The sequence below is a fragment of the Clostridium sp. LIBA-8841 genome (genome assembly GCF_057782475.1).
Genome location: NZ_CM173488.1, coordinates 3,251,243 through 3,357,500 on the forward strand (window position 1 = coordinate 3,251,243; position 106,258 = coordinate 3,357,500).

The window sequence follows — 106,258 nt, forward strand, 5'->3', positions numbered from 1 at the left end:
AAATGTACCTGTAATACAAAAAAATATTATAAAGAAATGTAATCAAGCAGGTAAAGTAGTTATAACAGCAACTCAAATGTTAGACTCTATGATAAGAAACCCAAGACCAACTAGAGCCGAAGCTTCCGATGTGTGTAATGCCATATTTGATGGTACAGATGCCGTAATGCTTAGTGGTGAAAGTGCTTCTGGTAGCTTCCCTATTGAGGCTGCAATGACAATGTCTAAAATAGCTAAAAAAGCTGAGGCTAACTTAGACTATCAATATCTTTTAAGAAGATTAAAGGATCCAAATCCAGATCCAAATGCTTTTGCAGATGCAATAAGTTATTCTGCATCAAAAACAGCTAGTAAATTCCCTACAAAAGCTATTGTAGCAGCCACTCAAACTGGTGCGACAGCTAAGATATTATCAAAATACAAACCTAGCTGCCCAATAGTGGCTATTACTCCATATGAAAGAGTTAGAAGAAGCCTTGCTTTAAACTTCGGAATAATTTCTAAGAAATGTGCTTATTTTAATAGTACAGATGAAATCATAGAGGAAGCTAGAAAAGTAGCAAAAGAATTCCAAATAGCTGAGGCTGGAGATAACATAATGGTAGCCGCTGGATTCCCAACATCAATAACTGGCGGAACAAACATGCTAAAAATAGAAAAAATCTAATAAAACATATGAAAAGAGCTAGTAATTTATACTAGCCCTTTTCATATATAAAGCTTTTAATTAGAACTTCTTTTTATATTTAAAAATATTTATAATTTTAACCCTTTAAATAAGTCTGCTAATGAGTAACCTTCTTCTTCGTCATTATATTGCATATACTCAGTTGAAGTTTCTACAGCATCTTTTATGCTTAAGCTCATTTTCTTATTTTCATCATCTATGTTTAAGATTTTAACCTTAACGTCTTGACCTAATGATAATACATCTGATGGCTTAGCTATATTTTCATCACTGATTTCTGAAATGTGAACTAATCCCTCAATACCAGGTAAAACTTCAACAAAAGCTCCAATCTTTATAAAGTTAGTTACTTTACCAGGAACAACATCTCCAACTTTTAATCCTTCTAGTGTTTCCCATGGATTTTTAACAACATCTTTTAATGAAAGCGCTATTCTTTCTCTTTCCATATTAACTTCAGAAACGAAAACTTGAACTTCATCACCAATAGCAACAACCTCTTCTGGTTTATGTACTCTTGACCATGACATATCACTTAAGTGAACTAACCCTTCTACTCCACCGATATCAACGAAAGCACCAAATTTAGCTAACCTAGTTACTTTTCCAGTTCTCTTTTCTCCTTCTTTAATTGAAGACCAAAGAGCTTTCTTTTCATTATTTCTTATTTCTTCATCTATTACTCTTCTTGAAACAACAACTTTTCTATTTTCCTTGTTGAATTCTATAACTCTAACCTCTAAAGTTTTTCCAACTAAATCTTCTAAGTTTTCTATTCTTCTTCCTGCACATTGAGAAGCTGGCATAAATACTCTAAGACCATTAAAGTCTCCTACTATTCCACCTTTAACGACTTCTTTTAATGTAACTTTTATTGATGCTTCTTTTTCGAAGGCCTCTTTTAAATCATCCCAAACCTTTATGGCATCTGCTCTTTTCTTTGATAAAAGAACATTTCCCTCTCCATCATCACCGCTTAATACCATTACAAATATATCGTCATCTACATTTATTGAATTTATATCAAAATCTTTGTCACTTGAAATTTCATTTCTTGGTATTACACCATCTGCAAAGTGTCCAATATTAACTATTATTTCATCATTTTTTACACTTATAACTTTCCCTTTAACTATTTCACCTTTATGAAAATGCTTTAATTCAAAGCTATCCATTAAATCTGACATTGTAAGATTTTCACTCATTTTTACATCTCCTTTATTTAAGGTTTACCTTATAAAATATTTTACATAACTATATAGGATAAAACAAGTAATACTTATAATTTATTACATTATTAACCAAATAAAAATTACCTAATAATATTCTATTATTAGGTAATTAAATCACTTAATCTTCAATTGAAACTAATTCATAACCAACTTCTTCTAAGGCCTCTCTTAAAGTGTCTTCATCAACTTCAGTATCAACTACAGCTCTACCAACTTCTACTTCTAAAACATCTACCCCATCAACATCTAATAAAGCTGCTTGAACGTGTCTAACACAATTTGAACATGACATTCCATCGATTTCTAAAATAAGTTTGCTCATAAAAAAATCTCTCCTTAAAAATTTAATTTATTTATATAATATACTTGAATTTTATATAATAATTCATAGATATTATTCATAACTTTTTAATATCTATGATTTTTAACTAACCTCTGGTAAATACCCATGTATCTCCTTCTGAAAGCTCATGGTTAAATTCATATCCATCCAAATCAAACTTCTTAATATCCTCTGATTTAGTTATACCATTTTGAGTTATATATCTTACCATTTCTCCTCTTGCTTTCTTAGCATATACAGTAACCACCTTATATTCAAGACCCTTTCTTTCCTTAAATACCGGAGTTATAACTCTAACTTTTTTCTCAATTTTTTTTACTGACTTATAATACTCATTAGAAGCTAAGTTTATAACAACCTTTTCATCGTGATTTTCTAAATCATCTAAAATAGCATCTATTATTTTATCTCCCCAAAAGTCATAAAGATTTTTAAAGCCATCAATTGAAATTTTTGTTCCCATTTCTAATCTATATGCTTTTGTTCCATCTAGTGGTTTTAAAACACCATAAAGACCAGATAATATCCTTAGAGATTCATTGCAAAACTCTAATTCTTCCTTGGTAAAATCATCTGCATTTAACCCTCTATAGGCTTCTCCTTTAAATGATAATACGAAAGGCTTTTCATCACCATAATAAATTGTATTCCAATCTTGAATTTTGGTGAATGTGTGAACTCCTAAATCTTCACTTATTTTCATTAATGGGCATAAGTCATGAACCTCTAACTCTTTTAAGTCATCCATTATAGTTTCAGCCTCATTAATAAATTTTGGCTTACTTGTTTTTAAATCTAACTTTACCTCAGTTAAATCTAAAGTTTTTGCAGGCGATAATAAAGCTAATATAAGTATCACCTCTTTCTTCATTAATTTGATTAAAAATATTATATAATAAAATAATTTTATTTGAAAATATCCTAAACATATTATTATAAAATTATTTAAATATACTTAATAATAATACTTTCAGAAGATTCAATCAATATTTTTTTCTATTAAAAACAAAAAAAATTTAAGGTCAAAAGACCTTAAATTATTTTTTATATATACTATTGTAACAGTGATTTATTATATCACTTCTTTTTATTATCCCTATAAATATGCCATTATCATCAACAACTGGTACAAAGTTTTGAGAAATGGCTAATGATATTAAACTTTCCATATCTTCATTAATGCAAACGCTTTTATGTTTTACTCTTCTTGGTATGTCTCTTACACTAACAGTATTAGTATTCTTAAAATTAAGCTCTGGATTTCTTTTCAATGTCCAAAGCAAATCCCCCTCTGTTAAAGTACCTATATATTTTCCTGTTTTATCTATAAGCGGAATAGCCGTATATCCATGATGCTCCATTCTCTCAATAACTTGTCTCATTGTTGCATCTGTATATTCATAAGCTACCTCACTTTTTGGTGTTAGAAAAAAAGCAATATTCATAATATATCAGTTCCCCTATTTTTTATAGTAATTGTTCTACTTTTATTTTATCATACATATTGTTTTTTAAGTGACAATATGTTGTCATTTAGCTAATTTTTTAAATTTATAATCAAGATCAATATATTCTGTATCGTTTATTAAAGAGTTTGTAGATTCATAAACTAAATTTCCAGACAGAGTCTTTTTCAAAACAACCTCTTGTCTCACATTTTTATTACATTTTGGACATTTTCCTATAGATACAAATCTCCAACTAAATAGTCTAAAAGGATGCTCCATTTCTACTTTCACATTGCATTTTGGACATTTAAACTCTACATCTTCATATTCTAAACTATAATTTTTTAAATCTTTCACTCTAATAGACGGCATATTATATACATCTTCTACTATATACTCTTTTACTTTTTTAACATTATAAAGTCTTTTAAAAACCTCAGCTGTATAAACAGCATCATTTAATGCATCATGTAGCTTACTTTTATCCATTTTTATTTTTAACTCTTCTAAGGCATGCTTTAAACTTAAAGATTTTTTATGAGCTAAAATTTTAGTGCAATATTTTTGTATATCAATATATTTTTTTATCCAACTTATATTGTTATAGGAATGATACTTTGCGTTATTAACTATATGAACAATATCATCAGTTGCCCATGAACAAAGTATATCATCTTCTTCAATAAAATCTTTAAGATTGTCCATAGCATCCTCGAATTTAATTCCATCTTTTAAATTCTCTTCAGTTATTCCTGTTATATCAATTATCTTAGGATTTAAAACTCTAAATACTGATGGCTTAATATATGTTTTAAACTCATCTACTTTCTGCATAAATTTATTTAATTTTATAGCCCCAATTTCTATTATTTCATTATAGGAATCTAATTCCTTTAATTCCTTGTGCTCATTATAAATATTAGGATAAAATTTTGTAATATTTTGCATATTATTAAATTCTAGGTCTATTATTACATACCCCATTCTCTACATCCTCTCACTATCTATATCCATATATAATTATGCCACGAAATTCTAATTTTTTCATTAAAATCAAGTTATTATTATTTTTTAACCAAAATCCTCAACATAAATCCCTTTTTATCTTATCTCATAACTTTTATTTTATTGAGTTATATTATAATTTTCAATAGACAAAATTAAACTTTTATTTAAATAAAAAGCACTGAACTTTTTTCCTGTTCAGTGCTTTAAAAATTTTAGAATTTAGTCCAAAGTTCTAATGCTCTTTCAACTAAATTTTCATGTCTATTTTTTAATGAATCCATATTCCAGTCTTCTAACTCTAAAACTTCCTTAGTTACAGCAAAATCGCTCTTTTTGCTTAAGTATTGTTCAACTTTTTCAGCAAATGGCTTATTATTAGCTCTTGTGTTCTTAGCTCCTGATATTATAACTAAGTTTCCAAATTTATTAGCCCAGTTTCTTCTCTGATCTGCTGTAAAGTTTTCTCTCCAGTAAGCTTCCTTAGCATTTCTAGGAAGAACATGCTCTATCATAATCTTATCACTATAATCTAATACTTCATTTGGTCTCTTTTCCATATCAAGTCTTACGAAAATATATTTAGGTATCATCATTCTACCTTTGCTATAGAAGTCTATATCATTTAAAGCATTTTCAAAGTATGCTGTTGTTCTTCCTAAATCATATAAGAATACTGATTCTTCTTTTATTTCTTCTAAAGAATCTTTTTCTTCTATAACTTCTAAAATTTTATAAACTCTATTTAATCTATCTGCAAATGAGTTTCCATTTACCCAATCAATAACAAGTCTTTTCTCTAGAACTTTAACAAAATCTAAAACTAATTTATCATTATTAAACTTCTCAGCAAATCTAATAATTGCTGCCATCCATTCATCATATGGTAGTAATTCTCTCATTATATTTATTAAATTCTTATAATAGATCTTGTCCTCTTCAGATACTCCTTCAAGATTTCCATCTATTATGTACTTATCATATAATGCCTTTATAGCTGTTAAGTGATTTACAAAGTTAACTCCTAAATATCCAGGCTCATTTCTAAATATCTTCTTGCTAAATTCCTCATATACACTTTCTTCAGCTTTATTTTTAAGCTTCATTGTTCTCATGAATCCTATAATTTGGTCAAGTTTTTCTTTACCTAAATCTTGTTCATGATTTTCCCAAATATCAGTATATTCTTTTCTTATTTCAGGATCTATAACTCTTAAGTTTTCACTCTTTAAAAGATCTGAATCTGTTAAAGGTAATCCTCTTGCATTTATTACATTGAATAATCTAAATGCTGAAGTAAATGATTCAGTTGTTATTACAACAAGTACAACTTTTTGAAGTAAGTAAACTATGAACTCATTTAACTTTTCTTCTAAAAGATCTCCTTCTTCATTGAAGAAATTAGCTCTAAATACTTCTATTGCATTAACCATATTTTGTTTAGCTTCTGAAAGTTCTGCTATGTCTAAATCTTTAACTAAATCAGTTCCACCATCATTTAATATGTACTTTTTGAAGAATTCTTCTTCTTTTCCTCTAGCTTTAACTCTTATGCTTTCTTTAATTCCCATAAGAACATTTGGCTTTTGGTATATTAAATCAGATAATACTTTTTTATATTCTTCATTATCTATTAAATCTCTTATAGTAGCTATTAACATTATGATTGATGTAAGTCTTTGTTGTCCATCTATTACATCATATATACCACATCCATCATCTTTATATTCTTTAGAACATAAAACAATACTACCTAAGAAATATGGCTCGTATTGATCAAACTCTTTACTACCTCTGCTTTTATTTAATTCTACTGATTCCCAGATATCATCAACTAATTGCTTTAAGTTTTCTTTAGTCCAAGAATACGCTCTTTGATAATCTGGAATTTCAAATAAGAACTTATTACTTAATAAATCCTTTATGTAATATTCTTTTGCTTTTACCTTTTCTGTAAACAAAATATACATGCCTCCTAAATTTTTGCTATTTATTTAAAGTGCTCTTTTACTTAATAATCCTACTCATGAAAAAAAGCCATTTAAGGCTTTTTTTCATAAAATACATCATTATTTTATTATAACAAAATTAATTTAATTTGTCTAAAATTAAGTTATATTGCTATTTTTATATACATAAATAGCAATTTTTTCTTTTATTTAATATCTATTCCGGCCATTTTCATTAAGTATCTAGCATTTCTTGTTTGCGAAACACCTTTTCTTAAAATATAATCAAACTTTAGTTTATTATCTTCATAATATTCTCTAAAATTATAATTTTGAATAGTTGAATTTTCCTTTTCCATATCACAAAGTTCAAAATCATGAGTTGATACTAATCCTAAGGTATTTCCTTTTAAAAGCTGATTTATTAAAATCTCTGCACCTTCATGCCTATCTAAAGAATTGGTACCTTTAAATATCTCATCTAATAAGAATAAAATCTTTTCTTTTCTTTTTACACCCTCAACAATAATCTTTATTCTAAGTATCTCAGCATAGAATGATGATATACTTTCCTCAAGATTGTCTCCAGTTCTCATACATGTATATACTTCTAATATTGGTGTCTCAAAGCTTTCTCCTTTTACCGGTAAACCTAAATAAGCTAATATACAGTTAAAACCTACTGTTCTTAAGAATGTGCTCTTACCAGACATATTAGATCCTGTAATTAAAATAACTCGCTTATCTTTAGTTATTTCAAAGCTATTTCCTACACCTTTATCACCTAGCATAGGATGACTAAGATTTTTTCCTTTAAGGGTGTATCCATTGTTTATTTCCGGCATAGCCCATCCATTATTATTATAAGTAAATCCAGCTAGAGAAACTAAAGCTTCAAAGTCACCTAATGCGGTCATCCACCCCTCAAATTCATCCTTATTATTCTTCTTCCAAGTTTCAAGCCTTGATAAAATTTGATAATCCCAAAGTAAATAACAGTTTAGTAGAACATAAAAAGCATTTCCTCTATCATAAAGCCATCCAGTTATTCTTTCTAATTTCTTTAACTCTCCACTTGCACTTTTATCCTTATTACTTAAATTGCTTTTTATCTCATTAAGTCTATTAGATTCAAAGGTTTCTTTTTCCACTAACCCTAAAGCATCTACATATGTTTTTATTCTATACTTTAAATCTTCAAAAATATTTAATCCCTTAACAACATCCTTATTGCCAATCTTTAAAATCACATAACTTACTAAGAGAGAAATCAATAAGATTTGCCAAGTGACAATATTAATGCCTACTAAAATTGTAATTCCAATATTTATTAAAGGCATTAATATTCGTAAAATGTTTATTAAAGGTGATATGCCCTTATGATTATCTTTTAGCCAATCTCCTAAATACTTTTCCTTCTTTCCTTTTTTATCTTTCAGAGATGATATAAATTCATGTCTAAAGTCAACCTTTTTAGAAAGTTCCTTTAAGGCTTCTTGTCTAAGTATAATCTCCTCCTTACTTGGAAGCTCTTCTAATTTTAATAAATCACTTAACTTAGTTCTTCCATAAACAGTGCCAGTTTCATTTATCCACTGGAATAAAGAATTTTTACCAAATATATCCAAGTCATTTATAAATGGATGTTCATTATCTAAATATTCCTCACCAAAATCTTTAAATTCTCTCCATTTCCCTTCTAATCTCAAAACTTCTTTTTTGTTTATATCTATAAGCGCTTCTTTTTTATTTATTTTGTTAACTATCCCCTCATGAACCTTTGCTAAATATAGAAATAATGCTGAATTAAGCAAAAATAATATAATCCCAAATGATATGGAGCTTATACTATATGCATAGTATATAAAAAATAAAATACTCAAAGAAACAAGCAATCTCAATGCACTTATTATATTATAATCTCTTCTTAATCTACTTAAACTAGTTGAATATTCTTTTATTCTTTTCTCATAAACACTTTTTCTATTATCCATATTTATCCTCTCAAACTACTTTTTTAATATTATACCATAGTTAACATATTTTAATACAAGGCAGGTTTTAAACTAATGCAAAAAAGACCCTGTACAAATAGTACAGAGCCTTTTTTTTATCTTTTGTGTATTTCTAAAAGCTTATCTCCAATATTTATTTTTTTTCCGTTTTTAAAGAAAATAAATTCATCTTCTTTTAAATCTGTAAATATTATAGGAGTAGTCTTTAGTATATTATTTTCTTCTAAGCAGTTTAAATCAAAGAGGATAAGTTTTTCTCCACTCTTAACCATATCACCTAATTTAACTAGAGATTTAAATCCTAATCCTTTTAATGAAACTGTATCAATACCAATGTGTATTAAAATCTCTCTTCCTAAATCACTTTCTATTTTAATAGAATGCTTAGTCTTAGAAATCCATGTTACTTTTCCATTAACCGGAGAACAAAGTACTCCTTCTGAAGGTTCTATGGCTAAACCATCTCCCATGAGCTTACAAGAGAATATTTCATCATCAACCTCTTCTAAGTCAATTATCTTTCCACTCATAGGCGATAATATTATATCATCCAAAGTTTTACCTTTTTTTATCTTTTTCTTCTTTGATTTTACTACTTTCCCCCCATACCACTCATAATTTCTTTAATTTGAGTTTTTAGTACGTCTGATTTTCCACCGAATATAGCTTGAATATTTTCTCCAACTTGCATTACACCAGCTGCTCCAAGCTCTTTTAATCTGTCTTTATTAACTTTACTTGAATCATTAACTGTTACTCTCAATCTAGTTATACAAGCATCTAATTTATTTATGTTACCTGCACCACCTAAAGCTATTAAAATTTCAGCCGCTAAATCATCATTTGAAGTTGTATGTTCATTATCTATATCATCAAATATATCGTCATCTTCTCTACCAGGAGTCTTAAGATTAAACTTTCTAATAAAGAATCTAAATAGGAAGTAGTAAACTACTGCGAAGCATAATCCTACAACTATTACTAACCACCATCTAGTTCTGTTTGGTATTACACCAAATAACATGAAGTCAATAAGACCACCTGAGAAAGTCATACCAACTTTAACATTTAATATTTGCATTATCATAAATGAAAGACCTGCTAATACACAGTGTATTGCGAATAACACTGGTGCAACGAATAAGAATGCAAATTCTAAAGGTTCAGTAATACCTGTTAAGAATGAAGTTAATGCTGCTGAGAATAAGATACCAGCTGCGATTTTCTTCTTACCTGGTTTAGCTTCATGGTACATTGCTAAAGCCGCTGCTGGTAATCCAAACATCATGAATGGGAATTTACCAGTCATAAATGTACCTGCTGTAAATGGAACTCCATCTTTTAATTGAGCAAAGAATATTTGTTGGTCTCCCATTACTAGTTGACCAGCATTGTTTGTGTATTCTCCAAATTGATACCAGAATGGGTTATACCAAATATGGTGTAATCCAAATGGAATTAATGCTCTTTCTATAACTCCAAATAAGAAAGCTGCTATTGTTGGGTTAGCATCTATCATACTCTTTGAGAAGTATAATAAAGCATTTTGTATTGGTGGCCATACAAATACCATGATTCCACCTATAATTAATGCTGCTAAAGCTGTTACTATTGGAACGAATCTCTTACCAGCAAAAAATCCTAAATATGAAGGTAATTCTATTTTATAGAATTTCTTAAATAAAGCTGAGGCTACAACCCCGATTATAATACCACCAAAAACACCGGTTTGAAGTGTTGGTATTCCAAGAACGGTTGCATACATACCTGTTTTAACATTTGCAACTACATCAGCAGTTACTCCAGCACCGATTCCCATTGTTACATTAAGTATTAAGAATCCAACGATTGCCGCAAGCCCTGCAACACCGTCTCCTTCAGCTAATCCTACAGCAACACCTACTGCGAAGATTAATGGTAAGTTAGCAAATATAATATCTCCAGCACTAGTCATTATTGTTGCTATTAATTGGAACCATCCTGCATTTAACGCTGGTGCAATGTTTAAGAAATCTGGATTTTGAAACATTGTACCAAATCCAAGTAATAAACCTGCCGCTGGTAATAAAGCAACTGGTAACATTAGGGCTTTACCTATTCTTTGTAAAACTCCAAAAGCTTTCTTCATCTTAATCTCTCCTTTTTTAAATGATTTCTTTCTTTATAATTCCTCAAAATATATAAAAAATAAAGACTCAAATTTATTATTCCTATAAGACACCTATTTTATGATTCAATAGGTATTAAAATAATAAATCCAAGTCTTGCCTGCTAATCCAGTAACAATCCTAGCTATTCTCTTTTATTACAGATATAACTCTGTGAATATGCATTGTTAAATATAATATTTCGTCATCACTAACTTTATAATTGTACTTTGTGCCCATATAATCTTTTATTTTTACGGCACATTCATATGCATCCTTGTAATTAACCTTAATTACTTCTAAAAATGAATTTTCTTTATTTTCGCTTTGAGTATCTGTCATAACTCTTTTTGCAAAATACTTCAAATGCGTAAGTAGCCTATCATAACTTATATCGTCATCATCAAACTCAACTGAAAAATTGTATCTTATGATATTTAAAATTCCTTTTACTATGTTAGTCATTTTTGTTGATTGACTTGCTGTCTCTTGATAGGTAGCATTTATTATATGTAATGCTATAAATCCAGCTTCATCAATAGGTAGTGATATCTTTAATTTTGAATTAATATGATCTACCGCCCAAAGTCCAATTTCAAATTCTTCTTTATGAATCCTTTTTATTTCATGTAAAAATTCATTTTTAATTTTAATGTTTTTTTGATATCTTTTAATTGAAAAAGCAATGTGGTCTGCTAGAGAAATGTAAACTTGTTTATCAAGCTTTCTATCTAGTGTTTTTTCAGCATGTATTATTATCTCATGAGCTAATTGAAAAATACCATCTGGAATTTGATTAATAAGTCTTTTTATCTTATCTCCTACTCCACGTTTATCAACAGTAAATGTTTTTTCTATTTTACTGTTATCAATCTCTTGACCTACTTTTTTCTTAAAAGCTATTCCACACCCCATTAAAATAACTTCTTTCTTAGTCTTTGGGTCTATTGATACTACTACATTATTATTAAGAATTTTCTCTATGATCATAGATTTGTCAACTCCTTGGTCTTGAGAAAATAAAAAACCTAAATTAAGAAAATAGTGTACCTTTCTTAATTTAGGTATTGCCTGCTTTACAGTAACAATCCTGTTCTATAATTACACTGTAATTATAGCATCAGATTTTGCTTCTGTAAAGCTTTTATTCGTTTTATCTACATCTTTCGACTTTATTTTTGTGACGCTAATGCATCGTATATTTTTGAAAGATTTTCTTTCATAGCATCTAAGTAACTTATACCATCTTCATTACTTTCTAATGTATATATTTTCTCAATTTTTCCTCCAACCTCATTTGCTAATGTTTGTGATATTTTCTCACTAGCTAATTCAGGCATAAAGATTGTTTTTATATTATTCTCTTTACAGAACTTAACTATTTCTTGCATTTTTTGAGGAGTTATTTCTCCCTCTCCAAAAAGATTTTCAACACTAACTTGTTTTAAACCAAATTCTCTGCATAAATATCCAAACGCTGCATGCCCAGTAACAAAATCTTTGTTAGTTAATCCATTGAACTTTTCTTTATACTCATTTGCTAAAGAATCAGCTTGCTCTGAAAACTTATTATAATTCTCTTCATAGTAAGCTTTATTTTCTGGATCCACTTCAACTAAAGCATTTTTTATATTTAATGCTTCCACTTTTGCTCCATTTAAACTCAACCAAAGATGAGGATCTACTTTATCCCCTTCTTTTAATACATCTGCTCCAGTAGATGCATCTACTGTTTTAACCTCTTTATTTTCTATTGTATTAAGCACTTGATCTATCCAATGTTCCATACCTAATCCATTATAAACAAAAACTTTCGCTTTATTTAATTCAAGTAAATCTTGAGTTTTAGGTTCAAAATCATGTGGTTCTGCTCCGTTAGGAACCATTGTTTTTATATTCACCTTATCTCCACCGATTATTTCAGTAAATTCTCTTAAAGGCTCAATGCTTACAACTACATCTACTTTTCCGTTATCTTTGTTATTTTCAGCAGTTTTAGCACTTTGGCATCCAACAAAAAAAGCTGCCATAATTATACCTAAAAAAACTGTAATTAATTTCTTTCCCATATTCCCTCCAGTTTGCAAATGATTTGCATTATTATAATATAAACTTTATATTACTTTTCTATTATTGTCAATATTTATAAAAAAACTATCATAGAAAGTAAAAAAATAAGACTCTACCATTAATTCCTTTGATAAAGTCTTATACTCTTTAAACTTTAAAGCTCTATTATATTTATATTTTCTCTTTCCTTTAAAAGATTAATTTCTCTCTTTTGACAAGTAAATAAAATTATTTGATTCTTTTCTGATCTTCTATATATTATATCTAACATAGTCTTTAATCTTTTATCATCATATTGAGTAAAACTTTCATCTAGTATTATAGGAACTTTTTTATTTTCAAATATTATATCAATAATACCTATTCGAAGAGCTAAATATATTTGATCATAAGTTCCACTACTAAGATAATTAGTATCCATAATAGCATTATTTTTTGTATTTTTAACAACTAAATTATAATCCTCTGATACCTTTAAATCCTTATATACTCCCTTAGTTACTTCTCCAAAAACCTCTTCTACTTTTTTATTTATTACAGGCCCGAAGCTCTTTTGAAGTTCTTTAAAAGCTTTCTCCATATACTTTGCTGCAATCTCTATACCTTTTAAATTTTTTTCTAACAATTTGATTTTTTCTTTTACTTCTGCTAAATCTTCATCTATTATAAATAAACTTCTACAGGTTAATTCTTTACTACTTATTAGATATTCTACATCTTTTATTTCTTTTTCAACATTCAATAATTCATTATTTTTGCTCTTTATTTCCTTTAAAATTTCTTCTTCACTATAATAATCTTCCTCAATATCCTTAGTTAATTCATACTTAAGTCCATTTTTAACTTCTGCTACATCTCTTCCTTTAAGTAACAGCTTACAACTTTCCATTACCCCATTTAGTTTATTTTCTAAACTTTCCTTATATTCTATCTTTTTTAATATTTCATCTAAACTAAAATATACTTCCCTTAATTCCTTGTTTTGTAAAGATGTATTGATTAAATAATTTCTAATTCTACTCTCTAAGCTTAGAATATTATGATTTAACTCACTTAAATTTTCTTCTACTTCTTTCAATTCTGCTTTTTTTCTATTTAGCAAATCTTCTTGATTTTTCTTTTCTCTTGAAAGCTCCAAGATTTCCTCTAAAGAATTTGCTCTAGTAACCTTTAGAAGCTTTTCTATAAAAGCTTGATTATTTGATAATATTTCCTTAGTTTCTTCTTCTTTCAATAGAACTAAACTTTTTTCTTTTTCTTTGATTTCAATTGAAAGAATATCTAATTCTTTTTTGATAAATCTATAATCTTCTAATGTTTCCTTAATAGCATAATCATTTTTTACATTAAGAAAATTTTTATATTCATTAATTTTATTTTCTAATGATTTTAATTCCTCTTTTTCTTTTATAGAATTATCTATTTCACTAATTATCTCATTTATATTATTTTTTTCCTTTTTATAAGAATTGCTTTTAGCTAACAAAAAGATAAATGATAACATTCCAACTATTGCCAATGCTAAATTTATTATATTTTCACTCTTTAAATAATTGAAAAAGAAAAAAAGAAAAATTACTCCACTTATAATTTCTCCTATTCTGCATAAAAGAATCTTCTTTGAAAAGCTATTGTCTTTATCCTGAAATTCTTCTAAATCATCTTTAAAATCATTTTTCCCTAAATTATATCTTTTCTCTAAATCATATTTTTCTAAATCACTTTCTATTTCAATTACTAAACTATCATTTAATCTTAAAGCATTTAAATGACTTAAAAAATCATTTTTCTTTTCATTTAATTGATAGAGTCCACTCTTAATTTCTTTTATAACCTCATAGTTTTCCTTTAGCTTACTTTCCTCAACTCTTAACTCAATTAGCTTAGTTTCTAAATTATTTGATAACTCATTTAAAATCCCATATTTTTTTAATTTTTCGTTGTATTCATTTATAGAGTCTTTTAATTCACTTATTTTCTCTTCTTTTTCTTTCATAGAATTTTTTAGAACTTCATGATTTCTGAATTCTTCTTTTAATTCATTAATCTTTTTTAGGTCACATATAGCTTGTACATCTTTTAATTCTTCCAATAAAGTTCTTAGATTATTTTCTAACTCTTCTTTTTTATTTAAGTATTCATTTATATTTTCATACTCATTTTTTAGTTCTGATTTTTTCAGATGTTCCTTTGCTTGTTCTAGTTCCTTAATTCTAAGATTTAAATCCTCTTTTTTTAATTTTAGTTTATTCAAATATACTTCATTTTCTATATTTTCTTCATGAATAACTATTCTTTTATATCGTTCTTCTAAAAGATTGCTTTCTTTGACCTTTAATAAATCAAGCTTCCCTGTTTTTCTTAAATTGGTTAATTGCTTTTTATTTTCATTTAAATTATTTTTTATTTTTTTATAAGAAACTTCATCTGCTCCGCACTCTAAAATATTTATAATCTTATTTAAGACATCATCTTGTTTAGAATTTTCTACACTACATCCCATTTGACTTATGAATAGAGTGTTTTTAAATCCATCTGCTGAAATATTTAATATATCTTTTCCAGGCTCTTGCCAAGAATATTTATTTATTTTCTCTCCTGTTATATTATTAAAAATATTTCCTTCATCGTATTTCTTAGTCTTTCCAAAGCTTCTATCTATTAAAAGTTCTTCATTTTCTACTTCTATAAGTAACTCTCCTGAAAATGTACTTTTTCCTATTGGAGTATATTTTGCTCTATCTGCTAAAGATTTTTTACCTTTTTTGTTATCAACGCCATATAGCATAACCTTTATGAAAGATTGTAGTGTACTTTTACCACTTTCATTTTCACCATAAATTATGTTAAATCCCTCTTTTAATTCTAATTCTTTATTTTCTAATTTCCCAAAGGATTTTGCATTTATTTTCTTAATTATCATTTAAATTCACTTCTCCATCTAAAAGACTTTCCATACCAAATCTAAAAGCTATATCAAGTATTTCATCATCCTCTTCTCCTGATTCAAAAGCATCTTTTATTAGGGAACAAAAAATACCTTTAATTGAATATTCATTACTAAGCTCATCTATATCTATTTTAATTCTAGTAGAGTTCTCAATCTTACAATAAAAAAATTTCTCTCTAATTAAATTTTCCAATAAATCAGTGTCAATTTTAAAATGCTCCTCTATATTTCCTTTTAATATAACTTTAAATAAATTTTTTACTCTTGATTCTTTTGAAAAAGTATTTAATATTTTTTCGATTATTTCTTCCTTAGTTTCACATCCTGATACATCAACTTCTTTTATGAAATATTCTCTTTTATTCATTTTTACAAAGTTTAAATCTACTGCTCCTAAAGTTACATTTCCTAATATTATTCCTTTGTTTCCAGCTTCATCAAACCCTCTTCCCTCTGGACAACCTACATACGCATAATAAGTTTTACCGATTTTCTTTATTCCTGAAAACTTATGAATATGACCTAAAGCTATATAATCCATATTACTAGCTTCTATCTCTTTAAATAAAAGAGGATTGTATTCTCCAACTTCATTATTTCCTAACTCTCCATGTAGAAGCATAATTTTTATTAAATTTTTATCATCTTCTTCCACTCTAAAATCTTTTAGTTGTGATTCCCTAATATACTTATCATTGAATGATGCTCCATATACCACTGTGTTTAATTCAGGTATTTCTACCCTCTCCATTTGATTATTAAATATATAAACATTTTTTCCCCAACTAATCATGTTATAAAAAGATTTTTTATTATAAGGATCATGGTTTCCAGCAGCAATAAATACTTTTATATTATGCCTACTTAGTTTATCCATCTGATCTTTTATAAAAATAAGAGTACTCTTTTCCACAGTATCATTGTCAAAAAGGTCTCCTGTTAAAAGAATTAAATCAACTTTTTCATCTATTCCTTTATTTATTATTTTACTAAAGCATTCTCTTAATTCTGCTCTTCTCATTACACCTATTTCTTTTGGTAATTCCTTAAAAGGAGTATCAAAATGAATATCGCTACAATGTAATATTTTTACCTTTTTCAACAGCATGACACCTCGCTTATTCCAATTTATTCTAATTTTATCATAGAGAATGTCAAAAAAAAAGACTATCTAGAGGATGTAACATCCTCTAGATAGCTTTTTGCGGTAGAAGTTTAAGCTTCATGTTTTGGTGGTTTACCTTCCATAACACTTCCTCCTGCTATATCTTCAGAATCACTATGTAGGTTATCTTCAATGGTCGTTTCTGCGTTTGTTTCTGCAATGCCCATATATATTACCTCCTACTTTCAAATGAATCTTTGGTTTAATTAAGTACTAGCGAAAGGGTTATTATTTTAACTGACTTTCATAAGCTTCTACCATTCTTTTTACCATTTCGCCGCCTACGGAACCACATTGTCTTGAACTTAGGTCTCCATTATAATCTGAGAATGGTACACCTAGCTCTCTAGCTACCTCAGTCTTGAATTTACTTAATCCATTTTTTGCTTCTGGAACTAATGTTTTTGACATTTCTAATTCCTCCTTTGGCTTTGGTAATTTGTAAGCTTGAAATTTGTTTATCTCTTGCTTACACTATTATATTAACCAGAATGCAGATTATAAACCTATGAAATAGAAGGATTTTTATCTATATAATGCCAATATAATATAACTCTCTTTCAAAGCAATTTAGACTCTTAAAAAGTAACTACCAATGAAAATTCACCTAAAACCTCTATATAATTATTTATCTTTTAATTTTTAATACTACACCTAATCCTATTAATAACATAGCTATTTGTGCTACAGTTTCTCCACCTATAGGAGATCCTGTATTAGGAATCTCATTTTCTTTTTTGTTGTTTTCTTCAACATCTTCTTGATTATTATCTATTTTATTTTCATTATTTTTTTGATTTTCTACATTTTCATCTACTTTAGGTAATTCTTCCTTACTAGCCTCATTATTTCCTTCATTATTTTTTTCTTTGTTTTTATCTGAATTTATATTAGCATCTTCTTTATCTTCTTTAGGTATATTATTATCCACATCTTCTTTAGATGTATTATTATCCACAGGCAAATCCTTCTCATTTATTGATGCTAAATTAGTATATTTTCCATCTTCAGAGCTAGGTATTTTTAACTCTCCTGAATTAACTAAATCTCTAACTTTTTTATAGTTTTCTGAGTTTGGATCTATACCTAGCAAACGCCAATTATTTTGTTTTTTTGCATTTATAACACCATTTTTAACATTTTTAATATAATCTATAGCTAAATTTCTTATTGTTCCTTCTTCTTCTCCATAAGCAGTTTTAGAATCCCAAAGTTTTTTAAAATCTTTACCTTCAAAGATTCCTCCCTTTCCTTGTAATTGTCCAAGCCTATATGAATTCATTCCTAATTTTAAGACATCTGTATCCTTAAGTTCCCTTCCATCCTTATATTTAACATCCTTAATTCTATTTCCTTCTTTTTCTCTTAAATCAATTTTATAAGTTATTCCACCAAACATATCATTAGTACTGTATTTAGATGCTCTTCTTTTAGGATTAAAACTTGGAGTAATGTCTCCTGGATTTAATGTATTAAAATATCCAGCAGCCCATTCCATGTATTTTTTTAAGTCTTTTCCTGTTACTTCATAAACGCTTATTTCTCCACCAGTATATCTATAGTTATACGCTATATCTTTTTTCTTTATTTCTCCTAAATCTAACTTAGCTTTATCATTATCTATAGCTAATGCTATTACATCAGCCTTACTATAATACTTTCCAACTTCATGAAAGAAGTCAATTAATGGAGTATCTTCTATATGTATTGTAGGTATTCCTTTTATGTAATCTTCATCTACCATATTAACCCCTTCAAGTCTTCCGATAACTGAATTGGCATCTTTACGCAACTCTTCGTGAAAAGGCTTTAATAGATTTTCTATTTCTTTATCTGATTCTACATTAGCCACTGAAATAGTATTAGTGCTTTTATTTTTTAATACATTTTTACCATTTTCTTTTTTGAATGTTAAATCTATTTTTGAGACAGCCTGTCCATATTTTCCTGGTTCAGTTATAATTACTCCATTTATAATATCGTTTTCAACTAGTTTATGCATATGTCCACCTATAATTGCTGTAAGTTCAGGACACTGATTAGCAATATCTCTAACACCTGTATTCGGGATTTCATTTTCATTATCTAAGCCCATATGCATAACGCCAATCATAGCATCAACTTTTCCATCTAATTCTTTTATAATCTTTTTTGTTTCTTTAACTGGATCTCTAAACTCAATTCCTTTTATATTATATGGTTTTTCAAATTCTTTTATCATAGGAGTATCCATTCCTATAATGCCTATTTTTATTCCGTCTCTTTCTATTATAGTATATCCATCCATATATCTTGTTCCATCGTCATTATAGATGTTACCCGCTAATACTTTTCCTTCAAATTGATTTGTTACATGCTTAAGAACATCTAATCCAAAGTTAAATTCATGGTTTCCCATTTCCCAAACATCATATTTCATCTTATTCATACCTAAAACCATAGGTTGCTTAGGTCCTTTATTAAAAGTTTCAACAAAGTTATCTTGAATTGAGTCACCTGCATCTACAAGAATTACATTTTGATTCTCTTTTCTTTCTTTTTTTACAATTGTTGATATTTGTGATAAGCTTCCTGAATTATTTTCAGTATCTGATGCATAATCCCAAGGAACAAATCTTCCATGTATATCTGAAGTTCCTAAAATAGTAACTTTAGTTTCATTAGAAATTTCCTCCCCCTTAACGACTTTATCATTAAAAAAACATAGATTTAATGATAAAAACATAATTGTAGCAAAACTTAATGGTTTAATAATTTTTCTCACTATTCTTTATCCCCTTTACTTTTAAACTGTACAGATAATATTATACATCGTTTTAAAATCGTTTACAATTTTTATATATTTTACACATTTTATAATATAAACATCTTTACAAAAACCAATATTTTTTTTAAAATTAAGCAAAAAAAAATCAGTAAATTAATTTACTGATTTTCTGGCAGGGGCAGTAGGACTTGAACCCACAACCAATGGTTTTGGAGACCACTACTCTACCAATTGAGCCATACCCCTATAATATTATGTTATAATTTGTGTTAATTGGCAGGGGCAGTAGGACTCGAACCCACAACCAATGGTTTTGGAGACCACTACTCTACCAATTGAGCCATACCCCTGAACACAGAATTTATTATATATTAAAAATAAACTTAACGCAAGGGTTTTTTATGTAAAATTTTATTTTTAATAAAAAATACATATTAATTCCTTGATAAAATAGTCTTATATTTACTCATAAAAGTAGAGTATATTCTATTTTCAAACCTATAAATAAGGATTACTAAAATTTCTTTTAAAATATACTCTACTCTATACTCTTAACTATTTTATTATGCTAATTTAAATCCTGAATCTTTCAATTTTTTCTTTATATTATTAATATCTCCATTCTTAATTCTAACAATGACTTCTTTAACCTCAGTTAAACTTTTTGTATCTATAATAACTACACTTAATATATCTCCCTCTTCTTGAGATATTATTTTAGTCATCTTTGATAATTGTCCTGGAACATCAAAAGTTCTTATAACTATTCTTTCTCCCTTGTTAAGGCCAAAGGCATTATTGAACTCTTTAAATACAGCTTTATGAGTTAATATTCCCTTAAAATTATCAAATTCATCTACAACAGCAACAAAAGAAATTCTCATTTTTTCTAACATAGCAACTGCTTTTTCTATATGTTCTTCCTTACTTATTATAGGAATTTCTGTTTTAAAAATTTCTCCCACAGTAACATTATTCAATAACTCTTCTTTACTTAAATTATTTTTAAAATAATGCTCATATATACAGCTTTTAGACACTGCCCCCCTAAATTTATTGCCATCTACTACAGGAATTGATAAAAAATTATTATCATCCATAATTTTTAATGCATCTTTAAGTATAGTTTTAGAAGTAACCAAATCAAGATTGTCCTTCTTTGTCATAACAGCCTTTACTAACATACAAATCCCCCCAATTCCTAAATTTACATACTTTATAATAATATTATACTATTATCCCATTATATAATTATCTAATTATATTAAATTTACAAAAGTATCAATTAAAGAGTCTTTTGCCCTTTAAAGGTTAATATTATAATAATTTTATAGGTGTATGTTTTATTAAATCTCATAGAAAATTTGAATCATTTAAAACACATAATAAAACTTAAAATATCTTATTAAATCTAGCATCTCTTTTCTTTTTCTTTAAATTTGGATAGAATGATTAAAGAGTGTTAATTTGAAAGGAGTTCTTTATGGAATTTATAGTAGATAGTGTAGAGAAAACTATGCATATTGGAAGACAACTTGGTTCTCTTGTAAATAAAGGAGATATTCTTTGTTTAACTGGCGACTTAGGAACTGGCAAAACTCATATAAGCAAAGGAATTGCAGAAGGATTAGGAATTGATGAGCATATAACTAGTCCAACTTTTAATATAGTTAATGAATATCATAGTGGAAGATTAACTCTTTACCATTTTGATGTTTATAGAGTTAATGATCCAGATGAAATTGAAGCAATAGGATTTGATGAATATATCTTTGGTGATGGCGTAAGCTTAATTGAATGGGCTAACTATATAGAGGAACTTATCCCAGAAGAATATATACATATTAAAATAGAAAAATTACCTGATATGGGTGAAAACTTTAGAAAAATAACTATTAATAGTTATGGAGATAGATATAACTACATAAAGGAGATAAAAGAATGTTAGTATTAGCTGTTGACTCTTCTTCTAGCACTGCTACATGTGCCTTAGTAAATGAAAAGGGAGTTCTAGGAGAAATAAACTTAAATGATAAAAAACAACACTCCGTTTTATTAATGGATTTAATAGATGATTTACTTAAATATAACGACTTAAAAATCAAAGATTTAGATGGATTTGCTATTAGCGAAGGACCTGGTTCATTTACTGGTCTTAGAATAGGAATGGCAACTATTAAAGGGTTAAGCTTTGGAAGTAAAAAGCCTTCTGTTTGTATTTCTTCTCTTGATACCTTAGCTTATAACATATCAGGCTTTAAAGGGATAATCTGTCCAATTATAGATGCTCTTAGAGGAAATGTATATGCTTCTCTTTATAAAAAAGACGGAGATGAGCTTATTTCCCTTAGTGAAAAAGAATGTATTTCCTTAAATGACTTAGTTGAAAAAATTAAAGAGAGAAATGAAGATGTTATCTTTGTTGGAGACGGAATAACTAAGCACAAAGCTTTCCTAAAAGAAGCTCTTCCTAACTGTTCTTTCGCACCTAATCATTCAGCTTATCCAAGAGCAGCATCAGTTGGAGAATTAGGATTAAGATTATTAGAAAATGGAGTTTATCATGATTTAAATACATATGCTCCAGTTTACTTAAGAAAATCTCAAGCTGAAAGAGAATACGAAGAAAGAATGAGATTAAAATAATGAGTTCTTATAAAATAGAACCTATGAACTCTTCTCATATAGAAGGTGTTTTTGAAGTAAGTAAACTTAGCCTTACGGAGGCTTGGAATATAGAATCGATTGAAAATGAGCTTTCAAACAAGTTAGCAAAATACCTTGTGGCTCTAGATGAGAATAAGGTTATAGGCTTTCTTGGAATGTGGGTTGTTTTTGGTGAAGGAGATATAACAAACATAGCTGTTCATCCAGAATATAGAAAGCAAGGAATTGGAAATCTATTAATGGATAATCTAATTACTTTATGTAAGGAAAATAACATAAATTCTCTTACTCTAGAAGTAAGAGAATCAAACCTTCCAGCACAAAATCTTTATAAAAAACATGGATTCAAAGAGGAAGGGATAAGAAAAAACTTCTACCACAATCCCAAAGAAAACGCCATAATAATGTGGAGACACAATATTTAAATAAAAAAGAGCCCTAAATTAGAGCTCTTTTTTATTATCCTAAATTTTCTTTCATAGGTTTGTCTAGCATAGGTTCAACTTTGAACACTGATACAGATAGCTTTTTATATAGTACATATGTTATTCCACATACTAAAATCGCTTTTATTCCGTTAAATGGAATTAATCCAACTGTTACATACTGCATTAATTCTGCCTTTGACATAGCCATACCATAGGCTGGAAGTAATAAATATACATTAGCTAATATTCCTACTATTTCTATAGCTAATATTCCTACTAACATTCCTAATATAGCAGTTTTCTTAGTCTTATTTCTCTTATAAATCATTGCTGCTGGCCACACCAAAGATACTCCAACTAAGAAATTAGCAATTTCTCCCACAAATCCTGTTCCAGTTCCCTTTACTATTAAAATTAATAAGTTTTTCATAAGTTCTATTATGACTCCTGATAATGGACCGAAAGCAAATGCTCCCATAAGTGCAGGCACATCACTTAAATCGATCTTTAACCACGGGAATATTGGTATTACTGGAAAATCAATGTACATAAGAATTACTGCAATAGCAGATAAAAGTGATAATTTAATAAATTTGTTTGTGTTTAAGGTTTTTGTTTTCATTTTGTCCCCTCCCAAAAGTTAATTCCTCTGGGGCTACTAAGTCTTTAATGACTTCATTCAAGCATAAAAAAGCCCTGATACGTAATTATATCAGGGCATATAGATTCAGAATTTAAATCATTAAACACTCATCTTCTTTCATCCAGACTATACTGTCGGCCTCGGAATTTCACCGAATCATGCTAAATTTAGCTCGCGGGCTTTACCGCCGGTGGGGACTTACACCCCGCCCTGAAGACTTTTTATTTATTTGTTATAATTTTAACTCTTTTTTATTTAAATTTCAATATATTAAATACTGAAATATATTAAAATTTACACTTATTTTAATTAATATTTTAACTTTCTTTTTTCATTGAAAGAGAAATTCTTTTTCTTTTTAAATCAACATCTAAAATTCTAACTTCTACAACATCTCCAACCTTAACTATATCAAGTGGATGTTTAACAAATCTATCAGCCATTTGACTCTTATGAACTAATCCATCTTGGTGAACTCCAATATCAACAAAAGCACCAAAGTCAGATACGTTTCTAACTGTTCCCATTAAAATCATACCTGGTTTTAAATCTTTCATATCTATTACTCCAGATTTAAATATTGGTTTAGGTAGTTCCTCTCTTGGGTCTCTTCCAGGCTTTTTAATTTCTTTTATAATATCATTTAGAGTAGGCTCTCCAACTTCTAATTCATTTGCTAAGTTACTTAATCCTTTAAGCTTTACTCTCTCATCAATATCTCCTAAATTTCCATTTTTTAAATCTGAGTCTTTGTAACCTAATATTTTTATAAGTTCCTTTGCTACTCCATATGATTCTGGATGGACAGAAGTATTATCTAAAAGTTCTTTACTTTCCATAACTCTTAGGAAACCAGCACATTGTTCATAAGCTTTTTGTCCTAATCTTTTTACCTTTAATAATTCTTTTCTACTCTTAAACTTACCGTTCTCTTCTCTATAATCAACTATATTTTTAGCTATTGTAGCATTTATTCCTGATATATAACTTAATAGAGATGGCGTTGCTATGTTTAAATCTACTCCAACATTATTAACACAATCCTCAACTATCCCTGCTAAAGACTCATCTAATTTCTTTTGAGTTACATCATGTTGATATTGACCTACTCCTATAGCTTTAGGATCAATCTTTACAAGCTCTGCTAATGGGTCCTGAAGTCTTCTTCCAATAGATATTGCTCCCCTTACCGTTACATCTAAGTCAGGATATTCTTTATTAGCAAGCTCTGATGCTGAATAAACAGAAGCTCCAGCCTCTGATACTATAACATAGAATAACTCTTTTCCTATTTCATCTTTTATTTCTTTAAGCATTCTTGCAATAACTTCTTCTGATTCTCTTGAAGCTGTCCCATTTCCTAAAGATATAACATCTACCCCATGTTTCTTAATAAGTTTTTTTAATGTAGCTATTGTCTCATCAATTCTATTTTGAGGAGCCGTTGGATAAACTGTTGTATTCTCAACAAATTTTCCTGTTTCATCTAAAATAGCAACCTTACATCCAGTTCTAAATCCAGGGTCAAATCCCATTACGACCTTTCCCTTTATAGGGGCTTGCATTAATAAAGCTTTTAAATTTGCTTTAAATATATCAATAGCTCCCTCTTCTCCTTTTGAAGTTAACTCACTTCTAATTTCTCTCTCTATTGATGGATAAATAAGTCTCTTTAAAGAATCTTTTATACTTTCTTGTAAGTACTTATCAGTAATATTATTATTTTTTAAAATTTTTCTATTTAAAAAGTCTATAATAACTTCCTCATTACATGTTACCTTAACAGAAAGAATCTTTTCTTTTTCTCCTCTATTAACAGCTAATATTCTATGTGATGGAATTGTTCTTACTGGCTCTTTATAGTCATAATACATCTCATAAGGTGTTTGTTCCTCACTTCCACCCTTAACTTCTAAAATTCCATCTCTTTGTACAAAACTTCTTATCCACTTTCTATAATCAGCATTATCAGATATTATTTCGCTTATTATATCCATTGCTCCTTGAATAGCTTCTTCTTCACCTTTAACTTCTTTATCTTCTTTTATGTATTTACTAGCTTCAGCAATTATATCGTCCTTAAAATCTCCTGATAATATAAGTTCTGCTAAAGGTTTTAACCCTCTTTCAACAGCCATAGTTGCTCTTGTTCTCTTTTTAGGTTTAAAAGGTCTATATATATCCTCAACCTCTGTAAGTGTAGTTGCTTTTTCAATTTTCAACTTTAATTCTGGTGTTAAATTATCCTGTTCTTCAATAATTCTTAAAACGTCTTCTTTTCTACTCTCTAAATTTCTTAAATAAGTTAATCTCTCATTAAATTTTCTTAAAATTTCATCTGATAACCCACCGGTTCTTTCTTTTCTATATCTAGCTATAAAAGGTACTGTATTTCCTTCATCTAGCATCTCTATAACACTTGCTACTTGTTTTAATGAAATACAAAGTTCTTTTGATAAAATCTCATGTATATTGTTCATAATGTCCTCCTATACTCTATCTCATTAACCATTAAACATAATTAAATTATTTCTTTATAAATTGATTTTAAAGTTGTTATTAATCTAAATAAATTTATATTAAACCGCTAAAATTCAGTAAAAATAAATTTTTTTAAAATAAACCTCATTTTATTATTATATTACTTCCAATTATTAATTCAAGATTAATGGTAATTTTTTGAATAAACATAATTTATATTTCATACCTTTAATTATAACCTAATCTTTAAGGAGGAAAATATGAAAAGATTATACATAACAATTATAAATGTGCTTCTTTGTGCACTTATTCTTATGATAAATTTCTCTTTAGTTTACAGAAATAAATTTAACCCCTTTGAAAAGGAAGATGTTTTAAACAATATAGAATATTTAACCTCTGATGAATTGGAAGGAAGACTTTGTGGAAACGAAGGAAATTATTTAGCTCAAGATTTTATTGAAAAATCTTTTATTAAGTCTAATATAAAAGAATTTAACTCTACTTATCTTCAAGATTTTAAAGTAAAAGCTCCTATATTGATTGAAGGTGATCCCTATCTTAAAGTTTATGATAAGAATAACAACTTAATAGTTTCTTATAAGTATGGAGTAGATTTTAAAGAAGCATTCATAAATTTTAGAGTAAATAATATAAGTTTTGATAACACCAATGAATTTAAAGCAGTGCCTTCTGCAATAAAAGGAACCTCATCTTCTAATAATAGTGTGGTTTTTCTTTCATCACCAATAGATTCTTTTAATTTTAGAAGTTCTTTTATTGAAAATACACCTTGTGATTTATATGTATTGGTTGCTCCAGATCTTATAAAAGAATTAGAATTCTATTTGAATAAAGGATATAGAATCGATTGTTTTCTTCCTTATAAAGTTGAAGAAAAAGAAGTAAATAATATTGCTGGAGTTATAAAAGGTAAGAATCCACTTTTACCCCCTTTAGTTCTAACAGCTCATTTTGATCATATGGGTAAAGGTATTTCCGGGGAAATCTATAGAGGAGCTTTAGATAATGCCTCTGGTGCTTCCTTTTTATTAGAATTAAGCTCTTTCCTAGCTTCATTGCCTCAACCATCAAGAGATATTATTGTGGTCTCATTAAATGCAGAGGAGTTTGGATTATTAGGTTCTAAAAACTTTGCTGAAGAAAATAAATCTTTATTAAAAGGAGCAACAGTTATAAATTTTGACATGATAGGTAGCGATAAAAACGTCCCTCTTACTTTTATGAACGGTGAAGGTAATTGTGCTCATAGCTATCTTCTAGATAGACTTTGTGAAATTTGTAATCAAAAAAAAATAACTACCATAATAGAAAACAAAGATTCTTCTGATCATGCTAGTTTCATTAAGGAAGGCCTTGACTCAATAACAATAAATGATGGAGATATTACAAGAATTCATACTCCTGAAGATACAATTGAGTATATAAGTCCTACAGCTATAGATAGAAGTTTCTCGGTAGTATGGAGTGAAATTTTCTCCACCTCCTACTCCTCATCAGGATTATTTTTATTAGACTTAAGAATTCTTGTGCTTTTAATATTATCAGTTCTACTTTGTATAATATTAAAACTTAAAATTTAGATTTAGGCTATTTTTTAGATGAATATTGATTTTTAACTAGCTCCTCAGACCTGCTTAATTTTAAGTGAAAGTCAAAATTAAAAGAACTAAAAGCTTTTTAAAACTATATTAGCTTTTAGTTCTTTTTTAATTCTATTATGAATTTAAATATGCAATTATAAAGTTATCTATATCTCCATCCATAACAGCATTTACATTTGATGTTTCAACATTAGTTCTATGATCCTTAACCATTGAATATGGATGAAAAACATAACTTCTTATTTGACTTCCCCATCCCATATCTTTTAATTCACCTGTTAAGTCTTCTATTTTCTCCTTATGTGCTCTCTCTTTAAGTTCTATCAGCTTAGATTTTAACATTGCCATAGCAGTATCTCTATTTGAAAACTGACTTCTTTCATTTTGACATTGAACTACTATTCCCGTTGGAATATGAGTAATTCTCACTGCAGACTCCGTTTTATTTACATGCTGACCACCAGCTCCACCTGCTCTATAAGTATCAATCCTTAAATCTACTGGATTTATTTCAATATCTTGATCTGATGTTAATTCTGGTAAAACCTCTACTGAAGCAAAAGAAGTTTGTCTTTTTCCATTAGCATTAAAAGGAGATATTCTAACTAATCTATGTATTCCTTTTTCTGCTTTTAAATAACCATAAGCAAACTCACCCTTAACTTTTAAAGTAACACTTTTAACACCAGCTTCATCTCCTGGTAGATAGTCAATAGTTTCTAATGAATATCCTTTCTTCTCACACCATCTTGTGTACATTCTAAGAAGCATTTCAGTCCAGTCATTAGCATCGCTTCCACCAACTCCTGTATGTAATGTTAATATGGCATCATTTCTATCATATTCACCTGATAATATAGTTTCTATTTTTAATGTGCCTATTTCTTTACTTAAAGCTTTAACTTCACTTATTATTTCTTGAGCTGTTTCCTCATCATTTTCTTCCATAAGTTCTTTTAAAACTTCTACATCATCTATTCTCTCATTTAAATTTTTAAACTTATCTATTTTATCCTTTGTTCTTTTTGCTTCTTGGGTTACTTCTTGAGCCTTTTGGACGTCATCCCAAAATCCCGCCTCTTGCATCTTTAACTCAAGTTCTTCACTTTTCTTCTCTAAAGATGCTAAGTCAAAGTGAAGCCCCCATTTCCTTTAAATTATTTTTTAGCTCATGCAACTTTGATAATTGATTTTCAAGTTCCATAATCATAAAAACTTCACCTCTATCTTTAATTATTTTTCATATTATAGAGTATATCATTTTACTGTTATTTAAAACAATAAAATGATATCTGTTTTAAAAATAATATATAACTCTAAACAAAAAGCCTTCGCATTAATTGCAAAGGCTTTTTCTTATATTAAACTACTTCTCTTCCACAGCATGATTTATATTTTTTGCCACTTCCACATGGACATAAATCATTTCTACCTACTTTAGGTTCTTTTTTAACTGGTTTTTTCTTAACTTCAGATGAGTCTCCACCATGACTTGCTCCTGTTTCTTGAACAACTCTTTCCCTTTGTGGCTTCTCAGCTTCAACTTTTACATGGAATAAGTATCTTACTGTGTCTATTTTGATGTTATTTATCATTTCATCAAACATAGCACTACCTTCCATTTGGTATGCTTGAGTTGGATCTTGTTGTTTATATGCTCTTAAACCAATACCTTGTTTTAAGTGATCCATATCATCTATGTGATCCATCCACTTAGTATCAACAACTCTTAAGATTATAACTCTTTCAATTTCTCTCATTTGCTCTGCGCCAACGAACTCTTCTTTTTCTTTATAAACTTCTCTAGCACATTCAATGAATTTTCTAGTTATTTCTTCATCTGAAGAAGTTTTTAAGTCTTCAACAGTAAATCTACCATGCGGTAACATTATATCCTCTAAATACGTGATTAAATCACCAAGTTCTTTTTCAAACTCATTCTCATCTATGTTTCCTAAGTGAGATTGAACAGCTGAAGATATTACATCCTCAATCATAGCTTGAACGCTATCTTCTAGATTTTCTCCTTCTAGAACTTGAGATCTTTGCTTATAGATAACTTCTCTTTGTTTGTTCATAACATCATCATATCCTAATAATGTCTTTCTTATATCAAAGTTGTTACCTTCTACTTTCTTTTGAGCATTTTCTATTGATTTACTAACCATTTTACTTTCAATAGCTTCTGATTCTTCTAAACCTAATCTATCAACAACAGATTGAAGTTTTTCTGAACCAAATATTCTCATTAAGTCATCTTCTAAAGAGATATAAAATCTTGAATGACCTTTATCTCCTTGACGACCAGAACGTCCTCTTAACTGGTTATCTATTCTTCTTGATTCATGTCTTTCAGTACCTATGATTTTTAAACCACCGACTTCTATAACACCTTCTCCAAGCTTAATATCTGTACCTCTACCAGCCATATTAGTCGCAATTGTTATGTTACCTAATTCACCTGCACGAGATACAATTTCAGCCTCTTGTTCATGGTATCTAGCATTTAATACCTTGTGTGGAACACCTTTTCTCTTTAATAAAGCTGAAAGATATTCTGATTTTTCTATACTTGTTGTACCAACAAGAACTGGCTGACCAGTTTTATGAGTTTCTATTATTTCTTCTACTATAGCATCATATTTTCCTTTAGCAGTTTTAAATACTAAATCTGAATGGTCTTCTCTTTGAATTGGTCTATGAGTTGGAATAACAACAACGTCTAATCCATATATTTCTCTAAACTCAGTTTCCTCAGTAAGAGCTGTACCTGTCATACCTGCTAATTTAGTGTACATTCTGAAATAATTTTGGAAAGTTATAGTTGCTAAAGTCTTAGATTCTCTTTGAACTTTAACACCTTCTTTAGCTTCAATAGCTTGATGAAGACCATCTGAATATCTTCTACCTTCCATAAGTCTTCCTGTAAATTCATCAACTATAGCTATTTCATCATCTTTAACCATGTAATCTTTATCTCTCTTCATTACATAGTTAGCTTTTAATGCTTGAGTAATATGATGTTGTAATTCCATATTATTAGCATCTGCATAGTTTTCTATTCCAAAAGCTTTTTCTGCTTCTTCAACCCCTTTATCAGTAAGCATTGCAGCATGTGCCTTTTCATCTATTGTATAATCTTCTTCTTCTCTTAATTTCTTAACAAAGAAATCTGCTATTTTATAAAGATCTGTTGATTTACTTCCTGCTCCTGAAATTATAAGAGGAGTTCTTGCTTCATCTATAAGAATTGAGTCAACCTCATCCACTATACAATAGTGTAATGGTCTTTGAACTCTTTCCTCTTTATAAATAACCATGTTATCTCTTAAATAATCAAACCCAAACTCGTTGTTTGTTCCATAAGTTATATCTGCATTATATGATTCTCTTCTTTGGTCATTAGTTAATCCATGAACTATAACTCCAGTAGTTAATCCTAAGAATTCATATAATTGACCCATCCATTCTTTATCTCTTGTTGCTAAGTAGTCATTGACTGTGATTACATGAACACCTTTGCCAGCTAAAGCATTTAAATAAACAGGTAAAGTAGCAACTAACGTTTTACCTTCACCAGTTTTCATCTCAGCTATTCTTCCTTGATGTAATACTGTACCACCAATTAATTGCTCCCTATAGTGTTTCATTCCTAAAACTCTTGTTGATGCTTCTCTACAAACTGCGAAAGCTTCTGGAAGCATATCGTCAAGGCTTTCTCCATTAGCATATCTATTTTTAAACTCAAATGTTTTTTGCTTTAATTCTTCATCAGATAGTTTTTCCATTTCAGGTCCAAGCGAATCTATTTTGTCTACAATAGGTGTTATTCTTTTAACTTCTCTATCGCTATAACTTCCAAATATTTTATCAAATAATCCCATTATACTATCCCTCAATTCTACTTTCTTATATGCTTAATATTCTAATAATTATTTAATTATAACATATATATACAATATTCTAACTTTTCCTAAGAAAATATTTAAAATAATTCTTATTCGATTATAACATTTATAGTAACCAATTTTCAATAAATGTAATAATTTAGATAAAACTTTTACATAAAAATAAAAAGATGTGGGTTTAAACCACATCTTTTCTTATATTCACTAATATTAATCTTCGCCTAATCCTGGTTCAATTAAACCATAATTTCCATCTTTTCTTTTATAAACTACATTTAGTTGATTTGAATCTGCATCCTGGAAAACAAAGAAATCATGACCTATAAGCTCCATTTGTAAGACTGCTTCTTCAGCTCCCATTGGTTTAAGATCGAATCTTTTAGTTTTAACTATTGTTGATTCTTTTCCTTCTTTTAAATCTTCTATTGGATCTATATGAGCAAATCTTAATGAATCATATCTATTTTTCTTTGATAATCTAGTTTTTTGCTTTCTTATTTGTCTTTCGATTTTTTCTTCGACTAAGTCTATTGACTTATACATATCGTCAGTAGATTCTTCACCTCTTAATAGTATTCCATTAAAAGGAATCATAACTTCTATGATTTGTTTATTTTTTTCTACGCTTAAAGTGGCCTTTGCTTCAACTTCTGGTTCAAAATACTTGCTTAATTTGGATATCTTCTTTTCTACGGAATCCTTTAAAGCATTTGTTAACTCTATATTTTTAGCATATACTGTTACTTTCATATAGTCAGCCCCTTTCAAAAAAAACAAGTAACCTTAACTAATGTAAAGGTTTTAACTTTATAATATAATTGTACTCCCTTATAGCTATTTATACAAGTTTAAATTATCTCAATTTACTGAAAATTTTAACATCTAGTGAATACATGTCCTATTAAATCTTCGTTTTGCTTAAATTATTTATAGTTAATGTAACTTGACAAAATTAAAAAAGGACCATGAAAATCATAGTCCTTTTTTATAGCTAGTTGACCTGGTTTTTGACCCCACACTCGCCTACTGGAGCTTTTGCTACCCGGAATCAACCTCTCACTACTAACCCTCTCAGCCTTTATTGGCTGGTAGGTCTTACTTCTAAGCCGCACCATGCTCATTAAAACTTTGTTTAACTTACGTGGATCGTTTCGCCTGCGACTGGCATCGACTTTCAACCACAAACCTAGCTACATTACTATTATATATTACTTTTTGCAATAGTCAATAAAAAAATTTTAATATCTTTGATTTTTTTCAATTCCCTTATGCAAGATTTTAGAGTAGCACCTGTTGTCATGACATCATCTAAAAGTATAATGCTCTTTCCTTCTAAACATTTATTTTCCTTAAGTTTAAAGGCGTCTCTTACATTTTTTTCTCTTTCTTCTTTAGATAATGATTTCTGTTCTTTAACTTTATTTTTCTTTTTTAGTGTTTCTATAGCTTTAACATCCAACTGCTTAGCTAATTCCTTAGCTAAAAATTCACATTGATTAAACTCTTTCTTTTTAAGTGCATCCTTTGCTACTGGAACATATGTTATAAAGTCAATATTCAAATTTGCTTCTTTCACCTTTTCTTCAAGTAGTAGCACCAATATTTCTCCAGCGTGAAAATCACCTTTATATTTAAGTCTTAATATTAAATCCTTAACTATAAAAGAATAATAGGAGCAAACCATCATTGTGCATTCTTCAATAATCAATATATCACTTGCCTTTGGTATTTCTCTTCTACATTTGTCACAAATTATTTTCTTACTTTCCTTATTACATATATAGCATTTTTCTTCTATTGGATAAATAGCTTCTAATAAGCATTGGAAGAAATAGTTTACCTTATTTTTGCATATCTCCATAAAGTTTCATTAAAGCTTCTTGCTAACCTCCTAGCAGTTTCTATATTTTCATTTTCATCATTGCTTAATAATATTATTTCTTTTCCTATACACTTATTTTTACATAAAGCCCCACATGCAAATATTATTTTTTTGTAATCAATAAATTCTTTTTCAAAAGAATAAATAATTAAATCACAATTAGGAATAGAATCAAAATATTCATGCAACGAGTCTGTTATAAAAATAATTCCCTCTTTTTTAAATATACTTTCATTTATTACTTGTAAAAGAGAATTTTTTTTATCCTCTTTTACTATTTTAACCTTATCTTCTAAATTTAAATCCTCAGTATAATATTCATATATTCTATTTAAATTAACTTCATTTGGAACATACACAACTAAAACTCTCTTTTCTCTTATAAACCATTCAATATAATTATATAAAGCATAAGGCATTGAATTTATTAAGTTCAATCTAGTTGTTATTAATCTTGGTTCTAAAAAGTGAGTTTTTCTTTCTTGGTTTAATATTTCTATGTGATTTATATTATTAAAAACCTTATCTACTGAACATATTATTATCTTTTTAGATAAACGCTTTAAATATATTAAATCCTCACTACATTCCATACTGCTTTTATTCGAATAAAAACTTATATCATCATATATTATTAAGTCAAACTTCTTTTTAATATTAAAAATATTATTAAATGATTCAAACTGGAAATTGATTGAATTTAACTCTTCACTACTACAGATTTTTCTATTTTTCCCTACGTACAGTACTCTTTCATTATTTCTTAAGCATTCACTAATCAAATCACATATAAAATTCAAATTTTGATATGGCTCACATATCAAATTTATAAATATTTCATCCCCTTTTACATACCACCTTTTTAATATATTACCATACCTATTCTCCATTCTGAAATTATCGCCATACAAACTCACATTAAAATCCCCCTAATTTAATCTTGTTCAAAAACCTCATTTGATATTACTTCTTTTATTCTCCAATTTAATGAAGAATAACGTTCCATACTTCTTGTGTTATCAACCATATATTTTAATGCTTTTGGTATTCCAACAACTACTACCATTTCTTTTGCTCTTGTTATTCCTGTATATAATAAATTTCTATTCATAAGTAATGGTGCTCCCATATAAGCAGGTATTATTACTACTGGGAACTCACTTCCTTGACTTTTATGTATAGTAATTGCATAGGCTAAATCTAATTCATCTAAATACATGAAGTCATAGATTACTTTTCTTTCATCATCAAAGATTATAGATAATTTTTTCCCCTCTAGATCTATACTTTCTATAAATCCCATATCTCCATTAAACACTCCAGAACCTTCGTGTTCCCCTTTTCCAGCTATTCTAGTCCACTTTAGAGAGTAGTTATTTTTTATTTGCATAACTTTGTCTCCCTCTCTAAATATCATACTTCTAAACTCTTTTTCATTTTTATATGTCGCCTTAGGATTTAAGACATTTTGTATTTTTTCATTTAAATTTGTAACCCCTAAAACACCTTTTTTCATAGGAACTAAAACCTGAATATTTTTTAACTTATCCCAATTTGAATTAAACTTAGGCAATCTAGTGTTTATTAAATCTATTATTGTATTTAATATTCCTTCTTGGATATCATTTTTTATAAAAAAGAAATCAGTTCCTTTTTCATTTAATTTAGGCATTTCTCCTTTATTTATTTTATGTGCATTCACAACAATCATACTTTCTTTTCCCTGTCTAAAAATCTCTTTTAAACGTACAACTTTAGTAAATCCACTCTCTATAAAGTCATTTAAAACATTTCCAGCTCCTACTGATGGAAGCTGATCAACATCACCAACTATTATAAGTCTAGTTCCAACCTTAATAGATTTAAGTAAAGCATTCATAAGTGTTATATCAATCATAGATGCCTCATCTATTATTACTACATCTGCTTCTAATGAATGTTCTTCTGTGTTAGTGATAAAAACACTTTCTTCCTTTTCAAAAACTCCCATATCAAGCATTCTATGTATTGTCGTTGCTTCTTTTCCTGTAGATTCGCTCATCCTCTTTGCAGCTCTTCCAGTAGGTGCTCCCAAGAGAACTTTTAATCCGCAAGTTTCAAAAATTTCAATTATACACTTTATTATAGTAGTTTTTCCTGTTCCTGGTCCTCCAGTTATTATCTCTATTCCATTTTGAAAAGCACTTATTATAGCATCTTTCTGAGATTCTGCAAAAGTTATATTATTTTTATTTTCAAACTGAGCTATTAAATGATCTACATCTACATTTATATTTTGAAAATTGCTTATAGCTAAGGTTAAAATTCTATTAGTTATTCCAAGTTCACAATAATAGTTAGGTATTGTGAAAACACCTTCTTTATTGTTAACCTTCTCTAACTTTATTTTTCTATCTAAAGCCGCATTCTTTATATTTTCTTCTATTATATCTCCACTTACAGTCAACACGTTGCTTGCTTCTTTTATAAGTTCATCCTTAGGCATGAAAGTATGCCCATTTGCACAAAATTCATTTATTACATATCTTATACCACTTTGAATTCTAAAAGGAGAATCAATTTCTACTCCTAAACTTCTGGCTATTTTATCAGATGTTTTAAATCCTATTCCTGAAATTTCATCACAAAGTACGTAAGGATTATTCTTGACTGTCTCAACTGAACTAGAACCATATTTTTTATAAATTTTTAAACATTGATTTACGCTCAATCCGTGTGTTTGTAAAAATATAGTTATATTTTTTAATTCTCTCTGTTCTTGATAAGATTCAATTATTGTCTCTAATTTTTTCTTACCAATCCCCTCTATTTCTTTTAGTCTTTCTATATTATTATCTAAAATATTAAGCGTATCTTCTCCAAATTTATTTACAATCTTTTTAGCTGTAACTGGACCTATACCTTGTATTATTCCAGAAGATAAATATTTCTCTATTCCATCCTTTGAAGTTGGTAATATCTCTTCACATTCTTCTACCTTAAACTGCTTTCCAAACTGAGAATGATTAACCCAACTTCCTGAAAGTTTTAAATTTTGTCCTTCTCTTACATGTGGTAATACACCAACTGCTGTATGAATATTATTATTTTCTCTAAACTTTATAACTGTATACCCTGTATCAGAGCTTTTAAATACTATACTTTCAACTATTCCATTTAATGCTTCCATATTACCTCCTAAAAGGTTTCTCTTAAATTGTTATTACTATTAATTATATCACAATTATTAATTTTAAATCATGAAGCTGATTTTGTTGACTTAGTCAAATTTAAATCTTAAGATTATTATGAGGAAGGTGATTCGTATGTTAATAAAAAATTGTAATATAGTATATTTAGATAGGATTGAACCTGGAAATATACTAGTAGAAAACGGAAAAATCAAAGCTATAAACCCGAAAGAAGAAACTAATTGTGAAATACTAGATGGACAAGGACTTTATGTATCTCCTGGATTTATAGATGTTCATATACATGGAGCTGGTGGACACGATACTATGGATGGTACTTATGAAGCTATTAATGAAATTTCAAAAGTAATAGTTAAGCATGGTACTACTTCATTCACACCAACAACAATGACGGTAGCTGCTGAAGATGTTTTAAAATCAATGGGAGCTATACACCAAGCTAAAGTTGAAGGAACTGATGGAGCAAATGTTTTAGGAGCTCACCTTGAAGGACCTTTCATAAGTCCAAGTGCTATAGGAGCTCAAAATCCTGATTTCTTAATACCTCCATCAAAAGAAAACTTCTATAAATTAGTTGGAGCTTTTGAAGATGATGTTGTTTCAATAACTCTTGCTCCAGAAGTAGATGGGGCTAAAGAACTTACTAAATTCTTAAGCGAAAAAGGAATAGTTGTTTCAATGGGACACACTAAAGCTACTTACGAAGAAGCTATGGAAGGTATAAGATGTGGTTGTTCTCACTCTACTCACCTTTTCAATGCTATGACTCCATTTACTCATAGAGAACCAGGTGTTGTAGGTGCTGTGTTTGATAGCGATATAACTACAGAAACAATTTCTGATGGTATTCACATTTCATTCCCAAGCTTAAGAGTAGCTTATAACCAAAAAACACCAGATAAAGTCTTATTAATAACTGATGCTATGATGGCTTGTTGTATGCCAGATGGAAGATACTCATTAGGTGGTCAAGATGTTGAGGTTAAAAATGGAGCTGCTAGATTATTAACTGGTTCTTTAGCTGGTTCAGTTTTAACTTTAGATGTAGCTGTTAAAAATGTATTTAACAATACAAAATACCCACTTTATGAAGTTATAAAAATGGCTACTTATAATGGGGCTAGACATTGTAAAGTTGAAGATAGAAAAGGATTAATTAAAGAAGGCTATGATGCTGATTTAATTATCTTTGATGAAGATATAAACATAAAATATGTAATAGTTAATGGAAAACTAGTTCATAAAGCTTAATATAAATAAAAAAATACTTTGGATTAATCCAAAGTATTTTTTTATTTATAAACCATATTAACTATCATCTAACTTCATAAAACATTAATTTAATAATCAAAATAATATTAGGCTCTGTTTTAAGTAAAGGTTGATTTTAAGCTATCTCTTCCTGCTTAGATCAACATAAAAAAGTTAAAGTTCAGAAGAATATAAACTTCTGAACTTTAACTCTATTTATCTTAAAGATGTTTTTTTATCTCTTCAACTTTATCTAACTTTTCCCATGGAAGATCTAAATCTGTTCTTCCAAAGTGTCCATAAGCTGCTGTTTGTTTGTATATAGGTCTTCTTAATTCTAGGTCTCTTATTATAGCACCTGGTCTTAAATCAAATACCTTATTTATTATATTAACTATTTCTTCATCTGATATTTTTCCAGTTCCAAAAGTATCTACTATGATTGATACTGGTCTAGCAACACCGATAGCATAAGCAACTTGAACTTCTAACTTATCTGCAATACCTGCAGCTACTAAGTTTTTAGCTACCCATCTAGCAGCATATGCAGCTGATCTATCAACCTTAGTTGGATCTTTTCCTGAGAAAGCACCACCACCGTGTCTTCCATATCCACCATAAGTATCAACTATAATTTTTCTTCCTGTTAATCCTGAATCTCCTTGAGGTCCACCAATAACAAATCTTCCTGTTGGATTTATGTAATATTTAGTGTTTTCATCTAATAATTCTGCTGGTATAACAGCTTTTATAACATGTTCCATTAAATCAGCTTGAATTTGCTCTTGAGATATTTCTGGACCATGTTGTGTTGAAATTACTATAGCATCTATTCTAACAGGTTTATCATTTTCGTACTCAACAGTAACTTGTGTTTTTCCGTCTGGTCTTAAATAAGGTAAAGTTCCGTTCTTTCTTACTTCTGTTAATCTTCTTGATAATCTATGAGCCATAGCTATTGGTGCTGGCATAAATTCTTCAGTTTCATTAGTAGCAAAACCAAACATCATTCCTTGATCTCCAGCTCCAACTGCATCTATGTCAATTTTTTCTCCTGCTCTTGATTCTAGAGCTTCATCAACTCCCATAGCTATGTCTGATGATTGCTCATCAATTGTAGTCATAACTGAACAAGTTTCACAGTCAAAACCATATTTAGCTCTATCATAACCTATATTTTTGATAGTTTCTCTAGCTATTTTAGGAATATCAACATAACAATTAGTTGTTATTTCTCCCATTACCATTACTAATCCTGTAGTAACAGCTGTTTCGCAAGCAACTCTTGCATTTGGATCTTTTTCAAATATAGCGTCTAAAACTGCATCTGAAATTTGGTCACATATTTTATCTGGATGTCCTTCAGTAACTGATTCTGATGTAAATAATCTTCTCATGGCTATAATGCTATCTTACTATGCTAAATAAGATAGCCGATTCACCCCTTTCATTTTTTAATTATTTATTAAATTATTCTTTCCAACTATATAAAATAATATCTTTAGTTTTTTCATTTTAAAAATTACATATCTTAATGCGCGCTTTTAAGATATATTTTATTAACAAAAAAATCTCTTCTAAATCTTTAAAAGATTTAAGAAGAGATTCTAGTTATACACTAAATTTATCTTCTCTCATCTTGTAAAGAAAATTCTTTACCGGAATTGGCACCGTGGTGATTTCTCACTGGTTGCCGGGTTTCATAGGGCCTTTTTCCCTCCACCTCTCTGGATAAGAGTATATAAATACTAAATATTCTATTTTATTGAGATATTATTTTAAACAAAGAGACACTATTTCCAAGTGTCTCTTGCTGGTGGTGGAAGAAGGATTCGAACCTTCGAAGTCGTCCGACAACAGATTTACAGTCTGCCCCCTTTGGCCACTCGGGAATTCCACCACATATGGAGCTGATGATCAGACTTGAACTGATAACCTGCTGATTACAAGTCAGCTGCTCTGCCAATTGAGCCACACCAGCATATTAATATTTTGTTTTCTTTTAAATAAATGGTGGTGGAAGAAGGATTCGAACCTTCGAAGTCGTCCGACAACAGATTTACAGTCTGCCCCCTTTGGCCACTCGGGAATTCCACCACTTATGGAGCTGATGATCAGACTTGAACTGATAACCTGCTGATTACAAGTCAGCTGCTCTGCCAATTGAGCCACACCAGCATATTTATTATTTTTAATGGTGGTCGCAACAGGGATCGAACCTGTGACCCCCTGCTTGTAAGGCAGGTGCTCTCCCAGCTGAGCTATGCGACCTTATTGGTGGTGGAAGAAGGATTCGAACCTTCGAAGTCGTCCGACAACAGATTTACAGTCTGCCCCCTTTGGCCACTCGGGAATTCCACCACTTATGGAGCTGATGATCGGACTTGAACCGATAACCTGCTGATTACAAGTCAGCTGCTCTGCCAATTGAGCCACACCAGCATATTTATTATTTTTCTTTGTCGGTTTGACTCACCGCCAATCGACAAGATTTAGTATATATTGTTACGCTTTTTATTTCAAACTCAATTTTAGCCCATTTTTGATAATTATGTTAAGTTATTTCGAATTTTCTCTATATATCTTTTGTTTACTTCTTTTTTAATTATATATTTTCTTCAATCAACTCAATATTTATGTATGGACTCAATATATCTTTCATTTCCTTGTACTCATTCTCCTCTAATCTATCCTTTAAAATTCTAAATATATCAACTGCAGCATCTAGCTCATCACTTCTTTTAATATGCTCTAATAATATTCCATAATCTAATATAGATAAATTTTTAGCTATAGACATCAATTTAAGCTTATCTGATTTTGCTATTTTTTTCGGAATTGAATATTTATCCATCCTAAAGACCTCTTTGCTTTCTTCTTCCAAAGAATCCTTTACTTCAAAATTATTATTATCTTTATTTTTCTCAATATCTTTTACTGCCTCTCCGATTTTTTCTTCTATCTCATCTTCATTTTCTTCTATTTCAAGTTCATACTCATCAAAAATATCATCTTCTTTTTTATCAGAATTATTATTTTGATTTAATTTATTATTATCTTCTTTTTCTTTTTTTTCCTCAATTTTATTATATTCTTTATTTTCATTACTGTTTTCATCTAAATGATTCTTCTTTTCTTTTTCTATACTATTAACTTCAAATTTTGGGCTATGCTCAAAATTTAAATTAACAAAGTACAACATAATCCCCATTGTAATTGTAGTAAAGAAAAGTATTAGAAAACTTAAAAATCCTCTATTCATAAACATATTCACCTCCTCTTTTAATAATTGCCACCTAAAATCTTTTTTATACTTCTCTTTAATATTTCTTACTATCCTTTCATATAATTAATCAGGAGGTGAAGCCTTGAATAAAATAAAGACTTATTACGAACATTATTTAGCATATTATGAAATTTCAAATTTTTTAAAAGATAATATAGATGAAAAAACATTAATAGTATGTATAGGTACAGATAAATGTATAGGTGATTGTTTAGGACCACTAGTTGGAACTCTATTGAAAGAAAAATTCTTTCCTTTAAATATATTTGGTACACTTGACTCTCCTATACATGCACTTAATCTTGATAAAAAAATAACTGAGATATTAAAAAATTATCCTGGATATAAAATAATAGCTATAGATGCCTGTTTAGGAGATTCAAAATCTATTGGAGAAATTCATACTAGAAACGAGCCTATACACCCAGGAAAAGGTGTTGGGAAAACTCTAAGAAGCGTTGGTGATACTTCTATTATTGCAATAGTTGATTCATCGGAAAATATAGATTTATTTACTACTAGACCTATTAGATTAAGCTTCATATTAGACATGGCTAAAGTTATCGTTGATGCTCTAATACATGCTTATTATTTAAGTACAAAAAAAAATTAACCATATATCTCTTAATATTAAGAGATATATGGTTAATTTTATTCATCAATTAATTTTACTTCTAAATCGTCCGTACTTAAGTTTATTTTTTCAAAGGCTTTAAGAACCTTTCCAGTTCCTTCCGCTACACACCTTACAGCATCTTCTGCTACATTAACCTTAACGCCAGTTCTTTGCTCAATGAATTTATCTAAACCATTTAGTAAAGCTCCTCCACCAGTCATAAGAATTCCTTCTTCAATTATATCAGCAGCTAACTCTGGTGGCGTTTTTTCAAGAACAGAATGTACCGCTTCACCAATTATATTTACTTGATCTTTTAATGCCATTCTAAGTTCTTCACTATCTACTTTTATAACTCCAGGTAGACCAGTTATTAAATTTCTTCCTCTCACTTCCATGAACTCATTTCTATTTCCTTCTACGACTGTAGCAACATTTATTTTAAGTTCTTCGGCAGTTCTCTCACCAATCATAAGTTTATATTTATTTCTAACAAACTTGATTATAGCTTCATCAAATTTATCACCAGCGACCTTCACAGATTGTCTAATAACAATTCCACCTAAAGATATTATAGCAATGTCTGCTGTTCCTCCGCCTATATCTACAACCATATGGCCACTAGCTTTTGATATATCTAATCCAGCTCCTATGGCAGCAGCTAATGGTTCTTCTATAAGATATACATTTTTAGCTCCTGAATTTTTAGCAGCATCTATAACTGCTCTTTTCTCTATTTCAGTTGCTTGAGAAGGTATGCATACCATAACCTTTGGCGCTGATATTCTTCTATTTCCAACACCTTTTTTAATGAAATATTTTAGCATAGCCTCTGTCATTTCATAATCTGATATTACACCATTTCTCATAGGTCTTAATGCTACTATATTTCCTGGTGTTCTACCAATCATTTGTCTTGCAGCTTCTCCTACTGCTAAAACTTTGTTTTTATTTTTGTCTATAGCTACCACTGATGGCTCTTTTAGGACTATACCTTTATCTTTCATATAGACAAGAACTGTTGCTGTTCCAAGGTCTATACCCATATCTGTACCTTTTCTCCAAAACCACATATTTACACTCCCTAATATATAATAAAATTATTATTTCCTATAAAATTATACATAAATACTAACTTTTATTATATAAGGAATATTTTTATCATTCAACAACTTTATATTTTAACTTAGTAGCTTTTCCACCTCTTATATGTCTTTCAGCCTTATTTAAATCCAATATACTTTTTGCCTCTTCAGCTATATCTGGATTTATTTTAGGCAACCTTTCAGTCATATCCTTATGTATAGTACTCTTACTTACTCCAAAAACCTTAGCTGTTTTCCGTATAGTAGCTCTTGAATAAATAATGTACTGCGCTACTTCTAAAACTCTTTCCTCAATATAATCTTTCAAGAACCTTACCTCCTTAAAAATATTACTATTATTTAATCAGCTGCCTTTAAGGCAGCTGATTATCTCTTAAATTATTCTCTTACTGGAATATCCTTTAAATATTTTTGTGGATCTACTGGTTCTTTAGAATTTTCCATATGGAACATTAAATAAGTTTCAGAAACTCTATCACTTGGACTATTTTGGATAGTTTTCCCAACCTTACCTACAGGATCTCCTTTTTTAACAGTATCTCCTTCTTTAACTTTTATTTCAGGATCTAAGTTTCCATAAAATCCAACTACACCATTTTGATGCTCTATCTTAACAAAGCATCCTTCTTTTGAATTTCCTTTTCCAGCTTCTACAACCTTACCATCACCAATTGCTAAAACCTCTGTTCCTTCAGCAACTTCAATATCTATACCTTTATAAACAGATGCACTTTGACCTGATTCATTTAATCTAGGTTCTAAGTTATATCCTCTTGTTATAACTCCATCTTTAACCGGTGATATAAAACTTTGATTTTGGTTTGAAGTAGCTACAGAATCATCTGTATTTTTTGCTTCTGGATTTACTACGTCACTATTTTCTTCTACATCTGTATTAGATGTAGTCTCTTCTGAATTATCTGTCCCCTCTGTTTTTCCTTCAACTAGCTCTGCATCATCAAATGTATTACCAGTTGTAGTACTATTATCCTCTGTATTTTCTACTATGCTTTCATCTACTGTGTTATTAGCACTCTTATTTGCTACCACTACTCCAACTGTTGCTATTAAGCATAGGCAAACAAATAAAACTACATAAAATCCATCCTTTTTAATAAATCTCTTAAATTGGTCTTTTTTATTCATTTTCAACACCTCCGTTACTAATTCTGTCCATTTATCCTAAATTAATACACATATAAAAATCTTTTTTATAAAAAAAACAACAAGCAAATAAATATTTGCTTGTTGTTTTAACTACTTATACATAAAAACCTTATTACTTTTTTCTACATTACTTTCTTTAAAGTAATGTTCTAATATTTCATCATATTTTTTTCCATCCTTACCCATTACATTTGCTCCCCATTGGCTCATTCCAACCCCATGACCATATCCTAAACACTTTATATTTACTACATTCTCTGAAAACTCTAGTGTAAAATTGGCTGAATTTAAAGATAATATTTTTCTAAAGTCCTTTCCTTTAATTATAGCCTCTCCTATTTTTATGTCATCTACAGTTCCACCTGTGTTTCTATTTAAAATTTGAATATCTTCTTTTATATTATCTCCTAAATTGCTATTAGAAACTGCTTTTTTAATTGTATTCTTAAAATCATTTATTGGAATATTAACTTCACTTTCATATTTAGGTGATATCTCTTCTCCAGGGCTCTCAACAGACTTTAGATATGGTACATCCTCTGAAAAAACAGAAACTGCATCTTCAGTATTTCCCGAACTTGTAGAAAAATATTGTGGATATCTTACTAATTCTTTATTATAAGATAAAACTTCCCCCTCAGTTTCCTTTACCGCCTTTTTTATCTTTTTCAAATACTCATCTCCATTTTCCCCCCAAGCTTCTTTTCTTTTATCAATATTTAAATATGCCTGGCAATGAGTTGTATCACAAATATTTCCTTCTTTAATATTACTACATCCAGCAATCATTTTATTTATAACAAAAGTTCTAGCTAAAACTGCCTGAGCTTTTAAAGCTTCTTCATGGAAAGAAGCAGGCATTTCACTTGAAACTACAGATAAAACATAATCTTCTAAAGACACCTTTTCCACTTTATTTTCTTTAGATATGTAAACTTCAACTTCTTTTATATTAACTACTTCAGATAACCTTTGATTTTTCTTTATTTCAGTACTATTGCTTTCAGCTATACTGGAGCTTGATAAAAACCCAAATAATATAGGTATAATAAATATACTTAATATAACAGCTCCTATAAAAATTACTGCTTCTAAAATTCTTTTATTTCTCATAAATCCTCCAAAAACTTATTAATACACTTTATGTATATGCTAAGTATCTTGAAACTCGAACTCATATTAAAATTATTTAAAAACAAAAAAATCAACAGCATATGCTGTTGATTTAAACTCTATTTATGTCAGCGCCTAACGCTCTGAACTTATTTTCTATTTCAACATAACCTCTATCTATATGGTGTATATCAGTAACTATTGTTTCTCCCTTTGCTATAAGTCCAGCTAAAACCAAAGCTGCTCCTGCTCTTAAATCTGTTGCCTTCACTTCACACCCTGTAAGATTATCTACACCATCAATTAAAGCAGTTCTTCCTTCTACTTGTATATTTGCACCCATACGTCTTAATTCATCAACATTCATGAATCTATTTTCAAAAACACTTTCTGTTATAATACTACTACCCTTTGCTATACTCAATAAACTCATCATTTGTGATTGCATATCAGTAGGATACCCTGGATACGGCATTGTCTTTATATTAATTGGTTTTATCTCTTTATTTCCTCTTACTATTATACTATTCGGCTCATTATCAATTTTAAAGAATTCTGTTCCCACTTCTCTTAATTTAGAAATTGTGGCTGCACAGTGGTCTGAATTAACACCATTCAATTTTATTTCTGAACCTGTTATTGCTGCTGCAACCATAAATGTACCTGCTTCTATTCTATCATATATAGGAGTATATTCTGTTGAAGTTAAAGATTCTACACCATCTATTACTATTTCTCCTGGTTTTTCAGTATAAATTTTTGCTCCCATAGAATTTAAAAATTTAATTAAATCAATTATTTCTGGTTCTTGAGCAGCATTTTCAATCACTGTAGTACCTTTAGCCATAGTTGCTGCCATCATTATATTCTCTGTTGCACCAACAGAAGGAAAGTCTAAATATACTTTATTTCCAAATAACTTTTTAGCTTGAATACATACAAATCCATTACCACAATTTTTATCTTCTGCACCTAAAGCTCTAAGACCCTTTAAATGCAATTCTATTGGTCTTGAACCAATATTACATCCACCTGGTCTAGCTAATTTAAATTCTCCATATTTAGTTATCATTGGCCCCATTATAAGAAATGAAGCTCTCATTTTTTTTACTAAATTCTCATTTGGGATTAAAGGTTCTCTTTGCAATGGTGGTACAATTAATTTATTATTTTTCTTATCTATATTTAATTCATAACCTAATTGTTCCATAACATCACAAATAGTAAACACATCTTCTAACATTGGTAATTCATTTATAGTTATAATATCATTAGCTAATATAGATCCTGCAATTATTGGTAAAACTGAATTTTTAGCTGTACTAATTTTTACTTCTCCATTTAATTTTTTTCCACCTTTTACTACTATTTTATCCATATTATCCTCCATTAAAATTATTTTAATATGTTGTGAATATAATAGGAGTGCCTAAAATCAACTTCCTATCTTCCTCATATGTCATAATGGAGTAATTAAACTGATAATCACTCTTAAGATTAATTATTCCTGTAGTTCCATTCTCTAAATTTATACTTTGTGATTCTATTACATGCTTCTTACCAATTGATTCTATAATTTTTTTTTCAATTTCATCTATATTATTATTTTCTCTAATATTACCTTTTATATAAGTGTAATATTTTATATTTGATATGTTTTTATTATGAATAACTTGAAAATATTCCTTAATATAATTAAAATCAATTCTATATCTAGAAAATATTTCTATTTGAACTCTATTTTTCCCATTTTCTTTTATCAAACTAATATTTAATTTAATTTCATCACTAGAATTCTCTAAATATAAACCACCTTCACTTTCTTCTACAATACTGAAATCTTTAATTTTAAGAGAATTATATAAATTATTCAATTCTTTATTGATACTTTCATTAGTTAGATATTCTATTTTTATTCCATACTCTTCTATATCACAAAGTTCTTCTGATACTTTAGTATAAACCTCATTTTCTAAATTGCTAATGCTTGGACAAAAAATAAAAGAGAAACAAAATAATACCATTGTAAAAATATTTTTATTCATCACTATCCCACCTTTCTTCTTAATTATTGTCAGGGATAGCTTTTTTATACAATAATTGCCTTTCATATTATCAATATATTAAAATCACCTGAAAAAGTTCTATTAAATTACATAAAAACATTTGTTATACCAAAAAAAAGCATACAGTTTCCTGTATGCTTTAAATAATCTACATTTCTTTTAACTTTAATCTAGACATAGCTCTTGCTAAGGCTAACTTAGCTCTTTTTACATCTGTCTCATCAGCAATTTTTTTTAATCTTTCTTCTGCTCTTTGCTTAGCCTCCATAGCTCTCGCTTGATCTATTTCTTCTGGCCATTCTGCAGAATTTACACAAAATGTAACTTCATTATCTTGAACCTTCATTAATCCTGTTGAAGTAAATAAGTACTTACTTTCACCATTTTCATCATCTACTCTTGTAACTGTTGGAGTAGTAGCTGTTATATAAGGTTGGTGACCAGCTAATATTTCAAACTCACCAAGAGCATTTTTACATAAAACTCTTGTAACCTCACCTGAAATAAGAACTCTTTCTGGTGTTGTTATAGTTAAATTGAATTTACTCATCTTTATTCACCCCTTTTATTGGGCTATTTCTCTAGCTTTTTCTAGTACTTCATCTATTGATCCAACAAATAAGAAAGCTGATTCTGGAACATTATCGTATCTACCTTCTAATATTTCTTTGAACCCTCTTATAGTTTCTTTTATTGGAACATATCTACCTTGCATTCCAGTGAATTGTTCTGCTACTGTGAATGGTTGTGATAAGAATTTTTGTATTCTTCTTGCTCTAGCAACAATAAGTTTATCTTCGTCAGCAAGTTCATCAACCCCAAGGATAGCGATTATATCTTGAAGTTCTTTATATCTTTCTAATATATGTTTAACTTTTGAAGCAACTTCATAATGCTCTTCTCCAACAATTCTTGGATCTAGTATTCTTGATGAAGAATCTAGTGGATCAACAGCTGGATAAATACCTATCTCAGCTATACTTCTTGATAAAACTGTCTTAGCATCAAGATGGTTGAATGTTGTAGCTGGAGCTGGGTCAGTTAAGTCATCAGCAGGTACATATACTGCTTGAACTGATGTAATTGATCCATGAGTAGTTGATGTAATTCTCTCTTGAAGAGCACCCATCTCTGTAGCAAGTGTTGGTTGGTAACCAACAGCTGATGGTATTCTTCCTAATAAAGCTGAAACCTCTGATCCAGCTTGTGAGAATCTAAATATATTATCTATGAATAATAACACGTCTTGACCTTGATCTCTGAAGTACTCAGCCATTGTAAGTCCTGTTAACGCAACTCTCATTCTTGCTCCAGGTGGTTCGTTCATTTGTCCAAATACTAGTGCAGTATTTTTTATAACTCCTGATTCCTTCATTTCGTAGTAAAGGTCATTACCTTCTCTTGATCTTTCTCCAACTCCTGTAAATACAGAAATTCCACCGTGCTCTTTAGCTATATTGTTAATAAGCTCTTGGATAAGAACTGTTTTACCAACACCGGCTCCTCCGAATAGACCGATTTTACCCCCTCTTTGGTAAGGTGCTAAAAGGTCTATAACCTTTATTCCAGTTTCAAACATTTCAGGAACAACTGATTGCTCTTCAAATGATGGAGCTGGTCTATGAATTGGATATTTTTCTTCATTATTAACTTCTGCTCCACTATCTAGTGGTTTACCTAATACGTTAAATATTCTTCCTAATACGCATCCACCAACGGGTACTGATATAGGTGCTCCAGTGTCAACAGCTTCTATACCTCTTCTTAATCCTTCAGTAGCTTCCATAGCTATAGTTCTAACTATGTCATCTCCTACGTGTTGCTCTACCTCACAAACTAAGATTTTTCCATCGTCCATTTTTATGTGTATTGCATTAAATATATTAGGAAGTTCATCATTTGCAAACTTTATATCTACAACTGGTCCAATAACCTGAACTACTTTACCTATATTATTAGACATTTTGAGTACCTCCTTATTTTTGTGCTTCTGCTCCACCAACAATCTCTGATATCTCTTGAGTTATGATACTTTGTCTTATTCTATTGTACTTAGCATCTAATGAGTTTAATAAATCATCGGCGTTTTTAGTTGCTCCGTCCATTGCCTGCATTCTAGCACTTTGTTCACTAGTTTTTGAATTAAACATAGCATTCATGAATTTACCTTTTAAATATGATGAAACTAATGAATCTATTATTTCATCCTCATCTGGTTCAATTAAAAAAGAAACCTTTCCTTTTTCTCCAGTTAAATCTAAAGGTAATAATCTCTCTTCAACAACCTCTTGTTTAACAGGTGAAAAGAATTTAGTATAAACTAAATTTACTTCTCCAAAGTTTCCATCAGTAAATTCTTTAACAGCTTTATTTACTACAGTTGATGCATCACCAATATTCGGTGTATCTCCTAAATCAACATATTCTGCTAAAGTAGAAATCCTATTTTTCTTAACATAATGGATACCTTTTTTCCCCACTACTATTGCTTCTATATTTTCAATATTATCTTCATACTTATCTCTTACAAAAGCAGCAGTATTACCATTAAATCCACCACATAATCCTGAATCTGATGCTAATAATATTATTAACTTTTTAGGATTATCATTGGATTTAAGTAAAGGATTATTATTGCTATTTAATGATCCGATTAATTCTCTAGCAATTTCATCTAGACTTCCAAAATATTGATTATTTTCATTTAACTTTTGTCTAGCTTTTCTTAACTTAGAAGTGGCAACAAGTCCCATAGCTTTTGTTATTTTTCTTGTGTTTTTGATACTTTTTATTCTTCTTTTAATTTCTAAAAGTCCTGCACCTGCCATTTAAGCTCCACCTCCATTCTTAAAAATGTGGGCATAGCTTTAATTAAAAAGCTATGCTCTTATTTTATATTAAGAATATTTTTTTAAATTCTACTATAGCGCTTTCTAAAGCAGATTTTAATTCATCGTCTAAAACTTTCTTATCTAATATAGCTTTACCAATTTCTCTATGATGAGTATCCATATATTCTAAGAATTCTTTTTCAAATCTCTTAATATCTGAAACCTTAATATCTAATAAGAAATTGTTAACTGCAGCATATATTATCATAATTTGTTTTTCAACTGCCATTGGCTTATATTGGTCTTGTTTTAATATCTCAATAATTCTCTTACCTTTTTCAAGTCTTGCTTGAGTATCCCTATCAAGGTCAGAACCGAATTGAGCGAATGATGCTAACTCTCTATATTGAGCAAGTTCTAGTCTTAATGTACCAGAAACTTGTTTCATTGCTTTTATTTGAGCATTTCCTCCAACCCTTGAAACTGATATACCCGGGTTAACAGCTGGTCTTTGTCCTGCGTTGAATAACTCAGTTTCTAAGAATATTTGTCCGTCTGTTATTGATATAACGTTAGTTGGGATATATGCTGTTACGTCTCCTGCTAATGTTTCTATTATTGGAAGCGCTGTTAATGAGCCTCCACCATTTTCTTTTGATAACTTAGCAGCTCTTTCAAGTAATCTTGAATGTATGTAGAATACATCACCTGGATAAGCTTCTCTTCCTGGTGGTCTTCTAATTAATAATGACATTGTTCTATAAGCAACTGCGTGCTTACTTAAGTCATCATACACTATTAATACAGATTTACCTTTGTTCATGAAATATTCACCCATTGTACAGCCTGCATATGGTGCAATATATTGTAATGGAGCTGATTCTGATGCTGATGCAGTTACAACTATTGAATAGTCCATAGCTCCTTCTTCAGTTAAAGTGTTAACTATATTAGCTACTGTTGATTGTTTTTGTCCAATAGCAACATATATACATATAACGTCTTTACCTTTTTGGTTAATTATAGTATCTATAGCTATAGCAGTTTTACCTGTTTGTCTATCTCCTATAATTAATTCCCTTTGTCCTCTACCTATTGGTATCATTGAGTCAATCGCTTTAATACCTGTTTGTAGAGGCTCATTAACAGAACTTCTTTCTAATATACCTGGTGCTGGTATTTCTATAGCTCTGTAACCATCATTTTTGATAGGACCTTTTCCGTCTATAGGTTGACCTAGTGAATTAACAACTCTACCTACTAGATCCTCTCCTACTGGTACTTCAACTATTTTTCCAGTTCTTTTAACGATGTCTCCTTCTTTTATACCTTCTTCTGATCCTAAAAGAACGCAACCAACGTTATCCTGCTCTAAGTTAAGAGCCATACCGAAAACTTGATTAGGGAATTCTAGAAGTTCACCTTCCATACATTCTTCTAATCCGTAAACTCTGGCAACTCCGTCACCTATCTGTATGATAGTACCAGAATCAACAGTTTCTAGCTCTTTTTCATAGTGTTTTATTTCATTCTTGATTATAGAAGTTATTTCTTCTGGTTTAATATGCATAGACTCACCTCTATTCTCTCTTAAGCATTATAAGTTTCATATCATCAAGTCTAGATTTAACAGTACCATCTATAACATCATCGCCAACTCTAACATAAAGTCCACCAATGATACTCTTATCTATATCTTGCTTTAATAATATTTTCTTTGAATATTTATTTTCTAACTTTTCTACAAGTCTTTTAACTTCATCTTCTGTTAGTGGAACAACACTTTTAACCTCAGCTAATAAAGTATTGTTTCTTTCTAGATGAATTTTTTCCATTTCTTTTAATTTTTCTTTTAGGTAAAGTATTCTATCTTTTTCTATAAGAACCATTAAGAATGAAAGTAACTCTTCATCTATTTTTCCTTCAAATATATTTTTGAAAGTTTTCTTCTTTCTTACAGTACTTATTTGAGGATGCTTTATTATTTCATAAAGCTCTGTATTACCATAAACTATGTCACAAATTTCTCTCAAATCATTTAAGTACTCTTCAACTTTGTTCTTTTCTTCAGCAACTTCGTATAGAGCTAAGGCATATCTTCGATCTAAATATTCGTACATAATTAGATACCTACCTTTTCAATAAAGTCATTTATTAAATCTCTATGTTTAGCTTCATCGATAGATTCTCCAAGTGCTTTCTCTGAAAGCATTACAGAAATATCAACTACTTGTTGCTTTAATTCATATCTCGCTTTTTCTTCTTCTCTTTGAATTTCAATATTAGCTCTATTTAATATAGCCTCAGCTTCTCTATGAGCATCATCAACTATTTCTTTATAAATTCTGTCAGCTTCTTTTTTCTGTTCTTCTCTAAGCTTTCTGCCTTCTTCCTTCGCAGATTTAAGAATTCTTTCATTATCTAATCTTAATCTTCTTGCTTTTTCTGCATCTTCATCAGCTTTTAAGATTGTTTCATCTATAGCCTCTTGTCTTGCGTCGATGGCTCTCTTGATTTTGTCCCAGAAAAAATGTTTTAGTATAAGAATTAAGATTATAAAGTTAATGATTGTAGCTAATATTCTCATAAAATTTAATTCCATATATCAATCACAGCCTCCCTTCGGAGTCAATTATATTAACTCTATTATCTTCATTTATTAATTACTACAAGTTCTTAATAAAAAGTTACGCAATTTGATATTAAACAACGAATAATAAGATTATTGAAATTACTAAACCATATATAGCTGTTGCTTCTGAAAGACCAGCTCCCATGATGAATAAACTTTGAATTTTATCTGATGCTTCTGGTTGTCTTGCAGTTGCTTCTATTGCTCCTGCTGTTGCAATCCCTATACCTATTCCGGCTCCTATACCTGCTAATACAGCTATACCTGCTGCTAATAACTTCATATCCATTAAAAATTCCTCCTTTTTTAAATCAAACTAAAGTTATTTTGATTTGTTCCTCTAATTTTTCTTAGTGATCTGCTAACATTTTAATGTTTACCATTGTTAACATTGTAAATACTATCATTTGTATTGTTCCATCAAATACATCGAAGAAACCATGTGCTAGTATTGGCACACCTATTTGTGCAATCCATCCTATATGAGCTAGACCTGAGTACATTAAGTCTATTAATAGAGTGGCTGCTAACATATTACCAAATAAACGTAGTGCAAGAGATACTGGGAAAATTATTCTCTCCATTATATTTAAAGGTAACATTACTGGATATGGCTTGAAATATCCTTTGATATATCCTCCAAGATGACATTTACGTAATGCATTAGCATGAACAACAACAAAGGAAGTAATTGTTAATGCCACTGCAACACTTAAATCCTGAGTTGGAGGTGCAAGCCCTATTAATCCATAAAGGTTTAAGACAAGTAGGAATACTGCTAATGTTCCTATATAAGGTACAAAACCAATATAACTTTCCCCCATGTTACTCTTTACCAAGTTATAAACTGTTTGATAAACTGACTCTAAAACAACTTGTAACTTGCCTGGTTTATTTTTAAGGTTTCTAGTTGATACTATAGCAAATATTGTTATAACAAGCATTGCTGCCCATTGAAAAATAATTGTACTACTAATTGTCAAACTACCAACCTTAACTGTAAACATTGGTGCAAAGATATCCACGGAATCACTCCCTTTCTATCTTAGTATTAATTTATATATGTATATAAATATTTATTTATTTTGTGATAAGGCCTTATTCTTTTTGGTATAAATAAATATTGATATCTGATGTGAAATAAATCCAATTAGATAAAATGCTAACTCTTTAACATTTCTCATAAATACTAGTGTAAATAAAAGAATTAGAATCATTCTTAATACAAAGCTTATTTGAATTTTTAAAGCTCCTCTTCTTTTATTTATGACCTTGTGGATTACAATTGCATTAACCGTAAAATTAATTGTAGCAACTATACTTCCAACTAAAAAAGCCACCCCAAATTTAAAATTAACTAAACTAATTACTAGGGTTGCTATTATCGTCAATAAAATATTAGTTTTCATTACTGAAAAAACTAAATCTTTGATTTTAGCGTTCACGTATAACCTCCATAGTTCCGCAATGTTACTTTACTAATTATATTCCTGAATTTAATATTAATAAAATTTAAATTTTGCTTGAATTTATTAATATTCTGATATTTTAAAGTACTTTTAAGCATTTCCTTCATTTTTACTCTCAAAAACTCTCATTTACTCTTTTTTCAATTATTTTTGAATGCTTTTGAATATACTATTTCATTTTTCTGAATTTTTTAATTATTATTCATTATCTTGAGTTAAATTTCGATTACTATTTTCGATTTTGAAATCCTTTTTTAAAAGTTTTTATTATAAAATCGTATATTTTATCACCTTTTTTATCAAAAAAGTTTCAAACCACTATTTAGAATAAAATATACAACTTAAAAGGTTTTGAATAACCTTTTTAATATTTATTCACATTTTTTTTGATTTTTTTTTAAAATCCTTATTTTTTTTAATATTTTCGGAACCTTAATCCTATTTTTTTCTATTCTTTATTCTATTATTCATACTTTTTATATAAAATCTAAATAAAATATATATTTTATAATATGAATTTTTATTATTACTTTTGTGCATATTTTTTTAATATATTCTTTATATTAAGATGATAAAATGTATAAATTTAATTTTTAAAATAAAAAGATGCTATCCTATTAAATGGATAGCATCTAAAAATATATATAATAATGGTAAACTTATTATCTTTCTACGATTAAAGCTGTTCCCATTCCTCCACCTATGCAAAGTGTTGCTAAGCCTGTTTTAGCATCTCTTTTCATCATTTCATGAAGTAATGTAACTAATATTCTAGCTCCTGAAGCTCCTACTGGATGTCCTAAAGCTATAGCTCCACCATTTACGTTAACTTTGCTCATATCAAAATCTAAATCTTTAGCTACTGCTAAGCTTTGAGCAGCGAAAGCTTCGTTTGCTTCTATTAAATCAAGATCTGAAACTGTTAATCCAGTTCCTTCTAATGCCTTTTTAGTAGCATAAAATGGTCCATATCCCATGATTGAAGGATCTAATCCTTTTGAACCATAAGAAACTATTTTACAGATTGGAGTTACTCCTAATTCTTTTGCTTTTTCAGCACTCATAACTACTAAAGCAGCGGCACCATCATTTATACCTGATGCATTACCAGCTGTAACTGTACCATCTTTTTTGAATGCTGGTCTTAATTTCCCTAATTTTTCAGCAGTTGATCCAAATCTTGGGAACTCATCAGTATCAAATACTATTGGATCACCTTTTCTTTGTGGAATTACTACTGGTACTATTTCATCTTTGAATTTTCCAGCTTTTATAGCTGCTTCTGCTTTAATTTGAGAATTTGCAGCAAATTCATCTTGCATTTCTCTAGTTAATCCCCATTGATCTGCTATATTTTCAGCAGTTATACCCATATGGTATCCATTAAATGCATCTGTTAATGCATCATTAACCATGGCATCTATCATCTTGCCATCGCCCATTCTTTGACCAAATCTTGCAGTTTTTAAAACATATGGTCCTTGTGACATGTTTTCCATACCACCAGCTACTACTACATCAGCATCTCCTGCTTTTATCATTTGAGCAGCTAAAGCCACACATCTTAAACCTGAACCACAAACTTTATTTATTGTCATTGCAGGAACTTCAACTGGTAAACCAGCTTTTACCGCTGCTTGTCTTGCTGGGTTTTGTCCTAATCCTGCTTGGATTACATTACCCATTAAAACTTCATCAACACATTCTGGTTTTACACCAACTTTATTTAAAGCTTCTTTAATAACTAAAGCTCCTAAATCTACAGCAGGAACATCTTTTAATGAACCTCCAAATGATCCTAATGCTGTTCTTACTGCACTTGCAATAACTACCTCTCTCATATCAAAAACCTCCCATTTAGGTAAAAATTTATCAAAAATATATGTTTTTTCTAACCAATTTAATTATAACCATAAATTTACTAGCTTTCAATATATTTTGTTAAATTTTAAACAATCTTTTTTATTATTTTTTGCTTTTTATAAAAAAAGACAGATATTTTAGCTTCATTATAGAAATATACCATTAAAATTTCTATATTATTCTAAATATCTGTCTATTCATCCCAATTATTCAAATTATATTTATCAAACTTTTTAACAAAGTCTTATTTGCTTACAAATTCTTCTACAGATTCATCACTTTTTCCAAAGTAGTTTAAGATAGCTTTTACTATTCTTTCTGAAGCTTTACCATCTCCATATGGATTTATAGCTTTACTCATTTCTGCGTAAGCTTTTTCATCATTTATAAGTGAATTAGCTTCTTCTAAGATTTTTTCTACATCAGTACCAACTAACTTAACAGTTCCTGAAGCAACAGCCTCTGGTCTTTCTGTTACATCTCTTAAAACTAATACTGGTTTTCCTAAGTGAGGAGCTTCCTCTTGTAATCCACCTGAATCAGTCATAACCATGAAGCATTTATTCATTAAGTTATGAGTTTCTTTTGTATCAAGTGGTGGTAAAAGATGTACTCTTTCTTTTCCATCAAGATTTTTATAAACAACATCTTTTACAACTGGATTTAAGTGAACAAGGTAAACTAATTCAACATCTTTATTATCTTCAACTATTTTGTTTAAAGCTGTACAGATGTTTTCTATACCTTCTCCCCAGTTTTCTCTTCTATGAGCAGTTATCATGATAACTTTTTTGTTTTGGAAATCTATGTTGTTTAATTCTTCATTTTCAAACACATAATTTTCTTCAACAGTATGTTCCATAGCATCGATTACAGTATTACCTGTAACTTTTATGTCATTTTCATTTATTCCTTCTCTCAAAAGGTTAGCTTTTGAACCTTTAGTAGGAGCAAAATGTAAATCAGCTAAAGCACCTGTTAATTTTCTATTCATTTCCTCTGGGAATGGGAAATATTTATCAAAAGTTCTAAGTCCAGCCTCAACATGCCCAACTCTTATTTGTTGATAGAAAGCTGCTAATCCACCAGCAAAAGTTGTAGTTGTATCTCCATGTACAAGTATCATATCTGGTTTTTCTTCAGTGAATACTTTTTCTAATCCCTCTAAAACTCTATTTGTTATTCCAGTAAGAGTTTGACGAGTTTTCATTATATCTAGATCAAAGTCAGGTTTTATATCAAATAGTTCTAAAACTTGGTCTAACATTTCTCTATGCTGAGCAGTTACACAAACTTTTGACTCTATTTCTGGTCTTTTCTCTAATTCTTTTACTAGTGGAGCCATTTTTATAGCTTCCGGTCTTGTTCCAAAGATAGTTAAAACTTTTATCTTTTCCATGAATCATTTACCTCCAAAAATAATCAATAGCTACTTATATATTAAGTAGCTATTTAAATTATAACTATTTTGTTCCAAATAGTCTATCTCCTGCATCACCTAATCCAGGAACTATATATCCATGATCATTTAATTTCTCATCAATGCATGCAACATATATATCAACATCTGGATGAGCTTTTTGTACAAATTCTATTCCTTCTGGTGAAGAAATTAAGCACATAAGTCTTATTTGCTTAGCTCCTCTTTTCTTTAAAAGAGTTATAGCATCTGCTGCTGAACCACCTGTAGCTAGCATTGGGTCAACAACGATTATATCTCTTTCTGCTATGTCTTGTGGTAATTTACAGAAGTACTCTACTGGTTGAAGCGTTTCTTCATCTCTATATAGTCCAATGTGACCTACTTTTGCAGCAGGTATAAGTTGTAGCATACCATCTACCATACCTAATCCAGCTCTTAATATTGGAACTATAGCAACTTTTTTACCAGCTAAAACTTTACATTTAGTTTTGCATACTGGAGTTTCTATATCGATTTCTTCCATTGGAAGATTTCTTGTTACTTCATAAGCCATAAGCATAGAAACTTCACTTACTAATTCTCTGAAATCCTTAGAACCTGTATTTTTATCTCTTATGAACGCTAACTTATGTAATATAAGTGGGTGTGTTATTTCTGTTACTTTACTCATTGTATCTTCCTCCTAAAATCTATATATAAAAAATTTTTTGACTAATTATTTTGAATATTTTTTCTCAATTTCAGTTAATTTATCAATTCTAGTTTGGTGTCTTCCACCTTCAAATTCTGAATTTAAGAAAGTATCAACTATATCTAAAGCTAATCCTGGACCTACTACTCTCTCACCCATAGCTAATATATTTGCATTGTTATGTTGTCTTGTTGCATGAGCACTAAATGTGTCTGAACAAAGAGCAGCTCTTATTCCTGGAACTTTATTTGCTGATATTGATATTCCTATACCAGTTCCACAAATTAATATTCCAAATTCAAATTCTTTTGAAGCTACTGCTTCTGCAACTTGTATAGCTATATCTGGATAATCACAAGAATCTGTGCTATATGTACCAAAATCTTTTAACTCAATACCTTTTTCTTCTAAGTGCTTCATCACTATGTTTTTTAAATTAAATCCACCATGATCGCAACCAATTGCTATTTTCATTTCATTAACCTCCATTATACCTGTTTATTTTAAAATATATTATTTTAAAAAAAGTGCTCTTTCAATGACTAATAACACTACTTAAAATAAAAATTTAAATAGTAAGTCAAATAAAAAAGCACTTTTTTTTATTAATTGGAAGAACACTAAATAAAGATATTAAACTTTCAAAAAAAACAAATATAGAATTTTTAAAAAATGTAAATTCAAAACAATTCCTTTTTCTCAAAAGTTTCATTCTTATCTAGCTCCTTCCATATATTTTCTTAAACTATTGTTATATCAAATCCACAGGATTTTTTTAATCTATTCATTATGGCCACACCTAATCCTTTTTCTTCAAAAGCTTCAGTTATTATAATATCCACTCCTAAATCGTCAAAGGCTCTAAGCATTTCAAATAAGTTTTTTGTTACAGAAGTTAAATCTTCTCTAGTTCCTAATGATTTAACTATCCCTTCATCATACATAGAAACAGTTTCATCAGTTGCCATAATTCCGACCTTTAAATCTTCATCTATGTAATTATGCACCATTTCTTTAATTTTTTCAACCATTTTATTTATTGGTCCTTGAACCATTTTAACTTTTGCCTTTGGTGCATAATGTTTATACTTCATTCCTGGGGCTTTAGGTTTTGTATTCTCATCTAAAGTAGTTAATATAGCTTTATCTATATATACACCTTCATCTATACTTTTTAACATTTCTAAAGTTATTCCTCCAGGTCTTAAAACACATAAATGTTCACCTGTCGCATCTACTATAGTTGATTCTACCCCTATTTTACTTTTTTCAGATCCAACTATGAAGTCAACTCTTCCATTTAAGTCTTCTTCACATCTTTCTATATCAGTTGGACTAGGTCTTCCTGATATATTAGCTGATGGTGCTGCAATAGGCACTCCAGATAATTCAATTAATTTTAATGCGATATCATTATCTGGCATCCTTACTCCAACAGTGTCTAATCCTGCTGATGTAATATCTGAAACTATATCTTTTTTCTTTAAGATAATAGTTAGAGGACCTGGCCAATATTTTTCTATTAATTCCTCTGCAAACTTTGGTACCTCAGCAACATATTTATCAATATCTTCTTTTTTTGCTATATGTATTATTAAAGGATTATCTTGAGGTCTTCCCTTTGCCTCAAAAATTTTTTTAACTGCTTCTCCATCTAAAGCATTTGCACCTAAGCCATAAACAGTTTCAGTTGGGAAAGCACCTATTCCACCTGATTTTATAATTTTAGCAGCTTCTTCTAAATGTTTTATATCTTTATCTATATCTTTTATGAATTGTATTTTTGTTTTCATAAAACAATATCACCTTCATCTTTTATAAATTCTTTTGACCTCTAGCAATCTTTATATTTTCAATACTATCACTTGTATAGGTTGCTGTAACACAACTTTTATATATGTCATCTAAAAGCTTAAATTTCTTTAAAGCTCCTCTTTTTATTATTATGTAATACCATTGGCTTCCTTTATTTAATCTAACCATCTTTTTATAGTCATCACTTAACCCTTGGTGAACCTTACAAAAATAATCTCCAATAGGCTTCCCAAATTTACCTTTTCTACCTTTATTAGAAAAGACTATAATTATTTTCATATCCTCTAACTCATTTTCTGTATGAACTAAAACTACCCTGTCACAGTATATGTGTTTATATTTAGATAATACATTAGGTTTTATTCTTAAAATTCCATTTTCACAAGAATACTCTAACCTTATATTATTAAAATTTTTAACCATAACAATAACTATAAAAATTTCTAAAAAGATTAAATAAACTATTAGAAATTCCTTATAAACTTCAAAAAACCAAACTAAAAGAGGTAATAGTATTAGAAGTATTACCATAATAAACATGAATCTTTTATATGATTTTCTTTGTTTTTTTATAGCCTTATCTATATTCATAAGTATATTCCTCTTTAATCAACATATTAAAACCATGTATTTTTAAAGCCTTACATTATTCATGTAAGGCTTTATATATTAAAATTCAGTATTACCCATTGCTTTCATTTTTTGAGCTTGATCTTCAGTGATTAAAGCATTTAATATTTCGTCTATATCACCATCTAAGAAGCTATCTAATTTATATAAAGTCATGTTTATTCTATGGTCAGTTACTCTTCCTTGTGGATAGTTATAAGTTCTTATTCTTTCACTTCTATCTCCAGTACCAACCTGACTCTTTCTATCTTCGGCAATACCAGCTAATCTTTCTGCTTCAGCTTGCTCGAATAATCTTGCTCTTAATACTTTCATAGCTTTTTCTTTATTCTTAAGCTGTGATTTTTCATCTTGACATGAAATAACAATACCTGAAGGTAAGTGAGTTAATCTTACAGCTGAGTCAGTTGTATTAACGCACTGTCCACCATTACCTGATGCTCTAAATACATCTATTTTAATATCTTTATCATTTATTTCTATTTCTACATCGTCAACTTCTGGTAAAACAGCTACTGTAGCAGTTGAAGTATGTATTCTTCCTGAACTTTCTGTATCAGGAACCCTTTGAACTCTATGTGCTCCACTCTCATACTTAAGTTTTGAATAAGCACCTGCTCCTTTTATCATGAATACAACCTCTTTGAAACCTCCAATATCAGTTTCATTTGAACTCATTAATTCAACTTTCCATCTATTCTTTTCAGCGTATTTAGTGTACATTCTGAAAAGGTTAGCTGCAAATAGTGCTGCCTCGTCTCCACCAGCACCACCTCTAATTTCAACAAATACGTTTTTATCATCATTAGGGTCTTTTGGTAATAAAAGAATTTGTATTTCGTCTTCTAATTCTTTTTTTCTTTCTGATAAATCCTTAATTTCAGCATTTATCATTTCTCTCATTTCTTGATCACTTTCTTCTGAAAGCATCTCTTTATTAGCTTCTAAATCTTCTATAGCTTCTTTGTACTCTTTGTACTTATTAACTATAATTTCTAAGTCAGCATGTTCCTTACAAAGTTTTCTCCACTCTTTTTGGTTAGCCATTATTGAAGGATCACTTATCTTGACTGAAAGTTCATCATATTTATTTTCAATAAAATTTAATCTATCAAGTATCATCTATTATCACTCCGTATACAGATTTTCATATTTTACAATTATAACACACTATTATGTTATCTTTCAAGATTTACTCTTCCTATAACACATCTGTCTAAGCCTGCTAAATCTTTAATTACCTTAACATCATAGTATCCTTTTTTAACCATTAAGTTTTTAACATCTTCTCCTTGATCATGTCCAATTTCAAAAGCTAATATACCATCTTGCTTTAATACTTCTAAAGATTCGTTAATAATTCTTCTATAAAATATTAAACCATCCTCTCCCCCATCTAAAGCTAAATGAGGTTCATAATCTTTAACATCCTCCATTAAAGTGTTTATAACTTCCGTTCTTATATATGGTGGATTTGAAACTAAAATATCATACTTGTTTTCTTTTTTTATAACTTCACTTAGAAGATCACTTTTTATAAAATTACATCTTTTTGATAATTCTAGCTCTCTTATATTTTTTCTTGTAACCTTTTCTGGTATATCATCTATATCTATTAAATCTACATTTATATTCTTTCTATAATTAGCTAAAGATAATCCTATAGCCCCACTTCCACAACATAAATCACATACATTTATATTTGCATCTTCATCTACATTGTTTAATACTTCCTCTACAATTATTTCAGTATCCCCTCTTGGAATTAATACTCCCTCTTCTACATAGAAATCTAATCCCATAAACTCACAAGTTCCTAAAATATATTGCATAGGCATTTTTTCTTTTCTTTTCTCTAATAAATTTAAAAAATGTATCTCATCAGATTTTTTAACTTCTTCATTCTTATTAGTAATAAGCCAAATCTTATCTTTTTCAAGAACTTTACCTAATAATAGTTGAGTATCTAATATATATGTATCAATCCCAACTTCTTTTAGAGTTTCATTTCCTAAATTTAATAATTCTCCAACTTTTTTATTTTGTTCTTTCAATCCTTCAGCCCTCCTTAAAGAAGCTATGGCTACTTCAATCTGAGAATCATCTGGTTCTCTTGTAGTTAATTTTTGCAACTGCAAACCTGGTGCTGCTATTATTTTAGCGAAACTTCCCTGTGATTTCCCAAGCCATCTTATAAGTTCATATGTTATTCCTGCTACAACTGGCAACATTGCTACTCTTATAGCCGTTCTTTGAACTACTGAATCCCAATTAGTAAAAGAAAATATAAATATACTTACAATAGCAACTAAAAATAAAAAGTTTGTTCCACACCTAGGATGAAATCTAGGGTATTTTCTTACATTTTCAACTGTAAGTTCATCTTCATTTTCATAGCAAAATATAGTTTTATGTTCTGCTCCATGATATTGGAATACTCGTTCTATATCTTCTAATTTTCCCATTAAGTACATGTATCCTAAAAGCATCCCAATACTTATTAAACCTTCAATAGCACTTAAAGTCCAGGCTGGGAAACTAAGTTTTTTAAGTAAAAAAGTAATTCCCGTTGGTATTGCTACAAAAAGAATTATGGCAAATATAAAAGAAAGCATAATTGTAAGAGTCATTATTACATTATTAGCTTTTTCACCAAATTTATTATTTAACCAATCTTCAAATTTTGAAGGCTCTGTATCATCAAAAAAACTTGCTGAATAATTTAAAGATTTTAAACCTACAATTAAAGATTCTACAAGAGTTACAAATCCTCTTATAAATGGTAGTCCTAAAATTTTATTCTTCTTTGTATATGGTATTGTTTTTTCAAAAGAAACCTCTATATTTCCATCTTGAGTTCTAACCGCTGTAGCTGTTCCTTTTGCGCCCCTCATCATAACGCCTTCTAATACTGCTTGACCGCCAACTTGGCATTTTCTCATAATTTAAACCCTATCCTTTCACTAACTAATTATTAGAATCCTTACCATATTTATAATTGAAATAACATTGTCCACATAATGATTGATATTCTACATTATCAACTAAGTCTATAGCAACTTGCTCTCCTTCAAATGTAAACTTACCATTTATCATTCTTCCATTTAATATAGCTTTTCTTCCACATTTACATATAGTTTTCATTTCTTCAATACTATGTGCTAATAATAAAAGTCTTTCACTTCCTTCAAAGCCATTCATTTGGAAGTCTGTTCTTAATCCGTAACAAATTACTGGAATACCTTTTCCAACTGCAATCTCAAATAATTCATCAATATGATGAGCTTTTAAAAATTGAACCTCATCAACTATTATACAGTCTATTTTTCTCCCCTTCTCAAGTCTTTCATCAATCATCTCTATAATATTATCATTAACATCTATTAAAATATCTACAACTCTCTCAACACCTAATCTTGAAACTACTTTGTCTCCACCTTTTTTATCTGTTGATGGCTTAACTATGATAACTTCCAAACCTCTTTCTTCATAGTTATGTGCCACTTGCATAAGATGTGTAGATTTACCTGAATTCATTGCCCCATATCTAAAATATAATTTGCTCATATTAATTTTAAACTCCTTATCCTCTTATAATATTCTAAATATGATTATAACTTAAATAAGAACGCTTTTAAACTATTGACGATTAAATAACCCCATGATATACTTGTAAATAGTTGTTTAGCAACATTTTTTTATTTTTGAAAGAGGTGAATTACATGAGACAAGGCATACATCCAGAATACCATCACGATACAGTGGTTAAGTGTGCATGTGGAAACACTTTCACAACTGGTTCAGTTAAACCAGAACTTAAAGTTGAAATATGCTCTAAGTGCCACCCATTCTTCACAGGAAAACAAAAAATCGTTGATGTTGGCGGAAGAGTTGATAAGTTCAACAAGAGATTTAATCTTAATAAATAATTTCTTTATGGGAAAGACTCAAATCTTTCCCATTTTTGTTTATAAGGAATATTTTTCAAATAAAGTTTGTTTTTACAAACATATTTTTAGTAAAAGTGAGTGAATATGATGAAAAAAGTTCTTATTTTAAGTACATCTACTGGTTATGGTCATAATCAAGCAGCTAACTCTTTAATGGAACTTATAAAGAATGATGATACAGAAATTCTTATACACGATTTTCTTAAGGAGAACCGTTTCTTTGATAGATCAATAGTAAATGGATACGATTTATGTGCAAGTTCCCTAGGAACTCTTTATGGTCTACTTTACAAAATTAGTAATATAAGAATTATAAATAGTTTAACTAGTCTTTTATTTTTGCCTGTTGCAAATAAGTTAGCTAAATTTATTGATAATTTTAATCCAGACTTAATTATTACAACGCATCCTTTAGCCATAAGTATTCTTTCTCATTTAAAAAGAAAAAAAGTTATAACAGTACCAGTTATCTCTGTTGTTACTGATTTTAAATGTCATTATACTTATATATCTAAAAGAATTGATCATTACATAGTTGCTTCTGAATTCACAAAAGAAAATCTAGCTTCAAAAGGAATACTTAAAGAAAAAATATCGCCTTTTGGTATCCCTACAAAAAAAGATTTTTACGAAGCAGATTATCATAATTATGTAGAACATATTACCAAACCACCATTAAAGCTCCTTTTAATGGGAGGCGGCATGGGTTTAGATAACATATCTAAAGTCTTAGAAACTCTAATGAAAAATGAGAACCCTTTAGATTTAACTATTGTTTGTGGAAACAACACTGTGTTAAAGGAACATTTATGTAAAGAATATGAACATGTAAAAGGGAATAAAACATTAAATATTTTAGGATATACAACGGAAATACCTAAAATAATGAAAAATTCTGATTTAATCATTACAAAGCCTGGTGGATTAACTACTACCGAATCACTTTTAAGTCATTTACCGATGATAATTCCATTTATAATTCCAGGTCAAGAAAGTGAAAATAGAGACTTTTTATCACAAAGCAATTGTGCAATTGCTATCAATCACTTGGAAGAATTAAATACGGTAATTGACGAATTCAATACAGATAATAATAAATTAATTAATATGAGAAATAGTATTTTAGAAGTATTAAGTTCATATTCTCCAGAAGAGACAGTTAAACTTTGTACCAATATGCTAAATAATTCTTATAATAAAAGAAGATATTAAAGTTAAAACTTTAATATCTTCTTTTATTTTTCTATCAATTATAACAATATTATTTTTCACTAAATTATTTGATGTAATCTAAAAACTTCCTAAATACCAATATTTAATTATTCCAAATTACTCTTTAATACAACTTGTAAAAATTCCTTATTATTCTTTGTCTTTGATAATAAGTTTATAAGCTTTTCAGCAACATCTTCTATATTATTTTCTCTTTGTAATACTCTTCTTATTTTATATGAAGCTTCTCTTTCTTCTTCATTAAATAATAAATCTTCTTTTCTTGTACCAGATTTATAGATATCTATAGCTGGGAATATTCTTCTTTCTTGAAGTTTTCTATCTAAATGTACTTCCATATTTCCAGTACCTTTAAATTCTTCAAAAATCATATCATCCATTCTACTTCCTGTATCTACTAATGAAGTAGCTAATATAGTTAAACTTCCGCCTTCTTCTAGCTTTCTTGCTGCTCCAAAGAATTTTTTAGGCATTATAAGTGCTCCTGGATCTAATCCCCCTGATAAAGTTCTTCCAGAAGGAGTAACTGTTAAGTTATAAGCTCTAGCTAATCTTGTTAATGAATCCATTAATATAACTACATCACTACCTTGTTCAACCATTCTCTTAGCCCTTTCTAATACAATGCTTGAAACCTTAGCGTGGTTTTGTGGTTCTTCATCAAAAGTTGAATAGATTACCTCTCCATCAATACTTCTCTTCATATCTGTTACTTCTTCAGGTCTTTCATCAATTAAAAGAACTATAAGTTTAACCTCAGGATTATTTCTTGATATGTTTTGAGCTATTCTTTTTAATAATGTTGTTTTACCAGCTTTAGGTGGTGCAACAATCATACCTCTTTGTCCCTTACCTATTGGACAGATTATATCCATAAGTCTTGAACTTAAATCCCTACTATTATCGCTTTCTAATTTAAGTCTTTCTTTTGGATAAATTGGAGTTAAATCTTCAAACTTCTTTCTTCCAACTGCTTTTTCCGGACTTTCTCCATTTACCTTTTCCACATAAAGAAGAGCTTTAAATTTTTCTCCCTCTTTTGGAATTCTAACCTTACCTTGAACTTCATCACCAGTTCTTAATCCGAATCTTCTTATTTGTGATGGTGAAACATATATATCATCTTCACTTGTTAAATAATTTCTACATCTTAAAAAACCAAAATTATTATTATCTAATATTTCCAGTATTCCTTTAGCTGAGTCTGATGAACTTATCATATCCTTTAATTGTTCTTTTTTACCTTCATCATTGCCGTTGCTGTAGTTATTACTATAACTATTATTATTACTATAACTATTATTATTTCTAAAATTTCTTTCATTAGAAGTATTTTCTCTACTTCCACCTTGCTCTTTTTGAGATATTTTTTCTCTTAAAACAACACCATCTTTATGTATCATTTTAGTATTATTATTTTGTTTATCAAAAACAGCTTTTAATTCTTCAATTAATTCGCTTTTTTTCTTTTTACTTATATTTTTTATTCCTAATTCTTTAGCCTTTTCTTTTAACTGGACTAAAGTCATATTTTCATATTGTTCTATATTCAATTTAAGCACCTCCTGCTTTTTTTAATTAGTGGAATAAGGTAAAGAAAAGTTATTTTAGATTGCCTTAAGAATTTAATATATAGAAACTTTCGAATATTCTTTAAAAAATATATAAACTAATTATGTTAAATATTTATATTATTATCATATCACATAAAATCTAATCTATATATAGTATATTTTCCTAACATTTATTCCCATAACTAATTAGTCAAAAAAGGATACCTAACAAAAGTTAGGTATCCTTTTATAAAATTTAATTATTTATTGTTTAATGCAGCACCAACAAATCCTACGAATAATGGATGTGGTCTGTTTGGTCTTGATTTTAATTCTGGATGATATTGAACTGCTACGAACCATGGATGATCCTTAACTTCTACACATTCAACTAATCTTCCATCTGGTGAAGTACCAGCTATAGTTAATCCTGACTCTAATAATTGAGCTCTGTACTCATTATTGAATTCATATCTATGTCTATGTCTTTCGTAGATTAAATCTGAAGCATAAACATCTTTGCAGAATGTATCGTCTTCTAATTTACATGGATATAATCCTAATCTCATTGTTCCACCTAAATCTTCAACATCCTTTTGCTCAGGCATTAAGTCGATTACTGGGAATGGAGTTTCTGGATTTAATTCTGATGAATGAGCTCCTTCTAATCCTAATACGTTTCTAGCATATTCTATAACAGCACATTGCATTCCTAAACATATTCCTAAGAAAGGTTTTTTGTTTTCTCTTGCCCATCTTATAGCTTCTATTTTTCCTTCTACTCCTCTGTCTCCGAATCCACCAGGTACTAAAACTCCGTCTACACCTTTTAATAATTCATCAACATTTTCTTTAGTTACATCTTCAGCGTTTATCCACTCTATTTCAACGTTAGTATCATTGCTTAATCCACCGTGATTTAAAGCTTCAACAACTGATATGTATGCATCATGTAACTCAACATATTTACCAACTAAAGCAATCTTAGTTGTGTGAGTTAAGTGAGTTATTCTATGAACCATGTCTATCCATTCAGCATTGTCTATATCTCTGCATCCAAGGCTTAATTTTTCACAAACTAATCTATCTAAACCTTCTTTATGTAACATTAAAGGAACAGCATATAAATGTTCTGCATCTAAGTTTTGGATAACTTCACTTGCATCTATATTACAGAATAATCCGATTTTCTTCTTGATATCTTCTGATAATTCTTTTTCTGATCTACAAACTATTATATCTGGTTGAATTCCTATACTTCTTAATTCTTTAACTGAGTGTTGAGTTGGTTTAGTTTTTAACTCACCAGCTTTTCCTAAGTAAGGTACTAATGTAACATGTATGAAACAAACATTTTCTTTACCTACATCATACTTAATTTGTCTTATAGCTTCTAAGAAAGGTAATGATTCGATATCACCAATTGTTCCACCGATCTCAGTGATTACTACATCTACATCTCTTTCTTTTCCTACTCTGTGAACTCTATCTTTTATAGCGTTAGTTATGTGAGGTATAACCTGTACAGTACCACCTAAGTACTCACCTTTTCTCTCTTTTGATATTACTGACCAGTAAACTCTACCTGAAGTAACGTTTGAGTTTTGAGTTAAGTTTTCATCTATGAATCTTTCATAGTGACCTAAATCTAAGTCTGTCTCAGCACCATCATCTGTTACGAAAACTTCTCCGTGTTGGTATGGACTCATTGTACCTGGGTCAATATTTAGATATGGGTCAAACTTTTGAATACTTACACTTAACCCTCTATTTTTTAATAATCTACCTAATGAAGCAGCTGTTATTCCTTTTCCTAATGAAGAAACAACTCCACCTGTTACGAATACGTACTTAGTATTTTTGCTCATATATCTTCCTCCTAATGTAAAATTATGCTTGACATCGTTCTTTGTTTCATTTATAATGATAATTACCTCATTTAGAATGGGTTTTTTATTGCTTGTTTTAATAACATAGTAGATATTCTACCAAATCTTAATGTGGAAGTCTAGTACTTTTTTTTGTTTTTTTAATTTTTTTATTTGTAGAACGTTTACTATTTATATTTTGCTCAGCTTTAGCAGAATTACTTATTAATATTTGAATTTATATGTTGAAACTTATTTAAATTAGTTTCAACTTTTTTATTTTAATTATAAATAAAATTTTATAAAAATAAGGCTATATCAAAAATATAGCCTTATTTAAATTTATAAATTATTCTTCTACTTTTATTTTCATATCAAGATTTGTTTGTATAGGACTTTGTCCTCCAGCTATTAGATGATATTTTATGGATATATTTCCTCCATTTTCATTAACGTCTAACTCTAACTCTTTTGTTGAAGTTTTAAGCTCTAACATTCCATAAGGAGTATTATAAAGGGCAACTGATGTATTATCCTTTTCAAACTCCATCTTTGTACTTGTTGTTCCTTCTCTATGTAATACAACCTTGTCACCTTTTATTCTTAAAGTTGTCTTTGTTCCTTCCATTCCTGATATCTCAGTTTCATCATAAGTAGCTATAAATTCATCCCCATCAGTAGAAAATTCGCCAACAGTAACAACTTCTATCTTTTCTTGTTCATCAATTTCTTGAGTACTACATATTGATATTATAGCTTTTTTACCCATATTAATGATCCTTTCTAAATCAATTATTGATTTATCATATACTTTTTAAGTTCCTCATCTTTAAATGGAGTTATTGTTATTGTATTTATCTCTCCATCTTTTTCATAATTTATTTCAACAGCATCACTGTCTTTTTCTTTACAATATCTTCCGCATATTCTAGCGGCAACTTCTAAATCCTCTTGGTTAAATTCACCTCTTAATATAACAGGCGCTCCAGTAGAATTCTTAGGTGTAACTAAAACATCACTATCTTTTTTAAATTTAACTATATCTTCCCACTCATCACCACTTCTAGCTATTATAGCTTTATTTTTAGGTGAAATTCTCATATGTCTACCATATTTAAGAAGTCCTATTTCATCTTTAGCTACCTCTTCTTGGTTATCAAGTAAATCACTTAATCTTATAGCATATCCTGGCTCTGTTAACTTACATCCACCTGCTGGTGATGGATAGTCTACTATATTCCATTTTTCAGCAAGCTCCATTTGAGCCTTTCTACTTCTACCTGATATTTTTAATAATTTTTCTCTATCTACTAATCCATTTAGCTCCATTTCTGTAGGCTCTAAATTTAAAGCACATAAAGGTCTTAATATTTTTTCACTAAATCCTGATTCTTTTTTTACAGTATTTAAGGCTTGTCTATTTTGAGACATTGGTCTTTGATTTAAAACCTCTCCAGTTATTATGAAATCAGCATCAAATTTCTTTAGTAATTCCCCTGAATATCTCATCATCATAGCATGACAATCTATACATGGATTCATATTTTTCCCTCTACCATGTTTAGGGTCTTTTACCATCTCAAAATGCTCATCTGAAAAATCAACTACCTCTAAAGGCATATCTATTTGTTTGCACATTCTTTTAGCATTTTCTTCATTAAAGAAATAAGATCTAAAACAAATACCTATTACTTCTATTCCTTGTTCTTTTATTAATTTTGCAGCTAATATACTATCTAATCCACCTGAAACCATGGCTAATGCTTTAGTCATATTTTTTCCTCCTAAAAATCACTTTATTATCATATGTTAATTCTTTTATTTAAATAAATCAAATATTTTTAATTCAAAATTTACATCATTTTCTTTTTTATTAACTTGCTTAAACTCCTCTTCTGATAAAACATCTTTCATCTTTTTTTCTGTTTCATCATAAGCTACTTGTCCTTTAGTAACATCTATAAAACATAAAGGTGGAAACATAACACACCACCAATTTTGCCCTTCTCCTTCTCCAATTAAAATTCTATAAGCTTCATATTCACCTTGTGGTAAAACTATATTTCCATATTCTTTAACTGGGAAATTTTCTCTTGTTAAAGTAGTTTCAACAGTATAATTAAAACCTTCTTCTTTTATACAATTTTCAGCTATTTCAATGATATTACCATCTTCTCTTTTTAAAATCTCTCTTGATTCTTCTAAACTTTCAGATTCATTTAATATAGGCAAAATATATTTAAGAACTTCATCCTTAACTTTCATTTTTAACTGTTGATCTATGTTACTATCACTATTGGCTAAAACATGAAATCTTATTAACTTTTCACTTATATCCTCAACAACATTTTCTTCTGAAACACCTAAAGCTTGTCTCTTATTTAAAGATGTTCCAACAATACTAAAAACTAAAATTCCTAAAAATAAAATTGATAATACTTTTTTCATAACAAACACCCCCTGATACCTTGATTATTACCAAAGAGCATTTTTATATACACTAAAGAATTATTTTTTTATAAATTATTATTGCTTATAGTTCTCGTTATGTATACATCTGAATATTTATATTTATTCTTTAAAAACTCAAAAGATTTTTGAGCAGTCAACATGTCATCAAAAAAAGCAAATACAGTAGGACCACTTCCGCTCATCATAGCTCCTAAAGCACCACTTCTTCTCATATCTTCTTTTATTGTTTTTAATACACTATGTTTTTTTAAAGTTACGTTTTCTAACACATTTTTCATATTCTTTGCAACATAGTTTAAATCATCATTTTCCATAGCCTCTATTAATTCTTCTATGTTAACATGTTTTCTTATCTTATTTATATCTAAGTTTGTATATACCTCTTTAGTGGAGACTCCAAAGTTAGGTTTTAGTACAACTAAAATTTTATTTTCAAAAGGTTTTAAAGGTGTTATAACTTCTCCAATCCCTTCACATAAAGCAGTTCCTCCCTCAATACAATAAGGAACATCTGCACCTATTTTAAGACCTAATTCTTTTAACTCTTCTAAACTAGCATTAACTTTAAAAAGTTTATTCATCATAACTAAAACTGCAGCGGCATTAGTACTTCCTCCTGCCATTCCAGCAGCAACAGGTATATTCTTTTTAATACTAATCTTTACTCCACCTTTTATATTAAAATTTTCTCTAAATAACACTGCTGCTTTATAAGCTAAATTTCTTTCATCTGTAGGGACATAATGCTTATTACAAGAAATACTTATACTACTATCATTACTTTTCTCAATATCTATAACATCATATAAATCTACTGTTTGCATTATCATTCTTAGTAAATGATAGTTATCTTCTCTTTTTCCAATAGCATCTAAAGCTATATTTACCTTTGCATAAGCTTTCATTTTCATATAATCACCCTTCTTACATTATTAAAGCTAAATATAATTATATTATTTTCTTTCAAAAACATAAAGAGTTAATTAAAATAAAGAGAAATCTTCTAAATTACTAATAGAAGATTTCTCCTGTAAACCTATCATTCTTATAAACTAGCACTTTTTAATCCTTTTACTCCATTATTCTTAAATTCATTTATTATATTATAAAGTGGCTCATAATCTTCAAAAAACATTATTATAGTATCACCTTTTTTAGCCGTTTTTAAAGTTTCTATAAGTGCTTCTTCCTCTGATAGTATTTTTGAAACTTTTAAGTTTTTTCTAGAAGCTTCATTTACTCCTTCTAGCATGATATTTGCAACTTCTCCTTTTTCTCTTCCCCTTAAATCTTTATCCTCTTTTATTACTATAGAATCAAAAAATTCACCACTTAATTTTCCAACTGTTTTTATAGTATTTAAATCTCTATCTCCTGGAACTCCTATTATCCCAGTTATATTTTTAAATCCAATATTTTTAAGTGATTCTATTATAACCTTATACCCATCTATGTTATGTCCATAGTCTAAAATTACATTTACTCCATTAACATCAAATATATTAAATCTTCCTCTATTATCTTCCTCACAAGATTTAAATTGTTTTAATCCTTTTGAGATGATACAGTAATCAACCTCTATTCCAACTAAAGCTGCACAAGCTGCCATTGCATTTTCTATATTATGTTTAAGTTTCCCATTTATAGTGAACTTCATTTCTTCAGCAGAAGCTATTCTGTATTCCTTACCTCTATTCTTCACATATATAGTTTCATCTCTATAAAATACAATTGGATTTCCATTTTTCAAGTTATCTTGAATATACTTATTATTTTCATCCATAGAGAATAATATTTTAGGTTTTTTTATTCTATCTAAAATTTTTATACTCCACTCATCATCAGCATTTATAATTGAATAGCCATTATCTTTTACAGCTTCTCCTACCAATGATTTTACAAAAGCTAAATCTTCTAAATCATTTATACCATCTATGCCTAAATGATCTTCTCTTATGTTTGTTATTACTCCTACATCTGCTAAGTTGTAGGCTAATCCTCTTCTTACTAATCCTCCCCTTGCACTTTCTAAAACAGCGACCTCAACCTCTGGATTTAATAATACTGATTTTGCACTTTCATACCCAGTATCATCACCTTTATGTATATATTTATCTCCTATTTTTACTCCCGAAGTTGTTGTACATCCCACATTAAATCCTATTAATTTTAAAATATAGGATATTAATCTAACTGTTGTGGTCTTTCCATTTGTTCCTGTAACTGATATAACAGGGATATTATCATATCCGTTTTTAAACATATTATCTAAAATCTTCTTACCTACATTTCTTTCTTTTCCTACTGTTGGGAAATGATGCATTCTTATTCCTGGTGCTGCATTTACTTCTAATATTATTCCACCAGTATCATATAAGGGTTCTGATATTGATTTTGTACAAATATCTATACCACATATATCTAGACCAATGACTTTTGCTGCTCTTTCACAAATTTCAATATTTTCTTTACATATTAAATCTGTGTAGTCTTCAGCACTTCCTCCTGTAGAAAGATTAGCATTCCCTCTTAAAATAAGTTTTTCACCATATTCTAAAATTGAATTTAGATAATATCCTAATTTCTCTAATCTATTCATTAATTCTTCGTCTATTTTAACCTTTGTTAAAGGCTTTTCATGTCCTTCGCCTCTTAGAGGATTAGCATTCATGGCATCTATTAAATCCTTAATACTTCTTACACCATCCCCTATTATGAAAGGTGGTTTTCTTAAAGATACTGCTACTACTTTGTAATCCACTAGCATGACTCTATAATCATTTCCCTCTTTATATTCCTCTATCATTACTTCTTTACATTCTTTAATTAATTCAGCATATGCTCTTAATAACTCTTTTTCATTATTTATATTTACAAAAACTCCATTGCCCTTACTTCCCCATTGAGGTTTTAAGACTACTGGATATCCTATCCTATTTACCACTTCAAGAAGTTGTAATGTATTAAAAACTTTTTCCCCTTTAGCTACAGGTAAATTTTCAATATCTAATAGTTCTTTTGTAAGCATCTTATCACAAGCTATATCTACAGCTATTCCCTTTGTATTGCTACCAATTGTAGCACTAAATCTTTTTCCAGCTTTTCCATAACCTATCTGATATAAATTTCCATTTCCTATAGAAACAACAGGAAGACCAACATCACTAGCAGCATCACATATTGCCTTTGTTGATGGCCCTATACTTTCTTCTCTAATAACTCTTTTTATTATTTCTAATCTTTCATCAAAATTAATATCTTTCTTTTTTATTATAGCGTTCATTAAATCTACAGCTAATTCAGCAATTAAAATAGCTGTTTTCTTTAATTTATATTCAAAGATTATATAATAAAAATCATCTTTAATCTCTCTTGCTTTTCCGTACTTTACGTCTATGCCTAACTTATTATGTATTCCTATTATTGTATGTTCACAAACATGAGCTAAATATGTTCCTTCTTTTAAACGTTCCACAAAGCCTCCGTCTATGTCTATTCCACATCTATGCGTATATAATTCTGGAACATAATTTAATAGTCTTTCATTAAATCCATCAATATCCTTTGTAGGCGTTTCACAATATCCTTCCAAATCAACATCTAATCTCACACAACTTCTATGTGAATAAATGTTTCTTCCTTCAAAGATACGTTGATTATTTATCTTCATTTTTATTTCTTTCCTCCTCAAAAGGCACCCTAGTTAATAAATTCATTTTTTTGCCTGATGTTAATACATGTAACTTAACATTAAATATACTAAAAACTTCATCTTGTTTTCTTTCAGATACATTGGTATATTCTATTTTTCTTCCATCAACAAAATAAACTGCTCCACTTCCAATAACCATTAATTCATCATCATTAATTACTATGGCAGTATCTTCATCTATACCTACCCCTAATACTTCTGGATTTTGACAAACACCTGATAATAATCTTCCTATTCTTCCTCTTTGTGCAAAGTGTTGGTCTATAAGAGTATTTTTTATAAGCCCTAGTCCTGCTGACATATTTAACGTGCTCTTTTTAGGGGATTCCTCCTCTTCTCCTCCAACAATCATCACATCGCTCATAACTGATGCTCCTGCTGATGTTCCAACAAAATAACAACCTTCGTTGCTTCTTTTTTGCAAAATATCATAAAGAGGTGTTCCTCCTATTAAACTTGTTATTCTAAGCTGGTCACCGCCTGTAAAAAATATAACAGAAGCATCATTTACTAAGTTAATATTTTCCTCATCAAAAGCTTCTTCTCTTTCTATAACACGAAGCTCCTTAATCTCTCTTATTCCCATACTTGAAAATATATTTTTATATTGTTCTATGACTATATTAGGAGATTCTGTAGCTATGGTTGCTATTACCATAATTCCATCGGATTCTTTGAACCTATCTGCTACAAAATTTAATATAATCTTGTCTCCTTTCTTATCTTCTGCTCCACCTATTATTATTAAATTTTTTTTGCTACTACTTTTCAAAACTATTCACCTCAAATCATGCATTTCTTATTTTTGCCACAAATATTATATTTATTCATAATAAAAAAAGAGTTTTATGGTATAAAACCATAAAACTCTTTTTCTATAATATTGCTCTTCCCGGAATCATAATCTTTTCACCAGCATATATAACATCTGGATTTTCAATGTTATTTAGCTTAACTAAATCATCTATTGTAGTTCTATATTTCTTCGCTAAACTCCATAAAGTATCACCTTTTTGTATTATATATATTGTTACAGATGCTCTTTTTTCAACTTTATCATCATTTTGCTCAACATCTCTTACATATTCTTTGTCAAACATATCTGAACATTTAGCATAAAAATATATATTTGCTTTTACAGCTATGCTATTTCCTTCTATGCTACATAGTAAATCTTCTATATTTGCTTTAGTGTCAAAGGTCATTCCTGATTGTGAATTAGGCATATCTAATGCAAACTCAAAAGGTATTTCTCCACATACTTTATTAAGTCCTTTTTCCTCGTCTGTTGTTTTATATATTGCCTTAATTGCTAAATTACCTTTTATAACTACCCTAGAGTCAGCAAAATAACTTTCCATACCAACAATATTACCAGTACAGTCTATTACTTGAGTAGCATCTCCACCATCTTTTAATAAATTAATATTACCTCTTATTGTTGAATCATTTGAATTTTCACTAACTGACATATTAACCTTACAGTTTCCTTTTAAAGGCATTATATTTCGAGTTGGAGAATATAAATCTTCAACAGTTTCTGTTAATTCTAATTTAGATACTCTAACATTAGCATCAACAGCTAAATTTACATCTATTACTCTACTTTCCCCTAAGTCATTTTGAGATATTCTTGCATCATGGTCTTTTATTTCAAAATATCCATTGCAATTCATATCAGCATTTACCCCTACAACTTCTTCTTCCTTTGATAGGTATAAGTCTTCTTCTAATGCTACAACTTCTCTTGAATCATAAGCTCTATATAAAATATTTATTTTAGCTAAACATGATACTTGTACCTTATCTTCCCCTAACTTAACTTCTTGTCTATGAAGCATATATCCACACTTTATTATTTTTCCTATTTGAGGCTTATCCATTCCTATATTTATAGGTAATTGTCCATTCATTGAGCAAACCATGTTAGTTATATTTTTTTCTATACTTTCTGGTTTTCTCTTTATTTGTAAATCTCCTAAGCCATCTAATTCTTTTACAACATCAATTTTTTCTTCCTTATAAACCCTATATTTAGTTTTAAGTTTTCCTTCTACTCTTATCTTTCTTTCATTGATTATGTTCGCATCGATATGTTCTAAATTACATTCCATATCACACATCATACTATGTTCGGCACCAGCTATATCAATAAAGCTAGAATTTTTTTCTTTGTAAACAACACTATTTACACCTAATCCCTCTTCTTCTCTAGCTAAGTACATAACATTACACTCAACTTCATATTCTAATAAAACTCTATCACTTTGAACTTCTCTATTAAGTACAAATACATTAGTATCTACTGAAAGCACTTCATGAACATCTGGCTGAGTATCTGGTATTAAGTATTCTTCTCTAAATGGTATGTCTAACGAATTTTCATTTAAAATTTTTTCAAATCCAAGACTTTCTTTAATAATATCTAAATTAACCAAATCTATCCCTCCTAAATAATCTACTACTATAATATATATGTATGACAGTACCATTATGATAATTCTTCTTATTATTACTTTATTTATTTTTATTTTATCTTTTGAATTTATAAACGTTTACATTAATTTTTAAAGTAAAATTAAAAAAAACATTGTTTTTTTCGACATTTTTTTATAAAAAGTGTTGACACTCTAAAAAAAATGTCGTATTATAAAGATGGTTATTGACCATATAACCTCTCATAAATTCTCAATACCCTTTTATACCATAGTTGAAAGATGGAAACCCACCATCTTTCTTTTTTTTTGTGAAAATTAATTTAAATAAAAAAACTAGCTAATTTACTTAGCTAGCCTTTTTATTTAACCAACAAAATCTAGTTGAACTGTTTTTGTAAGTACATCTGAATAACTGTATGTCACTTTCCTTTGGGTGTCTTTTTGTAATCTAACTACAAAAATACTTGGGTGAACACTTTCTAGTATTCCTTCATTTTCCAAAATCTTCTTTCTTCCACCATTAGCTCTTAGTTTAACTTTCTCACCTACGTGATCCTCTATGCTTTTTCTGATGGAATTCAATGTAAGTCTGGTACTCATTTTAACACCCTCTTTCTATTATATATTATACACTAAAAAGGATGTTTTTTCAATAGAACAAAATATTTTACTATATAAAGCCGTGTCTTGTCAATAAAAATATACTACATTTAAACTAAAACATCCAATTATATTATTAACTGAAACCTTTTATTTTATTCTATTAATTTATATACGGTGATTTGGGATATCCTTCCCTATATTTCCCTCTAGTTTGAAGCCCTCCTATACCTTTTATTCCTGTTATTGTGTTTTCTATAACATCTTTTATAGATACAATTTCATCGATTCTTGTATATGCTATTCTTTCACAAACTAAAACTGGATCTAAACAATGTATAAGTACTCTATTCGGTGAACTTGCAAAATTAGCTCCTGCTTCTAAAATGCTTTCATAACAGGATTGACAAGCCCCTGCAAAAATAACAAGTTCATCATAACTTGAATTATGGCTTCTTAAAATTTTTACAGCATCAATAAAATATTTTGAATTTCTATAATTATTTAAATCAAGCATTCCTTTTGAATCCTTAAGAACACCATCATGTCCAGTTAGCACAACTATATCTGGATTATACTCCTTTACTAAAGATAGAACTTTTAAAGGCTGATCCTTTTCAGATATTGCTATGCCTACAGCATTTAAATTTAATTGCTTATATGCCTTCAAACATGTTTCCATATAAGATGGATCACCATCTATATGAAGTATTCTTCCTGGCCTCCCAAAAACCAAACCATTATCCTTTGCAGCTCTACTCTCATTAATCTTTTCATCATCTCTCGTAATAGATTCACTGCTTCGTTGCTCTCTACTTATTAAAACCTTTTTAATAATATCATTCACCTTTGAATCGAAAGCTCTATCCTTATCACCAGCAAAACTATCCTCTACCTTTATTAAATCCTCTTCCTGTGAATCAGCTATTATCCTAATATGAAGCCCTTTTAAAATATAAATTATTCTTCCATCATCATCTTTTATATCTATAATTTTAAAAGTTATATCCTTACTATATGACTTTCTTACTACTAGATCTCCAACTTTCATATGTCTTCTCCTAACTTATATAATCCCATTATCATAATATGAATATTGGTTTATAATTGTGATGAAGCTAATTTTTTTCAATAAAAATAGTGCCTAAACCTAGGCACCTAAACCACTGTTATCCAACTTGATTATATTTAGCTTTGAAATCTTCAATGAATTTTATATAGCTTTCTTTCTCATTAATTATGTTGTTCATTTTATTCATGAAAACATTTTGTCCCCATATAACTTCATTATAATAATATCTATTAGCTAGTCTCCAATACCTTTGAGGAAATAATAAGTATGCATATAAAACTTCATATTCCTCCTCTTTTAATTGACTTACTGAATTATATGCATCAATTATAGCCTCTGCATATTCAATATTCCAATCAACTCTTTTTAAAACCTTTTTCATGAAATTGGCTATGTCATATGTTCTTATTTCTCTCTTACAATAATCGAAGTCTATTATATAAACTTCATTATCTTCTCCAATTATTATATTGTGATAAGTATAATCATGATGACAAAATACTTTTTCAGTCTCAGCCTCTTCACATAAACTTAGATATTTTGAATTATTTAAAACCTTCGCAGCCCTTATTGCTAAATCTTTATAAAAATCAATATTTTTTATATAAAGAATATCAAAATCTTTTTTCAAATTCTTTTTTCTAGCCATGCCTCTCATTTTTTCTAAGGCTTTTCCCCTCTTCTCCATAAGATATGGCCATCTTCCTAAATCGCTTTTAAGCTTAGAGTTTTCAGGTGGATCATATCCTTTACTAGCTTCATGTAATTCCGCTAATTTTTTAGCAGCTAATTTAACTTCTTCTATATTAGTAAAATCACACTCTCTTCCATTTATCCAATTTGAAAGAGTATATAAATCCTCATTTACTAAAGCATAAGGCTCATCTTCAATATTTAAAAAATATCTGTCTATATGGTCAAAACCATTCTTAGCTAAGTGTTCCTTTGCCCCATAAACAAAAAGAAGCTTTTGAGTCCCATAATTTATCCGTTTTAAACATCTTTCACCCATGTTGCTTTTCAAGTAATATACACCTTTATTAGGCTTTAACTGTTCTATTTTAATATCAAATTGTCTTTCTATTTCAAACTCTCTCATCATATCTATTCACCCCCTACCATATTTATATGTATCAACCTTCGGTTTTATTAACATTTTATTCCATACAGAAATATAATAATAATATATCTCTATACCGAAAGGATTTGACTTATGAAAATATGTATTGATGGAAGAGCTGCCACGCTGTATCGTGGTACTGGAATTGGCAACTACACTTATCAAATAATAAATAATTTACATCAAATAGACTTTTTAAATGACTATAATATACTTATTCCCCCATCATCATCCTTAAACCTACCAAATAAAAATAACTTTAATTATTTAAATTCAACCACAAATGAAGAAAAAAATTTTTGGGAATTTATAAATACTCCTAATTCTAAAGAAAATATTATAGGTGATATTTATCATATTCCTCAAAATGGCATAGGACTCTCTAAACCTAATGATATTAAAACAGTTATTACCCTGCATGATATAATTCCCATGAAAATGCCTGAAACCGTTAGTGACACTTTCTTAAAGATTTTCCAATCCAACATAAAAAATATCTTAGATAACTCAGATGGAATTATTACTGTTTCTAATTTTTCTAAAGAAGATATAAGTAAAACTTTTTCTTATCCTAAAGAGAAGATTTTTGTCACTCATTTAGCTGCTGAGGAAATTTATAAACCATTAAATAAATATCACTCATCTCAATATCTAAAGAAAAAATATAACATAGACACTGATTTTTTATTATATGTAGGAGGATTTAGCCCTAGAAAGAATATCGTTGGAATAATAGAAGCATTTAATCTAGTTAAGGCTTCTTACAAACAAGGATTAAAACTAGTAATCCTAGGATCAAAAGGACCTTCCTATGAAATTTATAGAAAAAAAGTCGAAGAATTAAATTTAACTTCCTCTGTTATTTTTACAGGATTTATTCCTATAGAAGATATGCCAATATTTTATAGTGCAAGTAAAGCTTTGGTATATCCTTCATTTTATGAGGGATTTGGTCTACCTCCTATTGAATGTATGGCCTGTGGCACCCCAGTAATAGCTTCAAATTTGACAGCTATACCTGAGGTATGTAAAGATGCTGCCCTCTTAGTTAACCCTCATGATGTTGATGAAATAAAAGAAAATATATTATTGTTATTAAATCATCCTAAGTTCTATTCACTTATGATTTATAAAGGATTAACCCATTCAAGCAAATTTAATTGGAAGAAAACAGCCTATAACACTCTTGATGCTTATAAGAATATTTCCTAATAAAAACAAAGGCTATATGTATAAATAAGTTTAAAATCTTATTTACATATAGCCTATTTTTTTATTCTTTTATATTGTTTTTTAGATGATTCACTAATACTTCCTTTTCCTTAGTATATTCTAATTTTCTCTCAAATTTATTCAAGAAAGATTCATACTTCCAATCTTTTAATTTATAATAATATTGCATTGATATTGTATAAAAATCATGTGGAAATCTTAAATATACATACATTAATTCTTTTTCTTCTTTTGATAGATTATTTAATTCATCATATTTCTTTATTATTGAATCACACATTTCTAAGCTAAAACCAAATCGCTTTATGCTTTTGCTTATAAAATTACATAAATCTATAACTCTTAAATTTATATTACAATAATCAAAATCTATAAAACTCACTTTATTTTGATTAAAAAGTATATTATGATATGCCAAATCATTGTGGCAAAGAGTTATTTTTCCCTTATCATTACACAATTCATTATATTTGCTCTTTTCTAATAGCTCTATACAAATATCTATATCATTTAAGTGATAGTCCACTTCTTTTGAAAATATTTCGTCAAACTCATTTTTGTATTTATAATTCATTACTAATTCTCTTAAACATTCTAAGCTCTTCTTGCTATTTATAAAATGCTCATTTAATTTAAAAAGTTCACTATTTTTCTCTCTCATTTCTTTTGAAGTTGCCTCTTGAATTCCCATACCTGCATTATGAAGATTAGCTACTGCCTCCGTTATTATTTCTAATTCTACTGGATTTGCAATATTAAATTCAGTACCTTCAAAATAATCTAATAAAATATAGCTATTCCCCTTCCATTGAAATCTATTTTTTCCATTAGGAAGTTTATTTATATTTAATATTCCATCATATTTCTCTCTTAAATACTCTGTAGAATGGATTATAAAGTTTAATCTCTCATCATCATAGTTAATCATTTTTAATATTTTCTTACCTTGTTTGGTATCTAATAAGAATACATTTCTATTTGGTCTTAAGTCAAAAATCTCTAATCCTAATGACTCAAATAACTTCATATCCAAATCATATTTACACAAATACTTTTCATCCTTATATCTAATTTTATTCATATACCTCTCCTCCTTTTATATTAAATAATCTCTCGCTAATAACCCTTCTAAAGCTTTATTTTCAAACTCTATATCTTTTACATATATATCCTGCAAGTACTTCATAGAATTGTAAGGATATTCTATTAAAGCTTTTATATAAATATAGCTTTTAAAATCTAACTCTTCCTTCTCTACAGCTACTTTAATTAAATCATCAAGCTCATTTTTATAAATTCCTTTTATTTTTTTAAAATAAGTATAATAATCATCTTCTCTCATATTAAACTTTATATTATCTAAATTTGTTATAAATACTTTTTTATATCCCTCTTTTATTTCATAATATATTCTTCCAGTGCATACCTCTTCTCTTTCCATAGCTCTTTTAATCAAACTTATATAATCAATGCTTTCAATACTATTTACACTTTTTTTCGACGCCTCTATTACTAGTCTAAAAAAACTATTATTTATATTTATTCTTTCAGCTCTTCTATTCCAAAGCTTAAAAGTTTGAACTATCCTCCATATATCATTTCTAAACTTAAACCTAATTTTATTATTTTCCTTCAAAAAAATATGATGAAGTTCATTTATTGTATTTATATATTCTCTTGTATCGTAAAGTTTAATCTCTTTTTTTCCCTCAGTTATTTCTTTTCTAGGTAATACTTCTATATTATTTTTATTTAAAAATATTTCTAACTCTTGATTCAACTTTAAATCACCTCAAAGTAAAATTACTTAACTCCTGAACAAAACTTTGTCTTAGTTCCCTATCCTTCTTATATTTACCTAGCTTTCTCAAGAAATGTTCTTCTTCCCAAGGTTGTTGCTCCCAATAATATTGAAGTCCTAGTTGCCAATATGCTTGAGGAAATTCAATAAAAGCTGCCATCATTGGAAATTCTTCATTTAACACTTCTTTATTTTTTGAATAGCTATGAATTATATATTTGAATATTTCTAAATTCCATGCTCCTTCTTTCATAGTTCTAACACATATGCTGCTTAAATCATGCAAATGGGAATCTAAAATACAATAATCAAAATCAATTATATTTACATCCCCATTCTCTAATAAAAGTACGTTATGATCTGCATAATCATGATGACAAAAGCCTAGTTTTCCAACCTCTTTCTTCATATAATCAAAATAACCACTATCTTCTATATGATAGAGGGTATTCTCTACTCTCTGTAGCTCCTCATCCATAATAGAAAGATAAAGCTTATCAAATTCTGACTTATATGCTTTTTGATATATCCTTTTTCTAAAATCAAGTATTTCTTCACCTCTTGTTTTAAACACCTTATACCACTGCCCCCAAGCTATTCTTGGCTTAAGACTCCTATTTATAACAAACCCCTCACTACAGTTATGTAGCTCACTAAGCTTTTCAGCTGCTAGCTTTAAATCTAACTTATTCTTATAATTACACTCTCTGCATTTTACCCAGGGAGTTAAATAAGCTAATTTGCCATCTAATTCTATATAATCCTTTTCCTCAACTGTATCAATTATCTTAGGTATTGAATTGAAGTTATTTTTCATAAGATGCTTTTGAGCAGAAACTATAAAATAAAAATGAGGATATTGATATTTTATTACCTTTAAACAATACTCCTCATCACTAGTTATAATTTTATATGTGTTTTTAACCTTTATTATTTCTTTGCTATCTATTCCATAGTTAAGTAAGATTTTGTTCTTTATATAGTCACGATCCATACCTACTCCTACTTTCACTTTTTAATTAGTATATGTTTTTTAAATTCCTCTTGTTACATGCACATTTTATATTCTTTATTAATATTATTAATTATGATAATTATTTTTCTAAGGAGTGGAATCTTATTATGTATAATTTAATAGATGCAAGAGGAGCAACTTGGTATAGAGGTACAGGTATAGGAACATACACATACAACTTATTAACAAACATATTAAAAATAGATAAAAAATCATCTTATGATTTAGTATGTTCTGGAGAAAAAATTCCTGAATTTGAGGCTGAAAATACAAAAATAATAATGTCTTCAAGAAAACATCAAAGGTTTTTTGAAGATTATTATATCCCTACCTATGGAATTAAAGAAAAAATAGATTTACTTCATCTTCCCCAAAACGGAATGGGACTTAACTCTGAAGGAGATTTTGCTAAAGTTGTAACCATTCATGATTTAATCCCATATATTTTACCTGAAACAGTCGGTAAAGGTTACCTAAAAAAATTTCTTCAAAGTATGCCTTATATAATTGATAACTCAACAGGTATAATTACAGTATCTGAATACTCTAAAAATGATATTTTAAGATTCTTCCCTCATTTTCCAGCTGAAAATATATTTGTAACACCACTTGCAGCTAATGAAAGCTATAAACCCTTAGATAAGGAGAAATGCCTTTTCGATGTTAATAAGAGATTTAATTTTAATGGCCCATTTATTATGTATATTGGTGGTTTTAGCTTAAGAAAAAATGTAAGAGGACTTGTTGATGCATTTAGTTCAATTCATAAAAATATAGATGATAACTATAAATTATTGATAGTTGGAGGTTTGAGAGATGAAGGGCTAAAATTAAAAGAATATACTGAAAGTCTTCCAATTGCTGATAAAGTTATTTTCACTGGATTTATTGAAGATGAATATTTACCAACTTTATATAACGCAACTACATTATTCGTTTATCCTTCTCTTTATGAAGGATTTGGTCTTCCTCCATTAGAAGCCATGAGTTGTAAAACAGCCGTTTTAACATCAAATATAACTTCTATTCCTGAGGTTGTTCCATTTAATGAAGTTTTAGTAAATCCTAATAATCAAAAAGAATTATCTCTAAAGCTTGAAAACCTACTAAATGACTCAAAGCTTAGAAGTTCCATAGAAAATCTTTGTTTTGAAAGAAGTAAAGAATTCACTTGGAAAAAGACAGCTGAAAAAACATTAGAAGTTTATAAAAAGATAATAGAAATCTCTAAAAATTCTGTAATAAAATCATAGAATTCTCCTTTATAAAAATAAGGAACTATATAGAGGCAATTAATAAGAAGTTTTATCTTATTTCTACTCTTATATAGTTCCTATTTATATCTTAGGCTATGTTTTAAACTAATGTTTCTTTTTAGATAGAACTGTAAGACCATCTTAATAAGCAGTTATTATTGCATCATATACGTAAGAATAATAGCGTTAAGAAGCTTTTTTTGTTTGAGCGGAGCGAGTTTAAAAGCTTTAGCTATTATTCTGAAGTAGATGATAGCAATACTTTGCGAAATTAAGCTAGGTCTGAAGGGCTAGCTAAAAAGCAACATTCACTTAAAACAATACCTTTGTTTAAACTCTTATTTATCTAACCATATTTTTATGATAATCTAAGTTACTTAAACTTCTTATATGCTTTAATAAATAATTTGCTGTTATTCCTATAAAAATTCCCGTCCCTATGCCAGCCAATGATAAAAATGGTAGATAACTCAATATTCCTATATTCTTAATCACAATAGCTGTAACTATTAGTTGCCCTAGATTATGAAATACTCCACCGACTGTACTTACCCCTATGGCAGAAACTCTATCTTTTAAAGTCTCCTTAATTAAAATCATAGATAAAAAGCTTAAAATTGTTCCTCCTAGCCCAAAAATAAAAGTAGATACTGATCCCATAATAAGGGTTGATAGAATCAATTTTAAAAACACTAACCACAAACACTCTTTGTAATTATCTAAAGTATATAGCCCTATAACAACTATTAGATTAGCTAGTCCCAATTTTGCTCCTGGAGTAATAAAAGGCATTGGTATCATACTTTCAAAAATATATAGAACTAAGGCTTGAGCAACTAGCACTCCTATATAAATTATTTTCTTTGTCTTCATAATATCTATCCCCTTTTTAATACTATAGATAATGAAATATTTAATCTTAAAACTCACTTAAGTCTCCCTTGAACTATAATTTTAAGTGAATGTTAATTTCTATATTCCTATTGAGCATTTTAAAAAACAATACTTATTTAATCCACAAACTTCATAAATTTATTAATTAATAAGATAGTATATATTCCGACTCTTTTTCACCCTTAATTTCAATAAATACTCTATTAGGTAAACATACTATACTTTCACCCACTTTACTTATCTTTCCTTGCCTAATACAAATTCTATCTGTGCAATTTGTATCATGCATATATACATCCTTCCCTTTTATATAAATCTCATTAACACCTCCATTTTCCTCAACCCTAATTTTTTCATCTGTTTCCTCTTTTAACTCAAATACTTTATAATTCTCTCCACCAACACTTATAATTACCTTCATATTTTCTCCCTCAATATTGCTTGGAATAATAAGTCCTAATGGCATTAAAGATATTATTACTAAAATTATAATTATTAAAAAATCCCACTTTTTCATAATAACTCTCCTATTTAACAATTCCTTATTATGTATATATGATTTTAAAACTTAAATTATTATTTTATTATTCTTTAAGGTATTTTTTTTACCTTTAAAAATATATTTATAGTAAAAAGATTATTTAGGAGGATTTTTATGAAAAAAAAGATTTTGGCTATTATACTCTCGACTTTGGTGGCTTCTAGCTTCGTAGCTTGTGGCTCTTCAAACGATTCCAAACTTAAGGATGGTGAATATTCAGTTGAAACAGCTAAGGCTGATGATCATGGCTATAAAGCTAAGCTAAACATTAAAGTAGAAGATGGAAAAATAACAGAAGCAAAATACAACGAATTTAATGGGGAAACTAATGCAATAAAACGTGATGATAAAGGTTATAATGAAAAAATGACAGGGGTTTCTGGAATTGGTCCTGCTGATTATGAACCTCAACTTGAAAAAGCTTTAGTAGAAAAGCAATCTTCTGACATAGATACTATTACAGGTGCTACTAGCTCTTCTAACCAATTTAAAAAATTAGCTGAACAAGTATTAAAAGATGCTGAGGAAGGGAAAAAAGAAGCAACTTTAGTTGAATAGTGAGATAACATAGTATCTTATTAAGGGAGGGTAAAATGGTATACTTAAGACATATATGCATTTTCTTATCTATGTTTTTAATTTTTAGTTTAAACGGATGTAATACTAAAAAAGAACCCATAAGTAAATCTAGTTTTTTTATGGGGACAATAGTGAACATAACTTTATATGATAAATTTGATGAAATAATACTAGATAAGGTGTTTAATAAAATAAACGAAATTGAATCCTTACTTAGTCTTAACATAAAAGACTCTGAAATTAATAAAATAAACAACAAGGCTGGAATAGAACCAGTAAAAGTAAGTTCTATTACCTTTGATGTTATAGAAAAATCTCTTGAATACTCTAAACTATCTAATGGAAATTTTGATATAACCATAGGTCCTTTAGTAAAGCTTTGGGGAATAGGAAGTGAAAATGCTAAGTTGCCTAATGATACTGAAATTTTGGATACTCTTGATCTAATAAATTATGAAAATATTATTTTAAATGAAGAAGAAAGCTCTGTATTTTTAACTGAAAATAATATAATTTTAGATTTAGGTGCCATTGCTAAAGGATATATAGCTGATGTTATATCAGAACTATTGATAGAGGACGGAGTAACTAAAGCTATTATAGATTTAGGAGGTAATATTTTTGCTCTAGGAGAAAAAAGTAAAAATGAAAATTGGACAATAGGAATTCAAAATCCTTTTGAAAATAGAGGTGCTCCATTAGGAACTTTAAGTATATCCAATCAATCAGTAGTTACTTCTGGAATTTATGAGCGTTATTTGGAGGTTAACAATATTAAATATCATCACATTCTTAACCCTCAAACAGGTTATCCATATGATAATAACTTAGCCTCTGTAACCATAGTCTCCTCTAAATCTATAGATGGAGATGCTCTATCAACTTCAACCTTTGGCATGGGGGTTTTAGAGGGATTAGAATTAGTAGAGTCTCTTGAAAACATAGAAGGAATATTTGTAACTAAATCAAAGGAAGTCTTTATATCAAGTGGATTAAAAAATAATTTTAAATTACTTGATGATTCCTTTGTAATAGTAAATTAAAAAAGAGGTTGTATCAAAAATAACTTAAAATAAAACTTATAAATATATTTAGAGAATTACCGAATGGTCCTAAAAATTTATAAGTATTATTACTTTAAGTCTTGATACACCCTCTTTATATTTTTATTATTACTATAATCATAAACAAATCATAATCATTAAAATTTTTGATTAAACTTTACTTTTTTTATATAAATTAAGACTCTATAGCAGTAGTTATCTCTTCACAACTCTCCTTTTCCTTGCTAGACTCAGCTGATTTTTTATATACTAATAAAGCTAAAACCATAGCGGCAATACCTGCTATTAACTTTGAAGCTATGTATATATTTATAATTTCTGGTGTCTTAAGAGATACGAAGCCTAATTGTCCTCCAATAACAAAAGCTCCACTAACACTAAAGGCAGTTAAAGCTACTCTTCCTTTAGAGCTCATTTTATCAAAACTTTGAAATAATATTATATTTGAAGCAAGAGTTCCTAAAAATGCTGCAATAGAAAACTCATCTATATTTATCTTTTCTCCAATCTTACTTAATCCATTTGAAAATTTCTCTGTTATAAAGTTAATTAAAGGATATGCTCCACCTAAGAATATTGCTATTTTTCCAACAACGCTTAAAGCCTCATCTATAGGCAAAATACCTCCCATAGGCTTTATTCCTATAATAGATAAAAATCCTAAAATTAAAAGTCCTAATATACTGACAAACTGTATTATCTTGCCTAATTTTATAAAAATCTTAACAGTCTTATTTTTAAATTTATTCATGCAAAAAGCTAGTATAAGTGCAAATATTATTAATGGTAGAATATTAAACAACAATAATCTAAAATCCACTCCTAAAAATATCCCTGCAACTATAGGCGCTATAGGTAATGTCATTATCCCATATAATAATCCTGTTGTTAAATCCTCAAGATATTTCTCATCTATAATTCCCAAAGCTAATGGAATGGAAAAACTTATTGTGGCACCTAAAGTAGAGGCTATTATTACGCCTGAAATCCAATACATTTCAATATTAGAAGATAAACTTTCTGCTATTCCAAGTGCTCCCATATCTATTGCTAAAAACATTGATGGAAATATAGATGGATCAATACCTAAAAAATTTCCTATTGGAGTTAATAAAAATCCTATAACTTGTCCAATAAACGGTGAAAGTGAATATATTCCTACCATAGATATCGCTATTGATCCCATAGAAAGCATACCTTCTTTAAACTTTTCTCCCAAACCTATTTTATTATTATTTATGTAGTCAATTCCACTAAGCACGAAAAAAATTCCTATTATTCCAAGAACAATCTTCTCCAAACTCTCGCCCCCTTAAAACTCTATTTTTTTAGTATATTTTACTCCCCTAATCAATTCAATACATATAACTTTAAATTTTCAATTTATTAAACATATAAAAAAAGATTGTATTAAAAATTTTAAGTAATACAATCCTTTTTTTTATTATTATTTTATAGATTACTTATTGCTAATTCTTTATTATATATTAACTCTAAAGCTTGATTTAAAACTTTCTTACCATTCATAGTGCCATAGTCAGCACTATTTATAAGGCTTATTGGTATATCATGACCAACCTCTTTTTTTAATTTATTAAACAAGTACTTTACTTGAGGACCTAACATTATTATATCTGCTTCTTTTTCATATTTTTTTAGTTCAGATTCTCCTATGGCAATTACAGAACAATCAACGTTTAATTCCTTTGCTGCTTTTCTCATCTTAGAAACTAATAAAGATGTAGACATTCCCAATGTACATAACAATACTATTCTTTTCATATTTAATCCTCCCAATGAATTAATACCCTTTTTGTTTCTACCCTTTAACTTTTTAATGTGTTTTAGTATATAATATATAATTATTTATCTTTAAGACTAAAAACTATATATTATTATTTTATGACCAAAAATAATAATTAACAATTAATTATATGTAATATATTTTATTTTTATTTAAAATTTTACATTTTATTTATCTTTTTACAACTATTTTTTATATGTAATTTATTTTTACTTTACTAAAAATAAAAAGAACTCAGAAATCTGAGTTCTCTTATAAATCATTAATTAAGAAACTAATTTTATTTGTACGTTCATTTTTTTACCATCTCTAATTATTTGAACTGGCACTGTATCGCCCTCATTGTATTGGCCTTTTATTTCATTTAATTCTTCTACAGTTTTTACTCTCTTTCCACCAAACTCAACTATTAAGTCTCCAATTTTTAATCCGGCTTTTTCAGCTGGACTAAACTCTTGTACTCCAACAACATAAACACCTTCTTCTAAGTTGTTTTCCTTCGCTATTTCTGGAGTAATATTTCTAGCCTGAATTCCCATCTTTAATATTGGTTTTGATAATGAACCTAATCTTGTTTTAACTTCATTTATAGGAATTGCAAATCCTATTCCTTCTATATCTTCCCCAACCTTTTTAGCTGTGTTAATTCCAATAACTTCTCCTTTAGAGTTTATTAATGGACCACCACTGTTACCAGGGTTAATAGCTGCATCTGTTTGTATATAATCTAAAACATTTCCGTTTTCTGTACTCATCTTTCTATTTGGTGAACTTACTATACCTTTAGTTACTGTTGAACTAAATTCTTTTCCTAATGGATTTCCTATAGCAATTACTTCTTCACCAGCTTTAACTGTTGCTGAATCTCCTAATTGGGCTATTCCAGGCATCTTAACATCATCTGTTATTTTTATTACCGCAATATCTCTTTCTGCATCATAGTTTACAACCTTAGCATTAACTTCTTTTCCATCTGAGAATATTACTTTAACTTCTTGAGCTCCATTTATAACGTGATAGTTTGTAACAACATAACCATCTTCATTTATTATGAAACCTGATCCTAATCCTTCTTGTTCTTTAACATTAAAGAATTGATCTCTAACTAAACTCTTTGTTGATACTCCAACAACGGCTGGTGTAACTTTTTCAACCACTTGAGGAACTGTTAAGGCACCTTCCTCACTTTTAAATGCTGGTGGATTAGATGCTGAATTACTATTATTTATATTTCCTAAAGTATTTGTTTTGGTATTATTTCTTAAAGCATAATATACTCCGCCAGCACCTATAGCTCCACCTAGCATAGCAACTATAATAGCCCCTGCTATTATTCCTAATCCTTTTTTGAATCCGCTCTTTTTCTTTGCTTTTTTCTTTTTACCATTATCTTTTGATTCCTTAGGTTCTTCATTTTTCTCCTCATTAGAATCTAATGGATTCTCTTCTTTTTTAACTTCTTCATCTGAAGTAATCTTATCATCTATGTTTAATTGCTGTGTTTTATCCATGTTTGTTTGAGCAGTATTATCATTTAAACTTATATTTTCTTCTTTTGCTGTCTCTTTTTCCGTATCTTTATTTGAATCTAAATTTTTATTTTCCTTATCATCAAACCCAAAGTAGTCATTTAAATTTTCATCCTTTTTATTAAAATCACTCATTAGTACATACCCTCCTAAATATTCAAATTCCATGAGTTTATAATAACCATTTTTTGTGTCATTTCAATGGCATATTTATGGCATTTTAGTGTCATAGGATATGTTTATTTCGGCTTATTTTTGCTCTTCTGGACTATTATCCTGAATAAATTTTATACTTTCTAAAAGTAATTCAGGTTTCTCTAAAGGTATAACATCTGTTTTATTTTTAGCATCTATTATTTGTACCTTACCTTCTGAAGTAAGCTTCTTTAAACTCTCCTGTTCATTTACAAAAGCATTATCATTTACTATTATGCTCAAAGGCTTACCATTTAATAATCCAGATTTTTGTGAATTACTACTTTGTTCTAAAATATTTGTAAGTTCACTATAATATGCACTATTATAGTCACTCTTAGTTCTTAGGATATCATATGTCTTAAGGCTTTCTTGACTTAAATTTGAGTCTAATCCAGTAGGATTTTTTAGCATACCAAACTTATTCATTATTGATGTTAAACCAAAATAAGAACCGTATTTTTGTATGGCTCTACTAAATTTTTGATCTGAAAACTGCTTCATATAATCTTTACTATTTAAAGCTTCTTCACTGATTGGATCTATAAGAATAACTCCTTGTACTAATTCTGGATAAAGTTCTGCAAAGTTGCACATAACTAACCCTCCATAGCCTTCTCCTACAAGTATATATGGTCCACCAATTCCAACTTTTTTAAGAATCATTCTAAGCTGCTGGGCCTGCTCTTTAACACTTTTATCTTTTACTGATTCAGAAAAACCATATCCAGGTCTATCATATGTAAATGTCCTGTATCCATATTCCTTTTCTATAAGACTTTGTGCCTTCTCCCACTCACTTATACCTAAACCTATGTCTGAATCCATGATTATAGTTGGTTTACTTTCACCTTGAAAGTTAAAATAATTTTTCTTACTATCGATTCTTACATACTTAGTATCTGGTTCTATTTTACTACTATCAATCTTATTTACTATGATTTGATAAGCAAAGCCTATAAGTACTAAAACCAACACAAATAAAAATATATTTTTTATTACACTCATAGGCTTTATTTCTCTGTTCTTATTTAATTTATGAAATCCATTGGAGTACGGAATAAACTTCATTAATAATTCAGCCCCTATCTTTCTCCTAATCTTAGATTAGGTTTTGCATTAAGATTCATTTCAGATGTATTTCCTTTTAACAGTTCAAAGTATGCAGCACTACCTATCATGGCAGCATTATCTGTACAAAGTATTGGTGATGGGAATAATACCTTTATTCCTCTTTTTTCTCCTTCTTTAAGAAGGTTTTCTCTTAAAGCACTATTTGAAGCAACACCACCTGCAATTGCTATTTTATCTGCTTTTCTCATCTTACATGTCTTTATAGCATTGTCAGTTAATACTTCAACTACTGCCTTTTGAAAACTTGCTACTACGTCAGCTTTATTAATTTCTTCATTCTTCATTTCCATCTTATTTAAATAATTTAGTACAGCTGATTTAACTCCACTAAATGAAAAATCTAAAGTATCATCATGAAAATTAGCTTTTGGGAATTTTATAGCATCCCTATTACCTTCCTTAGCTAATTTATCTATTTTAGGTCCACCTGGATATCCTAAACCAACAGCTCTTGCTACCTTATCAAAGGCTTCTCCAGCAGCATCATCTCTTGTTTCCCCTATTATTTCGAACTTTCCATAATCTTCAACATGAACTACAAAAGTATGACCTCCTGAAACCACTAGACAAACAAAAGGCGGTTCTAAATCTTTATGATCTATAAAGTTTGCACTTATATGCCCTTCTATGTGATTAACACCTATTAAAGGTTTATCTAAAGAATATGCTAATCCTTTAGCATATTGAAGTCCAACTAAAAGAGCTCCAACTAATCCTGGACCATATGTAACAGCTATTGCATCTATATCATCAAAAGTTACCCCTGCAACTTCAAGTGCTTCCTCAACTACAGCATTTATAGCTTCTATATGTTTTCTTGATGCAACCTCTGGTACTACTCCTCCAAATTTAGTATGTGTATCTATTTGAGAAGATATTATATTTGATAAAACTTCTCTACCATTAACTACAACAGCTGCTGCTGTTTCATCACAACTACTTTCTATTGCTAATATAATTTTTCTATCCATTTTAATCCCTCTTAATTTCAATTTTTCATGTAAACATAAAGTATTATACTTTATCTGTTAAATACATTCAAGAAATGTAAATACCTAATGTTACATTATGATATAATCTATATTATTATATCATATGATTGGGGGTTTACTATGAATTCATATGCAAAAGTTATAGTAAAAGGCTCACCTATTACTAAATCAAATTTTAAACTATCAAACGCTCAAGGGCGAGCTATTTTACCATCCAATTCTGGAAAATATCATGATAGATATGCTTTGTATGAGGAACAAATAGCTTATGAGGCTAGAATACAAAATCCTAATGTGGTTTTAGAAGAGTCCTTAATTGCGGTTTTAAAAGTTTATTACAAAAGTTCTAAAAGACATCCAGATACTAGTAATATAACTAAAAGTATATTTGATGGAATTGAAAAAAGCGGCTTAATAATAAATGATATGCAAATTAGAAGAATAATAACAGAGGAGTTTTATGATAAAGAGAATCCTAGGTTTGAATTAGAACTTTTCGGAGAAAGTTCATATAGCTTTAATTATCATATAGAAAAACGTGAGGAAGAAACTGAAAAAATTCTTTATTCACCACCACCTAATAAAAAAAGAAAAATTACTAATAATACTAAAGAACAAAAAAAATCTTCTATGGCTAAAGAAAATACAAGCACAATGTGCTCTATTTGCAATAAAGCTATTATAGGCAATGATTTTATTACAGCTAATAAAGGGACAACTATAGTTTGTAAAAAATGTTTACTAAGAATGTAGGTGATTATATGAACATAATTTGTATAGGTGATTCTTTAACCTTTGGTTATGGTGTAGGTCAAGATAATTCATGGGTTTCACTTTTAAATGATGAAAACAATAATTTTTTAAACAAAGGGGTTAATGGAGATACTTCCACAGGAATTTTATCTAGAATTTATTCAATATTAAAATCAAATGACTCAGATATTTGTTTAATAATGTGTGGTTCAAATGATATTTTAATGAACAAATCAATTGATTCTATAATTGAAAACATTAAATTAATGGTTGATGATTGTAATTCTTTAAGTATAAAGCCATTAATATTATCTCCACCTAAAATATATGAATCACTAGCTCTTGAAAGATGGGATTCTTCTATAAACTACCCTAAATGTAATTCTAAGCTTGAAGAATACTCTAATAAATTAAATTCATTTTGTAAGGAAAACAATTTATTATTTATAGATATAAATAATAATCTCCCTTTGGATTCTTCAAATTATACTGATGGATTACATCTAAGTATAAAAGGAAACATATTATTATCTCAATTGGTAAAAAGAGCTTTAGATAATTATATATAAAAAAAGGCTAAAATTCAGAATTTGCATTAAGCTCACTCTGAATTTTAGTCTTTTTTATCTAAAGCTTAGAAACTCTTCATAACAGATTGAAAAGACAATAATCTTAAAGTTACTGGCTATAGCACATACAATATTAGATTAATACTAAAAATTAATTTTTTAAATATTCATTTACAGAATCTCCAACTTTATATCCTTCTTTTGCTGCTACATCAGATAGTTCATAGGCATGTAATACATTACCACAAGCAAATATACCATTTTCTGATGTTTCAAAATTTTCATTAACCAAAATAGTTTCGCTACTATTTGATATTCTTAATCCCATCTTTTTGCCTAAAGCACTTTCTGGTATCCATGGAACGGATATTAAAAGAGAATCACATTTTATAAAACTCTCCTCTTCTCCACCTTTGCTTATCATTACTCCCTCAACTCTCTCAGTACCTAATACTTCATTTACTGTGTATCCAAGCTTAACAGGAATATTAAATTCCTCAATTATATTTTCAGCAATATATTGAGAAGAATTAAGATACTCTTTACTCTCAATAATAGCTCCTATTTTAGCACCTTCTATAATAAGTCTTCTAGCAACAATCATATCACTATCATGTGAACCTATTATAACTATATTTTTACCTGGAAGATATCCATAAAGGTTTATAAACCTATGTGCTGTTCCTGATGTATATATGCCTGTGAATTTATTTAAAGGAACACTTACGTTACCCTTAAACTTTTCTCTACTTCCAGTAGCTAAAACTATTGCTTTAGTCTTCATCCTTTTCATACCTTCATCAGGATTAACATAGCTTATTTCTTTTTCTTTAGTTATTTCTAATACAGTGGTATTTAACTTAACATGAATACCTAGTTCACGAACCTTAGTGACAAAGTATTCCACAAACTCACTGCCAGTAACTGCTTCTCCTAAAGTTTCTTTTCCAAATCCACAATGAATACATTGGTTTAAAACTCCGCCTAAAACATCTTCTCTTTCAAGAAGAAGAACTCTATCTATGCCATTTTCTTTTGATTTTATAGCTGCAGCCATACCACTTATTCCGCCACCTACAACTACAACGTCATATTCACATAAAATATTCTCCATATTACAAAAATGTTTTCTCCTCTCAAAAGTATTATAATTTTATAACCTTACTAGAAGTATTCATAGATTCTACTATAGTGTACATGTTGCTTATTTCACCTATAGCTAAGTCTTCTTTTATTCCATAAAAATCTAAACATGTTCCGCAGCTTAAAATCTTAACGCCACGTTTTTCTAAAGTTTTTAATGACTCCAATACTTCTGACTCTTTAACTGTAAGTTTAACTCCGCCATTTAAGAAGATAAGTTCCTTTGGTATAATATCATTTTCTGATAATGTGTATAAATAACCTTTCATAAGGATAGTTCCTAAGTCATCATTTCCTTCTCCTAATTTATCAGTACTTACCACAATTACAAAATCATCTTCATTCTTTGCAACTTTAGTTTCACCATTCTTTTCTATATTAATTATATAATTTCCGTCTTTTTCTATAGCATTACAAGTATATCCACAACCATCAGCATATTTACAGATATTATTTTTAGCCACCTCATTATCAACTACTACTTCTGCAATACCTTCTTCTATTGAATCAAAATATTTTTTTGTATTTATTACCGGCATCGGACAAGCCATACCTATACAATCTATTTTTTTCATGACCTCACCTCTTAAAATAATCTATACTATAAAGATATCATATTTTTATGAATTGAGAAAATCAAAGTTCATCTAAAAAAGTTCTTTTTAACCTTTTTTGTAATAATTCCTTCATACTATTAACATATTATTTTATGATATAATATTAACTAGCTTTTAATAATTAAAGAAGGGGTGTTTTGATGCAAGAAAAAGTAAAGGTAAATAACGGTCTTGCTAAATTAAAAGAGTCTCTTAATAAAAATGCTTTAATAAGACTAGGTTTTTATATATTCACATTAATAGCCGTAGTTTTAAAAGGAGCGCTTTTTTTAGGTTTCTCTCTAAATCAAGATCCACGTGTGCTTAATTTTGGATTAGGATATAGACAAGCTAGTTATTTTTTAAATTATTACATAGCATTTGCAGCAATATTCATAAGTATATGTTTCTTATTTAAAAACAAAGGTAAATTTTTCTCATTAATAATTGTAGACTTATTTATCTCTATACTTACAATGATGGATATCTGGTATTTTAGAGGATTCCAAACAGTTCCATCAATAATGCTATTAAAGCAAACTGCTAATTTAGATAATCTTGGAGATAGTATTTTTTCCATGGCTACTCCATATGACTTACTATTTTTCGTAGACTTTATTATTTTAATAATAGCTTTCATAATTTTTAGAAAAAGCTTTAAAAACTGTAAGTCTAACTGGAAGGGTACTTTAGTTGTTTTAATTATCTCAATTTGTTACATAGGTTATGTTCCTTTTAACGTTAATGTTTTAAAAAGAGAAAATGTTAAAAACTCATACTTATTTAGCAACTATGACCCAACTGATACAGTAGAGTATTTTTCACCAGTCGGTTATCATATTTTTGACATATATAATGTTTACAAAAATTCTAAACCGTATGAAATGACAGCAGAAGATCAAGCACAAATAAAAGAATACTATGATTTTAAAAATGAAAATCTACCTGATAATGAATACAAGGGAATGTTCAAAGGAAAGAACTTAGTAGTAATACAAGTTGAATCTCTTGAAGACTTTGTTATAAATCAAAAAATAGATGGACAAGAAATAACTCCAAACATAAATAAGTTATTAAATAATTCTATTTATTTCCCTAATATATTCGAACAGGTTAATGAGGGTACAAGCTCTGACTCTGACTTAATGGTTAATACTTCTATGCTTCCATTAAGACAAGGAAGTACTTTCTTTAGAAATCCAGCTACAACTTATAACTCAATGCCTAACATCTTAGAAAAAGACGGATACAGTACTATTGCTATTCATCCAGATAAAGGTTCATTCTGGAACTATGCTCAAGGATTAACTGGCATAGGTTTTGATAAGTTTGTAGATTACTATTCATTTAATCACGATGAAACTATTGGAATGGGAATAAGTGACGGAAGCTACTTCAAACAAGTTGCACCAATGCTTAAAGAAATGAAACAACCATTCTACGCATTTACAGTCACTTTAACAAGCCACGGACCATTCGATTTACCAAAAGATTACCGTGAATTAAAACTTAGTCCTGAACTTGATAATAATGTTTTAGGAGGATACTTCCAAAGTGTTCATTACACTGATGCTCAAATAGGTATGTTCATAGACTTATTAGAAAAAGAAGGCCTTTTAGAAAACACTGTTGTTGCAATAGAAGGTGACCATACTGGTCCTCATAAATATTACAATAGTAATATTGAATCATTATCTAACCCAGAGTCTTGGTGGCTAGACAATGGAAATCATACAGTTCCATTAGTTATTTATAACCCAAGTGTTAAGACTCCTGTAAAAGATGATGTTTATGGTGGCCAAATAGATATAATGCCAACACTTTTATACTTATTAGGTGTTGATAACAATGTATATCAAAATACAGCTTTAGGTAGAAACTTATTAAATACTAATAGATCTTACGCAGTCTTAACTGATAGAACTGTAAAAGGAGAACTTACAGATAAAGAAAAACAAATAGTAGGTAATTCATTAGATTTATCTGATAAGATGATTAGAGCTAATTACTTTAAAGATAAGATACCTAATAATAATTAAAGAAAAGAGCTGAATTTAATATTTTAAATTCAGCTCTTTCTTTAATCTTTATTAGGTTATTTTTTTAGCTCCATATACATTTTCAACAGTTTCATTCCAGTACTTAACGTAATCCCCTACAGCCCATTCAGCCATAACAATTTTTTCATCACTATTTATGTTAATCTCTCCTAACCTTTCACCTAAACGGCCATCTGTAATCTTATATATTGACAATTTATCCTTAGCTAAGGTTATCGCTATTTTTCCATTTGGTGCTGTCACAACATCTCTAACATCTCTTCCTAATGATGAAACTTGACTCCAAGGAACCGCTAACGTATCATAGTTTATCAATATAGGCACTGGATTTATATTTATATCAAATGGTTCAGAATTATCAAATGATTTCTTTTCATTTAATAAACCTTCTAAATGCCAATTTCCATTTTTTCTCTGAAGAGTTATATTAGAATATTTATTTTTAGTATAATATTCTTTTCCATCTATATTATATTTCTGAATAGCTTTTTCTTCACTCTTATTATAATTTTCCTCTTGTTCTTTTCCAAAAAGATTAACTATGTCCATACTTTTATATGTATTCATAGTATCAATTGGTATTATGTTATATTCATTATAACTTCCTTTGAAGTCATCTCCTGAATAAGATTCTAACCCAATATAATCATTTCCTACAAAAGTTATTTCTTCATATATTCCTTTTTTAGTTTGTTCACCTTTTACTTCTTTTTTATCATTTGGATCCTTCTTTCTACTTGTAACTTCAAGTTTATTTTCCATTACACCATTTTCAAAATTTGAATCTAAACTTATGTTTGAGAATCCATTAACTCTTGGTAATAATAAAGAGTCTTCTAAAACCATTATAGGCTGAAGTTCATTATCAATTACAGATATCCATAATGTTTTATAATCAGCCTTCTCAAAATCATCTTTTTCTACGTGAGCTGGCTCTTTAAGCCCAAGTAAAATTCCTACATCCTTTTGATAATATTCTGGACTTATACTTTTTACGGAATACGTATTTCCTTGGTCTACAACCACCTTTTCTGAACTCTTAGTAGATGCCTGTGGAACACTAGAAACTTTCTTTAATTTAATTAGATTATCAGATAATAATATATATGCCTCATTTTCATTAATTGAAATCATATTTAAATATGTTTTATTGCTATCATATATGGCCGTAACATCTATATAATCACTTTTTATTGTATCCTTTATTTCCTTCTTAATTTCTAAATCATCTATTTCTTTAAAGAACACATTTCTTTCTACTCTTTTTAACTTAAAATTAGGATTTGCTATAATGCTTACACCATTTACTACTAACTCATTCTTACTTATATTAATAAATTCTCCTTTTTCAAAGCGAAAAGTTCCATCTGTACTCTCTATATTGTTTTGACTATTATCATGTAATTTACTTACTACTTCCCATTCTCCTAATATCTTTATATTATCTGACTCTGGTGGAGTTATTTTAGATACATCAAAAGATTCATTTTGAGAACATCCTGTCATAAAAATACTAATAATCATAAAGAAGATTATATAAATTTTTTTCATAAAACACCTCTTTTAATTAATTTAACTCATCCTCCACACTGCTTATTAACTTTTTAGGTAAATATATAGTTACCTTTGTTCCCTTACCTAGTTCACTATATATTTCTAAAGTTCCCTCATGTAGGGCTATAATTTCATCACATATAGATAATCCTATACCATTTTGTGACTTTGAATTTTTCCCCTTATAAAATTTCTCTTTTACTCTAGGTAACTCTTCTTTACTTATTCCACATCCAGTATCAATTATATTAATATATATACCTTCATCAGCATATAAGAAATCTATTATTATACTTTCATTTTCATGAGTAAATTTAAACGCATTATCTAGTATATTTATGAATACCTGCTTTAGCCTATCCCTATCTCCAACTATTATAAAATCTTCTTTTTCAATTCCTTTTAGAATAAGCTGCTTATGTTCTCTTTCCGCTCTAGGATTCATATATAATTTTAAGTATTCTATAAAATCTTTTAAGTTTATTTCTTCATATTTTAATTTAATTTTCCCACTAACGAATTTTGAAAAGTCTAAAAGTTCTTCAACCATATTACTTAGTCTATCAGCTTCCTTTTCAATTATGTCAAAGCCCATCTTTAATGTTTCTCTATCCGTAAACTCGTTATTTAAAGTTATAGCCCACCCTTTTATAGATGTTAATGGTGTTCTAAGTTCATGAGAAACTGAAGATATAAATTCATTCTTTAATCTCTCTCTATTTTCGATTTCCTCAGCCATTATATTAAGACTATCAGCTAACTTTTCAATCTCATCATTGGTAACAATTTTATTCCTTACTTTTAAATTTCCCTTAGCCATCTGTTCTGAAACTTTTATTAATTCTGATATTGGATTTACTATACTATTAGCTAAAAAATAACTTAATATTATACCTATAGCTAAAACTGTTAGTCCTATTACAATAAATACTAAGAAAAAGTTTAGTATAAAATTATCAACATTTCTAAGTGAACTTATATATCTTATAACTCCTACAATTTCATTAGACGAATTTCTTAATGGTGCTGAAATAGCCATTACCTTACCAGTATAATCTGGAGCCGTTCCAACCCATTTAGCGGTATCTCCTTCTAAAGCTCTTTTTACATCTATAGGTATAGTATTCTCTTTTTGCTCTAGTCCTATAGAATCCATTATCAATTGCCCTTTTAAATCATAAATTTGAACTTGAGCCTCTGTTTGCTTCCAAAATATATCCACATCTTCATAAACATTTTCTTCTAAACTAACATTTGATAAATATCTCTTATAAAAATCAACAGATATATTTATTTGACTTAATAATATTTCTTCTGTATTTTGATAATAATACCTAGAAATAAAAATCAAGAACATGGCTGAAACTATAATAATAGTTGATAACAAAACAACTAAAAAGTTTTTCATTAGCCTAGTCTTTATACTTTTCATAAACTATACTCCTATCTTTCACCTCTATATCTTTTAATAAGTTAGGTAACCTTAAATACTATCTTTTCCATCTATAGCCTGTTCCCCAAACAGTTTCTATGTACTTAGGTTTTGAAGAATTATCCTCTATTTTTGCTCTTAATCTTCTTATATTAACATCAACTATTTTGGGATCTCCAAAGAAATCAATTCCCCAAACCAAGTTTAATAATTCATCTCTAGTAAATGCCTTACCTGGATTTTGCATGAATATTTTCATCAATAGAAACTCTTTAGGTGTAACATCTATTTCTATCTCTTCTTTATATAAACTTTGAGAATATAAGTCTAACTTGAAGCTATCAACTTCTATGCTATCACTATTATTTTCTTCACTTATTCCCTCTAATCTCCTAATTAAAGCTTTCACTCTTAAAGTTATTTCTAATGGATTAAATGGTTTTAAGACATAGTCATCCGCTCCAAATTGAAGCCCCATTATTTTATCCATATCTTCCCCTTTAGCAGTTAACATTATTATGCCCATCTTAGGAAAACTTTCCCTCAAGGTTTGGCATACTTCAAAGCCACTCATTCCAGGCAACATAACATCTAATATAGCTATATCTGGCTTTTCTATTAATGCTTTTCTTACTCCTTCTTCTCCGCTTTCACATTCTATAACTTGAAATTTCTCTCTTTGAAAATTTATTCTTAAAAAACCTCTTATGCTTTCTTCATCTTCTACAAGTAAAATCTTCATCTCTACAACTCCTTATATTCCATTAAATTTCTCTAACATATTTAAACTATTTAAATTTCAATAAACATTCTCAATATTATTATCATATTCTTTTTTATTATATACAATATTGAACTTTCTTTAATTACAAATAGCTTACACTAAAAATATCGAATTAAATAAAATTTTTATTTTAAATACAAAAAAAGTTATAAACTAATAAAATATTAATTCATAACTTACTTATCTATTTTAAATTAATTTTGAATAAAAAAAATGGCTCCTCGGAGAGGACTCGAACCTCCAACCTATCGGTTAACAGCCGAGTGCTCCACCATTGAGCTACCGAGGAACATTTTATTGAAAGATTTTGTTCTTTCAAAATTGCACATAATTAATACTATATTTGGTCAAGCCCTCGATCTATTAGTATCGGTCAGCTGAACATGTTACCATGCTTACACCCCCGACCTATCAACCTTGTGTTCTTCAAGGGATCTTACTAGCTTACGCTATGGGAAATCTCATCTTGAGGTTGGCTTCACGCTTAGATGCTTTCAGCGTTTATCCATTCCCGACTTAGCTACCCAGCTGTGCTCTTGGCAGAACAACTGGTACACCAGAGGTCAGTCCATCCCGGTCCTCTCGTACTAAGGACAGCTCCTCTCAAATTTCCTACGCCCGCGACGGATAGGGACCGAACTGTCTCACGACGTTCTGAACCCAGCTCGCGTGCCGCTTTAATGGGCGAACAGCCCAACCCTTGGGACCTACTTCAGCCCCAGGATGCGACGAGCCGACATCGAGGTGCCAAACCTCCCCGTCGATGTGGACTCTTGGGGGAGATCAGCCTGTTATCCCCGAGGTAGCTTTTATCCGTTGAGCGATGGCCCTCCCACGAGGTACCACCGGATCACTAAGCCCGACTTTCGTCCCTGCTCCACTTGTGGGTGTCGCAGTCAGGCTCCCTTCTGCCTTTGCACTCTACGAACGATTTCCGACCGTTCTGAGGGAACCTTTGGGCGCCTCCGTTACTTTTTAGGAGGCGACCGCCCCAGTCAAACTGCCCACCTAACAATGTCCTGTGACCAGATTCATGGCCGCCAGTTAGAATTTCAGTACTGTCAGGGTGGTATCCCAAGGATGACTCCACCAAGGCTGACGCCCTGGTTTCCTAGTCTCCCACCTATCCTGTACAGACAATACCAAAACTCAATGCTAAGCTACAGTAAAGCTCTACGGGGTCTTTCCGTCCAATCGCGGGTAGCGAGCATCTTCACTCGCACTACAACTTCGCCGGATTTACAGTTGAGACAGTGCCCAAGTCATTACGCCATTCGTGCGGGTCAGAACTTACCTGACAAGGAATTTCGCTACCTTAGGACCGTTATAGTTACGGCCGCCGTTTACTGGGGCTTAAGTTCACACCTTCGCTTGCGCTAAGTGTTCCCCTTAACCTTCCAGCACCGGGCAGGCGTCAGCCCCTATACATCAGCTTACGCTTTAGCAGAGACCTGTGTTTTTGCTAAACAGTTGCTTGGGCCTATTCTCTGCGGCCTACTCTCGTAGGCACCCCTTCTCGCGAACTTACGGGGTCAATTTGCCGAGTTCCTTAACTGTAATTCTTCCGCCGGCCTTAGGATTCTCTCCTCACCTACCTGTGTCGGTTTGCGGTACGGGCACTACTTCTCTCTCTAGACGCTTTTCTTGGCAGCGTGGAATCATGTACTTCGGTTCCGTAGAACCTTCCCCATCACGCCTCAGCATTATGAAAGCGGATTTGCCTACTTTCACTGCCTAAACGCTTAGACTAGCATCCAATAGCTAGCACACACTATCCTCCTGCGTCACGCCATCGATAATAACGATGGTAGTGGTACTGGAATATCAACCAGTTGTCCATCACCTACGCCTTTCGGCCTCGGCTTAGGTCCCGACTAACCCTCAGCGGACGAACCTTCCTGAGGAAACCTTAGGTTTTCGGCCTGTGGGATTCTCACCCACATCTCGCTACTGATGCCAACATTCTCACTCGTAACCAGTCCACCGCTCCTTACGGTACGACTTCAGCCCGGTTACGACGCTCTCCTACCGCTTGAACTAAGTTCAAGCCCGTAGCTTCGGTGGTAAGTTTAGCCCCGTTACATTTTCGGCGCAAGATCTCTCGACTAGTGAGCTATTACGCACTCTTTTAATGAGTGGCTGCTTCTAAGCCAACATCCTAGTTGTCTTAGAAATCTCACATCCTTTCCCACTTAACTTACACTTTGGGACCTTAGCTGACGATCTGGGCTGTTTCCCTTTTGACCACGGATCTTATCATTCGTAGTCTGACTGCCGAGCTCAAAGTATGTGGCATTCGGAGTTTGATAAGGTTCGGTAAGCGCTATGCCCCCTAGCCCATTCAGTGCTCTACCTCCACTACTCATACTCGACGCTAGCCCTAAAGCTATTTCGGAGAGAACCAGCTATCTCCGGGTTCGATTGGAATTTCTCCGCTATCCACAGCTCATCCCATGCTTTTTCAACAGCAACGTGGTTCGGTCCTCCACGAGGTTTTACCCTCGCTTCAACCTGGCCATGGATAGGTCACCCGGTTTCGGGTCTACGGCATGCAACTAGTCGCCCTATTCAGACTCGGTTTCCCTTCGGCTCCGTACCTTAAGTACTTAACCTTGCTACATACCGTAACTCGTTGGCTCGTTCTACAAAAAGCACCTCATCACCCTCATAAGGGGCTCTGAGCGGTTGTAGGCACACGGTTTCAGGTTCTATTTCACTCCCCTCCCGGGGTTCTTTTCACCTTTCCCTC

General features: G+C 29.4%; 91 protein-coding genes, 10 tRNA genes, 1 rRNA gene, 1 pseudogene and 2 riboswitches (2 of these 105 cut by a window edge). Of the genes and pseudogenes, 16 read left to right on the top strand and 87 right to left on the bottom strand.

Annotated features, from left to right (window positions below; translation table 11 throughout):
* Window positions 1-667 carry the end of a pyruvate kinase gene (gene pyk / locus AC2A4K_RS14270; RefSeq protein WP_322503157.1) on the top strand. 758 nt of this gene lie to the left of the window's left edge, so only the last 667 of its 1,425 coding nucleotides appear in the window; the start codon falls outside the window, past its left edge; it ends in the stop codon at window positions 665-667.
* 89 nt (window positions 668-756) lie between these two features.
* On the opposite strand, the gene rpsA is transcribed toward pyk, so the two are convergent.
* From rpsA to AC2A4K_RS14355, 17 genes and pseudogenes are all read right to left on the bottom strand, one after another.
* On the bottom strand, window positions 757-1,893 hold the full coding sequence (rpsA, locus tag AC2A4K_RS14275; protein ID WP_322503158.1) for a 30S ribosomal protein S1: 1,137 nt from the start codon (window positions 1,891-1,893) through the stop codon (window positions 757-759).
* 145 nt (window positions 1,894-2,038) lie between these two features.
* A complete protein-coding gene (locus AC2A4K_RS14280; RefSeq protein ID WP_322503159.1) occupies window positions 2,039-2,242 on the bottom strand; it encodes a heavy-metal-associated domain-containing protein in 204 nt (67 codons plus the stop codon).
* A 106-nt stretch (window positions 2,243-2,348) separates the two neighbouring features.
* The gene (gene yaaA, locus AC2A4K_RS14285; protein WP_322503257.1) at window positions 2,349-3,113 is read right to left on the bottom strand and encodes a peroxide stress protein YaaA; all 765 of its coding nucleotides are present in this window, start codon (window positions 3,111-3,113) and stop codon (window positions 2,349-2,351) included.
* A gap of 187 nt (window positions 3,114-3,300) precedes the next feature.
* The gene (locus tag AC2A4K_RS14290) at window positions 3,301-3,708 is read right to left on the bottom strand and encodes a CBS domain-containing protein (protein WP_322503160.1); all 408 of its coding nucleotides are present in this window, start codon (window positions 3,706-3,708) and stop codon (window positions 3,301-3,303) included.
* 84 nt (window positions 3,709-3,792) lie between these two features.
* Window positions 3,793-4,695, bottom strand: coding sequence for a 3'-5' exonuclease (locus AC2A4K_RS14295; protein WP_322503161.1), 903 nt, complete (start codon window positions 4,693-4,695; stop codon window positions 3,793-3,795).
* Window positions 4,696-4,931: 236 nt separating this feature from the next.
* The gene (locus AC2A4K_RS14300; protein WP_322503162.1) at window positions 4,932-6,677 is read right to left on the bottom strand and encodes a DUF262 domain-containing protein; all 1,746 of its coding nucleotides are present in this window, start codon (window positions 6,675-6,677) and stop codon (window positions 4,932-4,934) included.
* Between the two features lie 194 nt (window positions 6,678-6,871).
* A complete protein-coding gene (locus tag AC2A4K_RS14305; protein ID WP_322503163.1) occupies window positions 6,872-8,659 on the bottom strand; it encodes a MutS family DNA mismatch repair protein in 1,788 nt (595 codons plus the stop codon).
* 116 nt (window positions 8,660-8,775) lie between these two features.
* Window positions 8,776-10,808 (bottom strand): annotated as a pseudogene (gene ptsG, locus AC2A4K_RS14310) (glucose-specific PTS transporter subunit IIBC).
* Window positions 10,809-10,968: 160 nt separating this feature from the next.
* Complete coding sequence (gene licT, locus AC2A4K_RS14315) at window positions 10,969-11,817, bottom strand: BglG family transcription antiterminator LicT (RefSeq protein ID WP_322503164.1); 849 nt, start codon at window positions 11,815-11,817, stop codon at window positions 10,969-10,971.
* Between the two features lie 182 nt (window positions 11,818-11,999).
* Window positions 12,000-12,896, bottom strand: coding sequence for a metal ABC transporter substrate-binding protein (locus tag AC2A4K_RS14320; protein ID WP_322503165.1), 897 nt, complete (start codon window positions 12,894-12,896; stop codon window positions 12,000-12,002).
* 155 nt (window positions 12,897-13,051) lie between these two features.
* Window positions 13,052-15,820, bottom strand: a complete 2,769-nt coding sequence (locus tag AC2A4K_RS14325) for an ATP-binding protein (protein WP_322503166.1) — start codon at window positions 15,818-15,820, stop codon at window positions 13,052-13,054.
* Window positions 15,810-16,955 carry a metallophosphoesterase family protein gene (locus AC2A4K_RS14330; RefSeq protein ID WP_322503167.1) on the bottom strand — a complete coding sequence of 382 codons (1,146 nt, stop codon included), beginning with the start codon at window positions 16,953-16,955 and terminating at the stop codon, window positions 15,810-15,812. Before AC2A4K_RS14330 ends, AC2A4K_RS14325 begins: the two co-directional genes overlap by 11 nt.
* A 285-nt stretch (window positions 16,956-17,240) precedes the next feature.
* Window positions 17,241-17,423: an alpha/beta-type small acid-soluble spore protein gene (locus AC2A4K_RS14335; protein WP_322503168.1), complete on the bottom strand. Its 183-nt coding sequence runs from the start codon at window positions 17,421-17,423 to the stop codon at window positions 17,241-17,243.
* 217 nt (window positions 17,424-17,640) lie between these two features.
* Complete coding sequence (locus tag AC2A4K_RS14340; RefSeq protein ID WP_322503169.1) at window positions 17,641-19,776, bottom strand: bifunctional metallophosphatase/5'-nucleotidase; 2,136 nt, start codon at window positions 19,774-19,776, stop codon at window positions 17,641-17,643.
* Window positions 19,777-19,949: 173 nt separating this feature from the next.
* Window positions 19,950-20,025 (bottom strand) — tRNA-Trp (locus tag AC2A4K_RS14345).
* A 28-nt stretch (window positions 20,026-20,053) separates the two neighbouring features.
* Window positions 20,054-20,129 (bottom strand) — tRNA-Trp (locus tag AC2A4K_RS14350).
* A gap of 213 nt (window positions 20,130-20,342) precedes the next feature.
* Window positions 20,343-20,963 (bottom strand): CBS domain-containing protein, encoded by a 621-nt coding sequence (locus AC2A4K_RS14355; protein WP_322503170.1) that lies wholly within the window; start codon window positions 20,961-20,963, stop codon window positions 20,343-20,345.
* Window positions 20,964-21,262: 299 nt separating this feature from the next.
* Here AC2A4K_RS14355 and tsaE point away from each other — a divergent pair, with 299 nt between their 5' ends.
* The 3 genes from tsaE to rimI are packed head-to-tail and all read left to right on the top strand — an operon-like array spanning window position 21,263 to window position 22,871.
* Window positions 21,263-21,727, top strand: coding sequence for a tRNA (adenosine(37)-N6)-threonylcarbamoyltransferase complex ATPase subunit type 1 TsaE (gene tsaE / locus AC2A4K_RS14360; RefSeq protein ID WP_322503171.1), 465 nt, complete (start codon window positions 21,263-21,265; stop codon window positions 21,725-21,727).
* The gene (gene tsaB, locus AC2A4K_RS14365; RefSeq protein ID WP_322503172.1) at window positions 21,721-22,425 is read left to right on the top strand and encodes a tRNA (adenosine(37)-N6)-threonylcarbamoyltransferase complex dimerization subunit type 1 TsaB; all 705 of its coding nucleotides are present in this window, start codon (window positions 21,721-21,723) and stop codon (window positions 22,423-22,425) included. The genes tsaE and tsaB overlap by 7 nt, the downstream gene beginning before the upstream one ends.
* A complete protein-coding gene (gene rimI / locus AC2A4K_RS14370) occupies window positions 22,425-22,871 on the top strand; it encodes a ribosomal protein S18-alanine N-acetyltransferase (RefSeq protein ID WP_322503173.1) in 447 nt (148 codons plus the stop codon). Before tsaB ends, rimI begins: the two co-directional genes overlap by 1 nt.
* Window positions 22,872-22,905: 34 nt before the next feature.
* Here rimI and AC2A4K_RS14375 read toward each other — a convergent pair whose 3' ends face one another.
* Window positions 22,906-23,496 carry an ECF transporter S component gene (locus tag AC2A4K_RS14375; RefSeq protein WP_322503174.1) on the bottom strand — a complete coding sequence of 197 codons (591 nt, stop codon included), beginning with the start codon at window positions 23,494-23,496 and terminating at the stop codon, window positions 22,906-22,908.
* Between the two features lie 126 nt (window positions 23,497-23,622).
* Window positions 23,623-23,739: riboswitch (FMN riboswitch) on the bottom strand.
* Between the two features lie 95 nt (window positions 23,740-23,834).
* Window positions 23,835-25,997 carry an RNA-binding transcriptional accessory protein Tex gene (tex, locus tag AC2A4K_RS14380; RefSeq protein WP_322503175.1) on the bottom strand — a complete coding sequence of 721 codons (2,163 nt, stop codon included), beginning with the start codon at window positions 25,995-25,997 and terminating at the stop codon, window positions 23,835-23,837.
* Between the two features lie 261 nt (window positions 25,998-26,258).
* On the opposite strand from tex, the gene AC2A4K_RS14385 reads away from it, so the two are divergent.
* A complete protein-coding gene (locus AC2A4K_RS14385; RefSeq protein ID WP_322503176.1) occupies window positions 26,259-27,602 on the top strand; it encodes a M28 family metallopeptidase in 1,344 nt (447 codons plus the stop codon).
* 135 nt (window positions 27,603-27,737) lie between these two features.
* On the opposite strand, the gene prfB is transcribed toward AC2A4K_RS14385, so the two are convergent.
* The 6 genes from prfB to recD2 all read right to left on the bottom strand — a co-directional run bounded on the left by prfB (window position 27,738) and on the right by recD2 (window position 36,582).
* Window positions 27,738-28,833, bottom strand: a protein-coding gene (prfB, locus tag AC2A4K_RS14390) for a peptide chain release factor 2 (RefSeq protein ID WP_322503177.1) whose coding sequence is annotated in 2 segments (ribosomal slippage) — window positions 27,738-28,754 and window positions 28,756-28,833 — 1,095 coding nt in all. Because the reading frame shifts where the segments join, the coding sequence is not laid out codon by codon here.
* 151 nt (window positions 28,834-28,984) lie between these two features.
* Window positions 28,985-31,507, bottom strand: coding sequence for a preprotein translocase subunit SecA (gene secA / locus AC2A4K_RS14395; protein ID WP_322503178.1), 2,523 nt, complete (start codon window positions 31,505-31,507; stop codon window positions 28,985-28,987).
* A 234-nt stretch (window positions 31,508-31,741) separates the two neighbouring features.
* On the bottom strand, window positions 31,742-32,281 hold the full coding sequence (gene hpf / locus AC2A4K_RS14400; RefSeq protein WP_322503179.1) for a ribosome hibernation-promoting factor, HPF/YfiA family: 540 nt from the start codon (window positions 32,279-32,281) through the stop codon (window positions 31,742-31,744).
* 451 nt (window positions 32,282-32,732) lie between these two features.
* Window positions 32,733-33,392, bottom strand: coding sequence for a ComF family protein (locus AC2A4K_RS14405; protein ID WP_322503180.1), 660 nt, complete (start codon window positions 33,390-33,392; stop codon window positions 32,733-32,735).
* Window positions 33,368-34,330 (bottom strand): hypothetical protein, encoded by a 963-nt coding sequence (locus tag AC2A4K_RS14410; protein ID WP_322503181.1) that lies wholly within the window; start codon window positions 34,328-34,330, stop codon window positions 33,368-33,370. Before AC2A4K_RS14410 ends, AC2A4K_RS14405 begins: the two co-directional genes overlap by 25 nt.
* Before the next feature lie 17 nt (window positions 34,331-34,347).
* Window positions 34,348-36,582 carry an SF1B family DNA helicase RecD2 gene (recD2, locus tag AC2A4K_RS14415; protein ID WP_322503182.1) on the bottom strand — a complete coding sequence of 745 codons (2,235 nt, stop codon included), beginning with the start codon at window positions 36,580-36,582 and terminating at the stop codon, window positions 34,348-34,350.
* 136 nt (window positions 36,583-36,718) lie between these two features.
* Here recD2 and nagA point away from each other — a divergent pair, with 136 nt between their 5' ends.
* Entirely contained in the window at window positions 36,719-37,855 is a 1,137-nt protein-coding gene (gene nagA / locus AC2A4K_RS14420) for an N-acetylglucosamine-6-phosphate deacetylase (protein WP_322503183.1), read from the top strand.
* A 221-nt stretch (window positions 37,856-38,076) separates the two neighbouring features.
* On the opposite strand, the gene metK is transcribed toward nagA, so the two are convergent.
* The 9 genes from metK to AC2A4K_RS14465 form a co-directional block, all read right to left on the bottom strand.
* Complete coding sequence (gene metK / locus AC2A4K_RS14425; RefSeq protein ID WP_322503184.1) at window positions 38,077-39,252, bottom strand: methionine adenosyltransferase; 1,176 nt, start codon at window positions 39,250-39,252, stop codon at window positions 38,077-38,079.
* A gap of 234 nt (window positions 39,253-39,486) precedes the next feature.
* Window positions 39,487-39,593: riboswitch (SAM riboswitch) on the bottom strand.
* 76 nt (window positions 39,594-39,669) lie between these two features.
* A tRNA-Tyr gene (locus AC2A4K_RS14430) sits at window positions 39,670-39,755 on the bottom strand.
* Between the two features lie 5 nt (window positions 39,756-39,760).
* Window positions 39,761-39,836: transfer RNA gene (locus AC2A4K_RS14435), tRNA-Thr, on the bottom strand.
* Window positions 39,837-39,866: 30 nt separating this feature from the next.
* Window positions 39,867-39,952 (bottom strand) — tRNA-Tyr (locus AC2A4K_RS14440).
* A gap of 5 nt (window positions 39,953-39,957) precedes the next feature.
* Window positions 39,958-40,033: transfer RNA gene (locus tag AC2A4K_RS14445), tRNA-Thr, on the bottom strand.
* A gap of 17 nt (window positions 40,034-40,050) precedes the next feature.
* Window positions 40,051-40,126, bottom strand: a tRNA-Val gene (locus AC2A4K_RS14450).
* Window positions 40,127-40,130: 4 nt separating this feature from the next.
* A tRNA-Tyr gene (locus AC2A4K_RS14455) sits at window positions 40,131-40,216 on the bottom strand.
* A gap of 5 nt (window positions 40,217-40,221) precedes the next feature.
* A tRNA-Thr gene (locus AC2A4K_RS14460) sits at window positions 40,222-40,297 on the bottom strand.
* Window positions 40,298-40,460: 163 nt separating this feature from the next.
* Entirely contained in the window at window positions 40,461-41,123 is a 663-nt protein-coding gene (locus AC2A4K_RS14465) for a hypothetical protein (RefSeq protein WP_322503185.1), read from the bottom strand.
* Window positions 41,124-41,223: 100 nt separating this feature from the next.
* On the opposite strand from AC2A4K_RS14465, the gene yyaC reads away from it, so the two are divergent.
* Window positions 41,224-41,754, top strand: coding sequence for a spore protease YyaC (gene yyaC / locus AC2A4K_RS14470; RefSeq protein WP_322503186.1), 531 nt, complete (start codon window positions 41,224-41,226; stop codon window positions 41,752-41,754).
* Between the two features lie 38 nt (window positions 41,755-41,792).
* Here the strand turns inward: yyaC and mreB are convergent, their stop codons facing one another.
* From mreB to AC2A4K_RS14590, 24 genes are all read right to left on the bottom strand, one after another.
* A complete protein-coding gene (gene mreB, locus AC2A4K_RS14475; protein WP_322503187.1) occupies window positions 41,793-42,830 on the bottom strand; it encodes a rod shape-determining protein MreB in 1,038 nt (345 codons plus the stop codon).
* Window positions 42,831-42,918: 88 nt separating this feature from the next.
* A complete protein-coding gene (gene spoIIID / locus AC2A4K_RS14480) occupies window positions 42,919-43,170 on the bottom strand; it encodes a sporulation transcriptional regulator SpoIIID (protein ID WP_003452341.1) in 252 nt (83 codons plus the stop codon).
* Window positions 43,171-43,241: 71 nt separating this feature from the next.
* The gene (locus tag AC2A4K_RS14485) at window positions 43,242-44,009 is read right to left on the bottom strand and encodes a M23 family metallopeptidase (RefSeq protein WP_322503188.1); all 768 of its coding nucleotides are present in this window, start codon (window positions 44,007-44,009) and stop codon (window positions 43,242-43,244) included.
* A 111-nt stretch (window positions 44,010-44,120) separates the two neighbouring features.
* Complete coding sequence (spoIID, locus tag AC2A4K_RS14490; protein WP_322503189.1) at window positions 44,121-45,143, bottom strand: stage II sporulation protein D; 1,023 nt, start codon at window positions 45,141-45,143, stop codon at window positions 44,121-44,123.
* A 112-nt stretch (window positions 45,144-45,255) separates the two neighbouring features.
* Complete coding sequence (gene murA / locus AC2A4K_RS14495) at window positions 45,256-46,521, bottom strand: UDP-N-acetylglucosamine 1-carboxyvinyltransferase (RefSeq protein ID WP_322503190.1); 1,266 nt, start codon at window positions 46,519-46,521, stop codon at window positions 45,256-45,258.
* A 22-nt stretch (window positions 46,522-46,543) separates the two neighbouring features.
* Window positions 46,544-47,188 (bottom strand): hypothetical protein, encoded by a 645-nt coding sequence (locus AC2A4K_RS14500; RefSeq protein WP_322503191.1) that lies wholly within the window; start codon window positions 47,186-47,188, stop codon window positions 46,544-46,546.
* Between the two features lie 169 nt (window positions 47,189-47,357).
* The gene (locus AC2A4K_RS14505; protein ID WP_322503192.1) at window positions 47,358-47,759 is read right to left on the bottom strand and encodes a F0F1 ATP synthase subunit epsilon; all 402 of its coding nucleotides are present in this window, start codon (window positions 47,757-47,759) and stop codon (window positions 47,358-47,360) included.
* A 15-nt stretch (window positions 47,760-47,774) separates the two neighbouring features.
* The gene (atpD, locus tag AC2A4K_RS14510) at window positions 47,775-49,172 is read right to left on the bottom strand and encodes a F0F1 ATP synthase subunit beta (RefSeq protein WP_322503193.1); all 1,398 of its coding nucleotides are present in this window, start codon (window positions 49,170-49,172) and stop codon (window positions 47,775-47,777) included.
* A 13-nt stretch (window positions 49,173-49,185) separates the two neighbouring features.
* Complete coding sequence (gene atpG, locus AC2A4K_RS14515) at window positions 49,186-50,037, bottom strand: ATP synthase F1 subunit gamma (protein WP_322503194.1); 852 nt, start codon at window positions 50,035-50,037, stop codon at window positions 49,186-49,188.
* Between the two features lie 64 nt (window positions 50,038-50,101).
* Entirely contained in the window at window positions 50,102-51,610 is a 1,509-nt protein-coding gene (atpA, locus tag AC2A4K_RS14520) for a F0F1 ATP synthase subunit alpha (protein ID WP_322503195.1), read from the bottom strand.
* 10 nt (window positions 51,611-51,620) lie between these two features.
* Window positions 51,621-52,160 (bottom strand): F0F1 ATP synthase subunit delta, encoded by a 540-nt coding sequence (locus tag AC2A4K_RS14525; RefSeq protein ID WP_322503196.1) that lies wholly within the window; start codon window positions 52,158-52,160, stop codon window positions 51,621-51,623.
* A gap of 2 nt (window positions 52,161-52,162) precedes the next feature.
* Window positions 52,163-52,642: a F0F1 ATP synthase subunit B gene (locus tag AC2A4K_RS14530; RefSeq protein WP_322503197.1), complete on the bottom strand. Its 480-nt coding sequence runs from the start codon at window positions 52,640-52,642 to the stop codon at window positions 52,163-52,165.
* A gap of 100 nt (window positions 52,643-52,742) precedes the next feature.
* On the bottom strand, window positions 52,743-52,961 hold the full coding sequence (gene atpE / locus AC2A4K_RS14535) for an ATP synthase F0 subunit C (protein ID WP_011592986.1): 219 nt from the start codon (window positions 52,959-52,961) through the stop codon (window positions 52,743-52,745).
* A gap of 61 nt (window positions 52,962-53,022) precedes the next feature.
* Window positions 53,023-53,697: a F0F1 ATP synthase subunit A gene (locus AC2A4K_RS14540; protein WP_322503198.1), complete on the bottom strand. Its 675-nt coding sequence runs from the start codon at window positions 53,695-53,697 to the stop codon at window positions 53,023-53,025.
* 51 nt (window positions 53,698-53,748) lie between these two features.
* A complete protein-coding gene (locus tag AC2A4K_RS14545) occupies window positions 53,749-54,117 on the bottom strand; it encodes an ATP synthase subunit I (protein ID WP_322503199.1) in 369 nt (122 codons plus the stop codon).
* Between the two features lie 686 nt (window positions 54,118-54,803).
* Window positions 54,804-55,982: an acetyl-CoA C-acetyltransferase gene (locus tag AC2A4K_RS14550; RefSeq protein WP_322503200.1), complete on the bottom strand. Its 1,179-nt coding sequence runs from the start codon at window positions 55,980-55,982 to the stop codon at window positions 54,804-54,806.
* Between the two features lie 266 nt (window positions 55,983-56,248).
* Complete coding sequence (gene wecB, locus AC2A4K_RS14555; RefSeq protein WP_322503201.1) at window positions 56,249-57,403, bottom strand: non-hydrolyzing UDP-N-acetylglucosamine 2-epimerase; 1,155 nt, start codon at window positions 57,401-57,403, stop codon at window positions 56,249-56,251.
* Window positions 57,404-57,467: 64 nt separating this feature from the next.
* Entirely contained in the window at window positions 57,468-58,097 is a 630-nt protein-coding gene (gene upp, locus AC2A4K_RS14560; RefSeq protein WP_322503202.1) for a uracil phosphoribosyltransferase, read from the bottom strand.
* Window positions 58,098-58,142: 45 nt separating this feature from the next.
* Complete coding sequence (gene rpiB / locus AC2A4K_RS14565; protein ID WP_322503203.1) at window positions 58,143-58,592, bottom strand: ribose 5-phosphate isomerase B; 450 nt, start codon at window positions 58,590-58,592, stop codon at window positions 58,143-58,145.
* Window positions 58,593-58,858: 266 nt separating this feature from the next.
* Complete coding sequence (locus AC2A4K_RS14570) at window positions 58,859-59,911, bottom strand: L-threonylcarbamoyladenylate synthase (RefSeq protein WP_322503204.1); 1,053 nt, start codon at window positions 59,909-59,911, stop codon at window positions 58,859-58,861.
* 22 nt (window positions 59,912-59,933) lie between these two features.
* Complete coding sequence (locus AC2A4K_RS14575) at window positions 59,934-60,524, bottom strand: hypothetical protein (protein WP_322503205.1); 591 nt, start codon at window positions 60,522-60,524, stop codon at window positions 59,934-59,936.
* 78 nt (window positions 60,525-60,602) lie between these two features.
* Entirely contained in the window at window positions 60,603-61,685 is a 1,083-nt protein-coding gene (gene prfA, locus AC2A4K_RS14580) for a peptide chain release factor 1 (protein WP_322503206.1), read from the bottom strand.
* Between the two features lie 56 nt (window positions 61,686-61,741).
* Window positions 61,742-63,505: a peptide chain release factor N(5)-glutamine methyltransferase gene (gene prmC, locus AC2A4K_RS14585; protein ID WP_322503207.1), complete on the bottom strand. Its 1,764-nt coding sequence runs from the start codon at window positions 63,503-63,505 to the stop codon at window positions 61,742-61,744.
* Between the two features lie 25 nt (window positions 63,506-63,530).
* On the bottom strand, window positions 63,531-64,130 hold the full coding sequence (locus tag AC2A4K_RS14590; RefSeq protein WP_322503208.1) for a thymidine kinase: 600 nt from the start codon (window positions 64,128-64,130) through the stop codon (window positions 63,531-63,533).
* A gap of 155 nt (window positions 64,131-64,285) precedes the next feature.
* Here AC2A4K_RS14590 and rpmE point away from each other — a divergent pair, with 155 nt between their 5' ends.
* Together rpmE and AC2A4K_RS14600 are read left to right on the top strand one after the other, a co-directional pair.
* Window positions 64,286-64,492 carry a 50S ribosomal protein L31 gene (gene rpmE / locus AC2A4K_RS14595; RefSeq protein WP_003452406.1) on the top strand — a complete coding sequence of 69 codons (207 nt, stop codon included), beginning with the start codon at window positions 64,286-64,288 and terminating at the stop codon, window positions 64,490-64,492.
* Between the two features lie 108 nt (window positions 64,493-64,600).
* Window positions 64,601-65,725 carry an MGDG synthase family glycosyltransferase gene (locus AC2A4K_RS14600; protein ID WP_416173351.1) on the top strand — a complete coding sequence of 375 codons (1,125 nt, stop codon included), beginning with the start codon at window positions 64,601-64,603 and terminating at the stop codon, window positions 65,723-65,725.
* Window positions 65,726-65,832: 107 nt separating this feature from the next.
* Here the strand turns inward: AC2A4K_RS14600 and rho are convergent, their stop codons facing one another.
* From rho to AC2A4K_RS14660, 12 genes are all read right to left on the bottom strand, one after another.
* On the bottom strand, window positions 65,833-67,299 hold the full coding sequence (gene rho / locus AC2A4K_RS14605) for a transcription termination factor Rho (RefSeq protein WP_322503210.1): 1,467 nt from the start codon (window positions 67,297-67,299) through the stop codon (window positions 65,833-65,835).
* Between the two features lie 260 nt (window positions 67,300-67,559).
* Entirely contained in the window at window positions 67,560-69,167 is a 1,608-nt protein-coding gene (pyrG, locus tag AC2A4K_RS14610) for a CTP synthase (protein ID WP_322503211.1), read from the bottom strand.
* Window positions 69,168-69,516: 349 nt separating this feature from the next.
* The gene (locus tag AC2A4K_RS14615; protein ID WP_322503212.1) at window positions 69,517-69,936 is read right to left on the bottom strand and encodes a YwiB family protein; all 420 of its coding nucleotides are present in this window, start codon (window positions 69,934-69,936) and stop codon (window positions 69,517-69,519) included.
* A gap of 23 nt (window positions 69,937-69,959) precedes the next feature.
* The gene (locus AC2A4K_RS14620; protein ID WP_322503213.1) at window positions 69,960-70,940 is read right to left on the bottom strand and encodes a tRNA 4-thiouridine(8) synthase ThiI; all 981 of its coding nucleotides are present in this window, start codon (window positions 70,938-70,940) and stop codon (window positions 69,960-69,962) included.
* A 45-nt stretch (window positions 70,941-70,985) separates the two neighbouring features.
* A complete protein-coding gene (gene spoIIR, locus AC2A4K_RS14625) occupies window positions 70,986-71,615 on the bottom strand; it encodes a stage II sporulation protein R (RefSeq protein WP_322503214.1) in 630 nt (209 codons plus the stop codon).
* Between the two features lie 68 nt (window positions 71,616-71,683).
* A complete protein-coding gene (ispE, locus tag AC2A4K_RS14630; RefSeq protein ID WP_322503215.1) occupies window positions 71,684-72,550 on the bottom strand; it encodes a 4-(cytidine 5'-diphospho)-2-C-methyl-D-erythritol kinase in 867 nt (288 codons plus the stop codon).
* A gap of 134 nt (window positions 72,551-72,684) precedes the next feature.
* Complete coding sequence (gene cphA / locus AC2A4K_RS14635; protein ID WP_322503216.1) at window positions 72,685-75,309, bottom strand: cyanophycin synthetase; 2,625 nt, start codon at window positions 75,307-75,309, stop codon at window positions 72,685-72,687.
* Entirely contained in the window at window positions 75,296-76,123 is an 828-nt protein-coding gene (locus AC2A4K_RS14640; RefSeq protein WP_322503217.1) for a cyanophycinase, read from the bottom strand. The genes cphA and AC2A4K_RS14640 overlap by 14 nt, the downstream gene beginning before the upstream one ends.
* 103 nt (window positions 76,124-76,226) lie before the next feature.
* Window positions 76,227-77,789, bottom strand: a complete 1,563-nt coding sequence (locus AC2A4K_RS14645; protein WP_322503218.1) for a DUF3794 and LysM peptidoglycan-binding domain-containing protein — start codon at window positions 77,787-77,789, stop codon at window positions 76,227-76,229.
* Window positions 77,790-78,152: 363 nt separating this feature from the next.
* On the bottom strand, window positions 78,153-78,389 hold the full coding sequence (locus tag AC2A4K_RS14650; protein ID WP_003462688.1) for a Veg family protein: 237 nt from the start codon (window positions 78,387-78,389) through the stop codon (window positions 78,153-78,155).
* Window positions 78,390-78,552: 163 nt separating this feature from the next.
* On the bottom strand, window positions 78,553-79,440 hold the full coding sequence (gene yabG, locus AC2A4K_RS14655) for a sporulation peptidase YabG (RefSeq protein WP_322503219.1): 888 nt from the start codon (window positions 79,438-79,440) through the stop codon (window positions 78,553-78,555).
* Window positions 79,441-79,558: 118 nt separating this feature from the next.
* Window positions 79,559-80,563, bottom strand: a complete 1,005-nt coding sequence (locus tag AC2A4K_RS14660; RefSeq protein WP_322503220.1) for a CotS family spore coat protein — start codon at window positions 80,561-80,563, stop codon at window positions 79,559-79,561.
* Between the two features lie 111 nt (window positions 80,564-80,674).
* On the opposite strand from AC2A4K_RS14660, the gene AC2A4K_RS14665 reads away from it, so the two are divergent.
* Entirely contained in the window at window positions 80,675-81,793 is a 1,119-nt protein-coding gene (locus AC2A4K_RS14665; RefSeq protein ID WP_322503221.1) for a glycosyltransferase family 4 protein, read from the top strand.
* 61 nt (window positions 81,794-81,854) lie between these two features.
* Here AC2A4K_RS14665 and AC2A4K_RS14670 read toward each other — a convergent pair whose 3' ends face one another.
* From AC2A4K_RS14670 to AC2A4K_RS14680, 3 genes are read right to left on the bottom strand one after another with little or no spacing between them, the layout of a single operon-like run.
* Window positions 81,855-82,895 (bottom strand): CotS family spore coat protein, encoded by a 1,041-nt coding sequence (locus AC2A4K_RS14670; protein WP_322503222.1) that lies wholly within the window; start codon window positions 82,893-82,895, stop codon window positions 81,855-81,857.
* Window positions 82,896-82,910: 15 nt separating this feature from the next.
* Window positions 82,911-83,594: a hypothetical protein gene (locus AC2A4K_RS14675; protein ID WP_322503223.1), complete on the bottom strand. Its 684-nt coding sequence runs from the start codon at window positions 83,592-83,594 to the stop codon at window positions 82,911-82,913.
* 7 nt (window positions 83,595-83,601) lie between these two features.
* Window positions 83,602-84,609 (bottom strand): CotS family spore coat protein, encoded by a 1,008-nt coding sequence (locus AC2A4K_RS14680; protein ID WP_322503224.1) that lies wholly within the window; start codon window positions 84,607-84,609, stop codon window positions 83,602-83,604.
* A gap of 128 nt (window positions 84,610-84,737) precedes the next feature.
* Here AC2A4K_RS14680 and AC2A4K_RS14685 point away from each other — a divergent pair, with 128 nt between their 5' ends.
* Complete coding sequence (locus tag AC2A4K_RS14685) at window positions 84,738-85,883, top strand: glycosyltransferase family 4 protein (protein ID WP_322503225.1); 1,146 nt, start codon at window positions 84,738-84,740, stop codon at window positions 85,881-85,883.
* Window positions 85,884-86,228: 345 nt separating this feature from the next.
* Here the strand turns inward: AC2A4K_RS14685 and AC2A4K_RS14690 are convergent, their stop codons facing one another.
* On the bottom strand, window positions 86,229-86,759 hold the full coding sequence (locus AC2A4K_RS14690; RefSeq protein WP_322503226.1) for a Gx transporter family protein: 531 nt from the start codon (window positions 86,757-86,759) through the stop codon (window positions 86,229-86,231).
* Between the two features lie 166 nt (window positions 86,760-86,925).
* Window positions 86,926-87,297, bottom strand: a complete 372-nt coding sequence (locus AC2A4K_RS14695; RefSeq protein ID WP_322503227.1) for a NusG domain II-containing protein — start codon at window positions 87,295-87,297, stop codon at window positions 86,926-86,928.
* A 138-nt stretch (window positions 87,298-87,435) separates the two neighbouring features.
* On the opposite strand from AC2A4K_RS14695, the gene AC2A4K_RS14700 reads away from it, so the two are divergent.
* A complete protein-coding gene (locus AC2A4K_RS14700; protein WP_322503228.1) occupies window positions 87,436-87,879 on the top strand; it encodes an FMN-binding protein in 444 nt (147 codons plus the stop codon).
* A gap of 35 nt (window positions 87,880-87,914) precedes the next feature.
* Entirely contained in the window at window positions 87,915-88,943 is a 1,029-nt protein-coding gene (locus tag AC2A4K_RS14705) for an FAD:protein FMN transferase (RefSeq protein WP_322503229.1), read from the top strand.
* A gap of 196 nt (window positions 88,944-89,139) precedes the next feature.
* On the opposite strand, the gene eutH is transcribed toward AC2A4K_RS14705, so the two are convergent.
* The 5 genes from eutH to tsaD form a co-directional block, all read right to left on the bottom strand.
* On the bottom strand, window positions 89,140-90,264 hold the full coding sequence (gene eutH, locus AC2A4K_RS14710; protein ID WP_322503230.1) for an ethanolamine utilization protein EutH: 1,125 nt from the start codon (window positions 90,262-90,264) through the stop codon (window positions 89,140-89,142).
* Between the two features lie 152 nt (window positions 90,265-90,416).
* Complete coding sequence (locus AC2A4K_RS14715; RefSeq protein WP_322503231.1) at window positions 90,417-90,746, bottom strand: PTS sugar transporter subunit IIB; 330 nt, start codon at window positions 90,744-90,746, stop codon at window positions 90,417-90,419.
* A 288-nt stretch (window positions 90,747-91,034) separates the two neighbouring features.
* On the bottom strand, window positions 91,035-92,432 hold the full coding sequence (locus AC2A4K_RS14720; protein ID WP_322503232.1) for a S1C family serine protease: 1,398 nt from the start codon (window positions 92,430-92,432) through the stop codon (window positions 91,035-91,037).
* 114 nt (window positions 92,433-92,546) lie between these two features.
* Window positions 92,547-93,563 carry an alpha/beta hydrolase gene (locus tag AC2A4K_RS14725; RefSeq protein ID WP_322503233.1) on the bottom strand — a complete coding sequence of 339 codons (1,017 nt, stop codon included), beginning with the start codon at window positions 93,561-93,563 and terminating at the stop codon, window positions 92,547-92,549.
* A 14-nt stretch (window positions 93,564-93,577) separates the two neighbouring features.
* Window positions 93,578-94,597: a tRNA (adenosine(37)-N6)-threonylcarbamoyltransferase complex transferase subunit TsaD gene (gene tsaD / locus AC2A4K_RS14730; protein ID WP_322503234.1), complete on the bottom strand. Its 1,020-nt coding sequence runs from the start codon at window positions 94,595-94,597 to the stop codon at window positions 93,578-93,580.
* Between the two features lie 141 nt (window positions 94,598-94,738).
* On the opposite strand from tsaD, the gene AC2A4K_RS14735 reads away from it, so the two are divergent.
* Together AC2A4K_RS14735 and AC2A4K_RS14740 are read left to right on the top strand one after the other, a co-directional pair.
* Window positions 94,739-95,371 (top strand): RusA family crossover junction endodeoxyribonuclease, encoded by a 633-nt coding sequence (locus AC2A4K_RS14735; protein WP_322503235.1) that lies wholly within the window; start codon window positions 94,739-94,741, stop codon window positions 95,369-95,371.
* Window positions 95,372-95,379: 8 nt separating this feature from the next.
* On the top strand, window positions 95,380-95,940 hold the full coding sequence (locus AC2A4K_RS14740; protein WP_322503236.1) for a GDSL-type esterase/lipase family protein: 561 nt from the start codon (window positions 95,380-95,382) through the stop codon (window positions 95,938-95,940).
* A 151-nt stretch (window positions 95,941-96,091) separates the two neighbouring features.
* Here the strand turns inward: AC2A4K_RS14740 and AC2A4K_RS14745 are convergent, their stop codons facing one another.
* Both AC2A4K_RS14745 and yedF read right to left on the bottom strand, forming a co-directional pair.
* Window positions 96,092-97,054 carry an NAD(P)/FAD-dependent oxidoreductase gene (locus AC2A4K_RS14745; RefSeq protein ID WP_322503237.1) on the bottom strand — a complete coding sequence of 321 codons (963 nt, stop codon included), beginning with the start codon at window positions 97,052-97,054 and terminating at the stop codon, window positions 96,092-96,094.
* Window positions 97,055-97,085: 31 nt separating this feature from the next.
* Entirely contained in the window at window positions 97,086-97,658 is a 573-nt protein-coding gene (gene yedF, locus AC2A4K_RS14750; RefSeq protein ID WP_322503238.1) for a sulfurtransferase-like selenium metabolism protein YedF, read from the bottom strand.
* A 182-nt stretch (window positions 97,659-97,840) separates the two neighbouring features.
* Between yedF and AC2A4K_RS14755 the strand changes: the two genes are divergently transcribed.
* Window positions 97,841-99,718, top strand: a complete 1,878-nt coding sequence (locus tag AC2A4K_RS14755; protein ID WP_322503239.1) for an LTA synthase family protein — start codon at window positions 97,841-97,843, stop codon at window positions 99,716-99,718.
* Window positions 99,719-99,769: 51 nt separating this feature from the next.
* On the opposite strand, the gene AC2A4K_RS14760 is transcribed toward AC2A4K_RS14755, so the two are convergent.
* The 5 genes from AC2A4K_RS14760 to AC2A4K_RS14780 all read right to left on the bottom strand — a co-directional run.
* On the bottom strand, window positions 99,770-101,290 hold the full coding sequence (locus AC2A4K_RS14760; RefSeq protein WP_322503240.1) for a hypothetical protein: 1,521 nt from the start codon (window positions 101,288-101,290) through the stop codon (window positions 99,770-99,772).
* 16 nt (window positions 101,291-101,306) lie between these two features.
* Window positions 101,307-102,725, bottom strand: coding sequence for a sensor histidine kinase (locus tag AC2A4K_RS14765; RefSeq protein WP_322503241.1), 1,419 nt, complete (start codon window positions 102,723-102,725; stop codon window positions 101,307-101,309).
* 58 nt (window positions 102,726-102,783) lie between these two features.
* Window positions 102,784-103,467: a response regulator transcription factor gene (locus tag AC2A4K_RS14770; RefSeq protein WP_322503242.1), complete on the bottom strand. Its 684-nt coding sequence runs from the start codon at window positions 103,465-103,467 to the stop codon at window positions 102,784-102,786.
* Between the two features lie 256 nt (window positions 103,468-103,723).
* Window positions 103,724-103,798: transfer RNA gene (locus AC2A4K_RS14775), tRNA-Asn, on the bottom strand.
* Window positions 103,799-103,852: 54 nt separating this feature from the next.
* Window positions 103,853-106,258, bottom strand: a 23S ribosomal RNA gene (locus AC2A4K_RS14780); it runs 498 nt beyond the window's last position.

Coding starts and splice junctions, on each gene's coding strand:
- tsaE (WP_322503171.1), top strand. CDS start 21,263: ATGGAATTTATAGTAGATAGTGTAGAGAAAACTATGCATATTGGAAGA.
- prmC (WP_322503207.1), bottom strand. CDS start 63,505: ATGAGAAAATGCCAAGTTGGCGGTCAAGCAGTATTAGAAGGCGTTATG.
- AC2A4K_RS14725 (WP_322503233.1), bottom strand. CDS start 93,563: ATGAAGTTTATTCCGTACTCCAATGGATTTCATAAATTAAATAAGAAC.
- AC2A4K_RS14320 (WP_322503165.1), bottom strand. CDS start 12,896: ATGGGAAAGAAATTAATTACAGTTTTTTTAGGTATAATTATGGCAGCT.
- AC2A4K_RS14295 (WP_322503161.1), bottom strand. CDS start 4,695: ATGGGGTATGTAATAATAGACCTAGAATTTAATAATATGCAAAATATT.
- AC2A4K_RS14570 (WP_322503204.1), bottom strand. CDS start 59,911: ATGAAAACAAAAATACAATTCATAAAAGATATAGATAAAGATATAAAA.
- AC2A4K_RS14740 (WP_322503236.1), top strand. CDS start 95,380: ATGAACATAATTTGTATAGGTGATTCTTTAACCTTTGGTTATGGTGTA.
- atpA (WP_322503195.1), bottom strand. CDS start 51,610: ATGCATATTAAACCAGAAGAAATAACTTCTATAATCAAGAATGAAATA.
- yedF (WP_322503238.1), bottom strand. CDS start 97,658: ATGAAAAAAATAGATTGTATAGGTATGGCTTGTCCGATGCCGGTAATA.
- AC2A4K_RS14550 (WP_322503200.1), bottom strand. CDS start 55,982: ATGAGAGAGGTAGTTATTGCAAGTGCAGTAAGAACAGCATTAGGATCA.
- cphA (WP_322503216.1), bottom strand. CDS start 75,309: ATGAAGATAAATAATCAACGTATCTTTGAAGGAAGAAACATTTATTCA.
- AC2A4K_RS14620 (WP_322503213.1), bottom strand. CDS start 70,940: ATGACTAAAGCATTAGCCATGGTTTCAGGTGGATTAGATAGTATATTA.
- atpD (WP_322503193.1), bottom strand. CDS start 49,172: ATGTCTAATAATATAGGTAAAGTAGTTCAGGTTATTGGACCAGTTGTA.
- yabG (WP_322503219.1), bottom strand. CDS start 79,440: ATGAAAGTTGGAGATCTAGTAGTAAGAAAGTCATATAGTAAGGATATA.
- AC2A4K_RS14500 (WP_322503191.1), bottom strand. CDS start 47,188: ATGAATAAAAATATTTTTACAATGGTATTATTTTGTTTCTCTTTTATT.
- AC2A4K_RS14375 (WP_322503174.1), bottom strand. CDS start 23,496: ATGAAAACAAAAACCTTAAACACAAACAAATTTATTAAATTATCACTT.
- metK (WP_322503184.1), bottom strand. CDS start 39,252: ATGAGAAGATTATTTACATCAGAATCAGTTACTGAAGGACATCCAGAT.
- AC2A4K_RS14355 (WP_322503170.1), bottom strand. CDS start 20,963: ATGTTAGTAAAGGCTGTTATGACAAAGAAGGACAATCTTGATTTGGTT.
- AC2A4K_RS14530 (WP_322503197.1), bottom strand. CDS start 52,642: ATGGAATTAAATTTTATGAGAATATTAGCTACAATCATTAACTTTATA.
- AC2A4K_RS14575 (WP_322503205.1), bottom strand. CDS start 60,524: ATGAATATAGATAAGGCTATAAAAAAACAAAGAAAATCATATAAAAGA.
- AC2A4K_RS14305 (WP_322503163.1), bottom strand. CDS start 8,659: ATGGATAATAGAAAAAGTGTTTATGAGAAAAGAATAAAAGAATATTCA.
- AC2A4K_RS14290 (WP_322503160.1), bottom strand. CDS start 3,708: ATGAATATTGCTTTTTTTCTAACACCAAAAAGTGAGGTAGCTTATGAA.
- atpG (WP_322503194.1), bottom strand. CDS start 50,037: ATGGCAGGTGCAGGACTTTTAGAAATTAAAAGAAGAATAAAAAGTATC.
- spoIIR (WP_322503214.1), bottom strand. CDS start 71,615: ATGAAAAAAGTATTATCAATTTTATTTTTAGGAATTTTAGTTTTTAGT.
- AC2A4K_RS14715 (WP_322503231.1), bottom strand. CDS start 90,746: ATGAAAAGAATAGTATTGTTATGTACATTGGGAATGTCTACATCTTTA.
- AC2A4K_RS14335 (WP_322503168.1), bottom strand. CDS start 17,423: ATGTCAAAAACATTAGTTCCAGAAGCAAAAAATGGATTAAGTAAATTC.
- murA (WP_322503190.1), bottom strand. CDS start 46,521: ATGGATAAAATAGTAGTAAAAGGTGGAAAAAAATTAAATGGAGAAGTA.
- AC2A4K_RS14695 (WP_322503227.1), bottom strand. CDS start 87,297: ATGAAAAAGTGGGATTTTTTAATAATTATAATTTTAGTAATAATATCT.
- AC2A4K_RS14705 (WP_322503229.1), top strand. CDS start 87,915: ATGGTATACTTAAGACATATATGCATTTTCTTATCTATGTTTTTAATT.
- tsaB (WP_322503172.1), top strand. CDS start 21,721: ATGTTAGTATTAGCTGTTGACTCTTCTTCTAGCACTGCTACATGTGCC.
- AC2A4K_RS14690 (WP_322503226.1), bottom strand. CDS start 86,759: ATGAAGACAAAGAAAATAATTTATATAGGAGTGCTAGTTGCTCAAGCC.
- AC2A4K_RS14745 (WP_322503237.1), bottom strand. CDS start 97,054: ATGGAGAATATTTTATGTGAATATGACGTTGTAGTTGTAGGTGGCGGA.
- prfA (WP_322503206.1), bottom strand. CDS start 61,685: ATGATACTTGATAGATTAAATTTTATTGAAAATAAATATGATGAACTT.
- mreB (WP_322503187.1), bottom strand. CDS start 42,830: ATGTGGTTTTGGAGAAAAGGTACAGATATGGGTATAGACCTTGGAACA.
- AC2A4K_RS14385 (WP_322503176.1), top strand. CDS start 26,259: ATGAAAAGATTATACATAACAATTATAAATGTGCTTCTTTGTGCACTT.
- ispE (WP_322503215.1), bottom strand. CDS start 72,550: ATGAAAATGAAAGCTTATGCAAAGGTAAATATAGCTTTAGATGCTATT.
- AC2A4K_RS14665 (WP_322503221.1), top strand. CDS start 80,675: ATGAAAATATGTATTGATGGAAGAGCTGCCACGCTGTATCGTGGTACT.
- AC2A4K_RS14650 (WP_003462688.1), bottom strand. CDS start 78,389: ATGAGTACCAGACTTACATTGAATTCCATCAGAAAAAGCATAGAGGAT.
- AC2A4K_RS14720 (WP_322503232.1), bottom strand. CDS start 92,432: ATGAGTGATTTTAATAAAAAGGATGAAAATTTAAATGACTACTTTGGG.
- AC2A4K_RS14280 (WP_322503159.1), bottom strand. CDS start 2,242: ATGAGCAAACTTATTTTAGAAATCGATGGAATGTCATGTTCAAATTGT.
- upp (WP_322503202.1), bottom strand. CDS start 58,097: ATGAGTAAAGTAACAGAAATAACACACCCACTTATATTACATAAGTTA.
- AC2A4K_RS14600 (WP_416173351.1), top strand. CDS start 64,601: ATGAAAAAAGTTCTTATTTTAAGTACATCTACTGGTTATGGTCATAAT.
- AC2A4K_RS14465 (WP_322503185.1), bottom strand. CDS start 41,123: ATGTTTATGAATAGAGGATTTTTAAGTTTTCTAATACTTTTCTTTACT.
- AC2A4K_RS14685 (WP_322503225.1), top strand. CDS start 84,738: ATGTATAATTTAATAGATGCAAGAGGAGCAACTTGGTATAGAGGTACA.
- AC2A4K_RS14505 (WP_322503192.1), bottom strand. CDS start 47,759: ATGAGTAAATTCAATTTAACTATAACAACACCAGAAAGAGTTCTTATT.
- nagA (WP_322503183.1), top strand. CDS start 36,719: ATGTTAATAAAAAATTGTAATATAGTATATTTAGATAGGATTGAACCT.
- recD2 (WP_322503182.1), bottom strand. CDS start 36,582: ATGGAAGCATTAAATGGAATAGTTGAAAGTATAGTATTTAAAAGCTCT.
- AC2A4K_RS14755 (WP_322503239.1), top strand. CDS start 97,841: ATGCAAGAAAAAGTAAAGGTAAATAACGGTCTTGCTAAATTAAAAGAG.
- rpiB (WP_322503203.1), bottom strand. CDS start 58,592: ATGAAAATAGCAATTGGTTGCGATCATGGTGGATTTAATTTAAAAAAC.
- AC2A4K_RS14325 (WP_322503166.1), bottom strand. CDS start 15,820: ATGATAATTAAGAAAATAAATGCAAAATCCTTTGGGAAATTAGAAAAT.
- wecB (WP_322503201.1), bottom strand. CDS start 57,403: ATGGAAAAGATAAAAGTTTTAACTATCTTTGGAACAAGACCGGAAGCT.
- rimI (WP_322503173.1), top strand. CDS start 22,425: ATGAGTTCTTATAAAATAGAACCTATGAACTCTTCTCATATAGAAGGT.
- atpE (WP_011592986.1), bottom strand. CDS start 52,961: ATGGATATGAAGTTATTAGCAGCAGGTATAGCTGTATTAGCAGGTATA.
- AC2A4K_RS14680 (WP_322503224.1), bottom strand. CDS start 84,609: ATGGATCGTGACTATATAAAGAACAAAATCTTACTTAACTATGGAATA.
- pyrG (WP_322503211.1), bottom strand. CDS start 69,167: ATGAGCAAAAATACTAAGTACGTATTCGTAACAGGTGGAGTTGTTTCT.
- tex (WP_322503175.1), bottom strand. CDS start 25,997: ATGAACAATATACATGAGATTTTATCAAAAGAACTTTGTATTTCATTA.
- AC2A4K_RS14670 (WP_322503222.1), bottom strand. CDS start 82,895: ATGAATAAAATTAGATATAAGGATGAAAAGTATTTGTGTAAATATGAT.
- AC2A4K_RS14735 (WP_322503235.1), top strand. CDS start 94,739: ATGAATTCATATGCAAAAGTTATAGTAAAAGGCTCACCTATTACTAAA.
- AC2A4K_RS14590 (WP_322503208.1), bottom strand. CDS start 64,130: ATGAGCAAATTATATTTTAGATATGGGGCAATGAATTCAGGTAAATCT.
- hpf (WP_322503179.1), bottom strand. CDS start 32,281: ATGAAAGTAACAGTATATGCTAAAAATATAGAGTTAACAAATGCTTTA.
- AC2A4K_RS14765 (WP_322503241.1), bottom strand. CDS start 102,725: ATGAAAAGTATAAAGACTAGGCTAATGAAAAACTTTTTAGTTGTTTTG.
- rpsA (WP_322503158.1), bottom strand. CDS start 1,893: ATGAGTGAAAATCTTACAATGTCAGATTTAATGGATAGCTTTGAATTA.
- AC2A4K_RS14405 (WP_322503180.1), bottom strand. CDS start 33,392: ATGGAGATATGCAAAAATAAGGTAAACTATTTCTTCCAATGCTTATTA.
- AC2A4K_RS14330 (WP_322503167.1), bottom strand. CDS start 16,955: ATGCTGTTGAAAAAGGTAAAAATATTACATTGTAGCGATATTCATTTT.
- rpmE (WP_003452406.1), top strand. CDS start 64,286: ATGAGACAAGGCATACATCCAGAATACCATCACGATACAGTGGTTAAG.
- AC2A4K_RS14485 (WP_322503188.1), bottom strand. CDS start 44,009: ATGAATAAAAAAGACCAATTTAAGAGATTTATTAAAAAGGATGGATTT.
- tsaD (WP_322503234.1), bottom strand. CDS start 94,597: ATGGATAGAAAAATTATATTAGCAATAGAAAGTAGTTGTGATGAAACA.
- AC2A4K_RS14760 (WP_322503240.1), bottom strand. CDS start 101,290: ATGAAAAAAATTTATATAATCTTCTTTATGATTATTAGTATTTTTATG.
- AC2A4K_RS14770 (WP_322503242.1), bottom strand. CDS start 103,467: ATGAAGATTTTACTTGTAGAAGATGAAGAAAGCATAAGAGGTTTTTTA.
- secA (WP_322503178.1), bottom strand. CDS start 31,507: ATGGGATTATTTGATAAAATATTTGGAAGTTATAGCGATAGAGAAGTT.
- spoIID (WP_322503189.1), bottom strand. CDS start 45,143: ATGAGAAATAAAAGAATTTTAGAAGCAGTAATTTTTATAGGAGCTGTT.
- AC2A4K_RS14660 (WP_322503220.1), bottom strand. CDS start 80,563: ATGATGAGAGAGTTTGAAATAGAAAGACAATTTGATATTAAAATAGAA.
- AC2A4K_RS14700 (WP_322503228.1), top strand. CDS start 87,436: ATGAAAAAAAAGATTTTGGCTATTATACTCTCGACTTTGGTGGCTTCT.
- licT (WP_322503164.1), bottom strand. CDS start 11,817: ATGATCATAGAGAAAATTCTTAATAATAATGTAGTAGTATCAATAGAC.
- AC2A4K_RS14615 (WP_322503212.1), bottom strand. CDS start 69,936: ATGGGTAAAAAAGCTATAATATCAATATGTAGTACTCAAGAAATTGAT.
- AC2A4K_RS14525 (WP_322503196.1), bottom strand. CDS start 52,160: ATGTACGAATATTTAGATCGAAGATATGCCTTAGCTCTATACGAAGTT.